At 65.4% G+C, this 115,343-nt stretch carries 91 protein-coding genes and 4 tRNA genes (2 of these 95 running past the window's edge); 69 read left to right on the forward strand and 26 right to left on the reverse strand.

What is annotated here, in order from left to right:
* From ABD791_RS15570 to ABD791_RS15600, 7 genes are all read left to right on the forward strand, one after another.
* Window positions 1-276 carry the 3' portion of an acyl-CoA dehydrogenase family protein gene (locus ABD791_RS15570; protein WP_345068380.1) on the forward strand. It extends 1,893 nt beyond the left edge of the window, so 276 of the gene's 2,169 nt are visible here — the last part of the coding sequence; the start codon falls outside the window, past its left edge; it ends in the stop codon at window positions 274-276.
* Window positions 277-677: 401 nt separating this feature from the next.
* Window positions 678-1,634: an ABC transporter ATP-binding protein gene (locus ABD791_RS15575; RefSeq protein WP_345068381.1), complete on the forward strand. Its 957-nt coding sequence runs from the start codon at window positions 678-680 to the stop codon at window positions 1,632-1,634.
* Window positions 1,631-2,482: an ABC transporter permease gene (locus ABD791_RS15580; protein ID WP_345068383.1), complete on the forward strand. Its 852-nt coding sequence runs from the start codon at window positions 1,631-1,633 to the stop codon at window positions 2,480-2,482. Before ABD791_RS15575 ends, ABD791_RS15580 begins: the two co-directional genes overlap by 4 nt.
* Before the next feature lie 135 nt (window positions 2,483-2,617).
* Window positions 2,618-4,072, forward strand: a complete 1,455-nt coding sequence (locus ABD791_RS15585; protein ID WP_345068385.1) for a sensor histidine kinase — start codon at window positions 2,618-2,620, stop codon at window positions 4,070-4,072.
* Complete coding sequence (locus ABD791_RS15590; protein WP_345068387.1) at window positions 4,069-4,731, forward strand: response regulator; 663 nt, start codon at window positions 4,069-4,071, stop codon at window positions 4,729-4,731. Before ABD791_RS15585 ends, ABD791_RS15590 begins: the two co-directional genes overlap by 4 nt.
* 47 nt (window positions 4,732-4,778) lie before the next feature.
* Entirely contained in the window at window positions 4,779-5,735 is a 957-nt protein-coding gene (gene pip, locus ABD791_RS15595) for a prolyl aminopeptidase (protein ID WP_345068389.1), read from the forward strand.
* Between the two features lie 192 nt (window positions 5,736-5,927).
* Window positions 5,928-8,072, forward strand: coding sequence for a glycoside hydrolase family 71 protein (locus tag ABD791_RS15600; protein WP_345068391.1), 2,145 nt, complete (start codon window positions 5,928-5,930; stop codon window positions 8,070-8,072).
* A 10-nt stretch (window positions 8,073-8,082) separates the two neighbouring features.
* On the opposite strand, the gene ABD791_RS15605 is transcribed toward ABD791_RS15600, so the two are convergent.
* Window positions 8,083-9,468, reverse strand: a complete 1,386-nt coding sequence (locus tag ABD791_RS15605) for a tyrosine-protein kinase domain-containing protein (protein WP_345068393.1) — start codon at window positions 9,466-9,468, stop codon at window positions 8,083-8,085.
* A 131-nt stretch (window positions 9,469-9,599) separates the two neighbouring features.
* On the opposite strand from ABD791_RS15605, the gene ABD791_RS15610 reads away from it, so the two are divergent.
* Together ABD791_RS15610 and ABD791_RS15615 are read left to right on the forward strand one after the other, a co-directional pair.
* Window positions 9,600-10,328, forward strand: coding sequence for a GDSL-type esterase/lipase family protein (locus tag ABD791_RS15610; RefSeq protein ID WP_345068394.1), 729 nt, complete (start codon window positions 9,600-9,602; stop codon window positions 10,326-10,328).
* Entirely contained in the window at window positions 10,328-11,845 is a 1,518-nt protein-coding gene (locus ABD791_RS15615; protein WP_345068396.1) for a hypothetical protein, read from the forward strand. The genes ABD791_RS15610 and ABD791_RS15615 overlap by 1 nt, the downstream gene beginning before the upstream one ends.
* Here ABD791_RS15615 and ABD791_RS15620 read toward each other — a convergent pair.
* Window positions 11,781-12,908 (reverse strand): glycosyltransferase, encoded by a 1,128-nt coding sequence (locus ABD791_RS15620; RefSeq protein WP_345068398.1) that lies wholly within the window; start codon window positions 12,906-12,908, stop codon window positions 11,781-11,783. The genes ABD791_RS15615 and ABD791_RS15620 overlap by 65 nt on opposite strands.
* A complete protein-coding gene (locus tag ABD791_RS15625) occupies window positions 12,909-13,529 on the reverse strand; it encodes a DapH/DapD/GlmU-related protein (protein WP_345068400.1) in 621 nt (206 codons plus the stop codon). It abuts the gene before it with no gap.
* 178 nt (window positions 13,530-13,707) lie between these two features.
* Between ABD791_RS15625 and ABD791_RS15630 the strand changes: the two genes are divergently transcribed.
* Both ABD791_RS15630 and ABD791_RS15635 read left to right on the forward strand, forming a co-directional pair.
* A complete protein-coding gene (locus tag ABD791_RS15630; RefSeq protein WP_345068402.1) occupies window positions 13,708-15,021 on the forward strand; it encodes a polysaccharide biosynthesis protein in 1,314 nt (437 codons plus the stop codon).
* Between the two features lie 14 nt (window positions 15,022-15,035).
* Window positions 15,036-15,722: an acyltransferase gene (locus tag ABD791_RS15635; RefSeq protein ID WP_345068404.1), complete on the forward strand. Its 687-nt coding sequence runs from the start codon at window positions 15,036-15,038 to the stop codon at window positions 15,720-15,722.
* Here ABD791_RS15635 and ABD791_RS15640 read toward each other — a convergent pair.
* On the reverse strand, window positions 15,719-16,429 hold the full coding sequence (locus tag ABD791_RS15640) for a CDP-alcohol phosphatidyltransferase family protein (RefSeq protein ID WP_345068406.1): 711 nt from the start codon (window positions 16,427-16,429) through the stop codon (window positions 15,719-15,721). The two genes, ABD791_RS15635 and ABD791_RS15640, sit on opposite strands and share 4 nt — an antisense overlap.
* 305 nt (window positions 16,430-16,734) lie before the next feature.
* Here ABD791_RS15640 and ABD791_RS15645 point away from each other — a divergent pair, with 305 nt between their 5' ends.
* The 3 genes from ABD791_RS15645 to ABD791_RS15655 all read left to right on the forward strand — a co-directional run bounded on the left by ABD791_RS15645 (window position 16,735) and on the right by ABD791_RS15655 (window position 27,878).
* Window positions 16,735-20,799, forward strand: a complete 4,065-nt coding sequence (locus ABD791_RS15645; protein WP_345068408.1) for a LamG-like jellyroll fold domain-containing protein — start codon at window positions 16,735-16,737, stop codon at window positions 20,797-20,799.
* 177 nt (window positions 20,800-20,976) lie between these two features.
* The gene (locus tag ABD791_RS15650; RefSeq protein WP_345068410.1) at window positions 20,977-26,361 is read left to right on the forward strand and encodes a LamG-like jellyroll fold domain-containing protein; all 5,385 of its coding nucleotides are present in this window, start codon (window positions 20,977-20,979) and stop codon (window positions 26,359-26,361) included.
* Window positions 26,362-26,363: 2 nt separating this feature from the next.
* Entirely contained in the window at window positions 26,364-27,878 is a 1,515-nt protein-coding gene (locus ABD791_RS15655; protein ID WP_345068412.1) for a glycerophosphodiester phosphodiesterase, read from the forward strand.
* Here the strand turns inward: ABD791_RS15655 and ABD791_RS15660 are convergent.
* The 6 genes from ABD791_RS15660 to ABD791_RS15685 all read right to left on the reverse strand — a co-directional run bounded on the left by ABD791_RS15660 (window position 27,774) and on the right by ABD791_RS15685 (window position 32,065).
* Window positions 27,774-29,093 carry a glycosyltransferase family 4 protein gene (locus ABD791_RS15660; protein WP_345068414.1) on the reverse strand — a complete coding sequence of 440 codons (1,320 nt, stop codon included), beginning with the start codon at window positions 29,091-29,093 and terminating at the stop codon, window positions 27,774-27,776. The genes ABD791_RS15655 and ABD791_RS15660 overlap by 105 nt on opposite strands.
* A gap of 24 nt (window positions 29,094-29,117) precedes the next feature.
* Window positions 29,118-29,618, reverse strand: a complete 501-nt coding sequence (locus tag ABD791_RS15665; protein ID WP_345068416.1) for an FAD synthase family protein — start codon at window positions 29,616-29,618, stop codon at window positions 29,118-29,120.
* Complete coding sequence (locus ABD791_RS15670) at window positions 29,618-31,171, reverse strand: sugar transferase (RefSeq protein WP_345068418.1); 1,554 nt, start codon at window positions 31,169-31,171, stop codon at window positions 29,618-29,620. Before ABD791_RS15670 ends, ABD791_RS15665 begins: the two co-directional genes overlap by 1 nt.
* Before the next feature lie 480 nt (window positions 31,172-31,651).
* A tRNA-Phe gene (locus ABD791_RS15675) sits at window positions 31,652-31,724 on the reverse strand.
* A gap of 70 nt (window positions 31,725-31,794) precedes the next feature.
* Window positions 31,795-31,868: transfer RNA gene (locus tag ABD791_RS15680), tRNA-Asp, on the reverse strand.
* 124 nt (window positions 31,869-31,992) lie between these two features.
* Window positions 31,993-32,065: transfer RNA gene (locus ABD791_RS15685), tRNA-Glu, on the reverse strand.
* A 280-nt stretch (window positions 32,066-32,345) separates the two neighbouring features.
* Between ABD791_RS15685 and ABD791_RS15690 the strand changes: the two genes are divergently transcribed.
* Both ABD791_RS15690 and ABD791_RS15695 read left to right on the forward strand, forming a co-directional pair.
* Window positions 32,346-33,680, forward strand: coding sequence for a peptidoglycan DD-metalloendopeptidase family protein (locus ABD791_RS15690; protein WP_345068420.1), 1,335 nt, complete (start codon window positions 32,346-32,348; stop codon window positions 33,678-33,680).
* The gene (locus ABD791_RS15695; protein WP_345068422.1) at window positions 33,673-35,064 is read left to right on the forward strand and encodes a C40 family peptidase; all 1,392 of its coding nucleotides are present in this window, start codon (window positions 33,673-33,675) and stop codon (window positions 35,062-35,064) included. Before ABD791_RS15690 ends, ABD791_RS15695 begins: the two co-directional genes overlap by 8 nt.
* Before the next feature lie 116 nt (window positions 35,065-35,180).
* On the opposite strand, the gene ppa is transcribed toward ABD791_RS15695, so the two are convergent.
* Window positions 35,181-35,672: an inorganic diphosphatase gene (gene ppa / locus ABD791_RS15700; RefSeq protein WP_345068424.1), complete on the reverse strand. Its 492-nt coding sequence runs from the start codon at window positions 35,670-35,672 to the stop codon at window positions 35,181-35,183.
* 147 nt (window positions 35,673-35,819) lie between these two features.
* On the opposite strand from ppa, the gene tilS reads away from it, so the two are divergent.
* The 17 genes from tilS to cls all read left to right on the forward strand — a co-directional run bounded on the left by tilS (window position 35,820) and on the right by cls (window position 52,058).
* Window positions 35,820-36,968, forward strand: a complete 1,149-nt coding sequence (gene tilS / locus ABD791_RS15705) for a tRNA lysidine(34) synthetase TilS (protein WP_425562262.1) — start codon at window positions 35,820-35,822, stop codon at window positions 36,966-36,968.
* Window positions 36,949-37,500: a hypoxanthine phosphoribosyltransferase gene (gene hpt, locus ABD791_RS15710; protein WP_345068426.1), complete on the forward strand. Its 552-nt coding sequence runs from the start codon at window positions 36,949-36,951 to the stop codon at window positions 37,498-37,500. The genes tilS and hpt overlap by 20 nt, the downstream gene beginning before the upstream one ends.
* A 196-nt stretch (window positions 37,501-37,696) precedes the next feature.
* Complete coding sequence (ftsH, locus tag ABD791_RS15715) at window positions 37,697-39,709, forward strand: ATP-dependent zinc metalloprotease FtsH (RefSeq protein ID WP_345068428.1); 2,013 nt, start codon at window positions 37,697-37,699, stop codon at window positions 39,707-39,709.
* Window positions 39,710-39,715: 6 nt separating this feature from the next.
* Window positions 39,716-40,285 carry a GTP cyclohydrolase I FolE gene (folE, locus tag ABD791_RS15720; RefSeq protein WP_345068430.1) on the forward strand — a complete coding sequence of 190 codons (570 nt, stop codon included), beginning with the start codon at window positions 39,716-39,718 and terminating at the stop codon, window positions 40,283-40,285.
* A 110-nt stretch (window positions 40,286-40,395) separates the two neighbouring features.
* A complete protein-coding gene (folP, locus tag ABD791_RS15725; RefSeq protein ID WP_345068432.1) occupies window positions 40,396-41,202 on the forward strand; it encodes a dihydropteroate synthase in 807 nt (268 codons plus the stop codon).
* Window positions 41,199-41,663: a dihydroneopterin aldolase gene (folB, locus tag ABD791_RS15730; protein WP_345068433.1), complete on the forward strand. Its 465-nt coding sequence runs from the start codon at window positions 41,199-41,201 to the stop codon at window positions 41,661-41,663. The genes folP and folB overlap by 4 nt, the downstream gene beginning before the upstream one ends.
* Window positions 41,660-42,304: a 2-amino-4-hydroxy-6-hydroxymethyldihydropteridine diphosphokinase gene (gene folK / locus ABD791_RS15735; protein ID WP_345068435.1), complete on the forward strand. Its 645-nt coding sequence runs from the start codon at window positions 41,660-41,662 to the stop codon at window positions 42,302-42,304. The genes folB and folK overlap by 4 nt, the downstream gene beginning before the upstream one ends.
* Complete coding sequence (locus ABD791_RS15740) at window positions 42,301-42,786, forward strand: DUF3180 domain-containing protein (protein WP_345068437.1); 486 nt, start codon at window positions 42,301-42,303, stop codon at window positions 42,784-42,786. The genes folK and ABD791_RS15740 overlap by 4 nt, the downstream gene beginning before the upstream one ends.
* Complete coding sequence (locus ABD791_RS15745) at window positions 42,779-43,375, forward strand: PH domain-containing protein (protein ID WP_345068439.1); 597 nt, start codon at window positions 42,779-42,781, stop codon at window positions 43,373-43,375. The genes ABD791_RS15740 and ABD791_RS15745 overlap by 8 nt, the downstream gene beginning before the upstream one ends.
* Window positions 43,372-45,144, forward strand: a complete 1,773-nt coding sequence (locus tag ABD791_RS15750; RefSeq protein ID WP_345068440.1) for a PH domain-containing protein — start codon at window positions 43,372-43,374, stop codon at window positions 45,142-45,144. The genes ABD791_RS15745 and ABD791_RS15750 overlap by 4 nt, the downstream gene beginning before the upstream one ends.
* The gene (locus tag ABD791_RS15755; RefSeq protein ID WP_345068442.1) at window positions 45,141-45,911 is read left to right on the forward strand and encodes a Rossmann-like and DUF2520 domain-containing protein; all 771 of its coding nucleotides are present in this window, start codon (window positions 45,141-45,143) and stop codon (window positions 45,909-45,911) included. The genes ABD791_RS15750 and ABD791_RS15755 overlap by 4 nt, the downstream gene beginning before the upstream one ends.
* On the forward strand, window positions 45,908-46,951 hold the full coding sequence (panC, locus tag ABD791_RS15760; RefSeq protein ID WP_345068444.1) for a pantoate--beta-alanine ligase: 1,044 nt from the start codon (window positions 45,908-45,910) through the stop codon (window positions 46,949-46,951). The genes ABD791_RS15755 and panC overlap by 4 nt, the downstream gene beginning before the upstream one ends.
* Window positions 46,952-47,189: 238 nt before the next feature.
* A complete protein-coding gene (gene lysS / locus ABD791_RS15765; RefSeq protein ID WP_345068557.1) occupies window positions 47,190-48,659 on the forward strand; it encodes a lysine--tRNA ligase in 1,470 nt (489 codons plus the stop codon).
* Window positions 48,659-48,838 (forward strand): hypothetical protein, encoded by a 180-nt coding sequence (locus ABD791_RS15770; RefSeq protein ID WP_345068446.1) that lies wholly within the window; start codon window positions 48,659-48,661, stop codon window positions 48,836-48,838. The genes lysS and ABD791_RS15770 overlap by 1 nt, the downstream gene beginning before the upstream one ends.
* 446 nt (window positions 48,839-49,284) lie before the next feature.
* On the forward strand, window positions 49,285-50,142 hold the full coding sequence (locus ABD791_RS15775; protein WP_345068448.1) for an endonuclease domain-containing protein: 858 nt from the start codon (window positions 49,285-49,287) through the stop codon (window positions 50,140-50,142).
* A gap of 257 nt (window positions 50,143-50,399) precedes the next feature.
* A complete protein-coding gene (locus ABD791_RS15780; protein ID WP_345068450.1) occupies window positions 50,400-50,576 on the forward strand; it encodes a hypothetical protein in 177 nt (58 codons plus the stop codon).
* 18 nt (window positions 50,577-50,594) lie between these two features.
* The gene (gene cls, locus ABD791_RS15785; protein WP_345068452.1) at window positions 50,595-52,058 is read left to right on the forward strand and encodes a cardiolipin synthase; all 1,464 of its coding nucleotides are present in this window, start codon (window positions 50,595-50,597) and stop codon (window positions 52,056-52,058) included.
* A gap of 229 nt (window positions 52,059-52,287) precedes the next feature.
* Here the strand turns inward: cls and ABD791_RS15790 are convergent, their stop codons facing one another.
* Entirely contained in the window at window positions 52,288-53,262 is a 975-nt protein-coding gene (locus ABD791_RS15790; RefSeq protein WP_345068454.1) for a pirin family protein, read from the reverse strand.
* A 311-nt stretch (window positions 53,263-53,573) separates the two neighbouring features.
* Here ABD791_RS15790 and ABD791_RS15795 point away from each other — a divergent pair, with 311 nt between their 5' ends.
* Window positions 53,574-53,951: an SHOCT domain-containing protein gene (locus ABD791_RS15795; RefSeq protein ID WP_345068456.1), complete on the forward strand. Its 378-nt coding sequence runs from the start codon at window positions 53,574-53,576 to the stop codon at window positions 53,949-53,951.
* A gap of 155 nt (window positions 53,952-54,106) precedes the next feature.
* Here ABD791_RS15795 and ABD791_RS15800 read toward each other — a convergent pair whose 3' ends face one another.
* Together ABD791_RS15800 and ABD791_RS15805 are read right to left on the reverse strand one after the other, a co-directional pair.
* A complete protein-coding gene (locus ABD791_RS15800) occupies window positions 54,107-54,343 on the reverse strand; it encodes a helix-turn-helix domain-containing protein (RefSeq protein WP_345068458.1) in 237 nt (78 codons plus the stop codon).
* On the reverse strand, window positions 54,343-54,978 hold the full coding sequence (locus ABD791_RS15805; RefSeq protein ID WP_345068460.1) for a hypothetical protein: 636 nt from the start codon (window positions 54,976-54,978) through the stop codon (window positions 54,343-54,345). Before ABD791_RS15805 ends, ABD791_RS15800 begins: the two co-directional genes overlap by 1 nt.
* Window positions 54,979-55,319: 341 nt before the next feature.
* On the opposite strand from ABD791_RS15805, the gene ABD791_RS15810 reads away from it, so the two are divergent.
* The 5 genes from ABD791_RS15810 to ABD791_RS15830 all read left to right on the forward strand — a co-directional run bounded on the left by ABD791_RS15810 (window position 55,320) and on the right by ABD791_RS15830 (window position 65,786).
* The gene (locus ABD791_RS15810; protein WP_345068462.1) at window positions 55,320-57,845 is read left to right on the forward strand and encodes an ATP-dependent Clp protease ATP-binding subunit; all 2,526 of its coding nucleotides are present in this window, start codon (window positions 55,320-55,322) and stop codon (window positions 57,843-57,845) included.
* Between the two features lie 411 nt (window positions 57,846-58,256).
* Complete coding sequence (locus ABD791_RS15815) at window positions 58,257-58,769, forward strand: amino-acid N-acetyltransferase (RefSeq protein ID WP_345068464.1); 513 nt, start codon at window positions 58,257-58,259, stop codon at window positions 58,767-58,769.
* Between the two features lie 249 nt (window positions 58,770-59,018).
* Window positions 59,019-64,256 (forward strand): ExeM/NucH family extracellular endonuclease, encoded by a 5,238-nt coding sequence (locus ABD791_RS15820; RefSeq protein ID WP_345068465.1) that lies wholly within the window; start codon window positions 59,019-59,021, stop codon window positions 64,254-64,256.
* A gap of 196 nt (window positions 64,257-64,452) precedes the next feature.
* On the forward strand, window positions 64,453-65,085 hold the full coding sequence (locus ABD791_RS15825) for a hypothetical protein (protein ID WP_345068467.1): 633 nt from the start codon (window positions 64,453-64,455) through the stop codon (window positions 65,083-65,085).
* 236 nt (window positions 65,086-65,321) lie between these two features.
* Complete coding sequence (locus tag ABD791_RS15830) at window positions 65,322-65,786, forward strand: dehydrogenase (protein ID WP_345068469.1); 465 nt, start codon at window positions 65,322-65,324, stop codon at window positions 65,784-65,786.
* Between the two features lie 294 nt (window positions 65,787-66,080).
* Here ABD791_RS15830 and radA read toward each other — a convergent pair whose 3' ends face one another.
* Together radA and ABD791_RS15840 are read right to left on the reverse strand one after the other, a co-directional pair.
* Complete coding sequence (gene radA / locus ABD791_RS15835; RefSeq protein WP_345068471.1) at window positions 66,081-67,448, reverse strand: DNA repair protein RadA; 1,368 nt, start codon at window positions 67,446-67,448, stop codon at window positions 66,081-66,083.
* A gap of 9 nt (window positions 67,449-67,457) precedes the next feature.
* Window positions 67,458-68,321 (reverse strand): SGNH/GDSL hydrolase family protein, encoded by an 864-nt coding sequence (locus ABD791_RS15840; RefSeq protein ID WP_345068473.1) that lies wholly within the window; start codon window positions 68,319-68,321, stop codon window positions 67,458-67,460.
* 178 nt (window positions 68,322-68,499) lie between these two features.
* Between ABD791_RS15840 and ABD791_RS15845 the strand changes: the two genes are divergently transcribed.
* Together ABD791_RS15845 and ABD791_RS15850 are read left to right on the forward strand one after the other, a co-directional pair.
* A tRNA-Ser gene (locus tag ABD791_RS15845) sits at window positions 68,500-68,589 on the forward strand.
* 675 nt (window positions 68,590-69,264) lie between these two features.
* Entirely contained in the window at window positions 69,265-70,896 is a 1,632-nt protein-coding gene (locus ABD791_RS15850; protein ID WP_345068474.1) for an InlB B-repeat-containing protein, read from the forward strand.
* 96 nt (window positions 70,897-70,992) lie between these two features.
* Here ABD791_RS15850 and ABD791_RS15855 read toward each other — a convergent pair whose 3' ends face one another.
* Entirely contained in the window at window positions 70,993-72,447 is a 1,455-nt protein-coding gene (locus tag ABD791_RS15855; RefSeq protein ID WP_345068476.1) for a class I adenylate-forming enzyme family protein, read from the reverse strand.
* Between the two features lie 47 nt (window positions 72,448-72,494).
* Entirely contained in the window at window positions 72,495-73,196 is a 702-nt protein-coding gene (locus ABD791_RS15860; RefSeq protein ID WP_345068477.1) for a type 1 periplasmic-binding domain-containing protein, read from the reverse strand.
* 268 nt (window positions 73,197-73,464) lie between these two features.
* Between ABD791_RS15860 and ABD791_RS15865 the strand changes: the two genes are divergently transcribed.
* The 4 genes from ABD791_RS15865 to ABD791_RS15880 all read left to right on the forward strand — a co-directional run bounded on the left by ABD791_RS15865 (window position 73,465) and on the right by ABD791_RS15880 (window position 78,693).
* Entirely contained in the window at window positions 73,465-74,733 is a 1,269-nt protein-coding gene (locus tag ABD791_RS15865; RefSeq protein ID WP_345068479.1) for a HupE/UreJ family protein, read from the forward strand.
* 132 nt (window positions 74,734-74,865) lie between these two features.
* Window positions 74,866-76,698 (forward strand): purple acid phosphatase family protein, encoded by a 1,833-nt coding sequence (locus ABD791_RS15870; protein WP_345068481.1) that lies wholly within the window; start codon window positions 74,866-74,868, stop codon window positions 76,696-76,698.
* 85 nt (window positions 76,699-76,783) lie between these two features.
* Window positions 76,784-77,872: a WxL protein peptidoglycan domain-containing protein gene (locus tag ABD791_RS15875; RefSeq protein ID WP_345068482.1), complete on the forward strand. Its 1,089-nt coding sequence runs from the start codon at window positions 76,784-76,786 to the stop codon at window positions 77,870-77,872.
* A 116-nt stretch (window positions 77,873-77,988) separates the two neighbouring features.
* On the forward strand, window positions 77,989-78,693 hold the full coding sequence (locus tag ABD791_RS15880; protein ID WP_345068483.1) for a GNAT family N-acetyltransferase: 705 nt from the start codon (window positions 77,989-77,991) through the stop codon (window positions 78,691-78,693).
* 100 nt (window positions 78,694-78,793) lie between these two features.
* Here the strand turns inward: ABD791_RS15880 and ABD791_RS15885 are convergent, their stop codons facing one another.
* Window positions 78,794-79,363 carry a histidine phosphatase family protein gene (locus ABD791_RS15885; RefSeq protein WP_345068485.1) on the reverse strand — a complete coding sequence of 190 codons (570 nt, stop codon included), beginning with the start codon at window positions 79,361-79,363 and terminating at the stop codon, window positions 78,794-78,796.
* Window positions 79,364-79,707: 344 nt separating this feature from the next.
* Here ABD791_RS15885 and ABD791_RS15890 point away from each other — a divergent pair, with 344 nt between their 5' ends.
* The 3 genes from ABD791_RS15890 to ABD791_RS15900 are packed head-to-tail and all read left to right on the forward strand — an operon-like array spanning window position 79,708 to window position 82,341.
* Window positions 79,708-80,706, forward strand: a complete 999-nt coding sequence (locus tag ABD791_RS15890) for an ABC transporter substrate-binding protein (protein ID WP_345068486.1) — start codon at window positions 79,708-79,710, stop codon at window positions 80,704-80,706.
* Between the two features lie 8 nt (window positions 80,707-80,714).
* Window positions 80,715-81,515: an ABC transporter permease gene (locus ABD791_RS15895; protein WP_345068488.1), complete on the forward strand. Its 801-nt coding sequence runs from the start codon at window positions 80,715-80,717 to the stop codon at window positions 81,513-81,515.
* A gap of 13 nt (window positions 81,516-81,528) precedes the next feature.
* Window positions 81,529-82,341 (forward strand): ABC transporter ATP-binding protein, encoded by an 813-nt coding sequence (locus tag ABD791_RS15900; RefSeq protein WP_345068490.1) that lies wholly within the window; start codon window positions 81,529-81,531, stop codon window positions 82,339-82,341.
* Window positions 82,342-82,501: 160 nt separating this feature from the next.
* Here ABD791_RS15900 and ABD791_RS15905 read toward each other — a convergent pair whose 3' ends face one another.
* Window positions 82,502-82,987, reverse strand: a complete 486-nt coding sequence (locus tag ABD791_RS15905) for an Lrp/AsnC family transcriptional regulator (protein WP_345068492.1) — start codon at window positions 82,985-82,987, stop codon at window positions 82,502-82,504.
* Between the two features lie 149 nt (window positions 82,988-83,136).
* Here ABD791_RS15905 and ald point away from each other — a divergent pair, with 149 nt between their 5' ends.
* Entirely contained in the window at window positions 83,137-84,252 is a 1,116-nt protein-coding gene (ald, locus tag ABD791_RS15910) for an alanine dehydrogenase (protein ID WP_345068494.1), read from the forward strand.
* 516 nt (window positions 84,253-84,768) lie between these two features.
* Here the strand turns inward: ald and ABD791_RS15915 are convergent.
* On the reverse strand, window positions 84,769-85,629 hold the full coding sequence (locus ABD791_RS15915; protein ID WP_345068496.1) for a MurR/RpiR family transcriptional regulator: 861 nt from the start codon (window positions 85,627-85,629) through the stop codon (window positions 84,769-84,771).
* Between the two features lie 4 nt (window positions 85,630-85,633).
* Window positions 85,634-86,428 (reverse strand): class II glutamine amidotransferase, encoded by a 795-nt coding sequence (locus ABD791_RS15920; RefSeq protein WP_345068498.1) that lies wholly within the window; start codon window positions 86,426-86,428, stop codon window positions 85,634-85,636.
* A gap of 89 nt (window positions 86,429-86,517) precedes the next feature.
* Between ABD791_RS15920 and ABD791_RS15925 the strand changes: the two genes are divergently transcribed.
* The 4 genes from ABD791_RS15925 (at window position 86,518) to ABD791_RS15940 (ending at window position 92,115) form a co-directional block, all read left to right on the forward strand.
* Window positions 86,518-87,954, forward strand: a complete 1,437-nt coding sequence (locus ABD791_RS15925) for a type I glutamate--ammonia ligase (RefSeq protein WP_345068500.1) — start codon at window positions 86,518-86,520, stop codon at window positions 87,952-87,954.
* Between the two features lie 105 nt (window positions 87,955-88,059).
* Window positions 88,060-89,565 (forward strand): APC family permease, encoded by a 1,506-nt coding sequence (locus ABD791_RS15930; RefSeq protein ID WP_345068501.1) that lies wholly within the window; start codon window positions 88,060-88,062, stop codon window positions 89,563-89,565.
* Window positions 89,562-90,890, forward strand: a complete 1,329-nt coding sequence (locus ABD791_RS15935; protein WP_345068503.1) for an aspartate aminotransferase family protein — start codon at window positions 89,562-89,564, stop codon at window positions 90,888-90,890. The genes ABD791_RS15930 and ABD791_RS15935 overlap by 4 nt, the downstream gene beginning before the upstream one ends.
* A complete protein-coding gene (locus tag ABD791_RS15940) occupies window positions 90,877-92,115 on the forward strand; it encodes an amidohydrolase family protein (protein WP_345068505.1) in 1,239 nt (412 codons plus the stop codon). Before ABD791_RS15935 ends, ABD791_RS15940 begins: the two co-directional genes overlap by 14 nt.
* Window positions 92,116-92,268: 153 nt before the next feature.
* On the opposite strand, the gene ABD791_RS15945 is transcribed toward ABD791_RS15940, so the two are convergent.
* A complete protein-coding gene (locus ABD791_RS15945; protein WP_345068507.1) occupies window positions 92,269-93,264 on the reverse strand; it encodes a LacI family DNA-binding transcriptional regulator in 996 nt (331 codons plus the stop codon).
* Between the two features lie 159 nt (window positions 93,265-93,423).
* Here ABD791_RS15945 and ABD791_RS15950 point away from each other — a divergent pair, with 159 nt between their 5' ends.
* The 8 genes from ABD791_RS15950 (at window position 93,424) to ABD791_RS15985 (ending at window position 101,646) form a co-directional block, all read left to right on the forward strand.
* Entirely contained in the window at window positions 93,424-94,701 is a 1,278-nt protein-coding gene (locus ABD791_RS15950) for an adenosylhomocysteinase (RefSeq protein ID WP_345068509.1), read from the forward strand.
* Window positions 94,698-95,933: an adenosylhomocysteinase gene (locus ABD791_RS15955; RefSeq protein ID WP_345068511.1), complete on the forward strand. Its 1,236-nt coding sequence runs from the start codon at window positions 94,698-94,700 to the stop codon at window positions 95,931-95,933. Before ABD791_RS15950 ends, ABD791_RS15955 begins: the two co-directional genes overlap by 4 nt.
* 18 nt (window positions 95,934-95,951) lie before the next feature.
* Complete coding sequence (locus ABD791_RS15960) at window positions 95,952-97,262, forward strand: ABC transporter substrate-binding protein (protein WP_345068513.1); 1,311 nt, start codon at window positions 95,952-95,954, stop codon at window positions 97,260-97,262.
* A 42-nt stretch (window positions 97,263-97,304) separates the two neighbouring features.
* The gene (locus ABD791_RS15965) at window positions 97,305-98,327 is read left to right on the forward strand and encodes a carbohydrate ABC transporter permease (protein ID WP_345068515.1); all 1,023 of its coding nucleotides are present in this window, start codon (window positions 97,305-97,307) and stop codon (window positions 98,325-98,327) included.
* The gene (locus ABD791_RS15970; protein ID WP_345068517.1) at window positions 98,324-99,154 is read left to right on the forward strand and encodes a carbohydrate ABC transporter permease; all 831 of its coding nucleotides are present in this window, start codon (window positions 98,324-98,326) and stop codon (window positions 99,152-99,154) included. Before ABD791_RS15965 ends, ABD791_RS15970 begins: the two co-directional genes overlap by 4 nt.
* On the forward strand, window positions 99,144-100,427 hold the full coding sequence (locus tag ABD791_RS15975) for an amidohydrolase family protein (RefSeq protein ID WP_345068519.1): 1,284 nt from the start codon (window positions 99,144-99,146) through the stop codon (window positions 100,425-100,427). The genes ABD791_RS15970 and ABD791_RS15975 overlap by 11 nt, the downstream gene beginning before the upstream one ends.
* A 61-nt stretch (window positions 100,428-100,488) precedes the next feature.
* The gene (locus ABD791_RS15980) at window positions 100,489-100,890 is read left to right on the forward strand and encodes a hypothetical protein (protein ID WP_345068521.1); all 402 of its coding nucleotides are present in this window, start codon (window positions 100,489-100,491) and stop codon (window positions 100,888-100,890) included.
* Between the two features lie 303 nt (window positions 100,891-101,193).
* Window positions 101,194-101,646: a signal peptidase I gene (locus ABD791_RS15985; RefSeq protein ID WP_345068523.1), complete on the forward strand. Its 453-nt coding sequence runs from the start codon at window positions 101,194-101,196 to the stop codon at window positions 101,644-101,646.
* Between the two features lie 55 nt (window positions 101,647-101,701).
* Here ABD791_RS15985 and ABD791_RS15990 read toward each other — a convergent pair whose 3' ends face one another.
* On the reverse strand, window positions 101,702-102,109 hold the full coding sequence (locus ABD791_RS15990) for a hypothetical protein (RefSeq protein WP_345068524.1): 408 nt from the start codon (window positions 102,107-102,109) through the stop codon (window positions 101,702-101,704).
* Between the two features lie 447 nt (window positions 102,110-102,556).
* Here ABD791_RS15990 and ABD791_RS15995 point away from each other — a divergent pair, with 447 nt between their 5' ends.
* The 8 genes from ABD791_RS15995 (at window position 102,557) to ABD791_RS16030 (ending at window position 112,528) form a co-directional block, all read left to right on the forward strand.
* The gene (locus tag ABD791_RS15995; RefSeq protein WP_345068525.1) at window positions 102,557-103,612 is read left to right on the forward strand and encodes an ATP-binding cassette domain-containing protein; all 1,056 of its coding nucleotides are present in this window, start codon (window positions 102,557-102,559) and stop codon (window positions 103,610-103,612) included.
* Window positions 103,609-104,463 carry an ABC transporter permease gene (locus ABD791_RS16000; protein WP_345068526.1) on the forward strand — a complete coding sequence of 285 codons (855 nt, stop codon included), beginning with the start codon at window positions 103,609-103,611 and terminating at the stop codon, window positions 104,461-104,463. The genes ABD791_RS15995 and ABD791_RS16000 overlap by 4 nt, the downstream gene beginning before the upstream one ends.
* Before the next feature lie 351 nt (window positions 104,464-104,814).
* Window positions 104,815-105,861, forward strand: coding sequence for a BMP family ABC transporter substrate-binding protein (locus ABD791_RS16005; protein WP_345068527.1), 1,047 nt, complete (start codon window positions 104,815-104,817; stop codon window positions 105,859-105,861).
* A gap of 51 nt (window positions 105,862-105,912) precedes the next feature.
* Complete coding sequence (locus ABD791_RS16010; RefSeq protein ID WP_345068528.1) at window positions 105,913-107,499, forward strand: ABC transporter ATP-binding protein; 1,587 nt, start codon at window positions 105,913-105,915, stop codon at window positions 107,497-107,499.
* A complete protein-coding gene (locus tag ABD791_RS16015; RefSeq protein WP_345068529.1) occupies window positions 107,496-108,821 on the forward strand; it encodes an ABC transporter permease in 1,326 nt (441 codons plus the stop codon). Before ABD791_RS16010 ends, ABD791_RS16015 begins: the two co-directional genes overlap by 4 nt.
* Entirely contained in the window at window positions 108,808-109,725 is a 918-nt protein-coding gene (locus ABD791_RS16020) for an ABC transporter permease (protein ID WP_345068531.1), read from the forward strand. Before ABD791_RS16015 ends, ABD791_RS16020 begins: the two co-directional genes overlap by 14 nt.
* 134 nt (window positions 109,726-109,859) lie before the next feature.
* Entirely contained in the window at window positions 109,860-111,149 is a 1,290-nt protein-coding gene (locus tag ABD791_RS16025; RefSeq protein WP_345068532.1) for an acyl-CoA dehydrogenase family protein, read from the forward strand.
* A gap of 2 nt (window positions 111,150-111,151) precedes the next feature.
* Window positions 111,152-112,528, forward strand: coding sequence for an LLM class flavin-dependent oxidoreductase (locus ABD791_RS16030; RefSeq protein ID WP_345068534.1), 1,377 nt, complete (start codon window positions 111,152-111,154; stop codon window positions 112,526-112,528).
* A 448-nt stretch (window positions 112,529-112,976) separates the two neighbouring features.
* Here ABD791_RS16030 and ABD791_RS16035 read toward each other — a convergent pair whose 3' ends face one another.
* Window positions 112,977-113,723, reverse strand: coding sequence for a GntR family transcriptional regulator (locus tag ABD791_RS16035; protein ID WP_345068536.1), 747 nt, complete (start codon window positions 113,721-113,723; stop codon window positions 112,977-112,979).
* Window positions 113,724-114,377: 654 nt separating this feature from the next.
* Window positions 114,378-115,343 carry the 3' portion of an adenosine deaminase gene (gene add, locus ABD791_RS16040; RefSeq protein ID WP_345068538.1) on the reverse strand. Its footprint extends 246 nt past the window's final position, so the window shows 966 of its 1,212 coding nt (coding positions 247-1,212); its start codon lies off the right edge, out of view; it ends in the stop codon at window positions 114,378-114,380.

Raw genomic sequence — 115,343 nt, forward strand, 5'->3', positions numbered from 1 at the left:
ATCGAGAAGCACCTCTCCTGGTACCTGATCAACGGGCGCCTCTCGGCGCAGCGGGCGGCGGCAATCACCGCGTACATCGACCGCCTGATCGCCCGCATCCGCCCGCACGCTCAGGATCTTGTCGACGCGTTCGGCTACACGCAGGACCACCTGCGCGCCCCGATCTCAAGCGGTGCAGAGGCCGAGCGTCAAGCGGAGGCTCGCGCCTACTACCGCGACCAGCGCGCATCCGGCACTGCGCCGATCGACGAGAAGGCAACGAAAAAGCACAAGTAGTGCGTGTGGTGGTCGAGGAGCGCGCGAGCACGCGTCTATGAGGTGTATGACGTTTCGTTGATCGAGGAGCAGCCGACGAAGGAGGCCGCGTCTCGAGATCTCGCGAGCCAATCCTTGGACTTGGGTTGCGTTTGAACGTCGGCTCGCCTGGTCTCGAGACGCATGCTCCTGCGTCGCGTGCTCCTCGACCAACGAAATGGAGCCGCTCAGGGCATCCGTCTCATACCTAGGTATGACACGAGCACGCGCACAAACCTCCTTGCGGGCGATGTGCAGCACCATCCTTCATCCGTAACGTCAGTAGTGGGGTCGGCCTCAGGCTTCGACTTGGGTTGAGGAGGCCCGCCAGGGCCGTCTCGAAACCGGGCCCCACCACAACTTACAAACGCGAAGGACGACGGATGATTCAGGCACAGTCCCTGACCAAACGCTACGGAACCAAGACGGCAGTCGACAGCGTCGACTTCACCGTGCAGCCGGGCAAGGTGACAGGATTTCTCGGCCCGAACGGCGCCGGAAAATCAACGACCATGCGCATGATCGTCGGTCTCGACCGGCCGAGCGCCGGCCAGGTCACCGTCAACGGCAAGCTCTACCGCGAACACAGCGCCCCGCTGCGCGAAGTGGGAGTTCTGCTCGACGCCAAGGCCGTGCACACCGGGCGTACCGCCTACAACCACCTGCTGGCCATGGGTGCCACCCACGGCATCGGTGCCGGCCGGGTGAAAGAGGTCATCGAACTGACCGGCCTCGAATCCGTCGCCCGCAAACGCGTCGGCGGCTTCTCACTCGGCATGGGCCAGCGTCTCGGCATCGCCGCTGCACTGCTCGGCGACCCGGCCACCCTCATCCTCGACGAGCCCGTCAACGGCCTCGATCCAGAGGGCGTGCAGTGGGTGCGCCACCTGGTGCGCCGCCTTGCCGCCGAGGGACGCACCGTGTTGCTCTCCTCACACTTGATGAGCGAGATGGCTCTCACCGCCGATCACCTGATCGTGCTCGGGCGCGGCCGTGTGATCGCCGATGCCCCTGTCGACTCGATCATCGCCGCCGCGACGCGCAGCACGGTGCGGGTGCGCAGCCCGCACTCCGCCCACTTGGCGACGCTTCTCGCGCAGCCTGACGTCACTGTGACGAACATCGAACAGGATGTCCTCGAGATCGTCGGTGTCTCAGCGCCCGAGATCGGCGAGGCCGCGACGCGTGCCGGCATCGTGCTGCACGAACTCACGCCGCTGTCCGCCTCTCTCGAAGAGGCCTACATGACCCTCACCCAGAACGAGGTGGAGTACCGCACCGGCGGGCCCGCCGACACGATCACCGCCAACTCGGCCGACACCGCGGAGGCGGCACGATGACCACCACATTCTCTTCCCCCGGTTCGGTTCCGTACGTCTCTCGCACCACCTTTGTGCCGACGGGCTCCGGGCTCAGCGCAGCCGGCATCATCCGCTCAGAGTGGATCAAACTGCGGAGCCTGCGCTCGACGGCCTGGTCGTTTGCACTGATGGTGCTGGTCTCGCTCGGCATGGCGACGATCATGTCGTTGTCGCTTGATCTGCAGGGCGGCGGCGGCGCGCTGTCCTCCTCTGAGCAGGCAAGCTACCTGGCGCAGGCATCGACGTTCGGCGTCTTCTTCGGTCAGCTGATCGCCGCCGTGCTCGGTGTGCTCGTGATCAGTGGCGAGTACTCGACCGGGATGATCAAGTCCACCTTGACCGCCGCGCCGCGCCGTCTCTCGGCGCTCTGGGCCAAGGCTGCGGTGCTGTTCGTGTCGACCTTTGTCGTCGGAGCCGTCGCGACCATCGGATCGTTCCTGATCGCGTCGCCGATCCTGGCCGGCCAGGACCTGCACGCGAGCCTGTTCGACCCCGACGTGATCTCCGCGCTGCTCGGCGGGGCGCTCTACCTCGCCTTCGTCTCGGTCTTCGCCCTGGCCATCGGAGCGATCCTGCGCAGCAGCGCGGGCGGCATCGCCGCAGCTCTCGGCATCATCCTGCTGCTGCCGATCGTGCTGCAGATGATTCCGGCCGAGTGGGCGGGCGACCTACTGCCGTACCTGATCTCGAACGCGGGAATGGGAATGTTCGGCCTGACGATGGGCGCGGTTTCCCTGGAGTGGTGGCAGAACCTGCTGATCGTTCTCGGTTGGCTGGCCGCCAGCCTCGCCGCGGCCGCGGTGCTGCTGAAGCGCCGCGACGCGTAGCGTCCGCGCGTCGATCACACGACGCGCCGCACAGGGCGTGGCACACCCGCTCCGGCGGATGCGCCACGCCTGTCCGCCGTGCGGATGGGCATCTGCCCGAACGTCGCTCCCGCCTCCAACCCGTAGAGTCCAACCATGACCGAACAGCGCTCCACCCCCGTGCGACCGTCGTCGCACGGGGGTGACCTGCGCCTGCCGACGCCGCCGGGCGTGATCCGCCAGTTCTGGGCGCGGCATCCGTGGTGGGCCGACTCGATCGTCGCCGGGGTCTATCTGGTGCCAATGCTGATTGCGCTGCTTTTTGAAGCGACGGGGGCGGCGGGCGCCATGCCGACTCCCCGAGCGGCTCCGCAGATTCTCATCACACTGGTTGTCGTCGTGGCGACGGGCGGTGCGTTGCTCTTTCGTCGGCATGCACCATTCATTGTGCTCGGAGTGACCTGGTTGGGGCTTCTTCTCGCCCTTCCCGATTTCGGTCAGGGCGACAGCACCCTTCCCGTTTCGATCGCTCTCTATGCGGTCGCGGTCTATCGCAGCGTGCGTGCGGCCTGGATCGGGTTGGCGATTTCCGCCGTCGTCGGCACGGTCGGGGCATTGCTGCACAGCAGCACGCTCGGCGAATTCTGGCTAAATATCGGCGTGCAGTACGCGCTCGTCATGCTCGCGGTCACCCTCGTCGGCATCAATATCGGCAACCGCAGACGCTATGTCGCGGCCATCATCGACCGGGCGGCACAGCTCGCTCGCGAACGCGACCAGCAGTCGCAGCTTGCCCGCATCTCCGAACGGTCGCGCATCGCCCGCGAAATGCATGACATCGTCGCGCATAGCCTGTCGGTGATCGTGGCACTCGCCGACGGGGCCGATGCCATCGCCGACAAAGACCCGGCGCGGTCGCGTGAGGCGATGCGCCAGGTTGCGGCGACGGGCCGCGGCTCCCTGGTCGAGATGCGGCGCCTGCTCGGAGTGTTGGCCGATAACCCAGAAACGGATGCCGCCCCCGGTTCGGTTGCACCGCTCGGCGACGCGGGGCGGGCGAGCGCAGACCTGTCAGCCGCCGCATCATCGGGGGCGCGGGTCTCAGCCGCCGACCAGCCATCGGCCGTGCAGTCCCTGCCGCCGCTTGAGCCGCAACCGGGTATCGGCCAGTTGGCCGACCTCATCGAGTCGTTCAGATCGGCCGGGCTGCCGACCCGGTTAGAGATGTCGGGGCAGATGCCGGCGAATCCCGGCATCCAACTGACCATCTATCGAATCGTGCAGGAGTCGCTGACCAATGCGTTGCGGTACTCGTTGCATCCGACGCTGGTGACAGTGCGGGTCAGCTCGCTGCCCGGGCGACTCGAGGTCGTCGTGTCAGACGACGGTCGGCCCAGGCCGGCAACCCCCTCGCAGGGCTCTGGCCGGGGCATCGTCGGAATGCGGGAACGGGTGGCGCTTTATGGCGGCACGCTCGACGCCGGACGGTCGCCGGGTGGTGGCTGGCGGGTGCGCGCAGCCATGAGCATCGACGACGTGAGCATTGACGACGTGAGCATTGACGACGTGAGCATTGACGACGTGAGCATCGACGAAGAGAGTAAGAAATGACGCAAACCCGAATCATGCTGGTCGACGATCAAGCGCTTCTGCGCGTGGGATTTGGCATGGTGCTCGAGGCCGAAGACGACTTCGTCGTCGTGGCCGAGGCCGGCGATGGCGCCGAGGCGATCACGAAAGCCGCTCAGACACGTCCAGACGTGATTTTGATGGATGTGCGGATGCCCGGCGTCGACGGCATCGAGGCGACTCGTCGCATCACCGCCGCACAGCCGGAGAGCCGCGTGATCGTGCTCACGACCTTCGACCTCGACGAGTACGCGTTCGGAGCCCTGCGTGCAGGGGCGAGCGGATTTCTGTTGAAAGATGCGAAGCCGAGCGAGCTGGTGGCTGCGATCCGTGCCGTCGCGTCCGGCGATGCCGCAGTCTCGCCGCGCGTGACCAGACGCATGCTTGAACTCTTCGGTTCGAAGCTTCCCTCCGCGCTTCCGACGCCTGACGCCGATCGGCTCGCGATGCTCACCGACCGCGAGCGCGAGGTGTTCACCGCCATCGCAGAAGGGTTGTCGAATCAGGAGCTGGCCACTCGCTTCTTTCTGTCAGAGTCGACGGTGAAAACCCATGTCGGCCGCATCCTGGCCAAGCTCGAGCTGCGCGACCGGGTGCAGGCCGTGATTCTCGCCTACGAGCTCGGACTCCGGAGCCACTGAGCGGCACGCCCCATCGCCCACGAGGCATTGCCCAATAGGCTCGAAGCATGCGCGACTTCTACCCTGAAATCGAACCCTACGAAACCGGCTTCCTAGAGGTCGGCGACGGCCACTCCATCTACTGGGAGGCGTCGGGAAATCCGGAGGGCAAGCCGGCCGTCTACTTGCACGGCGGCCCGGGTGGCGGGTCGAGCGCCAACCAGCGCCGCGTGTTCGATCCCGAGAAGTACCGCATCATTCTCTTCGACCAGCGCGGCTGCGGGCAGAGCACTCCGCATGCCAGTGCAGCGGATGCCGACCTGACCACCAACACCACCTGGCATCTCGTCGCCGACATCGAGAAACTGCGCGAGCACCTCGGCATCGACACCTGGCTGGTCTGTGGCGGCTCGTGGGGCAGCACGCTGGCGCTCGCCTACGCGCAGACCTTTCCCGACCACGTCAGCGAGATTCTGCTGCGCGGCATCTTCACGCTGCGTCAGGTCGAGCTCGACTGGTTCTACGAGGGTGGTGCCGCCGCCGTCTTCCCTGATCTCTGGGAGGGTTTCGTCGACCCGGTTCCTCTCGCGGAGCGCGGCCACCTCATCGATGCGTACAGCCGACTGCTCCATGACGCCGACGCCGATGTGCGCGAGCGTGCCGGGATCGCCTGGTCGACCTGGGAGTCCTCGACGATCACCCTCTTGCAGCAGCCCGCCACGATTGCCAAGTTCACAGAGCCGGCGTTCGCCGTCGCGTTCGCGCGCATCGAAAACCACTTTTTTCAGAACAACGGGTGGTTCGAGCCGAACCAGTTGATTCGGGATGCCCCGCTCCTGAAGAACATCCCTGCGGTCATCGTGCAGGGGCGCTATGACATGTGCACCCCCGCATTCACCGCCTGGGATCTGCATCGGGCGTGGCCGGAAGCCGAGTTTCTGATGATTCCGGATGCCGGTCACGCGTTCGATGAGCCCGGCATCCTCGATGCGCTGGTCACTGCCACCGACCGTTTCGCCCCGTAATTCGGCCGCTGCGACGACACCAGAAGTGGGGGTGTGTCGTTATCCCGTGAAATCGCCCTATACATCGTAAACTTGTAAATTTAAAAGCCGATGCACTCAGTCGGTTCTGTTAGCGTGCCTGAGACCTATTCGTACTTAGTCGCTGGATACCCGAATCCGGCCACAACGAAAACAGAATTGGATAATCGCTTTATGGCCCGCAAGGTGCGCCTACACACTCATCCGAAAGCACATCCGCCCAAGCGTCGAGCCGCAGCACTGTCGATCGGTGGTCTCGCCCTTGCGGTTCTCGCGACGTCGATCGGTCTTCCGGCTCTCGCGGCGACGGCCGCCCCGAACACGACGTCCACTCTCAGCGCTTCAGCGGCCACGTTCACAACGACGCGAGCTCCGCAGACTCCGCAGGCCGACAAGCCCTATCTGAGCGCGACCAGTGGTGCAGACAAGACGTTCATTAAGTTCGACACCTCCAAGATCGGCGCGGGAAAGACAGTCGTCTCGGCCTCGATCGAGTTGAAGGTGGCGACGACTGCGGCGACCAGCGGAGGGGTTCAGGTCTATCCGACGACCTCAACGTGGACCGCTGCAACGCTGACCGACAAGAATCGTCCGAAGCACGTCGACACTCAGCTGGCCAAGAGCCTTGTGCGTCCTGTCGCCGGCAAGACGATCTCGGTGCCGCTCTCGAGCATGAAGTCGATTTCAACTACTGCCGCGACGTCATTTGAACTGACCTACTCGCAGGCCTATGTCGGAACGACGTTTGTCGGAAAGGGTGCCTCAGCACCGAAGTTGACGCTGGTGCTGGCCGACTCCGGCTCGACGCCGGTTGCCCCTGTGCCCACCCCGACGCCGACTGCGTCGACGAAGCCCCCGGTGACGCCGACGCCCACGCCGACTCCGTCACCGACGAAACCGGCCGTGACTCCGGCTCCGTCGCCCACCCCGACGGCGACTCCGGCCCCGACTCCGCCGACGAACTCGACGGATCTGTCGTTCGCAGTTGCCGGATCGAACACCTCCGCCAAGAAGGTGTTTGCCCACTACTTCCCGCCGTACCCCGTCTCGATCGACAACAAGACTCCTGACACGGACTACTACGCCAAGAACTACCTGACTGCTCAGGGCGAGGGCGGAATCCACGCTGCCTACGGTGGTCTGCTTCGCGATCGTCCGGCTGGCCGTGCACCGGTCGCCGGCGACTGGAAGCTTGCCGACATGAAGTCTGAAGTGACTGAGGCGTCGGATGCGGGTATCGACGGGTTCACCGTCGACATCATGAGCTTTTCAGGGCTCAACTGGGAACGCACCGTTGCCCTCATGCAGGGTGCAGCCCAGTCCGGACGCAACTTCACCGTTGTGCCGAACCTCGACATGACGGCCAGTGCCGGCAAGGCCGACATCCCGACGATCGCCGCCAAGCTCGCCGAGCTGTACAAGTCCCCGGCCGCGTACAAGCTGTCGACCGGCGAGTATGTTCTCTCGTCGTTTGCTGCTGAGCGACAGACCGCCGCTTGGTGGAGCGAGTTGAAGAACGAGCTGGCCACGAAGTACGGCGTCAAGACGGCGTTCATCGCGGTGTTCCTGAACGCGAGCGACGCAAACATGAGCTCATTCGCCCCGATCAGCTACGCGCTGAGCAACTGGGGAACGCGCACGGCGACGACCATCAAGAACGGTCCGGACTACGCGGCGAAGGCTCACGCGCTTGGCTCCAAGTGGATGGCCCCCGTCGCGGTACAGGACGTCCGGCCGCGCAGCTACCTCTACGACGAGTCGAACAACACCGAGACCCTGCGCGCATCCTGGGATCGCGCGATCTCCGGCGGCGCTGAGTTCGTGCAGCTCGTCACCTGGAACGACTACTCAGAGGGCACCTCGTTCGCACCGTCCCAGGCGCACGGCGAGTCGTTCCTCGACATCAACGCGTACTACCTCAGCCAGTTCAAGACGGGTAAGGCGCCGGCAATCGGCGGCGACTCGATCTATCTGACGCACCGGATTCAGCCGTTCGCGGCGAAGCCGAGCACCGCGCAGACGTTGATGGCGCCCACCTTGAGCGGCACATCGACTCAGCCGCGGGACACCGTCGAGGTTCTCACCTTCCTGAAGTCGGCAGCGACGGTCACCGTCACCATTGGCGGCAAGCCGACCTCGTTCGACGCTCCGGCCGGTGTCGGGACGAAGACCTTCCCGCTCGCACTGGGATCAATCTCCGCCAGTGCGGCACGCAGCGGAACGACGATCGCCTCGGTGAAGTCACCGTTCGCCGTCGTGGCAAATCCCGTTGTGCAGGATCTGCAGTACTACGCGGCAAGCAGCAGAGCCAACAAGTAGCTCACGCTGATCAGAAACCCCGCCTCGTTCGTCCACGACGAAGGAGGCGGGGTTTCTTCGTGGGTTGCTTCGAAAAGCCGGTCATCCACGGGCGAGGAGCCAGATTCAGGATGGTGCCGAGCACCGTCGTTCCCGCCGAGTTAAGAATCTCAATCGACTTGCGCAGTTCCCTCACCTTGACGCGGCCAGACCCGACGACCAGAATCGCGCCGCCGAACTCGCCGACCAAGATCGCCGCATCCGTGACCGGGAGCAGCGGCGGGCAGTCGATGATGACCACTTCGAACCGCTGTCTGAGCTCGTCGAGAATCTGGCGCGTGCGCGGAGAGGCCAGGAGTTCGCTGGGGTTCGGCGGGATGTCGCCCGAGAGCAGCACGCGAAGACCGTTCGGTCCCCACGCCTGGATCGCGTCGTCAAGGGCTGACTCCCGCGCCAGCACTTCGGTCAGACCGACTGTCTCGTCGAGGTCGAAGTAGTCGCCCAACGCCGGGTGTCGCAGGTCGGCCTCGACCACGCAGACGGATGTCCCAGAGGCGGCGAGTGATGCCGCGAGGTTGGCCGAAACCACGCTCTTGCCCTCGCCGGGAATCGACGATGTCACGACAAAGACCTTGTGCGGTTCACCGGCCTGAAGAAACCGCAGCTTCGTGCGAATCTGCCTGAACTCCTCGGCCTGAAGCGAATGTGGTCGCGATTCTGTGACCAGCGGGCTCTTCGCCGACCCGCGATCGTAGTCAATCGACCCGAGCATGCTCAGATCGGCGATCTGCTTGATCTGGTCGACAGAGCGGATTCTGGCGCTCACCAGCTCAGGAATCACGACGCACGCGATTCCCAGCACCAAGCCGCCGAGCAAGCCGAGGAGGATGGCAATCCGGGAGTTCGGGGCGGAGGGGATGGAGGGGACCGTTGCATTCTGAATCGCCTCCAGGCGCACCGGGCTCGTGCCATCCGTTCGTTTCGGAACCAGCCTCACGACCGTGTTCACCAGGCTTGTCGCCACGGCATTCGCGGTTGCGGCGGCACGGGACGGCGACGTGTCCGTCACGGCAATTGAGATGAGTGAGGTGTTCAGAGGAACGGATGCGGTGACTCTCTGGCTTAATTCCGCGGATGTCGTGTCGAGGCCGAGCGCGGTGATGACCGGATCGAGAACGATCTGCCGGGTCGCCACCACACTGTAATTTCGGGCCTGCTGCTGTGAGTAGTTGCTGCCCTGTGCCAGCTCGCTTGTGTTGTCGCTTCCGACGGTCGCCACGAACAGCTCAGTTTGTGCGGTGAATTCCGGCTTGGTCGTGAGCACGTAAGCCGACGCTGCGATGACTCCGAGCAGCGCGAAAGTGACAATGACAATCCAGCGCGAACGAACGAGGTTCCAAAAACCGCGTTGATCCACGAGATCGCCACCCTCCCACAACTCTCGTGAGGCCCGGACACTCCGGGGTCAATGCGAAGAGACTACCAACAGCCGATTCGATTGCTGCACTATACCTGACATAAATTCGACTCGTGTGTAATCATTGGCAGATGATGGCTCGGCGCCGAAATACTCGCACAGGGCGGTGGTCGCTGCTGGGGGTCATCCTGCTCGCGGTGGTGGCCGTTGGAATGGCGACTCTCGCGTTGCGACCGATGACCTCCCCGGATGCGTCGGCCCAGGCAGGCGGGTGGCCGACGATCGCCCCGGACAAGGTTGATCCGACCGCCGTTTTTCTCGGTGGTTCCAGCGCCGCCGGATCGGGCGCTGGCACCGCCAAGACCCGCTGGACGACACTGCTTGCAACAGCGAAAGGCTGGACCGAAGCGAACTTTGCCGGACAGGGGAATGACAGCTTGTTCGGCACGTCCGACACCAGCTGTGGGGGCAAGGGCTGTCTGAAGTACCAAGATCTTGTTGCGAAGACCGTGGCGCTGGATCCGTCGTTTGTGGTGGTCGCGGTCGGCCAATCAGAGAATGCAACAGACCCCGCAGTCATCGCCGCCACAATCTCGGCGTCGTTCACCGCGTTGCGGGTCGGACTTCCCAACGCCACCCTGATCGCGGTTGGACCCGCTGCCACCGCCTCACACGTCACGGAACGCATTCAGGCCGTCGACGCTGCGACGCGAACCGCGGCGACCAGCGCCGGCGCGACCTACATCAGTCTGCTCGAACCGAATGTGTTCGACGATTCGATGGTCGGTGCCGACGGGATCACGCCAAACGACGCCGGGCACGCCGCCATCGCGACCCGGATTGAGGCGGCGTTCTCCTAGTGGAGAGTGCCGGATCTGGCACCCTCGCCCCGACGGGTGAGACCACCGGCATGCTGCCCTTCCTCGGGTTCGCCGTGCTTGGGGGTCTGCTGTCCGGCGTCGTGCCCCTCCTGCTCATTCTGCAGGTTCCGGATGTCGGGCGCAGTGATGCGTGGATATTGACCGTGCTCCTCACCGTGTGGGCCGGACTGCGTTTGACGATGACGATCGTCGTCGGACGCCCGATGCTGTTCGACTTCTTCTTCTGGATGTTCACCTACGTTTTCATGGGGATTGCGCCGACCGTGCAGATCAGATCGGGGCTCATCTCCCGCACGACGCAGGGAATCGACGAGGGCCTCGATCTGCCGACGGCGGTGCTCGTCTGTGTCGGGGTCGTCTGTTACGAAATCGGCCGCTACCTGGCTCGCATTCGTGGCAATCGTCGAGCGGCCGATGCAACATCGCGCGGGCTCTCTGCCCGTGCGCCCGAAGAGTTGACCGTTGTCGATCCGCTGCGGACCGCACTTCTGCTGACCGCAGGGGTCGCCCTCAGCACGTACTTCATTGCGAAGATCGGGCTGGGATCGCTCTTCGGCAGCCGCGACCAGGCGTTTGCCGCCAGATCAGCCCAGTGGAGCGATCCGGCGATCCGCTCGATCATGTACTCGTTGGCGATCTACCCTCTTCTCGTCGGGATCGGGGCTCTCGCCCAGGTGCGCCGTTCCGCCGTGAAGGGCCGTGGCTGGTTCGCCATCCCGCTGATCGGTGCGACGCTGCTGCTCCTGACCGTTGTGAATCCGGTGAGCAGCGCTCGGTACAGTCTCGGCACCGTCATTTTCGCTCTCGCACTCTATGCGGGGGCTGCCCTCAACCCGACGCGGGTGCGCACGACCCTCGTCACGGCACTCGCCGGGCTGATCTTTCTGTTCCCCCTCGCCGATGCCTTTCGCAGGCCGGAGGTCAACCTCGCGCGCGACGGGTTCTTCGGCGAGTACAAGGGAAACCCCGACTACGACGCGTTCTGGCAGATCGCGAACGCATTCTCCTATTGGCTCGACGGCCTCGTCGAACCGGGGCGGCAGGCGCTCGGAAGTCTCCTGTTCTGGGTGCCGCGCAGCATCTGGCCAGACAAGCCGGTCGACACCGGCATCTTGCTGGCTCAATACCGGGGCTACAGTTTCGAGAATCTCTCGGCGCCGCTGTGGGCAGAGCTCCTGGTGAACGGGGGCGTCATCGCCCTGATCATCGGTTTCCTCGCCACGGGGTACTTCCTGCGGGTGATGGACGATCGGCTGCTCCCGGCATTTGCTGCCGCGGGCTATTGGGCGATTGTCGGTGCGATTTTTCCCGTGTACATGACGATCCTGCTGCGAGGATCACTGCTGCAGGCGACCGGCGCCGTCGCCGTGGCACTCCTCTGCCTCCTCGTCGTGCGAAAACACAACCGGCTGCCGGCCGCCGACGGTTTGGCTAGCTCCGATAGGCGTCTGTCAGAGCCGCCGCAATCGCCGGCATTCCGAACCGGTCGCGGCTGAGCGCCTCCCCGGCCTCGCCCATGCTGTGGGCACGACTCGGATCGCGCAGCAACGACGACACCGCGTCGGTCAGGGCATCGACGGTGTCGTCGACAACGAGCCCTGAGCCGGTCTCCTGCACGGCCGGCGCGAGCCCGCAGGTGTCGGTGATCACGACGGGGAGGCCGAGCGACATGGCTTCGAGCACAGACATCGGAAACGGTTCGTTGACCGAAGGCAGCACGTAGATGCTCGCGCGGGACATCCGTTCGCGCGTCAATTCCGGCGCGATCGGGCCCTCCCAGGCGATCTGCGGCCGCGTCGTTCCCGAGCCGGTGCCGGTGCCGATGCGATGAGTCACCGCCGCGCCTTCCCCCTCATTCGGGCCGACCAAGGTGAACGTCACGTCGGGAAAGGAAGCGGAGAGGCGTTGCGCCATCTCGACGAAGGCGAGCGGGCGTTTGCGGGGTGCCAGCCTGGCCAGAAAAAGTACCTCCGTCGCGTCGCCTCTGTCGGTCGACGCGAGACGGTCACTGGCGGGCACCCCATTCACCAGCTCACGCAGCCGCAGCTGCGCGCCGCCGACATCGATGAGATCCTGCCGTTCGCGGGCGGTGAGGTAGAAGACGGTGCGAGCGCCCGCGAGCACCCGGCGGGTGAGCATCGCGTCGAGCGGCCGCGCGAGCGGATGCGAGGAGCGATCGATCATCCCGTGGGTTTGGAGCACGTAGGGGATGCCGGCCTGTTGCAGCCAGCCGGCGAGGGGGAGCGTGATCAGATCTCTGGCGGCGTGCACGTGCACCACGTCGAAGCCGGAGGCAGCCTGCTTGATCCACCGTTGCAGGCCGGGAGTGGCCAACCCGGCAAAGCCGGTTCCCGGCACGATCGTTTTCGCCGCGAAGAGTTTGAGCGGCACACCGTCGGCCTCCCGCGGAAGCTGCCTTCCGAATCCGCGTGCCCCGCCGGCCACGACCACATCGTGTCCGTCGGAACGCAGCGCGGCCGCTTGGTTGAGCGCGACGCGCACCGGGCCGCCGTACTCGCCGTTCGGGCTGATGAGGGTGACGACCGAGAGCACGCGCATTTAGACAGGGTCTCGGTCGTGTGAACCAGACAGGCGCTCCGCGCGGGGCGCCCGAACATCCGAACGGGGTGCACGAACAAATGACCCGTCTGGCACGTCAGAGGTCACCAGTGACGTCGCGCCGATGACGCTGTTCTTGCCGATCCGGGTTCCGCGCAGAATCGTTGCTCTGGCGGCGATCCAAGCACCGTCGTCGATCACGATCGGGCCATTGTCGAACTCGAAAGTCGGCGAGTGCCGGTCGTGGCTTCCGGTGCAGAGCAAGACGCTCTGCGACACGCACACGTCGCTGCCGATCGTGACTGGCTCAAGGTTCAGCACCCAGACGTCCTCGCCGATCCAGGAGCGATCGCCGACGCTCAGCTTCCACGGCCAATGAATGCGCACCCGATGACGCAACACGACGTTGTCACCGATCGTTGCGCCGAACCAGCGAAGGATGGCGATGCGGAGCCTGACCGGGCACCACCAGCGCACCACGACGATGCCGGACACCAGCATCCACGCGACCTGCCAGAGCGGGCCCCGTCCCCGGTCGTACCCGCTGCCGACGAAGTTGCCCAGATTCCATCGCGGCGCACCCTCCTCCGGGAGGGGAATCTCCGGTTCGCTCGCTGGCATGCGGCTAGTGTACGCATCGGGCGAGGCGCCGACTAGAGTGCGCCTGGTTTTCGGGCGCCCGGCCGGCCGGTGCCGCCCGAAGCGGGAGGTCCCCTCCGCCAACCCGACGGCGGTGCTGCTAGTTTGTTCGCATGATTCGTCGTGGTACTGACAATTCGGCGCTCGGCAAGCGGTCGCGATGAACGCGAGTGCCACCTCCCCGCCTCCGCGGCGCCGGTTTCGCCGGGTCACCACCGGCCTGTCAAAAATCACCGGCTACGCGCTCTCGATGATTCTTCTCGCCGTCGTGTCGCTGATGGCGATCCCGTCGATGGTGACCGCCAGCGGGGCGGCAGCCTGGGGAATGATCGCTGCCGGGCAATCGATCGGCGGTGTCGCGGCGGTCATCATCGCCTACGGCTGGGGCATGTCGGGGCCGGCTGCAATCGCCAGGGCGGATGCGCCGGGTCGGCTGAGAGAGTACGCCGAGTCGGTCGTCTGCAAACTCCTGATCTGTCTACCGTTCGGTGCGGCAGCATTCGCCATCGCTTGGGCGGTCGGTCGTGACTACGCGCTGTTCGCCGCCTGCGGGGCGCTCTCCACCGCAAGCGTCGGGCTCACCGCCAACTGGTGGTTCGTCGGGCTTTCCCAGCCCTACCGTCTGCTCGTCTTCGAAACGGTTCCCCGCGTGGCCGGCACGTTCGTCGGCATCCTGCTGATGGAGGCGGGCGCCAGCGCGTTGGTGGGCGTGCTCTGGCAGTTGATCGGGATGCTCGCCGCGTTCGTCGTCTGCACCCTGTGGATTCTGCGACCCTGGCGGCTTCGGGCCCTGCGAAGAATCGAGCGCCGGCCCGTCGGCACAGTGCTCGCCGCCCAACGCAACGGATTGACCTCGACGGTGGTGTCGTCACTGTATGCGGCAACCCCGATCGTTCTGGTCTCCTTGATCGCGCCAGGCGTGCAGCCCGTCTACGCCGTCGTTGAGAAAGTGCAACGCCAGGTCATCGTCGGGCTCGGGCCGTTCGTCACGGTACTGCAGGGATGGATCCCGCGCGCCAGAGGCGCTGAGCTGCTGGTTCGCGTGAAGCGCGGAATGATTGCCGCCACGATCGGCGCGTCGATCCTGGGTATTCTGATGTTCGTCGCCGCCCAGGAGCTGGTGGCGTGGCTCGGGGGAGGCCTCATTCATCCCACCATCGTCACGCTGTTGCTGATGTCGGTGATCACCGCGGTCAGCCTGGTCGAATCCGTGGCGTCCAAGGCCGCCCTGTCCGCTCTCAACCGTCTGGACGTCGCCGCGAAGGCAACCAGCATCAGTGCGATCGTCGGGCTTCCACTGGTGGCACTGGGCGCACTCCTGGCCGGTGCGTCTGGCGCGCTCTCTGGTATCCTTGCCGGACTTTCGCTGCGGCTGCTCCTGGAGCTGCTCGGCATGCAGAAGGCGATGGCGCACTCCGAAGCACAATCACGCAGCGTTTCGATCGATCCGGAAGTCGAGGTGGGTGGCGCATGACTCGATTCACACACGTGTTACGGACTCTCGTCTGGACGTTGCCGGCGCATCCCGCGAAGAATGCCCTGCTCCGCTCCCTCGGCCATGACATCCACCCGACCGCACGTGCTCGGTCCGGGCTGGTGCTGCGGGTCACCGCGTTTCAGATGGGGCCGGGCAGCAGGATCGGGCGATTCAACCTGATCAAGAACCTGCGCCTCGTCTCGATCGGCGACCATTCCTCGGTGGGGCGACTCAACGTGATCTCCGCTCACCCGGTGTACCAGAAGCTCTACCCGGATGGCGCCGCGTTGATCGTCGGCGCACATTCGTTCATCACCAGCCGGCATCAGCTCGACTGCTCCGGTTCGGTCGTGCTCGGCAGCTTCTCGTGCATCGCCGGGCACGAGACGAAGATTCTCTCGCACAGCATCGATGTGCGGCGGGATGTGCAGGTGGCCCACCCGGTACGAATCGGCGATCGAAGCTTTGTGGGGGCCCGCTGTCTGCTGCTCGGCGGGGCGGTGCTGCCCGACCGGTCCGTTCTCGGGGCCGGGTCGGTGCTGACTCGAACGCGGCAGGAGCAGGAGCCGGGACTCTGGGCCGGCGTTCCCGCCACGCTGCGCGGTCCCATCGACGGTGACTGGTTCTCGCGCGCGGCCACCGGCACCAGTCGGGTCTACGTGCCGGCGACCGGAGAGACGATTGAGGATGCGATTTAGCGAACGCTCGAGAGGGTTCGGAACCATTTCACGAGCAGCATCAGCATGATGAGCGCATTCGCCGCGAACAGCAGGCTGTAGGTGACCAGAAACACGTCAGGCCAGCCCAGCACCACGAAGCTCACCGCCAGGATCCCGTAGTCGGCCGGGAGGAGCACCATCGACCGAATGGGCGACGGCTTGTCGTCGACGGGGCGCTCGGAACGCGCAGACCGGGTGAGCAACTCGGTGAGGAGGCCGCCGACGAAGGTGACGATGGCGACGAGCTGAAAGCCGATCGGAACCAGGTACCAGAGCGGGTCGACCGCCAGAAACCGAAACGCGACAACCAGCACCGCGGCATGAATCGCAACGATCTTGGCCGAGTCGACCACGTGGTCCGCCCACTCGCCGGCTGCTGATCCTCGCCCGGTCAACCGAGCCAGTTGGCCATCGGCGGAGTCGAGGGCGAAGCCGAGCATGAGAAGAAACGTGACGGTCACGGCGCGCGCGGGAGTCGGTGTGCCGCTCACGAGAATCGCGATCCCGACGCCGGTCACGAGCGCGGAGACCGCCGTCACCCCGTTCGGAGTCATCCGGAGTGTGTTGGCCGCCGCTGCAAGCATCCGCCCGGCCGGCCGATTGACGAAGCGGGAGTAGAGCGACACTCCTCGGCGTGACTTCTGCGCGCTCGAGAGTTCTGCGAGTGCCTGCGTGAACGAATTCATCGTGAACCAACCCTCAACCGGTGGAGCGCGCACTGCTCTGACGACAATGTTTCCGCTGATCGTAGTCGTGTTGCGCCGCTGACTGACAGGGGCCCCGGATGGGTGACACGCTCGTGTACCCCATCTGGGGGGATTGCACGCGGCGGGTTGAAAGGCGTAGCTTTCGGCGAGGCCTCCATTTCGCCGAAACTGAGCATTGCTTACCTATCAATAGGCTCGGCTCGACGGATGACGGTTGTCACTGTTTACCCGCAGCTGCTCGGATCCTTTGGTGACGACGCTGCTTACCCGAGGGATAAATAGCTATGCGCAAGCCTGCCGCAATTTTCGCGACCCTGATAGTTGTAATCGGACTCATGATGGCGGGGCCGCTCGCCCCCGCTTCGGCGTTGTCGGCCGGCGTCGCTTTCAGCGCCGACGACCTGAGCACCTGGCAAGCCAACGGAACCGTCTACGGAGTAGCCTCCGTGCACGGCAAAGTCGTCGTTGGCGGCACGTTCTCGCAGATCCGGCCCCCCACGGGCGGCGCGGGAGCGGTGCGCAACCAGGGAACGGTGGCGATCTTCAACGCCGACACCGGTGCGCCGGACAGCTGCCAATTCGCGATTGCGCTGAACGGGGCGACCCCGACGGTTCGCACGGTGATCGCATCCCCCGACGGCAACACCATCTACATCGGTGGCAACTTCAGCTCGGTCGGCGGCGTCAACGTCGCGCGGGTCGCCGCGATCGATCCGGTGGCCTGCGTCGTGAAGCCCTTCAGGGCGGTCGGAGTCTCGTCCTTCGTCAACGGCATGGTCGCGACCTCAACCACCCTGTACCTGGCCGGTGAGTTCCAAAGCGTGGGCGGCCAGCCGCGGCTGCGCTTCGCCGCCCTCAACGCGACGACCGGGGCCCTGCTGCCCTGGGCGCCGGCGTCCGACAAGGCCGGCCGCGCAGTTGCGGTTTCGCCCGACATGACCAAGGTCGCGATCGGCGGCGACTTCGACACGATCAACGGTCAAGGTTCGCATTCGATCGCCGTCGTCGATGCCACAACCGGTGCGAATGTGCGGAACTATCCGCTCGGCTTCATCTCTCAAACCTCGGTCACCAAGACGCTCTGGTCTGACGGAACCTCCTTCTACGGCGGAAACGAGGGAACAGGCGGCGGTGTTTTCGACGGCCGTTTCGCCATCAACTGGACGACACTCGACCAGACCTGGCGTGACACCTGCTTGGGAGCAACGCAAGCAGTGCTCGTCTACCAGGGCACCCTATACTCGGCGAACCACGCGCACGATTGCTCATCGAACAACGCGTACCCCGATGGCAAGCGCTACTACTTCCTCGCGCAGAAAACCGACGATCCGACCCTGCTCGGCTGGTTCCCCACCGCGAATGACGGAATCGGCGAGGGCATCGGTCCGCGCGCTCTGACCGTGGCCACCGGCACGAGCGGCCAGAAGTACCTGTGGGCCGTGGGCGAGTTCACGCTGATCAACGGAAAAGCGCAGCAGAGCCTGACCCGCTTCGGCACCACGGATGTCGGTGCACCGCCGGCCCCGGTGGTTGCCGCTGAGGCGCTGACGTCCGGTGCCAATCAAGTTCGATTCCGCACGGTCGTCGATCCAGACGACAGCCTGTTGACCTACCGCGTTTACCGCGATAGCAGCGCCTCACCGATCTGGACCGGAACCGCCAGTTCGATGTGGTGGACTCGCCCGCAGGTGACGGTTGTCGACACGGCGGTCGTCTCAGGAACGAACTACTCGTATCGGGTGACGGCGAGCGACGGCACAAACACCAGTGCACTGTCGGCAGCGGTGTCCGCCCGCGCCGTGACGAAGAGCATCGACTACCCCGGCCAGGTCATCCAAGACGGGGCGCAGCTGTACTGGCGCCTCGATGAGACCGCGGCTCCCTGGGCGCAAGACAAATCAGGGGCAACGGTGTCTGGTCTCGGAGGGCTGTACAAGAACGGTGTGACACTGAACCAGCCGGGCGCGATTGCCGGCAGCTCCGACACGTCTGCGGCGTTCAACGGCACCGACGGATACATCTGGAGCGACCAGCAGAAACAAGGACCAACGACCTACTCGGTTGAGACGTGGATCAAGACGAACACGACAACCGGAGGAAAGATCGTGGGCTTCGGAAACGGTCGCCCGAACACCGGAAGCGGAGCCACCAACCTCAGCAACAGCTACGACCGCCACATCTACATGGACAATGCGGGTCGGCTCACGTTCGGGGTCTACACCGGGAGCACGCAAACCGTGCGAACGGCAAACGCCTACAACGACAACACCTGGCACCACATCGTGGCGACCCAGGGTGCCAACGGGATGAAGCTCTACGTCGACGGGCTGAAAGTCGGTCAGAACGGCACAACGACCAGCCAGTCCTACACCGGAAACTGGCACGTCGGTGGAGACACCCTCAACGGCTGGCCCAACCAGCCCAGCAGCAGCTTCTTCGCGGGTCAGATCGATGACACAGCCATCTACGGATCGGTTCTGACTCCGCAGCAGATCGCTCGGCACTACACGCTGGCCGGGGGTTCCCTCGCCGTGCCGACGGCTCCCGCCGACGCCTATGGTGCGCGAGTCTTCCAGGATGACGCTGATCTGTACTGGCGGTTCGACGAGTCGGCGGGTTCCGCGACCGCGAAGGACTCATCGTTCAGCGGCCAGTCGGCCGGTTCGTACGGACCCTCCGTCGTACTGCAACAGCCGGCAGCGATCCCGGTCGGCTCGAGCGTGGGGACGAACGGCACGGAAGCGGGTGTCGTCGCGACAACATCGCAGGCGTCGTCTTCGCCCCAGTTCAGTACCGAGGCCTGGTTCAAGACGACCACGGCAACCGGCGGCAAGATCATCGGATTCGAGAACACGGCGACCGGCTCTGGGTCGAACTATGACAAGCAGATTTACATGGCCGACAACGGTTCGATTTTGTTCGGCGTCTACGTCAACGGGTTCCAGCAGGTACAGTCCGCGCCGGGCTTCAACGACAACGCCTGGCATCACGCCGTAGGCACACAGGGCGGCGACGGCCTGAAGCTCTACATTGACGGGTCGCTCGTCGGCACCAACCCGACGACAACGAATCAGGCATACGACGGCTACTGGCGCGTCGGCGGCGGAAACCTCAACGGGTGGCCGGCCCAGCCGACCAACGCGTTCTTCGCCGGATCCATCGACGAGGCCGCCGTCTACTCCACCGCTCTGACGGCCGCTGCCGTCACCGCCCACTTCCAATTGGGCACCAACACGGCACCCGACAGCGAAGCGCCCAGTGTTGCGGGCGGGCTCGTCACGACGGTGACCGGTGACACGGTCTCGCTGACCTGGACGCCATCGACCGACAACGTCGGTGTGACGGGGTACAGCGTCTATCGCGGTGCGGCCGCTGACTTCACCGCCGATGCCACCACCAAGATCGCCGATACCGCAGCGGCGTCTTATTCGGATCCCGGACTGGCCGCCGGCAACTACTACTACAAGGTGGTCGCCGTCGATGCGGCGGCGAACCGTAGTGCGCCCTCGGCGGCAGTCGTCGGATCGATCACAGACACGACGGCGCCGAGCGCACCGACCGGGCTGCTGACGGCGGTGGCCGGAAGCTCGGTCACGCTGTCCTGGACGGCATCGACGGACAACGTCGGGGTGACGGGATACACGGTGCACCGCGGCGCGTCGGCGGGCTTCACCGCCGACGACTCAACGAAGATCGGGGCTGCTGCCGGAACGTCCTACACGGATTCCGGTCTTGCGGCCGGCGACTACTTCTACAAGGTGATCGCGCTGGACACGGCAGGGAACGCCTCGGCAGCCTCCGCCAGTGCGACGGCGACCGTGCAGTCCGCCCCACCCGCGACAGTCGTGCTGACCGTCAATCCGACTGAGGATGCGATGGTCTACCGCGTGCAGCCGACGACGAATTTCGGTTCAGACTCCCAACTCTCCGCGCGGGGCGACGGCGGCAACTCACCGATCGAGTCCTATCTGAAATTCGCTCTGCCTCCGGCCCCAGCCGGAACCACCCTGACCGGGGCGACCCTGCGGGTGCGAACCTCGACCGATCCCACTGCCGGATCGATCGACGTCACCAGCGTCAAGCTGGTGACCGGCGCCTGGGCAGAGGGAACCGTCATCTGGAACAACCGGCCGACCGGGCTCGGTGCCGACCTGGGAACCCTGAGCGGCACGACAGCGACGAACACCAACTACCTGTCGACGCTCAACGCAGCAAATCTGGCGGGTGCGACGGGCACGACGGTGTCGTTCGCGCTGATCGACTCGGGTGTCGACAACCTCCGGTTGTGGTCGAACAACTCGCCACAGACCGCGTACCGACCCCTGCTCACTCTCACCTACTCCCCGTGAGATCGGTAAACCCGATCGATTCGAACCTCGGGCCACGCCTGCGCGACGTGGCCCGGTTTCGACCCACTCACTCTTATCGATGACCGCTGAACCGAGGGACAGATTGACATGCGAAAGACGACCGCAACTCTGACAGCTTTAGCTCTGGTGGCCGCGCTTGCGCTTGTCACACCACCCGTGCAGTCCGCCTCAGCACTCTCGGCAGGAGTGTCATTCAGCGCCGACGACCTGCCGACCTGGCAGACCGACGGAGTGGTGTACAGCTCAGCATCGGTGCACGGCAAAGTCATTGTCGGAGGAACCTTCGCGCAGATCCGCCAACCGGAAGGGAGCGCCGGAGCGGTGCAGAACCAGGGAACCCTGGCCATCTTCAACGCAGAGACCGGCGAACCAGACAGCTGCCAACTCACAGTGTCGCTCGGCGGCGATACCCCCACCATCCGGTCGGTCATCGCGTCCCCTGACGGAAACACCATCTACTTGGGCGGCAACTTCGCTTCGATCGGCGGTGTCAACGTTCCCCGCCTCGCGGCGATCGACCCTGTCGCCTGTGTCGTCAAGCCTCTCCGCACCGCCGGAATCACCTCGTTCGTCTACGGGCTCGCCGCAACCGCGACCACGCTGTACCTCGCCGGAGAGTTTCTCACCGTTGACGGGCAAACCCGCAATCACTTCGCCGCCGTCGACGCCACGACAGGGGCGCTGCTGCCCTGGGCTCCCTCGGCAGACACGATCGGCCGCGCCATCGCGGTGTCACCGGATCAGACGAAGGTCGCAATCGGCGGTGACTTCCTCACCGTCAACGGTCAGAACTCGCATGCCATCGCCGTCGTCGACGCCACGACCGGTGCGAACCTGCGAAACTACCCCCTCGGATTCATCGTCAGAACCTCGGTGACAAAAACCTTGTTGACCGACGGAAACACTCTGTACGGGGGCAACGAGGGGAGCGGCGGTGGCGTCTTCGACGGCCGCTTCGCCATCGACTGGACCACCCTCGATCAGAAATGGCGAGACACCTGCCTCGGTGCGACCCAGGCGGTTCTCGCCTATCAAGGCACCCTCTATTCGGCGAGCCACGCCCACGACTGCAACACCAACAACGCGTTCGGCGACGGCAAGCGCAACTACTTCAATGCCCAGAGCACGCAGGATGGTTCGCTGCTCGGCTGGCATCCCACCGCCAACGACGGCATCGGGGAAGGCATCGGGCCGCGCAGCCTGACCATCGCCACCGGGGCGACAACGGGCAAGACCTATCTGTGGTCGGGTGGCGAGTTCACCATCATCAACGGCAAGGCCCAACAGGGACTCACCCGTTTCGGTCCCGACGACGTCGGAAAGCCTCCGCTCCCTGCCCCCATCGCAGAGGCGATGCCGAACGGAACCAATCAGGTGCGATTCCGTAGCGTCGTCGATCCAGACGACAATGTGCTGACCTACCGCGTCTACCGGAACGGTGCATCAGGCCCGATCTGGACCGGGACCGCCACGTCGCTCTGGTGGAGTCGACCACAGGTGACGTTCGTCGATGAGAATGTCACCGTCGGCTCGACCTACAGCTATCGTGTGACAGCCAGCGACGGGGTGAACACGACGTCGCTCTCACCCGCGGTGTCCGTGACGGCGGTCAACGCGACGACGGGCTATCAGAGCCAGGTCATCGCTGACGGCGCACAACTCTACTGGCGCCTCGATGACACGGCGGCAAACTGGGCGCAAGACAGGTCACGCCAGACCACGTCGGGCAAGAGCGGGCAGTACCTGAACGGGGTGACGCTCGGCCAGCCGGGTGCCATCACCGGCGACCCAGACACATCCGCTCTGTTCAACGGCAGCGACGGCTACGTCTGGAACGACCAGCAGAAGTCCGGGCCGACCTCGTACACGATTGAGACCTGGATCAAGACCAACACGAACCGGGGCGGAAAGATCGTTGGCTACGGTGACGGCCGGCCGCGGACCGACACGCTGGCGACTCAGCTCAGCTCTAACGTCGACAAGCAGATCTACATGGACAACACGGGTCGGCTGACGTTCGGAGTCAACTCCGGCGGGACGCAAACCATTCGCAGCGGGTCCGCGTACAACAACAACGCCTGGCACCACATTGTGGCGACGCAAGGCGCCAATGGAATGGCGTTGTACGTTGACGGTGTCAATGTTGGTCAGAACACGGTTGCGACCAATAGCTCCGCTGTCGGCAACTGGCATGTCGGCGGCGACAACCTCTCGGGTTGGCCGAATCGTCCGACGAGCAATTTCTTCGCCGGACAGATTGACGAGACAGCGATCTACTCTGCGCCGCTGAGCGCTCAGCAGGTTGCCCGGCATTACACGCTGGCGGGCGGGCAAGTGACGACGCCGACGGCACCGACCGACGCCTATGGTGCTCGGGTCTTCACCGATGACGCCGCGCTCTTCTGGCGGCTCGACGAGACGTCAGGAACCACGGCAAAGGATTCATCGTTCGCCGCGTCGTCGACCGGCACCTACGGAAGCTCGGTCGTCAAGCAACAGCCTCGCGCGATCCAGGTGGGGGCAGCCGTGCAAACGAACGGAAGCACAACCGGGCTGATCGCCACGAAGACGGCGGTGGCCTCTCCGCGAGAGTTCAGCGTGGAGACCTGGTTCAAGACCGCGACGACGTCGGGTGGAAAGATCGCCGGCTTTGAAAGCAGCGCAACCGGAACCGGGTCAAGTGCCGACAAGCAGATCTACATGACCAACTCGGGAGCGTTGGTCTTCGGGGTCAATTCGGGTGGCTACCAGACGATCCAGACCGCAGCGTCGTTCAACAACAACGCGTGGCACCATGTCGTCGGAACCCAGGGGGCGGACGGTCTGAAGCTGTACGTCGACGGAGTCGCAGTCGGAACCAATCCGACGACGACGAATCAGTCGATCACCGGGTACTGGCGCGCCGGCGGAGGCAACCTCACGAACTGGCCGTCGAAGCCGTCGAGCAACTTCTTCACAGGCACGCTCGACGAGTTCGCCGCGTACACGCGAGCTCTTCCCGCAGCCACCGTGCTGCTTCACTACCAACTCGGAACGAACACGGCCCCTGACGCGATCGCGCCGAGCATCCCTGCCGGGCTGTCGGGCACAGTCGCCGCCGGCACGGTGTCGCTGTCCTGGGCGGCATCGAGTGACAACGTCGCGGTGACCGGCTATGAGGTGCATCGAGGAAGCGATCCGGACTTCGTGACCGACGCATCCAACCGCATCGCGACACCGACCGCTGCGACCTACTCGGACGTGGGAGCGCCGGCCGGCGCGATCTTCTACCGGGTGAACTCCGTGGATGCCGCCGGCAACGTCAGCCGCGCCTCCGTCGCCACCTCGGTGACTGTGGCGGACTCCACCGCGCCGAGCGTGCCAGGAGGACTGACGGCGTCGGTCTCCGGATCGACGGTATCGCTGTCGTGGACGGCCGCAACCGACGACATCGGGGTGACGGGGTACTCGGTGTACCGCGGGCTGACGCCCACCTTCACCGCCGATGCCACCACCAAGATCACCGCGGCGGCCGGCACATCGGCCACCGACTCGGTCTTCACCGCCGGCGACTACTACTACAAGGTCGCAGCGTTCGACGCTGTCGGCAACACGAGTGCGGCCACGGCGGCTGTTCTGACCACGGTGGCCCCGACGTCGCTCGTCAAGACGGTCAATCCGACCGGCGATGCCATGGTGTTCAAGGCCCTGCCGACGACAAACTACGGCAGTGACACGCAGCTGTCGTCTCGGGGGCCGGATTCGAACTCCCCGATCGAGTCCTACCTCAGCTTCGCCCTGCCGACGGCGGAGCCGGGCACTGTGCTCGCCGGTGCGACACTGCGACTGCGCACGTCGACCGATGCGGCAGCTGCCTCGGCCGATGCACACACCCTCAAGCTCCTGGCGGGAGCATGGACGGAAGAAGCGGTCACCTGGAACAACAGGCCGACCGGGTTGGGCGCTGCGCTGGGCACGCTGTCGGGCGCGAGTGCGCTCAACACCAACTACCAGGTCGTGCTCGACGCCTCCCAGTTGGCCGGTCTCTCCGGCACCACGGTGTCATTCGCGCTCCAGAGTAGTGCGGGGTCTGACAACGTGCGGCTGTGGTCGAATAACTCAACGACGGCCAGCTACCGCCCGTTGCTCACGCTCAGCTATGAACCGGCCGACATCGTCGCCCCGAGCGTCCCCGGCACCGGCACGGCGGTGGTATCCGCAAGTTCAGTGTCGCTGAGCTGGCCGGCATCGACCGACAATGTCGCCGTCACCGGGTACTCGGTGCACCGTGGTTCGACCGCCGGCTTCGTGGCCGACGCGTCGAACAAGGTCGGGGATTCGGCAGGCACGACGTTCGTCGACACGGCTGTGGCACCTGGCACCTACTTCTACAGGGTGAGTGCGAGGGACGCGGCATCGAACGTGAGTGCAGCGTCTGACGCGATCTCGGCCTCCGTGCAGGAAACCACGCCCCCGTCTCAGCCCATCGGGCTGACCGCTGCCGTGACCGGGGACACGGTGTCTCTGAGCTGGACCGCATCGACAGACAACGTGGGAGTGACCGGGTACAGCGTGCATCGCGGGAGCACTGCCGGGTTCGAGGCCGACGCGTCGAACAAGATCGCCGATTCGACGGGAACCACAAGCGTTGACGTCCAAGTGGCGGCCGGTACCTCGTACTACCGAGTCATCGCGCGTGACGCGGCCTCGAACGTGAGCCCAGCGTCAGAGGCGGTGTCGGCAACGATCATCGATACGGTTGCTCCGAGCGCCCCCAACGCTCTGACCGCCACGGTATCGGCCGGAACGGTGTCGCTCGGCTGGGCGGCATCGACCGACAACCTCGCCGTCACCGGCTACTCAGTGCACCGCAGCGCGACCGCCGGCTTTGTCGCAGACGGGTCGAACAAGATCGCCGACTCCGCGGCGACGAGTTACCTTGATTCCACTCTGGCGGCGGGTACCTATTACTACCGAGTGGTCGCGCTCGACGCCGCAGGAAACTCCAGTGCTGCGTCGGCTGAGGTGGTGGCGACGATTGCCTCCTCGTCGGCGGTGCTCACGGTGAATCCGAGTGAGGATGCCATGGTCTACCGCGCGCAAGCGACCACCAACTACGGGGCCGACACCCAGTTGTCCTCCCGCGGCGACGGCGGCGGTTCGCCGATCGAGTCGTATCTGAAGTTCGCGCTTCCCGCAGCTCCCGCCGGCACGGTACTCACCGGTGCAAGCCTGCAGATGCGCACGTCGACGGACCCGACGGCGACCTCGGTGGACATCCAGACCATCAAACTGGTGACCGGTGCGTGGACGGAGGCCGGCGTCATCTGGAACAACCGGCCGACCGGGCCGGGCGCCGACCTCGGCACGCTGAGCGGTCTGGCGGCGACGAACACGAATTATCTGTCAGCACTGAACGCGACACAGCTCGCCGGTCTGACCGGTACCACCGTCTCGTTCGCCATCGTCAGCACCGGTGTCGACAACGCTCGATTCTGGTCGATCAACTCCCCGACGACGAGTTACCGCCCGCTGCTCACCCTGACCTATACGCCCCAATAACAATGACACGAGCAACTGCGGGGGAGGCCGCTGGCGCCAGGTTCGGGTCAGCGGCTTCCGCGCGCCTCGATCGGCGCACCTTTCTACTCCTGGGTGGGTCGGCCTTGCTCCTGACCGCCTGCCAGAGCGTGTCGCCGCAACCGCCTCCGCCCGTACCGGTGAAGACCACGGCCGCGCCGGCCCCGGCGCTGCACGACTGGACGATCGACGACCTCCTGGCCACACAACCGTTCTATGTCGCCCATCGTGGCTCGGGGGACAACTGGATGGAACACACCATTGACGCCTACTCCCGCGCGATCGCCCTGGGGGCCGGCGCGATCGAGGTATCAGTGAATTGCACAGCGGACGGGGTGCTGGTCTGCCACCACGACGCCACGACGAAGCGGATGACCGTCAGCGACCTGACAATCGCTGACGTCACCTATGCCGAGCTGTCCCAGCTTCGCAATGACTCCAGGGCTTGGTTGGGGCCTGCTGCGGCACTGCAGCCCATCCCGAGGCTGACCGACGTGCTCGATGCGTTCGCTGCCACTCACGTCATCTTCATCGAAGACAAGCAGGGAACGAATACGCAGGCGCTGCTCGACGTGATGAACGGCTACCCCGACCCGACCGCTCATTTCGTCTGGAAGCAGTGGGCGGGGGCCAAACAGCACGCCCTAGCCGCCCAAAACGGCTACCGAACGTGGGGCTACTTCACCGAGGATCTGTATGCACGCGTCGATGAATTGGCGCCCGAATTCGACTTTCTCGGCGTGTTCCACACCGAGAGTGACGCGCACATCGCGCAGGTGGTCGCCTCAGGAAAGCCGGTGATTGCCTGGGAGATTCATTTTCGCTCAATGCGGGAACGCATGAAGGGCCTCGGCGTCGCAGGGATGATGTGTTCGAACCTGCCGTACCTGACGGCGGTCTCGGCCGCGGCCCGCACCGACAGCTTTGCCTCCGGCCTGCGTGCGCCGGGGGACCTGCCGTGGACGACGGAACAGGGATGGTCGGTGCAACCGGTGCTCGATCCGGCCCCGGCGACGGTCGAACTCAACCATCGCGACATTCAGAGCTACCTGATGGGATCGATGTCGCCGATTGCGGTTGACGCGTACCGCATCACGGCGGAACTCTGTTGGCCGGATGCCGTTCCCGACCCGACCCAGCATGCGGGTCTCGCATTCGGGCTGGCGGATGACCGGGCCTACCGAGTGCGCGTGGCGGGCGAGTCAGCCGGCTATCACGTGGTCATCCGTGCGAACGGATCTGTCGAGTTGTTCCGTCGCTCGGCTCAGGCCGTCGATGGGACACTGCTCGGCCAGGTTCAGACGGCGCCAGTGGCGCCAGGCACGTGGGTGCGGCTTGACGTCGAAGTGAACGGCAACGTCATCCGGATCCTGCGTCTCGACGGAGACGGTTGGTCATTTGAGGTCAAAGACTCCACGTACCGGGGCGGATACTTCTGGCTCTGCAAGAACTACGTCGGTGGCCCCGGAGTCCAGTTTCGTTCCATCGTCGTCTCCTGAAGCCGTGCCGCGCGCCAGGCGGAGCAGAATTACCCGGAACTGTTCGATCGCGGGGGCGGCCGCCAGGGTTCGTTCGGTGAAAAGCCGTCCGGCGACCCCGTAGCTCGCCGCCAGTTCGGGGTCGGCACCGAGGTCTTCTGCTGCATCGACGAGGGCACCGGGCGCACCGGCATTCACCCGCAGACCGCCACCGGCCCTCTCGAGTTCTTCGGCGGTGATGCTCTCCGCATCGGTCGCCGCAATCACGGGGAGCCCTGTACTGAAATACGACGTCAACTTGCTCGGGACCGACATCTCGGTCAGGCCAGGTCGCTCGTTCACCAGCAAGATATCGGCGGCGGAAAGCACCGCGGCGAACTCGGCGTCGGGGAGCGGATCGACGAACTCGAGCCTCGGATTCGGGCCGAGGGCATGCAGCGCCGCGCGTTGGTTGCCGTCACCGAGAAGAACGAAGCGAACCTTGGAGCCCTGGGCTGAGGCGATTTCGGAGGCGTTGACGACGTTCTCGAGACCCTGCTTCGCTCCCATGTTGCCGGCGTGCAAAACGACGATGTCGTCGGGGGCCCAGCCGCGCGCGCGCCGCACGTCGTCGCGCCGGCCCGGATCTCCTGCTTCGACATGCGACCAATTGCGCACGACGTCGATCCGGTCGGCGCTGACCTGGAGTTCTTCGGTCAGATAGCGCTTGAATCGGTCATGGATGACCACAACGCTCGTCGCTGAGTTGAGAATTCGGCGTTCGAACCGGCGCAGCATTCGGGCGGGGAGCTGCCCGCCCGTGCCGCTTTCTTGCACGCCCAGGCTGTAGATGTCCTGCACCCAGATGCAGGTCGGGGTGTGACTGAGGCGTGCCTTCAGCACCGCGAGTCCGGTCGAGAACAAGGCCGGGGTGACGAGGAGAACCACATCCGGCTTCTTCCAGTTCGTCAGGATCGCGCGCAGTCCGAAGGTGAGCTCCATGACGAGACGGTTGGCCAGCCGGGGGCGGCGGGGAACCGGATGCCTCAGGCGAGTGAGCGTGACGGCCGCGTCATGCTCGACACGGCTCAGCCCGGTGTACCCGTCGTGAATGCGCCACTCGGGGTAGTGCGGGTAGCCGGTGATGACGTGAACCGGGAGATCTGCGTCGGCGAGACCTTCGGCGAGGCCGGACGTGTAGACGGCAATGCCCGTGAGCTCCGGCGCGTAGTTCAGGCAGAGTGTCGTGAGTCTCACGGGATCTGATGACATGACTCCCCGCTAGCCCTCTGCGCTCTGGCGATCGGTGTTCGCAAACCGGGGTTGTCTCGCCGTCAAGGCCGCCAGGGCCTGGCGGAGCGCTGTGCTCGAGGTGGTCACCGTGTAGGGAAAATAGACGACCTCGACACCGACTGCGGCGAACTCACGCTCCAGGCGATGGCCTCGAGACGTTCCTTTCCAATCGTCGCCTTTGAAATACACGTTGAAGCGCAGGCGCTCCCAGGTGTCGAGTTTGTCTTCTGCGGTCTCGGCGACCGCCTCGTCGACATAGGCGATGTGCCGCACGATCTCGAGGCGCTCGGCCAGTGGCACGATCGGCCGGGAGCCCTTCGTCTGCAGAAGCATCTCATCGGACACCACCCCGGCGATGAGGTAGTCGCACCCGCTCTTGGCGTGTTTGAGGATATTCAGATGACCGACGTGAAAGAGATCGAATGCACCGCCGGCATAACCGATGACACCGCTTCCCGCTCGGCTTTCCCCCTGCACATGCGCGCCCATCAGTACGCCCCTTCCGGCCGGAGCACCGTTTTGACGGTGCGCCAGATGATGATCATGTCCCCGGCCAGCGACCAGTTCTCGACGTAGTAGAGGTCGAGGCGCACGCTGTCTTCCCAGCTCAGGTTCGACCGCCCGTTCACTTGCCACATGCCTGTCAGTCCCGGCTTGATGTACAACCGGCGATGAACATGGGTCTCGTAGCTTTCGACCTCCTGGGGGAGTGGCGGACGCGGACCGACGACGCTCATTTCTCCGACGAGGATGTTCCACAACTGCGGTAGCTCGTCGAGGGAGAATTTGCGCAGCACCCGACCCACGCGCGTGATGCGCGGGTCGTTGCGCAGTTTGAACAGCACTCCCGACGCTTCGTTCTTGTCGAGCAGACCCGCAAGGTCATCTTCGGCGCTCGCGATCATGGAACGGAACTTGATGATGCGGAAGGTGCGTCCACCTCGCCCGCACCGTTCCTGCCTGAAGAGCACGGGGCCAGGGCTGTCGATCTTGACCAGGATGCCGATCACCAGCATGAGGGGAGCGAACAGGAGCAGAGCCATGCCGGAGGAGACGACATCAACGAGTCGTTTGAGCGCATGCTTCGCGCCATCGAAATGCGGGATCTCGACGTGGATGAGCGGAAGGCCTTCCACCGGACGAAAATGGATCCTGGGACCCGCGACATCCGTCAGCCGGCTCGACAGGACCAGCTCGGCCGTTGTGGATTCAAGCTCCCAACCGAGGTTGCGGATGAACTGGCTCCCCCCATTCGGCTGACCGGCCACCACGACGGTGTCGACGCCGAGCGCGGCGGCTGCCGCAGCAACGTGTGCGAAGTCGGCCACGACCGGCACGCAATGGCCACCGACGGTGACGCTGCTCGGCTTCTTCTCGTCGAGCGCCGCACCGACAACGAAGTAGGCGGCCCCTGACTTCTCGTCGATCTGACCGACGACGTATTCGACATCTTCGCGATTTCCGACGACGATGGCTCGAGCCAGGTAATGCCCGAAACGCCGCTGACGAAGCAGCCAACGCCGCCAAAGCCACCGGTCGACGAGCAGCCCGACGACACCGAGCGGGAGCGCGAGCATGAAGTAGCCCCGCGCGATGTCGATCTGGAGGATGAGAAAGCCGATGGCAAGCAACCCGAATGTGAGCGCACTCGCATTCATCACCTGGCGGTATTCGGCCGCGCCCACTCCGACGACTCGGGAATCGCGCGTGTGGAAGATGCCCAGGGCGAGAATCCACGCGCCGGCGATGAGCGCCGAGATCGTCAGATAGTCGGCTCTGATCGTTCCGAAGGGCGCGCGCGGGTCTGAGATGCCGAAGCGGAGGATCAATGCGGCGCCGACCGCGCCGAGAATGATGCTCATGTCGGTCAGCTGCAGTCTGGCCCGATATCGTCGAGCCCACGGAAGGCCAGAAGACAGGGCATCGACCGGCGGCAGAAAGACAGCCTCCGGCGGGGTGGGTGTTGCCGGAATGAGATGAAGAGCTGGTCGAGTGGGGGCGGGAGCGCTCGCCACGGGAAGGCGTGGCTTGGGGTCGGTCATCCGGCAGTCACCCCCGCGGGGACACCGCGCGGGTGTTGCGTTCGAGGGTGAGACGTGGGTGCGTCTTCCCTGTTGAAATCGGACTTATTGAGTCGACAAAGTCGTCGACACATCGAGGATGTGTTCACGGGCCATTCCCTGCAATTCGGGTGTACAGGTGATGTATCGGACAGTGCCAGTCGGCGGACTAGGGGGCCACCGGCTGACTCCTATGAATAACCTGATGAAGTCTCAGTTACCCATGGCTGTGACACTACTCCGAATCAAGTCGGCCGCGCTGTACCCACATTGGGGGGTGAGTGCCGGCGGTCACGGGCTGCTAGGGCTGGGCCGGAGAAAGGCCTTGCGCTGCGGCGGGCCGGCTGTGCGAGCGGGGCGGTGTTGCTGGCCGGGGATGTCGGCGCGATCGGCGGGAATCACGATCACGCGAAAATGGCACAAAAAAAGGCCACCCCCAGTAGAAGCCTGGAGATGGCCAAGTGGCTCCGACCGGCATCGATCCGGTGACCTTTCGATTTTCAGTCGAACGCTCTACCAACTGAGCTACAGAGCCTCAAAAACTGCTTCGAGAAGCCGCTTTCTAAGGCAAAAGCCCTTCCTCTCAGAAGGGCTTTCATCCTTTGCGACCCTGACGGGACTTGAACCCGCGACCTCCGCCGTGACAGGGCGGCACGCTAACCAACTGCGCTACAGGGCCTCGATGTAGACGAGTCTACATTTAGATTTGGTACTGCATTTACTGCCTGAGTTTCACAAGCCGAGTTCTTCAACTCGAGTGCTTCGCTCAGTGTTCATATTACTCTACTGCGTATTCAATTGTGTGACCCCAACGGGATTCGAACCCGTGTTAACGCCGTGAAAGGGCGCCGTCCTAGGCCGCTAAACGATGGGGCCGAGAGGTCACAATGTGCATGACTTCCGACGCATAAGCATACGCAGAGTTGAACCAAATGCCCAAATCGAGAACCGCCTGGCGTGTCGCATCGGTCGGAATCGGGTTGCGCGCTCATAAAGGCTGATTTGACGACCCTCGGCAAATGGTCGAAGGTTTTCTGCGCTGCCGGGATAGATTCGGGATTCTTGCTGGGCGAGTGTTGCCTGGAGTTGTTACTGTGAAAAATAACGACGCGAGTGACAGAAGTCGAGATCGCCCGAACGGGGAGTTATGAACCGGATGCCGACCGCACTGGGCACGAAGGCGCGGAAAAGTCGCGCACGCTTCCTTTCAGTGTTCGGGCTAGCGACATCGCTTGTTCTCGCATTCAGCTTGATTGTGCCGTCGGGCAGTGCGCAGGCCGCCGAGTACCCGACCTGGCAGGATCTCGAAAACGCCAAGTCGAACACCGCGGCAGGCGAAGCGCAGGTGCAATCGATCAAGGCGCTTCTGGTGAGTCTGCAGACTGAAGTTGAGCGCACCGCAGCCGAGGCGCTCGCGCGAAGCTCCGAGTTGCAGGCCGCGCAAGACAAGTTCGACGAGGCCGCGCGCCGGGCCACTTCTCTGCAGGAGCAGGCCGACGCAAGCAAAGCGACAGCGACGACCGCAACGCGTCAGGCCGGCCAGTTGGCCGCTCAGCTCTATCGCAGCGGCGGCACCGATCTCAGCGTCAATTTGATTCTCGATGGAACTGGCTCAGGCGAAGGGGCGACCGAGCTACTGTCGAAGCTCGGCAGCATGAGCAAGCTCGTGCAGCGCAGCTCTGAGGTCTACGCCCAGGCACAAACGGCCACGAACGCGGCGCAGTCACTCGGCGACCAAGCCGTCGTCGCTCAGGCCGAGCGCGAGAAGCTGCGTATTGCCGCTGAATCGGCAATGGCTGCTGCCCAGGTGGCATCGGATGCGGCCAACGCCGCACTGGCTGAGTCGGTGACGAAAAAGGCCGAGCTCGAAGAACAGCTCAAGTTCTTGCAGGACGCTCAGGCGACGACGGCCGCCGGCTATGAAGCCGGTGTGGCGGAACGCGCGCGGATTGCCGCGGAAGCCGCTGCCGCGGCGGCCGCGGCTGCCGCTGCGGCGGCAGCAGCCGGAGGCGGCGGAGGCGGAGGCGGCGGCAGCCCTGGCGCCGGTCTCGGCGGCGGATACATCAGCTCACAGGGCTGGGCGGTTCCGGGCAGCGGACGCATCACCGACGTGTTCGGTCCGCGGCCGGTCATCTGTGGTGGCGGTAGCTGCAGCGGCGGATATCACTCAGGTACCGACATCGGAACCGGCTGCTATTCGCCGATTTATGCGGCACACGATGGAACTGTCACGTACTCTGGCCGAAACGGAACCTACGGCAACTTCATTCTGATCGAGCACGGCAACGGCGTGGCAACCGGCTACGCGCACATCCGTGACGGAGGGCTGTTCGTGGGCGTCGGCGATCAGGTCGCTGTCGGGCAGAACATTGCAAGCTCCGGTACGACCGGTGCGTCGACGGGCTGCCACCTGCACTTTGAAGTTCGAATCGACGGGCAACGCGTTGACGCCCAACCATTCATGGCATCGATGGGAGCACCCCTTGGCTAACAACAAGACTCGACCGCTATCGCGGGTAAAGCCGGCCACCCTGTTCGCGGCGGTCGCCGTGGGCGCGGTGACGGCATCCATCGGCATCACCGCTCCGGCCGCGATTGCGGATCCCGGTTACCCGAGCTGGGACGAGGTGGCAAAGGCCAAGGAGAGCGAGGCCTCGAAACTCGCCCAGATCGAAGCGATCTCCGGCCTGCTCGACGGACTGCGCGCAACCGCTGAAGCCGCGACCAAGACGTCGTTGATGGCCGCTGAGGCCTATCGGGTGACCCAGGACAAGCTCGACGCTGCGACGAAGCGGGAAGACAGCCTCACGGGTCAGGCCAAGGCAGCGCAGGCCGCCGCTGAGACCTCGAAGATGCGCGCGGGCCTGATCGCCGCGCACCTCGCCAAGTCGGGCGCGCAGGATCTGTCGGTCAAGCTGTTTCTCAATGGCGGCTCCGCGGACGAGCTGCTACAGCAGCTCGGAACCGCCAGCAAGCTCAGCGAGCAGTCGGCGACGATTTACCGCACAGCGGTGCAAGACAAGAACGAGGCGACGTCGCTCGGCGATCAGGCGAAGGCGGCCACCGCGGAGCGTACTCGGCTCGCGGCCGAGTCGAAGTCGACGTTCGACACGGCGAACAAGGCGGCCCAGGCCTCCAACGCCGCGTTCGAGGCCGAGCAGAAGAATTCGAACGAACTCTACGAACAGCTCGCGCTCTTGAAGGACACCACGGCGGCTGCGGAACGCGACTACCGCTCGGCTCTCGAAGCCAAAGCGGCAGCCGACGCGCTGGCAGAGGCCGAAAAGGACAAGCCGGGTCCTCCGCCCACAAGCCCCAATCCGTCGAACCCGACTCCTTCGAACCCGACTCCTTCGAATCCAACTCCCTCCAACCCGACCCCGTCGAATCCGAGTCCGGCGGATCCGACCCCGCCGGTCGTCAACCCGCCGGTCGTGACGCCACCGGTTGTCACTCCGCCGGTCGTGACACCGCCGGTCGGGGAGCCCAACGCCGGCGCCGTTCAGACCGCGGTCGCGTTCGCCAGTGCGCAGCAAGGCGATCGCTACGAATTAGGCGGCTCAGGGCCCGATGCGTGGGACTGCTCTGGATTGACCAAAGCGGCCTACGCTGCGGCGGGAATCTACATCGGCACCCACTCGGCAACGAACCAGTATTACGAGATGGCCGCCCAGGGAAAGCTGCTTCCGTTCTCGCAGGCGCAGGTCGGGGACCTCGTCTTCTGGGAAGGCAGCCCTGGCGATTTCTACCACGTGGCGCTCTACATGGGCAGCGGCATGATTCTCGAGGCGCCCGACTACGGAAAACCGGTGCGCATCCACTCGATCTGGAGCTGGGGCGACGTCGCCGGCTACGTCGGGCGTCCGACCGCTTAGCCAGAACCATCCGGGTGTATCCCGCGAGTTGTCAGAGAAGGCCCCATGGATTCGATCCATGGGGCCTTCTCTGACAACTCGCGGGCGGGGATGCGCCGCGAGGGCAAGCGGGGAGGCTAGTGACCCTCGGCTGCCAGCTTCGCGATGCCGTCGCGAATGATCTGGTCGGCCTCAGCGGCGTCGCCCCAGCCCTCGGTCTTGACCCACTTGTTGGGCTCGAGGTCCTTGTAGTGCTCGAAGAAGTGCTCGATCTCCTTGCGGGTGTACTCGGGGATGTCGTTGACGTCCTGGATGTGATCCCAGCGCGGGTCGCCGGCCGGAACGGCGATGACCTTGGCGTCTGAGCCGCCGTCATCGGTCATGTTGAAGACGCCGACCGGGCGGGCCTTGACTCCGACGCCGGGGAACAGCGGGTAGTCGAGCAGCACGAGCACGTCGACGGGGTCGCCGTCGAGGCCGAGCGTGTTCTCGAAGTAGCCGTAGTCGGTCGGGTAGACGAAGGTCGTGTAGAGCACGCGGTCGAGGTAGACGCGACCCGTCTCGTGATCGACCTCGTACTTGTTGCGGCTGCCGCGGGGGATCTCAATGACTGCGGTGTATTCGGCCATGGCCTGTTCTCCTCTGATTCAACGTGTGTGATTCAACGCTTCTGGTTCAACGTGTGACATCTGCGTGATCGACGGCCGACTCCCTCGCGCGGGTGAGCGCATCCGGATGCCGTCATGGCCGTCGAAGTCTGGGGATAACGTTACTGGATGGACTCTGAACGCCGCCCGCGACTGACCCCCGCCATCGCCGACGTGCGCCGTGCCGTGCGTGAGGCGCTCAGCGCGGCCCTTCCCGGCACGCTCGGCTCGCCGGGGGGCTCCCCATTCGACGGAGATTCTGGGCGACACGCCGCAGAGTCGGGGGTGCAACCGAGGTTTTCTAGCGAAATCTCCGTCGAACGGATGGTGCTGGTCGCGCTGTCGGGCGGCGCCGATTCGCTTGCGCTGGCGGCGGCGACGGCATTCGAGGCGCCGCGCGCCGGTCTGCGCGCCGGAGCGGTGATCGTGGATCACGGGCTGCAGGCCGGTTCGGCCGAGGTGGCCGCCGCGGCCGCCCGGCACGCCGAGGCACTCGGCCTCAATCCGGTTCTGGTGCGCCGGGTGCAGATTGACGGTGCAGGAGGAGACGGGCCGGAAGCCTCGGCCAGGGCCGCCCGGTATGCCGCGCTCGACGCGGCACGCGCCGAAACCGGGGCCAGCCATGTACTGCTCGGCCACACCCTCGATGACCAGGCCGAAACCGTGTTGCTCGGACTGGCGCGCGGGTCAGGCGCCACGAGTTTGCAGGGGATGGCTGCGGTCGCCGGGCCGTATCTGCGACCGATGCTCGGCATCCGTCGTGACTCCACCCGACAGTTCTGTGTCGATGCGGGGCTTGCGCCGTGGGATGACCCGCACAATCTCGATCAACGCTATGCCCGGGTGCGGGTGCGCAGCAGCGTGCTGCCGACCCTGGAAGCCGAGATCGGCCCCGGGATCGCCGAGGCGCTCGCGCGCACGGCAGATCAGTTGCGCGAGGACTCTGCCGCGCTCGACGCAATGGTGGTCGAGATCATCGAGGAGATCTGCGAACCGGCGGAGGCCGGCATCGCGGTGTCGGTCGGAGTGCTGGCCGCGAATCCGCCGGCCTTGCGCCAGCGCATTGTCAGGTACATCGTCGAGAGTGAGTTCGGCGTGTCGCTCGAACGCGTGCACACGCTCGCCGCCCTCAGCCTGGTGACCGATTGGCACGGACAGAAACCGCTCGACCTACCAGGCGTTAGAGTTAATCGTCAGGACGGAATGCTGGTCTTTTCCGCACCGGGCACACCACCGAGCAAAGGACTCTTTCGTTCCCATGGAACCTCGCGACATTGACGGCGACCTCACTGAAATCCTGATCGACCAGGAGCAGATTCGCGCTCGCCTGGCCGAGATGTGTCGCAGCATCGAAATTGACTATGCCGACAAAGACGTGCTGCTCGTCGGTGTGTTGAAAGGCGCGGTCATGGTCATGGCCGACCTGGCCCGCGAACTGACGTTGCCGATCACCATGGACTGGATGGCCGTCAGCTCCTACGGCTCCGGCACCTCGTCCAGCGGAGTCGTGCGCATCCTGAAGGACCTCGACACCGACCTCACCGGTCGCCACGTTCTGATCGTCGAAGACATCATCGACTCGGGCCTGACCCTCTCGTGGCTGCTCGCCAACCTCAAGTCGCGCGGCCCGGCATCCGTTGAGGTGTGCGCGTTGCTGCGCAAGCCAGAGGCGGCAACCGTCGACATCGACGTCAAGTACGTGGGCTTCGACATCCCGAACAAGTTCGTCGTCGGCTATGGCCTCGACTACGCGGAGAAGTACCGCAACCTGCGTTCGGTGGGAATTCTCGCGCCGCACGTTTACTCCTAAGGCCCACGGCCGCATCGGCTCGAGTCGGTAGGTTTCCTGGCTCGGGGCTCCCGCCTTTCGCGAGGCTGCGCCTCGCGCACGTTTACTCCTCAACCTCGCCTTCGCACCGCCTCATTACCGGTTCGCCGAGAAACTGTTCCCCTCACGGCGAACATGCGGCATTCGTTCAGTGCGGGGGCGGTAGCCTGTGAGCACCATGAACGTCAAGAAGCTTCTTCGCGGCCCGCTCCTCTACATCGTGCTTGCTGTTATAGCGGTGTGGGTGGGCTCGAGCCTGCTGACAATGTCGGGATTCAAAGAAGTCACGACCCAGCAGGGTCTTGAGTTTCTGAAAGACGGCAAGGTGAGCGAGGCGACGATCATCGACGGCGATCAGCGCGTCGACCTCACCCTCGCCAAAGCCGACGACAAGTTCGGCAAGCAGGTGCAGTTCTACTACGTGGCGCCGCGTGGCACAGAGGTCGTTGAGGCCGTGACCGCCGCGAACCCGAAGGACGGATTCACCGACGAGGTGCCGCAGGCCAACTGGTTCCTGTCGCTGCTCGGCATTCTGCTTCCCGTTCTGCTGATCGGTGTGTTCTTCTGGCTGATGCTCTCGGGTATGCAGGGCGGCGGCAACAAGGTCATGCAGTTCGGCAAGTCGAAGGCGAAACTTGTCACGAAGGAGTCACCGCAGGTGACCTTCGCGGATGTCGCCGGTGCCGACGAGGCCATCGAAGAACTTCACGAGATCAAAGACTTTTTGAAAGACCCCGCCCGTTTTCAGGCGGTGGGTGCCCGTATCCCGAAGGGCGTGCTGCTGTACGGTCCTCCCGGAACCGGCAAGACGCTGTTGGCCCGCGCTGTCGCCGGCGAGGCCGGCGTGCCGTTCTACTCGATCTCAGGTTCTGACTTCGTCGAGATGTTCGTCGGTGTCGGTGCCAGTCGCGTGCGTGACCTGTTCCAGCAGGCGAAAGAGAACGCTCCGGCGATCATCTTCATCGATGAGATCGACGCTGTCGGTCGTCACCGTGGCGCCGGAATGGGCGGCGGGCACGATGAGCGTGAGCAGACGTTGAACCAGTTGCTCGTGGAGATGGACGGCTTCGACGTCAAGGCGAACGTCATCCTGATCGCTGCGACCAACCGTCCGGACATCCTCGACCCCGCCCTGCTGCGCCCGGGCCGCTTCGACCGTCAGATCGGTGTTGACGCACCGGACATGCTCGGCCGCAAGCACATTCTCGAGGTGCACGCCAAGGGCAAGCCGATGGCTCAGGGTGTCGACCTCGAAGTGCTCGCCCGCAAGACGCCCGGTTTCACCGGTGCCGACCTGGCCAACGTGCTCAACGAGGCAGCGCTGCTGACCGCCCGCTCCAACGCTCAGCTGATCGACAACCGTGCCCTTGACGAGGCAGTCGACCGTGTGATGGCCGGCCCGCAGCGTCGCACGCGCATCATGCGCGACAAAGAGAAGCTGATCACCGCCTATCACGAGGGCGGTCACGCCCTGGTGGCCACGGCGATGAACAACACCGATCCGGTGACAAAGATCACGATCCTTCCGCGTGGACGTGCCCTCGGTTACACGATGGTGATGCCGCTCGAAGACCGCTACTCGGTCTCTCGCAACGAGTTGCTCGACCAGCTCGCCTACTCGATGGGCGGCCGTGTCGCCGAAGAGATCATCTTCCACGACCCGACCACCGGCGCATCCAACGACATCGAAAAGGCCACATCCACGGCTCGCAAGATGGTCACCGAGTTCGGCATGAGCGCGTCAGTCGGCCCGCTCAAGCTGGGCCAGGCATCCGGAGAAATGTTCCTCGGACGCGACATGGGACACCAGCGCGACTATTCGGAGCGTCTCGCTGAGCGCGTCGACACCGAGGTGCGCGAGCTGCTTGAGAGCGCACACGACGAGGCCTACCTGGTGTTGAACCAGAACCGCGAGATTCTCGACCGCCTGGCCCAGGCGCTGCTCGAGCATGAAACGCTCGACCAGGTCGCGCTCGCCCCGATCTTCGAGGGTGTCGTCAAGCTGCCCCCGCGCCCGCAATGGCTCTCCAGCGACAAGCGCCCGGTCTCTGACCGTCCGCCCATCGCCATGCCGGCGCAGAAGGCTCCGATCGATCCGGGAGCCGTCGACGGCGGGATCTCAAGTGGTGAGGCGGCCGACGCCAAGCCCAAGCGCGAGCCCAACCGGGCACCGCGTCCCGCTACCGCCTAGGCCGCCGTGGCAGTCGACAAGGCACGCGTCGAGGCCGCCGTCGCAGAGATTCTTGCCGCGATCGGGGAAGACCCCGGTCGCGCCGGTTTGGAGTCAACACCGCGGCGTGTGGCCGAGGCGTACTGTGAGTTTTTCGCCGGAATCGGCACAGATCCGCTCGATCACCTGACCGACACCGTGGCGGTGGGCGAGCACACCGGCGAGCTGGTGCTGTTGCGCAATCTGGTTTTCCGGTCGATCTGTGAACATCACCTGCTTCCGTTCCACGGCATCGCTCACCTGGCCTATCTGCCCGGTGAGCGCGTCGTCGGGCTCGGCCGGCTGCCCGCCGTGCTCGAAACCCTGGCCGCCCGACCGCAGATGCAGGAACGACTGACCGAAGAAATCGCCGATGCCCTGCAAACAGGTCTCGACCCGCAGGGGGTGCTCGTCGTTCTCGACGCGGTGCACGGCTGCGTGTCGGCTCGTGGCCCGCGCCAAACCGGCAGCTCGACCGTCACCCTCGCCTCGCGTGGCGTGCTGACCGACCCCATCGCCCGCGCCGAGATCATGGCACTGATCGGAGCCGGCGCATGACGCTGATCGCTGTGGTCATGCTGGGGGCTGTCGTATGACGCTCATCGCTGTGGTCATGCTGGGGGCTGTCGTATGACGCTCATCGCTGTGGTCGTCCTGGGGGCTGTCGCATGACGCTCATCATGGGTGTGCTCAACGTCACGCCCGACTCGTTCAGTGACGGTGGCCTGTATTCGCACACGGATGCCGCCCTTCGGCACGCCCACGCGCTCATCGCTGACGGGGCTGACCTGATCGACGTCGGAGGTGAGTCGACCCGGCCAGGCGCGGGGCGGGTCTCGCCCGGCGACGAACAGCGTCGCATCCTGCCGGTGATCACCGAGCTGGCCAGGCAGGGGATCTCCGTGAGCGTCGACACCCTCAACTCGGCGACCGCCCGCGCAGCCGCTGCCGCCGGAGCCAGCATCATCAACGACGTTTCCGGCGGTCTCGCCGACCCGCGGATGGCATCCGTTGCCGCCGAGACAGGTCTCACCTACGTGGCGATGCACTGGCGCGGCCATGCCGACGAGATGGATTCGCTCGCAGACTACGGAGATGTCGTGGCCGAGGTCACCGCTGAGCTGGCGGCGCGAGTCAATGCGCTCACCGCAGCCGGTGTGGCGAGAGACAAGATTGTTCTCGACCCCGGATTCGGATTCGCCAAGCGCCCCGAACACAACTGGCGACTACTCGCACACCTGTCGGCACTCGACGAGTTGGGGCTGCCGGTCTTGGTCGGCGTCTCGCGCAAACGCTTTCTGGCCGAGGTTCTGCCGAACGATGCGTCGTTCGCTGACCGGGACCTGCCGACCGCGGTGCTCAGCGTGCACGCCGCGCAGGCCGGGGCGTGGGCGGTGCGCGTGCATGATGTGCGCGCGACGCGAACGGCGCTGAACGTGCTTGATCACCTCGCGTCAGCCAGAATGGATCCATGACCACCGACTCGATCACTCTCACCGGTCTGCGCGTGAATGCGCACCATGGCGTTTTCGACTTCGAGCGGGAGAACGGGCAGGATTTCATCATCGACGTCACCGTCTGGCTCGATCTGCGGCGGGCCGCGTCGGGGGATGACCTGGCCCAAACCGTGCACTACGGCGAACTCGCCGTCGCGGTGACCGATGCCGTCGCCGACAATCCGGTCGACCTCATTGAAACCGTCGCAGAGCGGGTGGCCGGGGTCGCCTTCAGTTTTGCGGCGGTCGAACGTGCGCGCGTGACCCTGCACAAGCCGCAGGCGCCGATTCCGGTGTTCTTCGAGGATGTCGCGGTGCAGATCGAGCGCACGCGTGCTGACTATCCGCGGGGCGGCGCTTCTCGGGGTGGTGCTTCTGGTGCTTCTGCTGCTGCTGATGCTGCCGCTGCTCCTGCAACGGATGCCGAGGCATCCGCATGACACAGCTCGCTGGCCGTGAGGGGTCGCAAATCGACCTTCCCGAGCCCAACGAAGGTCGATTTGCGACCCCTCATGACGTTCGGGATGACGCGGCTCGAGACACTGAGGGCGGCGTGAGCGTCGTGCTCGCCCTCGGAAGCAATCTGGGCGACCGGGCGGCGACCCTCCGAGCCGCCGTGCGCGAGATTGGCGAGCTTGATGGCGTCGAGCTCGTTGCAGCCTCACCGCTCTACGAATCGGCAGCGGTGAAACCCGATGGCGTCGACACCGATGCGCCCGAATATCTGAACGCGGTTGTCGGCATCCGCTACCGCGGCACGCCGAATGATCTGCTTGACGCGGTCAACCGCATCGAGGCCGAGCACGGGCGCGTGCGCGCTGAGCGCTGGGGCGACCGCACTCTTGACATCGATCTGATCGTTGTCGGAACGCTGCAGCAGGGCGACGCTCGCCTGACCCTGCCGCACCCGCGTGCGGCAAGCCGTGACTTCGTGCTCGCGCCGTGGCTCGACATCGACCCTGACGCTGAGATTCCCGGGGTGGGTCGCGTTGCCGATCTGCTTCGCGCGATGCCGAACACCGTGCGTCGTCACGACGGCGACGATTCAGCTGCCGGCGGCGACGGAGAGGTGACCCGATGAAGCGCACCCAAGCGACATCGCTGATCGCGATTGCCCTGATCGGCCTCGTACTCGGCTTTCTTCTCGAAATCGCTGCCGCGGCATCCGGTTTGCCGCACATCGTTCCGCCGATCTCGTTGCCGATCACCCTGATTGCCGTCGGCGTCATCGTCGTCGTGCTCGCCTGGCCGATTCGGCAGGCCACCCGGGCGAATGGCACCGGTCGGGCCGTCAAACCGGTCAACCCCTTCGTGGCCATGCGAGTCGCTGTGCTGGCGAAAGCGTCGAGTCTGAGCGGTGCACTGCTTCTCGGTGGGGGCGGCGGGATTGTGCTCTACATCCTCACGCGGTCGGTGGTGCCGGCGGTAACATCGTTGTGGCTGGCCATCGCGGTGGTGATCGGTGCGGCGCTCCTGCTCGTCGGCGGTCTCGTCGCCGAACATTTCTGCGCGATTCCGCCCTCGGATGACGACCACAATGAGCATGGAGCAACACATGTCTGAGCAGGTCGAGATGGATCAGGGGACACCGGAGCCGGCAGCATCGGTGCCGGCAGCATCGGAGCCGGCCGCATCGGAGTCGACAGCACCGGAACCGACAGGGAGCGACCGAAACGTGAGCATCGGCGCAGCTGACGAGTGGAAGCGCGTCGCCCCGCGCTACGTCGTTGTTGAACTTGTGAGCACTCTGATGTTCGGCGTTGTCGCCTGCGCCGTGGCCGCGTTTCTCTGGCTCGTCGTCGGCATGCAGTGGGCGGCTTTCGTCGGGGGTGCGATCTTACTGATCACCCTCGTCTCCTTGATCGTGCTGCCGCGACGAGTGCGTTCGATCGGCTATCAGCTGCGCGAGGATGATCTGCTCTTTCGGCGTGGCATCATGTTCCAACGGTTCGTGTCGGTGCCATACGGGCGGATGCAGCTGGTCGACATCACCCGTGGCCCGGTCGCGCGCTGGCTCGGCCTGGCCGACCTCAAGTTCGTGACCGCAGCGGCATCCAGCGGGGTCGCCATTCCGGGGTTGGCTGAAGCCGACGCCGAGGCGCTGCGCGACCGGCTGGTCGAACTGGCGGAGAGCCGCCGGGCCGGACTGTGAGTTCGCCCGCTCGCACCGACTCAGCGCCTGGCTCACTGGCCGACGGCGAATGGCACCGGCTCTACCCGGCCAGCCCGCTGCTGCGTGGCGGAATCTTCGTGTTCGCCATTCTCGGATTCATCATCGCGAACCTGCGCGAACGGCTCATCGATTTCTTCTTCGGGGTGCCGAGCTACAGCGGTGACCCGCTCGATGAGATCGTGCGCCGCGGGGCCGTCGGTTGGGCGCTTCTCGTCGTCGCCGTCGTCTTGATCGTGATTCTCGTTGGTTTCTATCTGTCGTGGCGGATGCACACCTTCCGGGTCAGCGACGAGTCGGTGGAGGTGCGCAGCGGCATCCTGTTCCGCAGCCACCGTAAGGCCAGACTCGACCGCATCCAGGGCGTCAACATTGTGCGACCGCTGATTCCGCGCCTGTTCGGTGCGGCCAAGCTTGAGGTCAGCGTCGCGGGCCAGGATGCGAATGTGCAACTGGCCTACCTCGGATCGGCACTGGCCGACGGGCTGCGCCGCGACATCCTGCGGCTCGCCTCCGGGGTGCGTCAGGGCGAGGCTGCAGCTGGTGCAGCAGCCGGACCCCTCGCCGCCGCGGGTTCTACTTCAGGAGCCGCGGGTTCTACTTCAGGAGTGGAGCGGCGCGTCGCCGCCGAAACCGCTGCTGACGGGCCGCGACACACTTCCACTCCTGAACCCGGTCCCGGTGTCACTGACGGAATCGGTGCTGCTGGGGCCGAAGTGGGTGCCAGTGCCAGTGCCGCGGCTGCCGCATCAGGCATCGGCACGACCGTCGGCAGTTTCGCCTCGGACCGCGTCGCGGAATTTCTGGCACCCGAGCTCGACCCGGATGCGGCGCCGCCGGCATCCGTCGTCTCGATTCCGGTCGGTCGGTTGCTCGGCTCGATCATTTTCAGCGGCTTCACGCTCTTTCTCATCGCGGGAATCATCGCGCTGATCGTGATCGTGAACACCGGGGCGTCGACTTGGATTCTGTTCGCGATTCTCCCTGGGTTGATCGGTAGCGCCGGCTACTACTTCTCCCGGTTCACGAAGTCGCTGCGCTACAGCATCGCCGGAACACCCGACGGTGTGCGCATCGGGTATGGGCTGTTCTCGACAAGCAATGAGACGCTTCCGCCCGGTCGCATCCATGCGATCAGCGTGAGCCAGCCGCTGATGTGGCGCGGCTTCGGCTGGTGGGAGATTCGCGTCAACAAGGCCAGCCACTCGTCGAATGCGGGGGCCGCCGGTCAGGCCAACACCACGATTCTTCCGGTCGGAAGCCTCGCCGATGCCGCCCGCGTGCTTGAACTGATCCTGCCGACCTTCACCGCTGACGAGCAGCACGCCCTCGTGACCGCTGGCCTGCTCGGTACCGGGCGCGCCGGGCGCACCGGGAGCTCCGGCGATGACGGTTACCGGAATGCGCCGCGCCGGGCCGCGTGGCTCCGCCCGTTCTCCTGGCGTCGCACCGGCTACTTCGTCGCCGAAAACGTGGTGCTGATCCGTCGCGGGCGGCTCTCCCGCGAACTCGTGCTCGTTCCGCTCGCCCGCCTGCAGAGTGTCGCCATTGAGCAGGGGCCGGTGCGACGGATGCTGCGCCTCGCCTCGGCCCGTCTGCACACGGTCGCCGGCCCGGTCTTCGGCACCCTCAGCGTCGTGGATGTCGACGAGGCGCCCCGTCTGTTCGAACGTGTCGCCAGGGGAGCCGTTGAATCGGCCACCTCCGACACCAGCCATCGATGGAATCAACAGAGCGGACCTCACGCATGACTCCCCGTCCCGGACGTCTCGGCATCGGCATCATCGGCGCCGGACGCGTCGGCCCGATTCTCGGTGCGGCCCTCGCCGGAGCAGGGCATGCCGTCATCGGCATCGCCGCGATCTCCCAGGCCAGCCGCGACCGAGCCGATGCCATCCTCCCGAACGTGCCGATTCTGACCGTGCCCGAGATCGTCGAACGCAGCGAGCTCGTCATCATCGCGGTGCCCGACTCGGAGCTGGCCAGTCTGATCGCCGGGCTCGCGGCCACCAATACCTGGCAGCCCGGCCAGCTCGTGCTGCACACCTCGGCGCGGTTCGGAACCGGGATCCTTGCTCCGGCTCAGGCGGCCGGCGCGATTCCGCTTGCGATCCACCCGGCGCTCACTTTCACGGGCACGAGCATCGATCTTGCCCGGCTCGCCGACAGCTACTTCGCGGTAACTGCCCCCAGCCCGGTTCTGCCGATCGGGCAGGCTCTCGTCGTGGAGATGGGTGGAGAACCGGTGATCGTCGCCGAGGCCGATCGGCCCGGCTACGCGGAGGCGATCGAGACGGCGACGGCATTCTCGAGTTCAATCATTGAGCAGGCGACGAACCTGTTGGCGGGAATCGGAATCGAGCATCCGGGCGCCGTGATTGCGCCCCTCGTGCGGTCGGCCGTGGAGAACGCGCTCGCGAGCACCGGGCCGGATCGACGCACGCTCCGTCAGCGAAGTCGTGACGAGCTCGACGACGGGCAGTTTCCGTTCGACCAGTTCAACTCGGAGGACCGATGACCACCTCGAACCGAGCCCAACCGAGAGCACCGCAGGTGATCGGCTCCATCGTTGAACTGCGCCGGCTGCTAGCCGAAGCGCGGCAGCAGGCATCCGCTCGCACCGCGCTCGGCGGTCCCGCTGGTCCCGCTGGTCTCGCTGGTTCTGCTGGTCGCGCTGGTTCTGCCGACGGCGATGGCAGCGATGTTGGCCGCACCGATGGTGCCAGCGATGCCCCGCGCGTTGTTCTGGTGCCGACCATGGGGGCGCTGCATGCCGGCCACCTCTCGTTGGTCGCGCGGGCTCAGGAGCTGGGCGCGATCGTTGTTGTGTCGATCTTCGTGAACCCGCTGCAGTTCGGCGCCGGCGAAGATCTCGACAGCTACCCGCGCACACTCGACGCGGATGTCGCGGCGCTGGCGACGCTCGGTGTTGCGTTCGTGTTCGCCCCGACCGTGCAGGAAATGTACCCGCACGGCCCGAGCGCGACCCGGATCACGGCCGGGGATGCCGGGGCGCTCTATGAGGGCGCGGCCCGGCCAGGCCATTTCGACGGCATGCTCACGGTCGTCGCGAAACTGTTCAACATCGTCGGCTGTGATGTCGCGGTGTTCGGCCAGAAAGACGCCCAACAGGTTTTTCTGATCGGGCGCATGGTCGCTGACCTCAATTTGCCGGTCGCGATCGAGATTGCCCCGACCGTGCGGGAGACGACCGGGCTTGCCCTGTCGAGCCGCAACCAGTACCTCACCGAGGCCGAGAAGCTCGGTGCCGGCGCGCTCTCGGCCGGGCTGCGGGCGGCGGCGGCTTCGGCGGCGGGCGCGTCGGAGGGACCGTCGGCGGGAGCGCAAGCGGCGGTAGCCGCGGCGCACGGAATCATCGATGCCCAGCCACTGGTTAAACTGGAGTACCTCGTTGTCGTGCATCCGCAGACTTTTCTACCGGTCGACGACGACTTTCGCGGCACGGCCAGGATGCTCGTCGCCGCGTATGTCGGAACGACCAGACTCATCGACAACGCCCCACTTGACCTCAACTCACGACCAGCACGGGTTTCGTAAGCCGGCCTCGCCTGCTTCAGACAGCCATCCGACGGAGAACAGCATGACCGAGAACATCGCAGCAGAAGCCACCCCCGCACAGTCGGAGCTGGCCGCAAAGCGTGCAGCAAAGGCGGAAGCAAAAGCCGCAGTCAAGGCCGCTGCCAAGGCCAAGGCTGCTGCGGCGGCAGCCCCCGATGTTGACGCCGACGCCACCGCTGAAGCCGAACTCGTCGACGGTGGGTTCACCGCCGCCGAGATGAATGAGCAGAAGCTGGTGCGCCTCGGCAAGCGGGAGCGCTTGAACGCCATGTCTACGACTCCCGGCGGCGGCGCTTACCCGGTCTCCGTGCCGATCACCGACACGATCCCCGCCGTGCGCGCGCGCTTCGGCGACCTCGAAGCGGATGCCACCACCGGCGTCATCGTCGGGCTCGCCGGCCGTGTCGTGCACCAGCGCAACACCGGCAAGCTCTGCTTCGCGAGCTTGCAGGCCGGAGACGGCAGCCGCATCCAGGCGATGGTCTCGCTAGCCGTTGTCGGCGAAGAGTCACTCGCGAACTGGAAAGACCTCGTCGACCTCGGCGATCACCTCTTCGTCTCGGGTGAAGTCATTTCCTCCCGGAGCGGAGAACTGTCGATCATGGTCGCCGAGTGGCAGATCGCCACCAAGGCGCTGCTGCCGCTGCCGAACCTGCACACCGAGCTCAGCGAAGAAACTCGCGTGCGTAGCCGCTACCTCGACCTGATCGCTCGCGAGCAGGCGCGCCGCAATGTGGTCAACCGCTCGAAGACCGTCGCCAGCCTGCGCAAGACCTTCACCGAGCTCGACTTTCTCGAGATCGAAACGCCGATGCTGCAGACCATGCACGGCGGCGCATCCGCTCGCCCGTTCACCACCCACAGCAACGCGTTTGACACCGAACTGTTCCTGCGCATCGCACCGGAACTGTTTCTCAAGCGCGCCGTCGTCGGCGGCATCGACCGGGTCTACGAGATCAACCGCAACTTTCGCAACGAAGGCGCAGACTCCACGCACTCGCCCGAGTTCGCGATGCTCGAGGCCTACCAGGCCTACGGCGACTACAACTCGATCGCCAACCTCACCCAGCTGTTGATTCAGAACGCGGCAGAGGCCATCTCGGGTGGCCACGTCGTCACCTGGGCCGACGGCACCGAGTATGACCTGGGCGGTGAATGGGATCGGATCAGCATGTACGACAGTCTGAACGCTGCCGCTGACACGGCCTTCACCCCGCAGACTCCCCTTGCCGAACTCAAGGCGCTGGCCGAGCAAGAGGGCATCGAAATCGATCACCCGATCCACGGCAAGTACATCGAAGAGCTCTGGGAGCACTTCGTGAAGGGCGACCTGGTTCGCCCCACCTTCGTGATGGACTTTCCGGTCGACACCAGCCCGCTCGTGCGCGGCCACCGGTCGGTCGACGGCGTCGTCGAGAAATGGGACCTCTACATTCGCGGCTTCGAGCTGGCCACCGGCTACTCAGAGCTCGTCGACCCTGTGGTTCAGCGGGACCGCTTCATCGAGCAGGCCAGCCTGGCTGCAGGGGGAGACCCGGAGGCGATGCGCCTCGACGAGGAGTTTCTGCGTGCGCTCGAGTACGGCATGCCGCCGTCGGGTGGCATGGGCATGGGCATCGACCGCCTGCTGATGGCGCTGTCGGGCCTGGGCATCCGCGAAACCATCCTGTTTCCGTTGGTGAAGTGATGAGCTTCCTGCCGAAAGACGAGCTCGAGCCGCCGCGCAAGCCACAGGGCGACAGCGGAAAAGGTGACAAGGGCGACAAGAAGGGTCCGTCGACGAACCGGATCATCGTTTGGATCGTCGTGGGCGGCGTCGGCGTCTACATGGTCGCCTCGGGGCTCATCGGGGTTCTGACGAAGTAGCGGGTGCGCGGGTGCGCGGTGCGCGGCGCGCTCCGCGCGGCAGAAGCCTTTCAGATTGGGCAAGTGTCGGCGGATCCGGTGTTGCGTGCGGTTTCTGCGACGGATGTTGGTGCGCGAGGCGCGGGCGGCGGCCCGGGACGGTTGGGCCGGTAGTGCCCTGGTCGGGCCCGGTTGTCGCGCGCGGGAGGCGGCAGAAGCCTTTCAGATTGGGCATGTGTCGGCGGAGACCGCACCGATCGTGCGGCATCCGTCGTCGCTTGCGGTTTCTGCGACGGATGTCGGTGCAACGGATGTCGGTGCATCGAACGACGCACGCATCTCGCGGCTGCCGCGCGTCGGTGGTTCGGTGAACGACACACCGCCCTCCCCCGAACCGGTATGGGCAGGCTGTCCACGGAATGGCAGATTCGTTTGTCCGCGCCTCCGGCGGCGACCAGAGTTGGCGCATGAATCGTTCTCTCAGCATCGACATGCAGAGGTTCGGCAACCTCGCCACTCGCTCGCAGCTGCGCGGCCTCGGCCACTCAGACCGGGACATCCACCGGGCGATCGACGGGAATATGCTGCGCCCGCTTCGGCAAAGTTGGGTTGCTCATCCGGGGGCTGACCCGCTGGCGATGCGCGCTGTCGCACTCCGCGGTCGACTTGCCGCGTCATCGGCTCTCCTCAGCCTGGGTGTCTGGGTGACCAAGCCCGCCGGGCTATGGTTGGGCACGGCTGTCGGGGCGAGCCGAGTGCCGCCCACAGAACAGGGCGAACACCGGATCTGGGTGCGCGAGCACTTTCCGAGTAGCGATGAGCGCCGCTGGCGGATGTCGGTGAGTGATTCGCTTGAGCAGTACGCGCGTCTCGGTTCCGCTCCCGATATCGTCGCGTCAATCGACAGCGCACTCAACGCGGGGCTCGTCACGGCTGACCGGCTTGACGAGATCTTCGCGCGGCTTCCGCGCCGGGTGCAGAGGCTGCGCCATCGCGTCAACGGGAAGTCCCAGTCGGGATTGGAATCCCTTTTTCGAATTGCCGCGGAGGATGCCGGCTGGAAGGTGGACATCCAGGTCAAGGTTTCGCGGGTGGGGCATGTCGACATCCTCATCGACGGCTGGCTGGTGGTCGAGCTCGACGGCAGCGAGTGGCACGACACCCCTGAGGCCCAAGAGGAAGACCGGCGGCGGGACGCCGAGCTCATCCTGCTTGGGTACCGCTATCATCGGTTTCGGCACAGCCAAGTTCTCCACCGAATGCCGCTGTGCCTCGACGTTGTGCGCACAATCCTGGCGAGTGGCCGCCCCCTCTCGGTGCGCTGAAAGGTCCGGGCAGAAGCCGTTCGGATTGCGCATCCGTCGGCGGAGACAGCACGGATCGTGCGGCGGGTGGTGAAGCTTGCGGTTTCTGCGACGGATGCTGCGGCACCGCGGCGCGGCGCGCATCCGTCAGTTGCATCATTCGCGTTAGCGCGTCGCCCCGCGTCGGCCGCGTCGCCCGTGCCGCCCGCCCGCCCGCGCGCCGCCCTGCCGCCGCCTCACAGCCGCACCCGAGTATTTTCGCGTATCCTGAAGGGGCTATGGATAATTTTTGGGCAAACGCCGCTTGGTCGCTCGCGCCGACAGTTCTCGTCGGTCTGATCTTCTGGCTGATCATGCGCTCGATCATCCATGCCGACCGCACGGAACGCCGGGTCTATTCGGAGATTGAAACCGAAGAACGCGCGCGACTCGGGCTCGACAAGCCAGCGAGCTAGGCCGCGAGCTCAGCGCGCATGGGGGGCCTGGATATCGCGACGATCAGTGTGCTGGTCGCCCTGCTTATTGACTTTGTGATTCGTGTCGTTGCCGTCATCGTGGTGCCGCGCAATCGCCGGCCCACCTCAGGAATGGCCTGGCTGCTCGCGATTTTCTTCATCCCCTACCTCGGGGTGCTGCTCTTCTTGCTGATCGGCTACCGGACGCTGCCGAAGAAACGTCTGGCTATGCAGGCCCAGATCAACCAGTACATTCTCGCCAACACCGAGGGCGTTGAGCGCGAGCGCCGAGACGAACCGTGGCCGCCGTGGCTCGCCTCCGTCGTCGAACTCAACCGCAACCTCGGTGCGATGCCGCTGCTCGGGGACAACAGCGCCACCCTGCTCGGCGACTACAACGGCACCTTCGCGGCGATGATCGCCGACATCGACAAGGCCGAGCGGTTTGTGCATGTCGAGTTCTACATTCTCTCGCTGGACACCACGACCGCCCCGTTCTTCGACGCCCTGGAGCGGGCGGTCAAACGCGGCGTTTCGGTGCGAGTGCTGATGGACCACATTCAGTCGATGCGCAAGCCCGGCTACCGCAAGACCAAGCGCCGACTGACCGAGGCGGGGGTGCGCTGGGAGCTGATGCTGCCGTTGCAGCCGTTCAAGGGCAAGTGGCAGCGGCCCGATCTGCGCAACCACCGCAAGCTGCTCATCGTCGACAGTACGGTCGGCTATATGGGTTCGCAGAATGTCATCGATCGCACCTACAACGAGCGCAGCAATATCCGGCGCGGACTGAAATGGAAAGACCTGATGACGCGGGTCGAAGGCCCGATCGTGGCCGGCCTGGACGCCATCTTCCTGACCGACTGGTACAGCGAGACGCAGGATCTGATCACCCGCGACCTGCAACCCGACTACCCGGCCATCGAGTCGGACTCGCTGGACTGCCAGGTGGTGCCGAGCGGGCCGGGATTCAAGGGTGAGAACAACCTGCGACTGTTTCTGGCGCTGCTCTACTACGCGCAAGAGCGCATCATCATCACCAGCCCGTACTTTGTGCCAGACGAGTCGATTCTCTACGCGATCACCACGGCGACTCAGCGCGGCATCCACGTGGAGCTTTTCGTCTCTGAAATCGGCGACCAGGCGCTGGTCTATCACGCGCAACGCTCGTACTACGAGGAACTGCTGCGAGCCGGCGTGAAGATCTACATGTACAAGGCCCCCTACATTCTGCACGCCAAGCACTTCACCATCGATGACGATGTGGCGGTGATCGGCTCAAGCAACATGGACATGCGCTCCTTCAGCCTCAACATGGAGGTGTCGATGATGGTGCGCGGAGCATCGTTCGTCACCCAGCTGCGCGCGGTCGAAGACTCCTACCGCAACGACAGCAGGGAGCTCACCCTCGACGAGTGGATGAAGCAGCCGTTGCGCTCGACAATCCTCGACAACTTGGCGCGTCTGACCTCAGCAGTGCAGTAACCGCAACGTCCGCGCGCTAGGGCTGCGGATGCCGCTGCACCCGCTGCATCCGCTGCATCCGCTGGACCCGCTGGACCCGCTGCATCCACTGGATCCGCTTCACCCGCAGGTGTCAGCAGAAACCGCAGAGATCGGCGGATGCCGCACGATCGGTGCGGTTTCTGCTGACGGTTGGGCAATCCCAACGGTTTCTGAGGTCCGGTTCTGACGCGGCTTCGGCGGCGCCGGGCTACTCGCGCGGTTTCAACCGCACATTCGGCATCGGCGGTGCGGGCAGGGGTGCCCCGTTGAAGTCAGCTACCGTGCCGAACCGGCCGCCGGTATCCGTGCCGTCGATCACGTCTGACTGCCAGGCCGCCCGAAATGCTTCGACCTCGTCGTGGCTGCGGCCGATGAAGTTCCACCACATCACGATCTGCTCGTGCAGCGGCGCCCCGCCGAGCAGCAGCACGCGGGCCGGTTCGTCGCCGGTGGCGAGAACGAGGAGCTCGGCGCCCGGCGCGCGGTAGCCGATCGAGTGCAGCGGGATCGACTCATCGTCGAGCGCGACGGCTCCGGTGTCGAGCAACACCCCGTGCTCGAAGGAGGCGTCGACGGGCAGCGCAATCTCGGTGTGCGGGGGCAGGTCGATTTGTGCGCCGAGCAGGGGGCTGAAGGTGGTCGCGGTCGAAACCTGCCCGAGCAGGCTGCCGAGAAAGACTCGCACCGTCGCGCCGTGATGGACGAGCGGTTGCGGCACGAAGCGTTCGAAGAACGGCGGGGTGTGCCGGTGGGCATCGGGCAGCGCCGTCCACAGCTGGGCGCCGTGCAGGCTCGTCGTGGTCGGCGTCGACACCTCGGAATGCGAAATGCCGGCTCCGGCCGTCATCAGGTTGAGTTCGCCGGGGCGCACGAGGGCGTGGGATCCGGTCGAGTCCCGGTGCTCAATCTCACCGGCGAAGAGCCAGCTCACGGTTTGCAGACCCGTGTGCGGGTGCGGCGGAACGTTCATCGCCCGCTCGCCCACGGCATCCGGCCCGTAGTGATCGACGAAACACCAGGCGCCGATAAACGAGCGCTCGCGCTGCGGCAGTGTGCGGCGCACGGTCATGGCGCGCGGCCCGCCGAGCGGCACCGTGCGGGGTTCGAGAATCTGGATGTCGGTGGTCGCCCCCGGTAGGTCGTCGCACACGCGCTCTTCTGGCTCGGTCTCGAGATTGCTCATGGCGAAAGCCTATTCCGTGTGCGCGCTGGGGAACCGGCGGATGCGCCCGGTCAGCGGTCGGTGCTCCGATGAAGTCGGGGGACGACAATGCGGGCTCTCTTGAGGAAAGCGACAACCGACATCCCGTGGATCTGTGCAGATCCCACCCTGGTCGCGACTCGTGACGCAGCATGACGGCGCTGCGGCATCCGCTACGACATAATTGGGCGTCGTCGTTGGGGGAACACACGTCATCCCGGCTCGCGTCTGCGATGCATTCTTGCGCCGCACGATTTCTGCACCGCGCAGAATCATTGAAAGGAATCACTGATATGAGCAACATCTGGGATGTCATCTGGACGTTCTTCTGGATCTTCGCCTTCGTGGCCTACCTGATGATCTTGTTCTCGGTCATCAGCGACATCTTCCGTGACCACAAGCTCAACGGTTGGTTGAAGGCTTTGTGGATCATCTTCCTGGTCTGGGTTCCGTTCCTCACCGCGCTCGTCTACCTGATCGCCCGCGGCCGCAGCATGGCTGAGCGCGCGGCCGCGGCGCAGCAGCGCGCCCAGCACGCCGCCGAGTCCTACATCAAGGACGTCGCCGGCACCAGCACAGCCGATGAAATCGCCAAGGCGAAGGCTCTGCTCGACTCCGGTGCGATCAGCGCCGACGAGTTCGCTGCACTGAAGGCCAAGGCACTCGCCTAAAGCTTCTGCACAACGAGCTTCTGCACGGTGAAGGGCCGGTCGCGCTAGTCGCGGCCGGCCCTTTGCGCGTCGGCCCCCTGCGCCGAGCTTGACACTTGCGGTCGAGCATCCCTGTTCCGCCGGGGAAACTCGACCGCAAATGTCAAAGTCGAGGGTTAAGCGGGCCGATCGCTCACCAGCAGGTCGCCGACCTCACAGTCGAGCGCTGCGCAGATCGCCGCGAGAGTCGAGAAACGGATGGCCCGAGCCCGGTCGTTCTTGAGCACCGACAGATTGACCACGCTCACGCCGACCAGCTCGCTGAGCCGGGTCAGGGTCATCCCGCGTTCGGCGAGCAGCTCATCGAGCCGACAATGGATGCCGCTGGCCTCGTCGATCTCGGCGGGCGCCACTAGACGAGGCCTTCGGTGTCGCGCTGCAGGCGACGCCCTGCCTCGAACGCGGTCGCGACCATGAGCAGCGCAATGCCCACAAAGGCGGGTGCGAGGTCGAGCGGTGTGGTCAGCGGCCAGAATCCATCCAGGCCGTCGGGATTGAGCTCGCTGGCAGCCATCATGCGACCGAGACCGCCGAAGCCCTGGCCGAGGATGGTGCCGATCAGGAGGACTGACCCGACGGCGTAGGCCATCCATGAGACCGACCGGTCGAACGGGCGTCGCTTCAGGAGCTTCCAGCACAGAAGGGCAATCGCCGTCGAGACGATCAGAGTGGTGACAATGCCGACAACAGTGCCCAGCGCAATCAGAAACGTTGTCAGCGGGGTGAGGTGTGAGAGCGTGACGAACGCTGTCTCGAACGCGCCGTCCACGATCTGAGCGGTGCCGCCTGAGGCCTCCGGGGGCAGGGCGGCGTCTGTGAGAAGCGTCAGCGGAGTCGTGTCAGACGACACGTTGGAAATGAGCCCGCGGGCTCCGGTGACCGTGGCAATGACGCCTGTCGCAAGTGCACCGAACAGCACCACCCAGGTGAGGTACCGCTCAAAGGCTCTCTCAAGGCGGGTGATACGGGACTTTGTCCGAGTCTTCACTGGTCAACCTAACGTTTATCGATAACAACGATAGTCGTTACGTTAGCGGTTGACGGGCACTGACTGCAACCGCACGGTCGCAGTCCTGGGAATGCGAACGAGGGGCTGCCGGTAGCCCTGGCGAGACGGTCACACAGTCGCGGGAGCGCGTGGTTGCCGGTCGATGTCACGGTTTTGAGGCTGCCTGAGCGACGGCTACCGCCGTGCGTGATGGGAGAAAAGGCGCGCAGCGCGTTTTCTCCCATCACGCTGGCGGCGAACAGAGGCATGCATCCCAGCTTGGGCTGGTTACTCTCTTTGTATCGGTGTCATAACTGCCCTGACGCCAAGGGAGCAATCACATGTTTGAGAGATTTACCGACCGAGCTCGTCGTGTCGTCGTTTTGGCCCAGGAAGAGGCCAAGATGCTCAACCACAACTACATCGGAACTGAGCACATTCTGCTCGGTCTGATTCATGAGGGTGAGGGTGTCGCCGCGAAGGCGCTTGAGTCCCTCGGCATCTCGCTCGACGCTGTGCGCGAGCAGGTCCAAGACATCATCGGCCAGGGTCAGCAGCAGCCGACCGGCCACATTCCGTTCACCCCGCGCGCCAAAAAGGTGCTCGAGCTGAGCCTGCGCGAAGCGCTGCAGCTCGGCCACAACTACATCGGCACCGAGCACATTCTGCTCGGCCTGATCCGCGAGGGCGAAGGCGTTGCCGCTCAGGTGCTCGTCAAGCTCGGCGCCGACCTCAACCGGGTGCGCCAGCAGGTCATCCAGCTGCTCTCTGGCTACCAGGGCAAGGAGCAGGTGCAGGTCGGTGCCAACGAGCAGACGGGTACTCAGGCGGGCAGCCAGATTCTCGACCAGTTCGGCCGCAACCTCACGCAGGCAGCGCGCGACAACAAGCTCGACCCGGTCATCGGGCGCGAGAAAGAAATCGAGCGGGTCATGCAGATCCTCTCGCGTCGCTCGAAGAACAACCCCGTTCTGATCGGTGAGCCGGGTGTCGGCAAGACCGCCGTCGTCGAGGGCCTCGCCCAGGCGATCGTCAAGGGCGATGTTCCGGAGACGCTGAAAGACAAGCAGCTCTACTCGCTCGACCTCGGCTCGCTCATCGCCGGGAGCCGCTACCGCGGTGACTTCGAAGAGCGTCTGAAGAAGGTCACCAAGGAGATCCGCGCTCGCGGCGACATCATCATCTTTATCGACGAGATCCACACCCTCGTCGGAGCCGGTGCTGCCGAAGGTGCGATCGATGCTGCCAGCATCCTGAAGCCCCTGCTCGCCCGCGGTGAACTGCAGACGATCGGTGCAACCACGCTCGACGAGTACCGTAAACACTTCGAGAAGGATGCCGCGCTCGAGCGTCGCTTCCAGTCGATTCAGGTCGCTGAGCCGTCGCTGCCGCACACCATCAACATCCTCAAGGGGCTGCGCGACCGCTACGAAGCGCACCACAAGGTGTCCATCACCGATGGCGCTCTCGTGGCCGCGGCGAACCTCGCCGATCGCTACGTTTCTGACCGCTTTCTGCCGGACAAGGCCATCGACCTGATCGACGAGGCCGGCGCTCGCCTGCGCCTGTCGATTCTGTCCAGCCCGCCCGAGCTGCGCGAGTTCGACGAGAAGATCGCCGTCGTGCGCACCGCCAAGGAGACCGCCATCGAGGACCAGGACTTCGAGAAGGCCGCCAGCCTGCGCGACGAGGAGAAGAACCTCCTCGGCGAGCGTCTGCGCCTTGAGAAGAAGTGGAAGTCGGGCGACGTCAAGACGACAGCCGTCGTCGACGAAGGTCTGATCGCCGAGGTACTCGCACAGGCCACCGGCATCCCGGTCTTCAAGCTCACCGAAGAAGAGTCCTCGCGTCTCGTCTTCATGGAGAAGGCCCTGCACCAGCGCGTCATCGGTCAGGAAGAGGCCATCTCGGCGCTCGCCCGCACCATCCGTCGCACCCGTGCCGGTCTGAAGGACCCGAAGCGCCCGAGCGGTTCGTTCGTCTTCGCCGGCCCGACCGGTGTCGGAAAGACCGAGCTGGCCAAGGCACTCGCCGAGTTCTTGTTCGATGACGAGGCAGCCATGATCTCACTCGACATGAGTGAGTACGGCGAGAAGCACACCGTTTCGCGTCTGTTCGGTGCTCCTCCCGGATTCGTCGGCTTTGAAGAGGGCGGCCAGCTCACCGAGAAGGTGCGCCGCAAGCCGTTCAGCGTGGTGCTGTTCGACGAGATCGAGAAGGCTCACCCCGACATCTTCAACTCGCTGCTTCAGATTCTTGAAGAGGGCCGGTTGACGGATGGTCAGGGTCGCGTCGTCGACTTCAAGAACACCGTGATCATCATGACCACGAACCTCGGCACCAAGGACATCAGCGGCGGCCCCGTCGGTTTCCAGATCGAGGGCGACACGTCCACCAGCTACGACCGGATGAGCGGCAAGGTGAAGGAGGAGCTGAAGAAGCACTTCAAGCCCGAGTTCCTCAACCGTGTCGACGAGATCATCGTCTTCCCGCAGCTGTCGAAGCCGGAACTGCTGCAGATCGTCGACCTGTTCATCAAGCGTCTCTCCGACCGGATGCTTGACCGCGACATGACCGTCGAGCTCACCACCGCTGCGAAGGAGCGTCTGATCGAGGTCGGCTTCGACCCCGCTCTCGGCGCCCGCCCGTTGCGTCGTGCGATCCAGCACGAGGTGGAGGACCGCCTGAGCGAGAAGATCCTGCAGGGCGAGCTGAACGCGGGCGACCACGTGCACGTGGACTTCTCCGGCACCGAGTTCATCTTCACGACGACCGCGCGGGCCACTCCGGCCGCGATCGGAATCAACGCCGCTGCCTCACTCGGAACCGGTTCGGTCACGCCCGACTTGGCCATCTCGGGCGAGTAGTAGCATCCGCGCCTAGCGCGACCGAAGGGCCCGGCGGATTTTCTGCCGGGCCCTTCGGCGTACCCGGGTGGGCTGCACGCAGCGTGGGCTGTACGCAGCGCGGGCTGCACGCAAAGGAGGAGATTCTGCGACATGCCGCGCAAAACCGGCGTCTGGCTGCGGTGAGTCGCCGATTCTCCTCCTTTGCGCATCCGTCGCGCTCTCGCCGGTGTGGCCGAGTCGACGCTAGCCGTCTCGCTGTGTCGCCGTCCCTCGCTCGTGCGGGGCGCAAGGTTCCCGCCCGTTCGACGGAGATTTCGCGCGATTTGGGCAGTTTCGGCCCGAAAAGCCCCGGTTTCACGAAAATCTCCGTCGAATGAGATCTCTAGACTGAGTAGTTCACTTGAACTAAGACACGAGAGAGGTGCCGGCGTGAGCGAACAGAGGTTTACAGTGCGCCGCGCGCGCACCAGTGACGTGCCAGGAATCAGGGCGCTCGTCGAGCCGCTCGTGCAGGAACGCATTCTGCTCGGCAAAGACATGGTCGTGTTCTACGAGGCCGTGCAAGAGTTTCGGGTGGCTGAGGATGCCGACGGCCGGCTGATCGGCTGCGGCGCCCTGCACGTGATGTGGGAAGACCTGGCCGAGGTGCGCACTCTCGCCGTCGACAGAGAATGGCTCGGTCACGGCGTCGGTCACGCCCTGCTCGACCGGCTCGAGGCCGACGCCCGCGAACTCGGCCTGAGCCGTCTGTTCTGCCTGACCTTCGAGGTGCCGTTCTTCACCCGGCACGGCTTCGAGGATATGGGCACCGAGACGGTTGATCCGTCGGTCTACGCCGAGCTCGTGCGCTCACCCGATGAGGGCGTCGCCGAGTTTCTCGACCTCGCCCGCGTGAAGCCGAACACCCTCGGCAACACGCGCATGGTCAAGCGGCTGGTCTAAGCCTCTCGCGGTCTCCCGGGAGCCGGCACCGCGCGGTGCCGGCTCCAGCGCGCGCAAGAAACGAGACGCCCTCAGAAGAAGCTGAACCCTACCTGAATGGGTGGCGCTCATGTGGGGGTATTTTTCGGGATTTCTGCTCATTGGTAGAAACCGGGATTCTTCTTCTTCCGTTCACCCCGCTGACGTTCTCCGGCTGGCTAGGCTCCCTACCGTTGCCTTCACCGTCGAATGTCAATCATGAGGAGAACTATGTCCCCCATCCCACGAATTCCCCTGAAAGTGGCCTGCGCGTCACTCCTCGGATTAGGCCTGATTGTCGCTCCGATCGTGGCCTTGCCCGCTCAGGCCAGTGTCGATGGCACCGCCGTCGTCATCAACGAGGCCTACCTCAACGGCGGAAGCTCCGGCGCGAGCTTTCTGAACAAGTTCGTCGAGCTGTACAACCCGACGGATGCCCCGATCAACTTGAGCGGCATGTCGCTGCAGTACCGGCCGGCCGCCAACAAAGACAAGAACCCCTCGGGCGTGTATCCGCTGAGCGGCTCGATCCCGGCCAACGGCTCCTACCTGATTCAGGGTGCGTCCAACGGCGCGAACGGTGCTGCATTGCCCACTCCCGATCTCATCACTGCGTTCGGTCCCGCGGCCGGCGGCGGAACCGTGTTCCTGGCCAACCAGGCCGGCGTACTCACCACCCCCGCCGGGGGATCGTTGGTCAACGTTCCGGCCATCGGCGACCTTCTCGGCTACGGCACGTCTGACACCTTCGAGGGGTCTGCCGCCTCGAGCGCCTCGGTCGTCACCTCCCTCAACCGCACGACCGGTCTCGACCGCGACACGAACGCGGCCGATTTCACCGCCGCACTACCGACTCCGACGAACGCGGCAGGCGTCAGCGGCGTCATTACGCCCCCGCCGGTGGTCGACCCCGTCATTCCGCCCGCAGACACGACAGCCATCGCTGCGATCCAGGGCACCGGTGACGCCAGCCCGCTCGTGTCGACCGTCGTCAAGACCGTCGGCGTGGTCACCGCGGCCTACCCGACCGGTGGTTTCAACGGCTTCTACATTCAGACGCCCGGCACCGGCGGCGCTGTCGATCTCGCGACCCACACGGCATCTGACGGCCTGTTCGTCTACACCGGAACGCTCGGGACATCCGTCGCCGTCGGCGACTACGTGGAGGTCGCCGGAACCGTCGCCGAGTTCTTCGGAATGACCCAGGTCACGGTCAGCGCACTGTCGAACATTCAGAAGCTTGACGGTGCCGGAGTCGTCGCCCCGCTCCCTGCCGCCGTCGCCATCCAGACCGTTGCGGCAGAGCGCGAGACGCTCGAAGGCATGCTCCTGGCTCCGCAGGGCGACTTCACCGTCACCAACAACTACACGACCAACCAGTACGGCGACATCGGTCTCGCCCTCGGAACCACGCCCCTGGTGAACCCGACGGTGCTGAACCGTCCGGGATCGGCCGGCCAGATTGCAGCCATCGCCGACAATGCGGCCCGGTTGATCACCCTGGACGACGGCGCGACGACCAACTATTTGGCCGCCGCCAACCAGAGCAAGCCGGTTCCGTACGTCTCCACCACGGCCCCGGTGCGCGTCGGCGCAGCCGTGACCTTCACCCAGCCGGTCATCCTGGACTACCGCAACGACGGCTGGAAGCTTCAGCCGACCACGGAACTGGTTCCCGGCAACGCGGCAGCGGTGCAGCCGGCCACGTTCGAGAACACCCGCACGGATGCCCCGCGCGACGTGGGTGGGGACATCCGTCTCGCCACCTTCAACGTGTTGAACTACTTCTCGACCACGGGCGACTCGATTGCGAAGTGCACCTACTACAAGGACCGTGCCGGCACTCCCATCACGGTCAACACCGGATGCGACGCGCGCGGCGCGGCCACCGAGGTGAGTTTCAAACGTCAGCAGGCCAAGAGCGTCGCCGCCATCAACGCCCTCGGGGCAGACATCGTGTCGCTCGAGGAGATCGAGAACTCGGCCCGTTTCGGCAAGGACCGCGACACGGCTCTGGGCACCCTCGTCGATGCCTTGAACGTGGCAGCCGGCAGCGCGGTGTGGGACTACGTGCGCTCGCCGTCAGCTCTTCCCGCCTCTGAAGACGTCATCCGCACCGCCTTCATCTATAAGACGAAGGCTGTGGAGACCGTCGGCGGCTCGGAGATCCTGATCGACGCGCCGGCATTCGACAACGCACGCCGTCCGCTCGCCCAGTCATTCCAGCTGGTCGGCGACACGGCAAGCAAGTTTCTCGTGATCGTCAACCATTTCAAGTCGAAGGGCTCGGGAACGGGCATCGACGCTGACACGGGCGACGGCCAGGGCGCATCGAACAACTCGCGCGTCAACCAGGCAACGGCTCTCGTCGCCTTCGCCGCAGGCATGCAGACGAAGGCGAAGACCGACAAGGTCTTCTTGACCGGCGACTTCAACGCCTACGACCAGGAAGACCCGATCGAGGTCATCAAGGCGGCCGGCTACCTCAGCCAGGAGCACAAGAGCGGCGAGTACACCTATGCCTACGACGGGTCGGTCGGCTCGCTCGATCACGTGTTCGCGTCTCCGGCAGCGGATGCCACGGTCGCGGCTGACGCCGTCGACGTCTGGAACATCAACTCGGTCGAGAACGTGGCGCTGGAGTACAGCCGGTACAACAACAACGTCACCGACTTCTACGAGGCGAACCCGTTCCGTGCGTCGGACCACGACCCGGTCGTGCTCGGGCTGAACCTGGCCAGTACGCCGAACGCCGGTGTCGACATCAACGTGCTCAACCTGAACGACTTCCACGGTCGGATCGATGAGAACACAGTGAAGTTCGGTGGAACCGTTGAGACGCTCCGCGCTGAATATGGCGACGACGCAACCCTGTTTCTGTCTGCCGGTGACAACGTCGGAGCGTCGGTCTTCGCATCCGCCTCGCAGCAGGACAAGCCGGCGATTGACGTGCTCAACACGCTGGGCATGAAGGCGTCGGCCGTGGGCAACCACGAATTCGACAAAGGCTTCACCGATCTGAACACCCGGATCAAAGAAGCAGCGAACTTCGACTACCTCGGGGCGAACGTCTATGAGACCGGCACGACGACGCCGGCAATGCAGGAGTACGAGGTCTTCACGATCGATGGAGTGGACGTCGGCGTCATCGGCGCCGTCACGAGCGACACCCCGTCGCTCGTGACGCCCACCGGTGTGGCCACCCTCAGCTTCGGAGACCCGGTCGTGGCCATCAACCGCGTCGCCACACAGCTGACCGACGGAGACCCGGCCAACGGCGAGGCCGACGTTCTGATCGCCGAGTACCACGAGGGTGACGCGGTGGGCGAGCCCGCCGCAACGCTGGAAGAGGAAGTCGCCAACGGCAGCAGCATCTTCGCCCGCATCGTGACGGAGACCGACCCGGCCGTCAACGCGATCTTCACCGGCCACACGCACAAGAAGTATGCCTGGCAGGCGCAGGTTCCGGGAGCAGCAGCAGGCGTGACCCGCCCGGTTCTGCAGACCGGCAACTATGGCGAGAACATCGGGCAGGTGGTGCTTCACTACGACAAGGTCACCCAGGCCACCAGCACGATCAAGGTGAAGAATGTCGCCCGTCTGGCCTCCAAGGTGACAACCGCGCCGAGCGGCTCGACAGCGGACGAGGTCAAAGCGGCCGCCACCGCCACCGCAGCCGCGAGCAAGGCTCTCGACGACTCGCTCGTCGCGACCTACCCGCGTGTGGCCGAGGTCAAGCGCATCACGGATGCCGCACTCGCTGCTGCCGCAGTGATCGGAAATGTGAAGATCGGTTCGATCACGGCCGACATCTCTCGGGCCTGCAACGGTGGAACTGCGCCGTGTGCCGAGAACCGCGCCGCACCGTCGGCGATGGGCACACTCGTGGCGAACTCGCTGCGCGCGTCGCTGTCTGACCCGAGCAAGGGCGGTGCCGAGATCGGCATGGTCAACCCCGGTGGAATGCGCACCGAGCTGCTTTACAAGACCGACGGCTCGGTGACCTACGCCTCGGCCAACGCGGTGTTGCCGTTCGTGAACAACCTCTGGACCACGACCCTCACCGGCGCGCAGTTCAAGAAGGTTCTGGAGCAGCAGTGGCAGCGTGACGCGGCTGGCAACATCCCGAGCCGTGCGTACCTGCAGCTGGGCCTGTCGGACAACGTGAACTACACGTTCGACGCCAGCCGCGCTGAGGGCGACCGCATCACGGGCATCTGGATCAGTGGCGCGCCGATCGACCCGGCGCGGGGCTACCGCATCGGATCGTTCAACTTCTTGCTCACCGGAGGCGACAACTTCTGGGAGTTCACCAAGGGGAAGGACACGCGCGACTCCGGTCTCGTCGACAGCGATGCCTGGATCTCGTACATCACCACGCACAGCCCGCTGACGCCGTCATTCGCCGCCCACCAGGCGACGGTGACGGGTGCGCCGACCACGGCCGTCGACCCCGGCGACTCGGTCACGCTCAGCGTGTCGAACATCGACCTCAGCTCGCTCGGCGCCCCCAAGAACACAGAGCTCACGCTCCTGTGGCCGGGGAGTGCGACGAGCCTGGGAACGGCAGCCGTGAACGCGGGCGTGTCCACCGTGACGTTCACGGTGCCGAGTGACGCGAAGGCGAGCAGCGTTCTCGAGCTGACGGCGAAGGAGTCTGGCACGATTGTGCGCGTCGCCTTCACGGTCAACGAGACGGCGATCACGGACCCGACGGACCCGACGGACCCGACGGACCCGACGGACCCGACGGACCCGACGGACCCGACGGACCCGACGGATCCGGTCGACCCGGTTGATCCGACTGATCCGACGGACCCGACCACGCCGGTTGATCCGACTGATCCGACGGACCCGACGGACCCGACCACGCCGGTTGATCCGACAGACCCGACCGATCCAACGGACCCGACCGACCCGACGACGCCGGTCGACCCGACGGACCCGACCGTTCCGACGGCGCCGGCCACCGCCCCGGTGAGCGCAACGGAAGAAGCACTCACGCCGGCGTTGGAAGGCGTCATCACGACCGACGCCTCCTCCTATAGCGCGGGGAGCAATGTCACGGTCACCGTCGGCACGCAGCATGCCGGCGAGTTCGTGTCGGTCTGGGTGCGTTCGACTCCGACCAACCTGGGCGGCTGGCTGCAGGTCAACGCGCAGGGCGTCGTCACCGCCGCCTTGCCGGCCGACCTGCCTGCAGGAGCACACCGCGTCATCGTGCAGGATGCGGCCGGAAACGTGATCGGCTGGACGAGCATCACGGTGACCGCTGCCGACCCGACCACGGATGAGCCGACCACGGGCGGCTCGCCGGGCGGCTCGACAACATCGGGCAGCGGAACGTCAGCCGGCCTGGCGCAGACCGGTGCCGAGATCGCGCCCTGGCTTGCCGGAGGCATGCTGATGCTCGTGCTCGGTGGGGCCTTCCTGATCCGTCGCCGCCGCGCCGGAATCGAGGAGAGCTAACACCGGCACGGTGAGTATCCATCGGTAGCCACAGAGGCTGCTGAGACGACGACGATCCGGCAGGTTCCCGCAAAGGAGCCTGCCGGATCGTGACGTTAACCCGCCGGGCGGCATCCGTCGTCGTTCGCACCGGACACTCAGGTAAACCACCGTGCAAATGCCACGGTGCGGCTCAAACCGTCGCTAGCCTGGGGGCATGTCGACGATCAAGCATCCGGTCGGACCCCGGTCTGACAAGGTTTACCGCCGCCGGCGCCTCGTTGTAGGTCTGGGCCTTCTTGCCGTGATTATCATCATCGTCTTGATCATCGTGAAACCCGGCTCCAGCGTCGGGGAGCCCGGCAACTCGCCCACCTCGACGAAGGGCATGTCGACGGATGCGCCATCGTCGTCATCGAAGCCGGTGGCAGCAGCTGACGGGGGCGCGTGCGATCCCGCCAACATCACCGTCGAGGCTCTGACCAGTGCGCCAGACTACGACGCTGACCAGCTTCCGGAACTGTCGCTCAGTCTGACCAACACCGGGTCGGCATCCTGTGTGATCGACGCCGGAACGGCGAAGCAGGTGTTCACCATCACGAGTGGTGACGACGTCTGGTGGACGTCGACCGATTGCCAGACCGGAGCGGCCGACGCGTCAGTCACGCTCGCGGCCGGAGCAACGGAGAAGTCGTCGGCTCCACTCACCTGGGACCGCACGCGGTCGGCGAAAGACACCTGCGAGTCTGATTCTCGGGAGCTCGCACCCGCCGACGGTGCGTCGTATCACCTGAGCGTCACCGTCGACGGGATCGCAGCGGCGACTCCGACGCAGTTTTTGCTCAACTAGCCGCCCCGATTTCATGTGGACGCGGGGTATCCCGGCTGGCGCGCGATAGAGCCCGCGCCAGCGGGTATACCCCGCGCCCAGACACGACGGCGGGCCGAGGGTTGCGTTTGAACGTTGGCTCACTGGGTCTCGAGACACGGGCTCGCTGCGCTCGCTCGCCCTCGACCAACGAGACGGTCAGCGTCGTTCACCCCTGTGCCGCGCAGCGACTCTGACGCTCGGGATAGGCTTGAGCCATGGCAAAAGCAGCGCGAAAGAAGTCCAAGAACGGGTCGAAAGCACCCGTCGAGTTTCGCTCTGAAGCGCTCGCCCAGGCCCTCGAACGGCAGGACATGGCCGCAATCGCCCTGGCGCTTAAGCACGGCAACACCGTGGTGCCGATGACGGCTCACGCAAACCGGGACAGCCCGCTGAAGTCCGGCGAAGTCTGGACCTACCGTGACCCCAACACACAAGAAGTCGCCCTGCTGCTGTTCAGTTCAGCGGACAACAAGCCCGACAATCTGCCGCCGACCGTTGGCCTGCAGAGTCCCGACTGGTTGCGCGCGTTCTTGACTCGCTACGTTGACGAGATCACGACGGTGTTCTTCGACATTGCCGGTCCGCATCCGTTGCAGGCGTCGCCCGCCGACCTGCTCGCGGCGATCGGGGCGGTGCCCGGCGCCGACCTGCCGGCAGTCGATCCGCCGGCCTCAGAGTAGTTCAGCCGCGCAGAAACCGTTCGGATTGCGCGGTTGTCACCAGAAACCGTTCAGATCGTGCGGTCAGAGGGCATCCTTGCGGTTTCTGCGCGCGCTGCGCGCGCTGCGCGTGTCCGCTGCGCGTGTCCGCTGCGCGTGTCCGCTGCGCGTGTCCGCGTGTGCGTCGTGCCGGGGTTCTTCGGTGCGGATGCTGTCGGTCGTGAGCGCAGAAACCGTTCAAATTGCGCGGTTGTCGCCAGAAACCGTTCAGATCGTGCGGTCAGAGGGCACTCTTGCGGTTTCTGGAGACAGCTCTCACGCGCCCCACGACCGGTTGAGCTCCGCCTCCCGCGGAGAAACCGCTGTTTCCAGGGCGCGACCGATCGCGACGCGGATCGCTTCACTGCTGGCGTCGATTCGCTCGGTGAAGCCCAAACGGGCAGCCTCGGTGGCGCGTTGTTTTGCGGCCGATACCGGCCGGATCTCACCGGCGAGGCTGATCTCGCCGAAAGCGACAATGTTGTGCGCGATGGGAATATCGCGAACAGCGGATGCGATCGCGAGTGCGATGGCGAGATCGGCGGCGGGCTCAATGAGGCGCACCCCGCCCACCGTTGACACATAAACCTCGTGACTAGACAGCAACAACTTGGCACGTTTCTCAAGCACCGCAAGCAGCATGGCCACGCGCGACGAGTCGACCCCGTTCGTGACTCGGCGCGGATTCGGCGCTTTCGTCTCAACGACGAGCGCCTGAATTTCGACCGGCATTGCGCGGCGTCCTTCTAAGGAAACGGTCACACAGGTGCCGGAGACTGGCGCCGTTCCGCGGCTGAGGAACAGCCCGCTCGGGTCTGGCACCTCTGCGATGCCGTCGCCGGTCATCTCGAAGCAACCCACCTCATCCGTTGGGCCGAACCGGTTCTTCAGGGCGCGCACGAACCGCAGCGACGTCTGGCGGTCGCCCTCGAACTGGCAGACCACGTCGACGATGTGTTCGAGTAGGCGGGGGCCGGCGATCGAGCCGTCTTTGGTGACATGCCCGACGAGCAGAATCGGCAGATCGCGGTCTTTCGCCAGCCGGATGAGAGTGGATGCGACCTCCCGCACCTGGCTGGGTTGGCCGGCGAGGCCATCGGAGAGCGCGCTCGACACCGTCTGAACGGAGTCGATGATGACGAGGTCTGGCTTGACCGCGTCGATCTGCCCGAGGATGGTGCCGAGGTCAGTCTCGGCGGCGAGGTAGAGCTCGGGGTGCAGGGCGCCCGTGCGTTCGGCGCGCAATCGAACCTGGCTCACCGACTCCTCGGCGCTGACGTAGAGCACCCGCGACTTTGCGGCGGCCGCCTTCGAGGCGACCTCGAGCAGCAGCGTCGACTTGCCGACGCCGGGCTCGCCACTGAGCAGAATGACCGCGCCGGGCACGATGCCGCCGCCCAGCACCCGGTCGAACTCATCGATACCGCTCGGCCAGTGTTCGACCGCCGTCGTGTCGACATGGGTGATCGGGCGGGCCACGCTGGCACCGGTGAGTGCAGAGGCCTTGACCAGGCGAGACAGGCCCGGCTTTTCGGTGGCATCGATGACCGTGCCCCACTCCTGGCATTCGGCGCAGCGGCCGGCCCATTTCGCGGTGGTCCAACCACACTCGGTGCAGCGAAAGGAGGAGACGGGTTTTGCCATGCTGCGAGCCTAGCTGGGGCCGCTGACACCCTCCGGGTCGGCAGCGTGCGCTGGTGCAGATGCGTCGCTGGCCGGCCCCGGTGCAAACCGGCCGGGGAGGGCGGGCGTCGCGGCCGGCACGCGGCGGCGGAGGTCGGCGCTGAGCGCCGGCAGAAAGGCCTGAGCCCAGACCCGGTAGCCGCGATCGTTCGGATGGAACATGTCGTTGGCGAACTGGGTCGCAATGCTCCGCAGCCCCTGTCGCTCGGTTGTCGCGTGCAATGGAACGACGGTGAGGCCGTGTTCGGCGGCGACCTGGCGCAGGATCCGATTGGCCTCAGCCACCTTGCGCTCATTGTGCGGAAAATGGAAGCAGGGCAAGTCCGCGACCAGCGCATACTCAGGCAGCGCGGAAAAAATCTCGCGGATGCCCGCTTCAAAAACCGCCGCATCCCACATCGCAATATCGTTGGCGCCGATCGCGACGGTGACGACATCCGGTTTCAACTTGCGCACCCGGGGGAGTTGGTCACGCACCGCGAGGGCAACCGTCGCGCCCGACACGCTCAGATTGACCACACGCACGGTGCGGCCGGTGACCGAACGGATGTGGTCGGCCAAGATCCCGACGTAGCCCCGGCTGGGCGAGCTGGCCCCGATGCCCTGTGCGGCGCTGTCGCCGATGGCGACGTAGAGCAGTTCGCCGGTGTCTTTGGCGTGGTCGCGCCACCATTTGGAGTTGATGGGCAAGGTCTCATTGAGCAGCACAGCGTTCTCGGCGATGCGGTGGCGAAACCGCCGGTAGCCGGCGAAGGCTGCCCCGACGGCGGCCGTCGCGGCGACGGTGCTGCCGGCGATGGCGATGGTGCGGAGTCCTGGATTCACGGATGTCACCCGCTGAGGGTACAACGCGCGACCGGGTTTTCGCTGCCCCCGGTGCGGCGATGCACAGGGAGGAATCGGAGCGGAAACAGCGAGGAGGCAGCGAGCCGGGGTGGAAGATTGCCCGCCGCGGCACGCCCGGGCGCGCTCAGTTCGCGTCGGGGTTCAAGTCTCGACTACAATCGTCCTCGGTACCGTGTCCGAGCGGCCGAAGGTGCAACTCTCGAAAAGTTGTGTGGGGGAGACTCCACCGTGGGTTCAAATCCCACCGGTACCGCCACAGAAAACCCCCTGAAGTTCAGTGCGAACGCACTGGAGTTCAGGGGGTTTTTGCTTGCCCAGATTTCGAATCTGACGAAAACATCACGTTGCGGGTAGAACGACACGAAACTCGATGGTTTGGGGCAAAGCACGCAGCTCATGACGTTGTGGCGTCGCGCATATCTGCCATGGTTTCGACCATGCATTGTGATGCAGCAAGAAAAATGGAATGGTAGCTGTCGCACCCCGGCAAGTCTGCGGTTTGAGTTTCTACGACGTTTCCTTTCGAGCGTGCGCTCGAATCGTCGCCTCGCGATCTGTGCGGCGACAGTTTGAGCGCACGCGTGAACAGAAAGGACGAGTGGCCTCCTCGACCAGCGAGTCGCGGATTCCAACGAGGAGCTTGGCGCAAGCCGGCGTAATTGAAGACGGATGCGCGGAACGCGCGTTCCCAACAGGCGATCGATCGGTGGGGCACCAGCAAGAGGGCCCTTTGCATCAGGGGGGGTTTTGCGATTGTGAACGGTGAACCTGCCGACGTGAATTACCCCCAGATCAGGGGGTTTTTGCGGTCCTAGACGGCATCCAGTTTGCGATATCCTTCTGACGTAGATGGCAAGAATCCCCTTGAGTACTCCGTTTTACGACTGCGCCTGGGGGCTGCCCGGCCCACAGGAACCTCGAGGAAGAGTACATGCAGCGAGCAACAAAGAAGACGACAGCGCTTGTCGCGACGGCGGCGATTGGGTTCTCATCGCTATTAATGGCAACCTCGGCAAACGCGGATCCAGCCGATTGCACCAATGGTGCATCACTCATCGCCGGCAACATCTGTGAGCTGAAGGTCACCACGGTCGGCCAGAGCACGTTCACTCCCAGCGCGGAGATGAGCCAGCTGGAGGTTCTGCTCGTTGGCGGCGGCGGCGGCGGCCAAGACTCCGTGCAAGGCTATGGCGCTGGCGGTGGCGGCGAAGTAAAAGTCGTGGGCTTCGGCAGTGACACGACCACCCCGCTGACTCTCGTTGTGGGGAGTGGCAACGTATCCAGCTTTGCGGTCCAGGGCGCGACAACCTTCCAGGCTCAGTCTGGCGCGTGGGGCTCGAACGGCTCGACTGGCGGAGCGGGTGCCGGCGGAGGTGCCGTCGGGTACAACGGCGGCGCCGGTGTGACGGTCGGCGACATCGCCCCGGAGGGATCGCTGTTCAGCGGCGACATGAACTGTTACGGCGGTGGCGGAGCATTCGGCGTCCACTCCGGAACCATTGGCACAGCGACGTGCGGTGGTGGCTCAGTCGTGGACGGTGCGACAGAGGTCACTCCCGTCGCACCGCTGCCGAACAGCGGCGGCGGAGGAGGGTCTGGCGGTGGATGGACCGGTGACGTATCGCTCCGCGCTGGCGCGAGCGGGCTCGTTGTGCTTCGGTGGATCCCCCTCGTAGACGTGACGGTTTCGTTCGTCAACAACGGTCATGGTGCGAGTGTCGCTTCCCAGTCGTTCCGCGCGGGAGGCACCATTGCAGATCCGGGAGCTCTCACCGCTGACGGCTTCGTCTTCAACGGGTGGTTCTCGGACCCTGCGCTGACGACTCCGGCAGACTTCACGGCTCCGGTCACGGCGTCGACGGCGTTTTATGCCTCGTGGAGCGCGGTAGCGCCGGCGACGGTGACGGCTTCGTTCGATGGCAAAGGTCACGGCGCGAGTATCGCCCCCCAGACGTTCGTCTCGGGAGGGACGGCCACACAGCCGGCTGACCCGACAGCGACTGGTTTTGTCTTCAACGGCTGGTTCACGGATGCGGCATTGACGACTCGAGCGGACTTCTCGGCTCCGATCACGGCGTCGACGACGTTCTACGCCTCGTGGAGCGCAGTAGCGCCGGCGACGGTGACGATCACGTTCAGCAACGGACATGGCGAAACAGTCACCCAGACGTTGACCCCGGGTGAGACTGTCACCCCGCCGGCCGACCCGACCGCGGACGGATTCGTCTTCAACGGCTGGTACACGGATGCGGCGTTGACGACTCGGGCGGACTTCTCGACTCCGATCACAGCCGCGACAACGTTCTACGCGTCGTGGAGCGCAGTCACCCCGACGCCGACTCCAACCCCGACGCCGACTCCTGCGCCGGTGACGCCAACCCCGACCCCGACGCCCGCGGCTCCGACCCCGACGACAGTCACCCCTGCGCCGAAACCGGTCACCGCACTGGCGAGCACCGGTGCCGACCTCGACCCGGCTGCTGTTCCCGTCGGCCTCGCTGCACTCGGTCTGGGCCTCGGCCTGGTCGTGTTCGGAAGGCGACGCGCCCGCAAGGCGAACTAGCACCAATGCCGAAGAGAGCCACCCGAGATGTCTCGGGCGGCTCTCTTCGTGTGTCTCGATCTTCGGCTAGCTCTCTTCGTGTGTCTCGATCTTCGGCTAGCTCTCCTTGTGCTGCTCCGCAAGCGTGAGACGCATCGGCTTGCCCATGGCATTGCGCGGGATCTCTTCCATTCGAGCCAGGAGCTTCGGGGCGGCGGAGCCGAACTTGGCGTCGAAGTCGCGAATCAGCGCCTGCACATTGAGGCCGTCCTCCGTCACGAGGGCGATTCCGATCTGCTTGACACCGGAGCTCGTGACGTACTCAAAGCTGGCGGCGTCGATGACCAGGGGATGCGTGACCGCGAACAAGTCCAACTGGGTGGGGTCGATCTTCACGCCTCCGGCATTGAGTACCTCCGACGCGCGCCCCGCGAGCGTCAGTCCGCCGTCCGGGCGGATTAATCCGAGGTCGCCGGGGTAGAACCACTCATCCTTGAAGACTGCGCGAGTGGCTTCGGGATTGCCCAGGTATTCGTGAACCATGTGGGCGGTGTTGTGGCGAATGCGCCCGATTTGCCCAGCGGGCAACTCGACGTCGTCTTCGTCTACGATCTGCAGTCGGGATCCTTCGACCGGGTGACCGGCATCGAAGGGATCCTCCGATTCGTAGTATCGCGCGGTCGCGAGCGTCGTTTCTGTCGAGCCGTAGAGGTTGTAAACCGCGCATCCCCCGGTCGCCGTGCGCAATCGGGCCGCCAACGCCGGGGGCATCACCGTCCCTGCGATGTGCACCGTTCGCACGTCGGGGAGGGTTTGGCCTCGCGCTTCGAGCACGTCCACCAAGCCCGCCATTTGGGCAGGTGATCCCATCAATGACGTTGCCGAACTGCGCAATGCGAGCTGAACGATGGCCTCTGGCTTGCCCGACTCGACCGACCAGAACGGTCGGCCGTCTTTGGCGCTCACATAGAATCCGAAGAATCCCATGGTCGTGCCGGTCGGGAGGAATACCAGGAAGGGATCGCCATCCATGTAGGTGTCCAGGGCGTCGGTCGTCAGGAACTCGAGCAGCGCGAGGGAGAATTCGATCGCGTTCGGCTGACCCGTCGTGCCACTCGAGAACAGGAGTCGCCCCGTGCTCTGTGCTGACGCGTATTCTCGCGGGCTGATGTCGGTGGGGTTCTGTTCCACTCGCCGGATGAAAGTGTCATCGACGCTGATGACTTGGGCCCCCGCCTGGGAGGCGGGAGGCGTCGTCGCGCTGCTGAAGATCCACTCGATGGGAAATGCCCCGTCGGACTCGTACCCTCTGGGCAGTACCGTGCTCACGGCGGCCTCGTGAAAGACGGCTTCGGTGAAGATCAGGCTGAGGGTCTCTGGCAGGTCGAGTGCAACCAGGTCGCCCGGCTTCACGCCGAGCTGGCGCAACTCGTAGGCGATCTTCTGGGCCGAGACGAGTGCGTCGGCGTTGAGAACTGTCTGATTGACGGTCTCGAAGAAGGCACCGGACGGGTTGGCCGCGGCGTTTCGCTGCAGGTAGAGAAATGGATTCGTTACTGTCGCATCATTCACCCCGACAGAGTAGCGGTAACGGCCCTCCGTTTACTACTGAGCTGGGATCAGAACGAGAGGTGAAGCACGATTCCGGTTAGCCCGCTCAGCACACTCGCGACGCCGGCGGTGATGGCCTCATCCGCGCGCTTCGGGGTGACCGATTTCGCATCCTGATCGCCGGAGGCGCTGAGACCTGTTCCGCGGAAGGTCGCGCCCTTCCAGACCGCCGACGTCACGTTCTCGGTGGGTTCTGGCAGCTCGGCGCCGACGATCAGAAATTGCTGGGCCAAGTGCTGAGGCGTGACAAGGGCGAGAACATCGATCACGCCGGAGCCAACGCCGATCACGAGATCAGGACTGGTCGCCAGTGCCTCGATGGCACGGGCCTCAACCTCCTCATCGTTTGCGGCGGTGAGGGTGTGGAGCTCCACGCGCTCACGGGATGCCCAGTCCGTCACCGCGGTGGTGAGCGTCGCGGTCGCAGCGTCCTGGCCCGCAGAAATCAGCACGACTCGGTATCCGGCCGGAGGCACGACGCCCTCCCACGAACCTGGCTCCGGATTGACCGTTGCCTCCGGTGACGGCGTCGGGGTATCGCCGAGAAAGCCGGCACCGAGTTGCTGCAGTTCCGAGGGCGACGCACGTGCTGCGTGGCCATCAGGCAGATTCCCACCCGCCGTGCATCCCGTGGCGAACGCGACAATCGCGAGAGCGGATGCCGCTGACACCGAGAATGTACGGCGGCGGGTTTCTGAATTGCGAGGCACTGTCTTGATCCTTTGATGAGTCCTCAGGGGGCGGCCATTCGGCCTGTCCCGCTTCCACGTCGATTCGTCGGCACCCGGGGCGCCGAGATTCCAGCCTGACCGGAGCGCACGGCCCGCAGGTGTCGGCCTGACCGCAGCTGAGTGAACATGACGGGAACAATCGAGGGGACCCGCATCCGCTCGGTTGCGAACGATACGAAGCCCTGCGTTCTCCTCGGGTTTGCCGGCGATCTGTGTCGTGTTCACCAGCATCGGGCAGGTTTCGAGGGTGAATCAGATTGGCAAGGGGTACAGCCACCCGCATCGACTCCCGTTTGGCCGGTGTGCCCTGATCGCTGTGGCATTCGGAATGCTCTCGGCAACGGCAAGCGTCGTACTCGACGTCGGCCCGGCCGAGGCGCACGGCTTCAGCTCGAGCGTCTATGTCGATGTGACCTCCCCGGCCGGCGGACACGTGCAAACGGCTCTCGATCTCGAATACGATCTGCTCGTCGCATCCGCCGCGGAAAAGGGCGACGACCCAGCGTTCTTCGAACAGGGCATGGATCTCTTTCAGACGGGCGAGGAAGCAACGGCGCTGAATTCCCATGCCGAAACCGTCGTGAAGTACGTGACTGAACGATTCGCGGTCACCGCAGACGGCGTCGCATGTTCGCCCTCTCGCGTGGGCGACTTCACGATGAGCGAACGTGACTCTGTGCCATATGCGCGGGTGATTCTCGACTACGCCTGCACTGAACCGACCGGCCAACACGAGGCCACTCACGAGCTGACGAGCGGCCTGTTTCCGGATGGCGAAGACTACGTCACCGATACGAAGACCATCGTGACCTATGAGCTCGACGGCAAGTCGGGGAGTGCTGCCCTTGACGCAGCGCATCCGTCGTTCTCGACCGGGCAAACGGGGGCCGATCGATTCGGTGAGTTCTTTCTGCTGGGTGCCGAGCACCTCCTGAGCGGCCTCGACCACATCTTGTTCTTGCTGGCACTGATCGTCGGCTCACGACGGCTGCGGGATGTCGTGCTTGCGGCGACAACCTTCACGGTGGCCCACTCTGTGACCTTTCTGCTCGCCGCTCTCGGTGTGGTCGCCGTACCCGCCGCCATCGTTGAGCCGATCATCGCACTCTCGATCGCCGTCGTCGCGCTCTGGTATCTCTGGGGCGAATGGAACCGGCGCCGTCATCCGTATGCCGCACCGGTCGATGTGGCGCGCAGGGGACTCTGGGGTCTCGATCGAGCGGATGCTGTGCGCCTCGCCGTCGTCTTCTGCTTCGGGCTCGTGCATGGGTTGGGCTTTGCCGGCGCACTCGGCATCGATGCGGCCTGGTCGTGGTCGCTTTTGTGGTCGCTTCTGGTCTTCAACGTGGGAATCGAGGCTGTTCAGCTCGGGATCATCGCGATTGTTTTTCCGATTCTGGCGGTGCTTCGCCGACGCGCTCCTCGAGTGGGCCTCTGGTTCAGCATCGCGGCCACCGGGCTTGTGGCAATGATCGGGCTCTTCTGGTTTGTCGAGCGCATCGTCGGCGTCGGGTGAACAGCTAATTGTTGTCTACGAAACCGCCCTGGCTCCTTCTATTCACACAGGATTCACGCGAAGCGATCACAGTGGGCTCGCGCACCCGCGCATCCACGCTTCTCTCACATCCGAAAGGCACTGGAATCACATATGTCGATTAACGACACCACGCAGGCTGCCAAGCCTGTGCACCGCCGCACCACGACGCGACTCACCGCCGCGGCCGTGTGCCTCTCTGTTGCATTGGGCGGTGGCGCTCTTCTGGCCGCACCGGCCCACGCTGCCACAACCACCCAATCCGACATCGTGCTGGGCGTCGGCTCGAATGAAGCCCAGCGCAACCTGTCGTGGTACTCCTCGACCGACACCGTGCAGATCGCGCAGCTCGCCTTGGCCTCCGACGTCGTCAACGGCGTTTTCCCCTCATCGACGACCAGCTTCGCCGGAACCGGTGCGGCGACCACCAGCGGAGAATTCAACCGCTTCGCAACGGTCACTGGGCTGAAGGAAAACACCTCATACGTTTACCGGGTGGGGAGCGAGGGAGACTGGTCGTCGACCTACTCCTTCCGCACGCAAGACTTCGATGGTGCGTTCAACTTCTTGTTCTTCGGTGACCCGCAGCTCGGTTCGTCGGGAAACCTTGTCAACGACTCTGCCGGCTGGGTCGACACGCTGAACGTTGCCACCGCGGCATACCCGAACGCCGAGATGTTGTTCTCGGCCGGAGACCAGGTGGAGTCGGCCACCAGCGAAGCTCAGTATGAGGCGTTCCTGCAGTCCGACTCCCTGCGCCAGATTCCGTTTGTTGCGACAAACGGAAACCACGACGTCGGCTCGAAAGCCTACGAGCAGCACTTCAACACGCCGAACCTCGACCGCACCGCCGGTGCCAATACCGGAAGCGGCTCCGGAGGCGACTACTGGTTCATCTACAAGGATGTGCTGTTCCTCGACATCAACTCGAACAGCCGGGATGCCTCGCACATCGCTTGGATGAACAAGGTCGTCGCCGAACAGGGCGCCAACGCCAAGTGGAGGGTGCTCGCCTTCCACCACTCCATCTACTCGCCCGGCCCGCACGCCACCGACGCGGATGTGCTCGATCGCAGAAACGTGTTGCCGACGGCGATCTCGAACCTCGGCATCGACCTCGTTCTGCAGGGGCACGACCACAGCTATGCGCGCAGCTACCTGATTCACAACGGTGCAAAGGCCAACCCGGACGAAGTTGCCGGTGCTGACTCGGTCGTGGCGGGCCCCGGCGGGGTGCTCTATGTCACCGCGAACTCGGCATCTGGCTCGAAGTACTACGACCTGCAGAACAAAGACTTCTGGTGGCTGTCCGCACAGAACCAGGAGAAGGTGCGCAACTACTCGGCCGTCGACATCAGCGATGGAGCGATCACCATCAAGACGCTGCGCAGCCAGGCCAATGGCTCTGACAACCCGGTGAACAGCATCGTCGACCAGGTCACGCTGACCCGCGCCGCGGTACCCGACCTCGACAGCCAGCAGGTTCAGGTCACTGTTCCGAAGGCCGCGCCGGGCGAGTTCGTCTGGAACGTTGACGGCACCAACAACCTGGTCGACCTCGGCACGGCAATCGAGACCGGCGACCACTACGCCGCGATCGGTGCAATCAACCCGATTCGCGTCACCGACACCCGCGCCGCAGGACCGCAGTGGTCGATCTCCGCGCAGGTCGGCGACTTCACTTCGGCGAGCACGTCGTTCTCTGGCAAGTATCTCGGATGGACACCATCCGCGGTTCTGGCCGGTGGCGACACCGTGGCTGGAGCGACGGTTCAGTCCGGCTTCATCAGTGGGGATGGCCTATCGGTCTCGTCCACGCTGGGTCACGCCGCCAACGGCCACGCCCTGGGCTCGGCGAAACTCGCGGCGAGCCTGGATCTGAAGATTCCGGTTGAAGTCACCAAGGGCACCTACACAGCGACCCTCACGCTCACCGCGTTGAGCTAGCCGATTCACCCACGGATCGGGGTGGGCGCCATCGCCCCACAGGGAGCCCACCCCGATCTTCCACTCGAGCAGTGAGGACCACCAGATGAACGCCAGACCCGCACACCGTATGCGAGCCGCCGTCGCCCTGCTCCATGCGGGGCTCCTGGCACTGGTCGTCGCCGGCGGTCTCGCATCCGTCAGCCCGGCGCTCGCAGCCGAAGGGGCCGGTGACGTCACCTGGGGTGTCAGGACAGCGTCGAATGAAAACGGCGCCGACCGGCAGAACTTCAGCTACACAATCGACCCTGGCGCACAGCTGAGTGATGCACTCGTCATCAGCAATCACGACACCGAGCCGCTCGAACTCGATGTCTACGCGGCCGACGGGTTCACCACCACCAGCGGTCAGCTCGACCTGGTGACTCCCGACACCGCATCGATCGCCGTGGGCGCCTGGACCACCGTGAGCAGCGGACACCTTCAGATTGCCGCCGGCGAAACCGTCGAGGTGCCATTCGAAGTGACCGTGCCCGCCGATGCGACTCCCGGCGACTACGCCGGCGGCATCCTGACGTCGCTTCTGCAGCCCGGGCAAGAGCAAGGCATCAACGTGGATCGCCGGTTGGGCATCCGGATGCACGTTCGCGTTCTCGGCGATCTCGCCCCCAGCCTGGCGATCGAAAAGATGCACATCGACTACGCGGGTAGCGCCAACCCGTTCGGCACCGGCGACGCCACCGTCACCTACACCGTTCACAACACCGGAAACGTGCGTATCGCCGCAGCGCAGACACTCAAGCTGGCCGGCCCATTCGGACTTCTGTCGCGCAATCTCGAGGATGTCGCCGCTGTTCCCGAGATTCTGCCGGGTGAGTCCTGGACGGTGTCGGTGCCCGTCGCCGGGGTGTTCCCGGCGTTCTGGCTATCCGCAACAGCGACTCTGGCCCCCGAGTTCGCCGTCGTGGCGGGCGCCACACCGGGGATCGATCCGGTCAGTGTCACCATGGGCTCCTGGGTGATCCCGTGGGCCCCGCTCGCCCTTCTCGTTCTGGTCGCGGCCGTCGTTGTCGCGGTCGTGCTGCTCGGAAAGCGTCGACATCGAGTGCACAAGCAACGTGAGGACGCCCGCGTGCGGCAAGCCGTTGAGGAGGCGCTTCTCGAGAAGGAGACCAGCGCCGTAGCGGTTTTCTAAAAACGCCGCGGTTTTCTAAAAACGCTGCAGTTTTCTAAAAACGCCGCGGTTTTCTATAAACGTAGAAGCAGCGCGGCCCAGCCTTTCGGGATCACGACGTCGGATACGATCGACCGATGACCCTCCCGCCAGCTCAGAAGCGCAGCGCGGCGGATGTCGCACCGGTGCGGTTCACCCCGGTGACCGACGCACGCCCCGACGACGGCGAGTGGGCCCCGATGGCCTGGCCACCGGCATCCGAAGTGCTGCTCGTTGGCGAGCATGTACGACTCTGTGCGCTGAAGCCAGCGCGCGATGCCGACGAGCTCTTTCACGCGCTCGACGAGGATGCGACCTGGGAGCACGTCGCGGGGCGACCGACCGACGCGGCAGACTACGCGGCGAAACTGCGCACGGCTCCGGCGAGCGGTCGTTGGCCCTGGGCCGTGCAGCTGGCTCGGCCGCTCGGTGCCTTCGAGGAAGGGGCCCTTGTCGGCACGACCTCGTTTCTCGACATCTCACCGTCAGACGGCCGGCTCGAGATTGGATCGACCTCGTATGCGCGCTCCTGCTGGGGCACCTCGATCAACCCCGAGACGAAGCTGTTGCTGCTGGCGTATGCCTTCGACGAACTTGGCGCCGGCCGGGTGCAGCTGAAAACGGATGCGCGGAACGCGCGTTCCCAACAGGCGATCGACCGCTTGGGTGCCAGCTATGAAGGCACTCTGCGGCGTTACCAGCGTCGCGCCGACGGCAGCATCCGTGACACCGTGATGTTCTCGATCACGGTCGAAGAGTGGCCCGCCGTGCGTGACGGGCTTCGCCGTCGGCTTGCCGAGTAGCGCTGAGCGAATGGATGAGGCGCTGAGCGTTGCTCAGACGGCGGTGCGCGAGAGGGGGTGGGGGCGTCGACCGCGCATCTCGAACGTTGCGTTTGCCTCGCTACCGAATCGAGGATTCTTCGAGCACTTCGCCGTTGACGCTCAGCACGCGCCACTCGTTGTCATCCCTGACGATTGTCGAGATTGCTCCGTTTCGAATCTGCTCGAAGCTCTGGCCGGACAAGTGCTGCAGGGTGTAACGGATGAGAGTGCCATGGCAGACGATGATGGTGCGGGCGTCGCCGAAATCATTCGCAATCTGCAGAAGCGCACGCGTGGCGCGGTCGACCATCGTCTCAAGCGATTCGAGCCCGGGGTACTGATTGTCGGGCCAACGTTCGGCAATGACCTCCGCTGTCGCCCCCTCCGCGTCGCCGTATCCACGCTCGACGAGGAGGTCGTAGCTGGGGCCGAGTTCCAATCCCAGTCCGCCGGCAATGATCTGCGCCGTCTCCCGTGCTCGGGACAGCGGCGAGCTCACGATCACGTCCCACTCCTCTGCGGCAAGCAGGCCGACAGCGTCGCGGGCCTGACCGCGTCCGGTGTCATTGAGGGGAATGTCAGCCATTCCCTGCAGCCGGAGATCGCGGTTCCAATCAGTTTCTCCGTGGCGAATGAGGGCAAGGGTCATGAGAGTCACTTTCTGGGGGCTTTTCTCTAGTCTGGCTGAACTCCCTGCGCGAACACTCGACTCCGAGCAAGTCAGACTCTTCACGATGGCTGAAGCCGTCAGTCAGAGCCGGCGACGAACGTCGGTTTTGGCCCGGTCGCCGCGCGTCGGTATCCTGGGCGAGCGAGAGTGCGCAGTCTGGGCCCCGACCGGGTGACCTGGCTCTCCTCGCAGCCATTTCCCGGGCCGCATCCGCGCAGCCGCCTCCGTCACCTCGGATGCCGCGCTTCTGCAGGGGTATCCACCGCGCCGCTGCGACAGGGCGTCGCCCTGCGCCGAACACCCGTGATAGAGGAATTCGATCCATGAGAAACAAACTTGGCCTGGCCGTCGTCGCGATTGGCGCAGTTCTGGCCGCCACGCTCTCGGGATGCGCGAGCACCGGAACCGGCAGTGACACCGCGTCGGGAACTCCCGCCTTCAAGATCGCGACGAACGCCTGGATCGGCTACGGCCCCTGGTACATCGCCATGGATCAGGGCTTCGACACCGAAGAAGGCGTTGCGCTCGACCTCGTCAACATCGAAGATCCCAGCGCATTCCGCGCTGCGGCCCTCAGCGGCGACGTCGATGCCGCCAACTTCGCGACGAGCGACTGGCTGAAGAACTTCGACAAGCTCGACATGCCCGTCGTGCTTCTGCAGGACGTGAGCACGGGCGCCGACGCCCTGGTCGCCACCGCAGGCATCACCTCGCTGGCCGATCTGAAAGGCAAGCGCGTCGCTTACCAGACCGGCGAGTTCAACGAGATCATGGTCGACACCGCACTCAAGCAGAGCGGTTTGACCATGAAGGACGTCACCCAGGTCGAGATCCCCGTCGAGCAGTCCGCGGCCGCGCTGATCTCCGGTCAGGCGGATGCAGCGGTCATGTACGAACCGCACATCTCGGCGGCGCTCGCCGCGGACCCGAGCCTGACGAGCATCTACACCGCGGGGGAGAACCCCGGGATCATCGGCGACGTTCTCGCGGTGAACTCCGACTTTCTGAAGGCGAACCCGGCAACGGTAACTGCCGTGATCAAGGCCTGGGACCGCGGGGTCGCGTTCCTGGCCGCGAACCCGGAGAAGGGCCGACAGATCGTTGCGGATGCCCTGGGCACGCCGCTTGAAGATCTCACCGCCGCATTCGACGGCGTCAGCTATTACACCGCCGCCGACAACGTCGAACAGTTCGCGGACGCGTTCCCGAACGTCACGGCGCCGATGATCCTCGACGCACTGAAAGCGACCGGGCAGATCGATTCGGCACCGGATCTCACGAAGGCGATCGACACGAGCTTCGCCCAGTCCGCCATCAAGTAAGGCGCGACATGGCTGAGCAACGCACACCGAGCACCCTGTTCCGGCTCGACGGGTCGATCTCGGCGCGCACCTACACCGCAATTGCCATCGCGATGTTCGTGCTCGTGGGGGTTGTCTGGTGGGCGATTGCCGCCTCAGGCATCGTCAAACCGATTTTCCTGCCGAGCCCGGGGGCCGTCGCCGGTCGTCTCGCTGAGCAGGTGGCCAACGGCCAGCTGATGGATGACATCGGTGTCTCGGTACTGCGCATTCTGGGCGCATTCCTTGTCTCGGCCGCCTTGGCTCTGCCGCTCGGGCTGTTGATGGGGCGCATCCGCTTCTTTGAGGCGCTCTTCGTTCCGATCACCGAGTTCATCCGGTATATGCCGGTGGTGGCATTTACACCATTGACGATCGTCTGGGTGGGTGTCGGCGAGCTGCAGAAGCTTGTCTTGATCTTCATCGGCACCTTCTTCGCCTTGTTGCTGATGATCATGGACAACGTGCATCGCACCCCGCGGGAATACGTCGAGAGCGGGCGCACCTTCGGAATGTCGGAGACGCGCATCCTCTGGCGGATTGTGCTGCGCGCAGCATTTCCGACGATCTGGGATTCGTTTCGGCTCGCGCTCGGCTGGTGCTGGACCTGGCTGGTTCTCGGCGAGTTGCTGACGGCCGGCTCGGGGCTTGGCTTTCGGATCACGCTCGCGCAGCGCTTTCTCGACACCGAGCTCATCTTCGGCTACATCCTCGTGCTCGGCCTGCTCGGCCTGATCACCGACCAGGTCATGCGCCTGGCCGGCCGCCTCATGTTCACCTACGCGAAGTAAGCGAGACCGACGGATGTCCATCCAACTCGACAACATCGGCATGCGGTTCGGCACGGGCTCTTCAGCCGTGTGGGCGGTCAAAGATGCCTCGCTGACCATCGAGAAGAATCAGTTCGTCTCGATCGTCGGAACCTCGGGCTGCGGCAAGAGCACCCTGCTGTCGATCGTCGGTGGGCTTGTTCTGCCGACCGAGGGCACGGCATCCGTTGACGGAGTGCCGATTGCGAAGCCCGGCCTCGACCGGGGCATGGTCTTTCAGAACTACAGCCTGTTTCCGTGGCTCACGGCGCAGCAGAACATCGAGTTCGTGCTCAAGGAGACGGGCACCAGTCGGGCCGCTGAGCGCTCAGACCGTGCCCGCGAAATGCTCACCGCCGTGGGGCTCGCCGACTTCGCCGACAAGTATCCCTCCGAGCTCTCGGGCGGAATGCGGCAGCGCGTCGCGATCGCCCGGTCGCTGTCGTACCGGCCGTCGATCCTGCTGATGGACGAGCCGTTCGGCGCACTCGATGCGCTCACTCGCGGGCTCATGCAGGAGCTCCTGGTGAAGATCTGGGAGCAGTCGGACCTCACGGTTCTGTTCATCACCCACGACATCGCCGAGGCGGTCTTTCTCTCCGACCGGGTGCTCGTGATGACCAACCGGCCGGGCAAGATCAAGGCTGACATCGCGATCGACCTGCCGCGGCCACGCACGGAGGACCTCATCCGTTCGCCCGAATTCGGCGCGCTGGAGTTGCACGTGCTCGATCAGATCAAGGCCGAATCGCGGGCGGCTGAGCACCTGACGCTGCCGGTCGACAGCGCGCCGGCGGCGTTCGCCTGACGCGCGCGCCAACATCCGTCTGAGCCGCAACACGCACGGCCCTGAGGCGATTCGTCCTGAGCGCTAATTGGCGCGGCGCGGGGCGGGTGCCGCTGCGCGCGTTGGCGCCAACCCGCGCAGCGGCGCCGGACCCGCGCGACGTCACTGTGAGCCGAGCGGGTCAGCCGACGCCCGGCCCGTTGTAGTGGTGCTCGAAGACCATGCTCGTGCGGGTTGAGGCGACGGCCGGGTTCGCCGAGAGGTTTTCGACGACGAAATCGCGCACATCGTCGGAGTCCTCAGCCAGCAGATGGATGATGAAGTCTTCCGCGCCGCCTAAGAAAAAGACCTGCACCACGCGCGGCATCACCCGAATCTCCTCACGGAAGGCCGGAATCTGCGTGCGTGCGCCCGGGCGGATGTTGACGCTGATGAGCGCCTGCAACCCCAGACCCAGCGCCTTCGGGTTCACGTCGGCCGTGAACCGGGTGATGATTCCACGGCTGACCAGCGACCGCACCCGCACCACGCAGGTCGACTCGGCGATGCCGGCGGCCTGCGCCAGCCGGCTGTTGGTCATCCGGGCATCGGCCTGCAACTGGGCAAGGAGAATGCGGTCGATGTCGTCGAGTTCAGCAGGGGTCTGAATTCTCTTCAGCTCGGCCATGAAAAATCCCTCTCGTTCCGCAGTTTTCGCTGCGCTCGTGCCAATTCTTGTAGATTCCGCGGAATTTCGCCAGACCTATCGAGCAAAAAGCAAAATTAACGAACCAAAACCGGATGTTTCCGGGCACGACGACGAAGACGGAGCAGCACATGCGGGTTGGCATTCCCACCGAGATCAAGAACAACGAGAACCGCGTTGCGATCACCCCAGCCGGAGTACACGAACTGGCCCGTCGCGGCCACGAGGTGCTTATTCAGAAGGGCGCCGGACTCGGCTCCAGCTTCAGCGACGACGAGTTCCGTCTGGCCGGTGCGTCGATCCTCGACTCGGCCGAAGACGTCTGGGCCGCCGCCGACCTGCTGCTCAAGGTGAAGGAGCCGATCGCCTCCGAGTACGCATTGATGCGCAAGGATCAGGTTCTGTTCACCTACCTGCACCTCGCAGCGTCCCGACCCTGCACCGAGGCCCTCCTGGCCGCGGGAACCACCGCGATCGCCTACGAAACCGTGCAGCTCGCCGACCGCAGCCTCCCGCTGTTGTCGCCGATGAGCGAGGTTGCCGGGCGCCTGTCGGTGCAGGTCGGCGCCTACCAGCTGATGAAGGCGGCCGGAGGAAAGGGCATCCTCCTTGGCGGCGTTCCCGGAACCCCCAAGGCGAAGGTCGTCGTCATCGGCGGCGGCGTCGCCGGCGAACACGCCGCGGCCAACGCACTCGGCATGGGCGCCGATGTCACGATCATCGACCTCTCGATCCCGCGTCTGCGCCAGCTCGAGAATCGCTTCAACGGCGAGATCCAGACCCGTGCCTCGTCGCAGTACGAGATCGCCGAGCAGGTGCGCGACGCCGACCTCGTGATCGGCTCGGTGCTGATTCCGGGTGCGCAGGCGCCGAAGCTCGTCACCGACGAGATGGTGGCGTCGATGAAGCCGGGGAGCGTTCTCGTTGACATCGCGATCGACCAGGGCGGATGCTTCGAAGGGTCGCGCGCGACCACCCACGACGACCCGACCTTCGCCGTGCACGACAGCATCTACTACTGCGTCGCGAACATGCCGGGCGCGGTTCCGGCGACCTCGACGCGCGCGCTGACCAACGCGACGCTGCCGTACGTGATCGCCCTGGCCGACAAGGGTTGGCAAAAGGCGCTGGCCGACGACGCTGCGCTGGCGAAGGGACTGAACACCCACGCCGGTCGCGTCACCAACGAGCACGTGGCCGCTGCTCTCGACCTGCCGCTGCTTCCGTTGGCTGAGCTGGTCGCGTAGCGTCTTGCGCCGGCGCACGGGGTCTCGGCAGGCCCGGGCAGTGCGGTGGGCGGGTCCGGGTTCAGGAGTGGAGTGCGTGTCGCGGTAGCGGATGCCCTCGATTCCGGGGGAGTACCTCGGTCGACACGCCTCCACTCCTGAACTAGGTTCTGCGCGAAGGTTGGGCGCGCGAGGTGTCGACAGGCTCGACCACCGGAGTGGGCGGGTCCGGGTTCAGGAGTGGAGTGCGTGTCGCGGTGGCGCGCGCTCGGGATTCCGCACGATTCCGCGGGAGCACCTCGGTCGACACGGCTCCACTCCTGATTTCGGTACCCCCGGTGGGGTCCGGTGACGAGTTGGGCGCGCGAGGTGTCGACAGGCTCGACCACCGGGGTGGGCTGGGCCCAAAACTAGGAGTGGAGTGCGTGTCGCGGTGGCGCGCGCTCGGGATTCCGCACGATTCCGCGGGGGAGTTATGGACGACACGCCTCCACTCCTGCTTTCGGTACCCCCGGCGAGGCGCGCGACGAGTGCTCGCTACTCCTGGAATTCCTCGGCGCGGGAGCGGTCCCAGAGCGCCAGCCGGGTGTGCGCCGGCTCGCCGATCCGCTCCACGACCAGGTGTAAGAGCTGCTCGGTCAGCATGAACGCCGCCGTCATGCTCTGGAACGCGTGCTCGGTCACGCTCGTGACATCGAGCACGACGTCGGCGCGCGGAGCGACCGGGCAGGCGAGGCTGTCGGTGACCAAGATGAGGGTCGCCCCCCGACGCTTGGCGGCCTCGGCGAGTTCTTCGGCGCTGCGCTGGTAGCGGTGAAAGTCGAACAGGACCACGACATCGCGGTGGTTGAGGTCGACGATCGTGCCGAGATCCTTACCCTGCGGGTCAGAAATCATGCGCACGCCCGGTCGCAACTGTTCCAGGTGCAAGCCGAGATGGAAGGCCACAAGGTAGGAGAACCGACCACCGACCAAGACGATGCGCCGAGTCGGGTCGGCCAGCAGACCGACGGCCGATTCGTAGGAGGCTTCGGGAATGCGGGCGAGCGACTCCACCGACCGATCGGCCTGTGTGCGGCTGTGCCGCAGCGCCACCTCGCGCGCAGACCCGGTCTCCACCTCGGTGCGCAGGCGCACCAGCGGGCCAGTCGACTGCCGAGTCAGCTCCTCGCGCAACGCTTTCTGCAGCTCCGGAAAACCAGTGAAGCCGAGGCTCTGCGCAAACCGCAGCACGGTCGGCGGACTCACCCTGGCCTGCTGCGCGAGCCCCGCCGCTGTTGAGAGTCCGGCACTGGGATAGTCGGACAGGAGCACCCGGCCCACCTGCCGTTCGGCTCTGCTCAGCGAAGCGAGCACTGCCGACACCTGGTCAGAAACGGTCGGAGAGGATGCGTCCACGCGCTCAGTCTGCCAGTATCGGCGCGATCGATGCTCTGCCATCCGCCAGGCTGATGGTAATCACAGATTCCGCCGGCATGGGCCGCCAGCCGGCCTCGGCCACGCCGGTCGAACCGATCAGCACTGTGCCGTCTGGCTTCGTCAGCCACTGCAGCGAGTAGTAGTCGTCGGCGTGGGCATCGGGAAGGTCGAACTCGCGCAGCATCGTCACGTCTTCGTCGCTGAGGAAGCTGCGTGCGTTGGCATGCACGACCACCAGATTCGAAGCGTCGAGGATGATCGCGTTGAGGCTTGCGGCCGGGTAGGCGTGGCGCAGCTCACGCGCCGTAGCGAGCGACGCAGCCGGCAGTGCAAGACCGGCGCGCATCTTCTCCCTGATCAGCGAAAAATACATCTCGCTGTCGGTATCGCCCTGCATATCGGCCAGGCTCGCTGGTGCCAGCAGCCCTCTGATGCGGTCGATCGGTTTCAGTGTGCCGTTGTGCTCGAACGAGATTGCGTCGGCGAGAAACGGATGCGTGTTGTCGTCGCCGATCTCGAGCCCGAGTGTCGCCCAGCGCAGGTGAACCATGGCGGCGCGTGCCGGGGTGTCGAGCGTGCGGTGAAAGTCCGGGTCTGCCGCGGCGGACAGCGGCGACTTGTGCACGGCGGGCTGTGATCCGACCTCGGGCACTCCGGCCCACCCCCAGCCGTCGCCGTGAACCTGGGCGAGAGAGATCAGGCACTGCAAGCCGGAATCGCCCAGCTCCTGATCGACCGTGCTGGAGCGCGGAGCCACGAATGCAAAGAGTCGGCACATCTGGGGGTCCTCCACGGTTGGGGCGGGTGCAATCTGAAATAAATATTACATGTTTTGAAAATGTAATGCTTTTGAAACATTTTTGCCGCATGATTGTCGAACAACGACGTACCGACGAAAGCGATCCCATTGTGACCCTGCCGACCAACCGCTCCACACGCGACGAACTCGAAGCAGCAATGCTCGCCCTGGAAAGCGCCGGAGTGGCCCTCCTCGTCGGAACAGCATTGGACTATGCCGGAGTGACCCGCAGCAAGGGAGTCCCGGTTCGTCGGCTTGCCGCGTTCCACGAGACCGGCATGGGAGCCTCACCGACCTGGGTCGTCTTCTGCTCAGACAACGGAATCGCCTTCACCCCCTCGATCGGCGTCGTCGGCGACTTGCGGCTGCGCATCGACAGCAGTCAAGTGCGCCAGATCGACGAGGGCCTGGCCTGGGGGCCCACCGACTACTACAACCAAGACGGCACCCTCTCCGAGTCGTGCGCACGCGGTCGCCTCGCCGCTGTCGTCGAGAGTGCGGCGGCACTCGGCCTGGCCCCGCTCATGGGAACCGAGCTGGAGTTCACCCTCACGACCCGTGACGGTCAGGAGCTTCCGAAAACCGCCTGGTCCGCCTACGGCATGAGCGCGGTCATCCGAAACCGGGAGTTTCTCGTCGACCTCACCGCGAGCCTCGAGAAGGCGGGCGTCTGGCCGGAACAGATTCACGCCGAGTACGGCGTCGACCAGTTCGAAGTGTCGCTGGCCCCGGCGAGCCCGGTCGCCATGGCCGACGCCAGCATCCTGGCCCGCATTGTGATCGGCATCGTCGCCGAGCGTCACGACATGGCCGTGTCGTTCTCGCCGCTGCCATGGATCACCCGCTCGGGCAACGGCGCCCACCTGCACCTCTCGCTCAGCCGCGACGGTGCCGGACTCTTCGGGGGCGGCGATGGCCCCCACGGGATGACGGCAGAGGGCGGCTCAGCCATCGCCGGCATCCTGGCGGCACTGCCCGAATTGCTCGGCGTCTATGCGGGAAGCGCCATCTCTGCGCAACGGTTGAAGCCCGGAAGCTGGTCGGGCGCCTCGGCCTGCTGGGGCCTGGAGAACCGGGAAGCGGCATTGCGTTTTCTCGCGGGAACACTCGGCAACCCGCACGGCGCAAACATCGAGCTCAAGATCGTCGACCCCAGCGCCAACATCTACATTGCCGCTGCCGCCCTTCTCGGTTCAGCGCTCCACGGCGTGACGCACAGCCTGCCGCTCCCGGCAGAGGTATCGACCGATCCGGCGAGCGTCGGCGCGTCGAGCGTCGGCTCGGCGGGCGTCGACTCGGCGAGCGGGTCAGACCCGGCCGTGCTTGCGCTTCCCGCCGACCAGAAGAGCATCCTGGACGCGTTGGAGCAGTCGGCCCTCGCCGTCGAAATCCTCGGCGCCGGAATCGTCGAAGGCGTTGTCGCCGTTCGTCGCCACGAACAACAGGTTTTTGCCGACGCCAGCCCCGAAGAGATCGCTGCCGCGCTGCGCTTCGCCTGGTCCTGACCCAGCCCCCAGTCCACCATCGCACCGCGGCATCCGCTGCTGTGCCCCACCTCGTTTGCTGATTCGTCTCACCGATCGCCCACCTTGAGAGCACTGGAGTACATCATGGCAACAGACACCATTCCGCCCAAAGCAATCAAACGTCGACTTCCACTCTGGGTGGCGGTGGCACTGTCATTGGCGACAGTCGGCCCCACGCTCGCCATGGCCGGCAACGGTCAGGGCTTGATCGGAATCGTCGGAAAGTCGATCCCCCTCGTCTTCGTGATCGGGTTGGTCGGCGTCGCGCTCGTCGGCTACGGGTTCGTGCGGCTCACCCGGCACCTCAACCACGCCGGTTCGGCCTACGCCCTCGTCGGCGGCACCATCGGCCCGCGCGCCGGGTTCTTCTCCGGATTCGCGATGCTCGGAGCGTACGTCGGCTTCTCCATCGGCACGCTGGCCCTCACCGTGACCTTCATCAACGCCTTCTTGGCGGAGCTGCAGAGCGGATCGGCCGACCCCTACCAACTGCCGTGGCCGATCGTCGCGATCGTCGGCGCCGTGGTCTCGTTTCTGCTGGCCGGCCGTGATGTCTCCCTGATCGCCAAGGTGCTGCTGGTCATCGAGGGAGTGGGAATAATCGCGATGCTCGTTCTCGTCGCCGTGATCTTCGCCAACGGCGGGGCCCCGACCACCGGTGTCGATTTCAGCGTCTTCAGCTTCGAGGGCGTCGACGTGTCGCAGGTGATGGCGGGTGTCGTGGCGGCATTCCTCTCCTGGGCCGGCTTTGAAGCCTGCGCCTCGCTCGGCGAGGAGACCGACAACCCCAAGCGCAACATCCCGCGTGCCCTCGCCGGCACCCTGCTGCTCACCGGGGTGCTGTTCATCGTCGTCATGTTCGCCCAGACCATCGGCTTCGGCACCGACGAGGCCGGGCTCACCGCCTTCCAGACCTCCGGCAACACGCTGGGCGACCTCGGTCACGACTTCATCGGCAGCTGGTTCGGCCTGATCGTCATCTTCACCGCGATCTGCGCGGCCTTCGGCTGCCACGTCGCCACCGCGGCGACGTCGGGCCGGATGCTCTACGCGTTCGCCCGGGATGGCTTCGGCCCGAAATACCTCTCGGTGCTCGATGTGAAGACCGGCAGCCCGCGCCGCGCCACCCTTCTTGTCGTGGTGCTGGCACTGGTCGCGAACCTCGTCTGCGCTGCAACGGGTTGGCCCGTAATGGGAACCGGTAATCCGCCTCTCGACGCCTACTTCCTCTTCGCCGTCGCCGGCGCCGTCTGCCTGATGGTGGCCTACTTCATGGTGGAAATCGCGGCGGTCTGGTTCACCGGCAATCGCAAATTCGACGTCGTGCACGGCGGTCAGGGCCGGTTGCTCGGGATCGCATTGCCCGGGCTCGGCGCGGTCGTCATCGCCGTCGTGCTCTGGTTCAACGTCAAGGACTCCTCGGATCCCGCCGCTGCCCCGCTGCTCGGTCTCTACTGGTGCCTGCTCGGCCTGGTGCTGGCGCTCGCCGCTTCACGGATCGCCACCAAGGTCGGTGCGGCCCTCACCGCCGAACTCGACCTGCCGTCGCTCGGCAAAGAGCTCGACCCCTTTGAGAAAGTCGGCAAGTGACCTCTCTGCTTGAGCGCGATGCGCGGGTGATCGCCGGTGTGGAGAAGCTGAGGTTCTTCCCGCTCGAAGTTGTCGAGGGTCGCGGCTCGAGCCTGTTCGACCCTGCCGGGCGCGAACTGCTTGACCTGTCGGCCACCTGGACGGCCTCTGGCCTTGGCCATGGACATCCGGCGATCGTCGCGGCGATGACCGAGGCGGCTCGTACCGCACCGGGCTCCGGTGGGTTGTCGGCCATCCACCCGGACTCGGTCGGGCTGGCCGAAGACCTGCTCGCGCTCGTTCCCGGCAGCGGTGAGCGACGTGTTTACCTCGGTCACGCCGGCTCCGATGCCAATGATGTGGTGCTGCGCGCCTGCCGTCATTTCACCGGCCGACGCACCGTGCTCGCGTTCGAGCAGAGTTATCACGGCGGCGTCGGGCTGGCCATGGCGGTGTCGGGTCAGCAAGTGGATGCCGGCCATGCGGCCGACCCGGATGTCGCGTTTCTGCCGTACCCGAACCCGTTACGCCCCTTCACCGGTGACATCGACTCGACTGTTGCCGCGGTGCTCGAGCAAGCACGCACGCGATTGGCCGGCGGAACGATCGCCTGTCTGATTGTGGAACCGATTCTCTCGGACGGTGGACTGGTGGTGCCGCCGGCCGGGTTTCTCGCGGCGTTGCACGCGCTCTGCCGGGAGTTCGAGGTGCCGCTGATCTGCGACGAAGTCAAGGTGGGCCTCGGCCGCACCGGCGCCCTGCACGCGTTCTCGTTCGACGGAATCGAGCCAGACATCGTCACGTTCGGCAAGGCGCTCGGCGGCGGCCTGCCGTTGTCGGCGGCCGTCGGGCCGGCGGCGATTCTCGACCATCCGGCCGGCTCCGCCCTGCTGACCACCGCAGGCAACCCGATCTGCACGGCTGTCGGACGCGCGGTACTGCAGACGATCGTGGGCGAAGATCTGCCCGCGCGGGCCGGAGAAGCCGGTACCCGATTCCGTGCCGGTCTCGACCGGATCGCGGCCGGGCACGGCGTCGATGCCGGCCGGTCCGCCGAACGGATCGGCGATGTGCGCGGGCGGGGGCTCACGATTGGGCTGGAACTCGTCGGCGACCGTGCCGGCCTGACCGCCGATCCGCGGCTGGCACAGCGCGTCGTCTACCGGGCCTGGCAGCTCGGCGCCGTGGTCTACTACGTGGGCGGGAATGTGCTTGAGATCACGCCGCCGCTGATCATCACCGACGACGAAATCGACCGCTCCGTCGACATCCTCGATCGAGCGATCAGCGACGCGATGGCCGGAAAAGTAAGCGATGAGGAAGTGAAACCGTATGCCGGATGGTAGCCGCGACAGTCAAGGCCGCGACAGTCAAGACAGCGAGAGTCACGACCGCGAGATTCTGGGCCGCGACATTCTCGCTGGGCTCAACGGTCGGGTGCCCGCCGCGCTCGCCGAGGCGGTGACCAGCCTGCCACTGGTCGACCACCACGTGCACGGATGCTTCACCACGGCCCCGACGCGCAGCGAGTTCGAGCAGGCCATCAACGAAGGCTCGCCCGATCCGATCCCGTCATTCATGACCATGTTCGACTCGCCGCTCGGCTTCGCGATCCGGCGCTGGGGCGCCCCGGTGCTCGGGCTGCCGGCGCACGCGAGCGCCGAGGACTACTGGGCGGCACGGTCGGCCCTGCCGGTGGACGAGCTGGATCGCAGGTTTCTGAGTCCCGCCGGCGTCGACCGGTGGATCATCGACACCGGGTTCAGCACGGGAGCCATTTCGTCGCCGGCCGTCATGACCGAACGGTCGGGCGCGCCGAGTTCTGAAATTCTGCGTCTCGAGCAGCTGGCCGAACAGCTCATCGATCGGGGCGCATCCGCGTCGTCGTTCGCCGACGACTTTCGGGCCGCACTGCAGGCTGCAGCGCCGGGCATCGTCGGCTTCAAGACCATCGCGGCCTATCGCACCGGATTCGACATCGAGTGGTCTCAGCCGGCGGATGCGGCAGTGGCGCGAGCCGTCGCCGCCTGGCAGGCCGCCGCCACCAGCGGCCCGGCCAGGCTGACCGACCCCGTGATCATCGCGTTTCTCATTCATGCCGCGGCCGCACTGCGCCTGCCGATTCAGTTTCACGTGGGGTTCGGCGACCGGGACATGGATCTGCACCGTTCCAACCCCATGTTGCTGCTCGGTCTGTTGCGGCAGAGCGCGCTGGCCGAGACGCCTGTCATGCTGCTGCACTGCTACCCGTATCACCGGGAGGCCGGCTACCTCGCGCAAGCGTTCAACAATGTCTATTTCGACGTCGGGCTCAGCGTCAATTACGTGGGCGCGCAGAGCCGGCAGATCGTCGCGGAGTCCCTCGAGCTGGCGCCGTTTGCCAAGCAGCTCTACTCGTCCGACGCGTTCGGGCTGCCCGAGCTACACCTGCTCGGCTCCGTGCTCTGGCGACGCTCGATGGCGCAGGTGCTCGGCGACTGGGTGACCCAGGGCGACTGGGCGGAGGCCGACGCGATCCGGGTCGTCGAGATGATCGGTGCCGGGAACGCCAGGAGGATCTACGGGGTCTGATTATCGTTGGTCGAGGAGGCCGCCCGCGGCCGTCTCGAGACCTGGTGAGCCGACGTTCGAGCGCAACCCGAGTTCAAGGATTGGCTCACGAGATCTCGAGACGCGGCCTCCTGCGTCGGCTGCTCCTCGATCAACGGGGCGGGAATGCGTGACTCAGTGCGCGCCGCAGGTGTCGCCGACGACCAGCGTTCCGGGCAACATATGATGCTGCGCGTCACCGTGCTCGAGCCAGGCGTCGAGCGTCTCATAGGCGGCGACCGCCAGCTGTTGCAGGGGGAGCGCTACCGTCGTCATCCGGATGCTGCCACGCAGCGTCTCGCGGATGCCGTCGAAACCGACGACGGCGAGATCCTCCGGCACACGCAGCCCGAGCACCGCTGCCGCGCGCATCGTGGCCAGAGCCTGTTCGTCGGTCGTCGCGAAGATGACCCGAGGCGGATGCTCGGCGCCCAGAATCGAGAGCACGGCCGACTCGGCGTCGAAACGGTCGTAGGAGACCCGGTGCAGCCGGTCATCGGTGGGCAGCCCCGCCTCCTGCATGGCCTGAAGCCACCCGAGTTCGCGACGCCCGGACGGGCCGACGTCGTTGGGTCCGGTCAGACAATGGATGTCGGTGTAGCCGTGTTCCAGCAGGTGGCGCACGGCCTCGAACGCCCCACCGGCATCGTCGAAGAGCACACGCGGGCCCTCTGACTCGAGCGGGGCCGAGTGCAGGTAGATGCGCGGACAGTCATCGGCGTCTGCGCCTCCCTGCCCGACGCTCGTGACGAAGATTCCGCGTGCGCGCAGGTCGGAGAACGCGTTCTCGTAGTCGACCTCCGTCTCGCGCTTGTAGGCGGTGTTGCCGAGGAGCGTGAGCAATCCGCGGCGACGCCCCTCCGCTTCAAGATGGCGGGAGAGCTCACTGAAGAACGCATTCGACGAATCGGGAACAAGCAGCCCGACCAGGTTGGAACGCCCGGCGCTCAGCGCGCTGGCGAGCGGGTTGCGGCGGTACCCCAGAGTCGCGATCGCGCTCTCGACTTTCGCCTTCGTCGCAGGCGACACCGTGCGTGGCCCGTCGTTGATGACATAGCTCACGACTGCCGTCGAAATGCCGGCCAGGCTGGCCACATCGGCCAGCGTCGGTCGTCGTGTCGGTGTGCTCACGCTCCCCACTCTAGTCAGGGCGTCATGCGAAGTAGCGTTCTTGACAACAACGAATCTAAGCGCTTAGTATTTCGAACAGTTTCCCGAATCCTCCTGCTGTTGAGCGGCGCTGTGGTGCGCCGGGGAGTTTCTCTCACCGACGAGAAAGCCGAATGATCGATGGACGAAATAGCCGTGGCACTCCCTGAGTCGACGACGACCCCTGTCGGGGACGCATCCGTCGGCCAGGCCAAAATCGAATGGGTGCGGCGCCACTCGCCCGTGCTCAACGGATTCGTGCGCGAGACCCTCGCTGACGGAGCCCTGGCCGGCGTGCGCATCGCTGTCGTCGTTCACCTCGAAGCCAAGACGGCGTTTCTCGCCACGGTGCTGGCCGACGCCGGCGCCGAGGTCATCGTGGCCGGGAGCAACCCGCGCACGACGAACGGTGACGTCGTCGAGGCGCTGCGCGCCCAGGGCCTGACGGTCGTCGCGGAACCGGACGGCGACTACGACAGCTGGGAGCGCGAACTGCTCGCCGCCGCCGACTACGCGCCCGACTACATCATCGACGACGGTGCAGAGCTGACGATGCGGATGGCGCAGTTCCGGCCGGAGCTGTACCAGCGTTTACAAGGGGTGTCAGAGGAGACCACGACCGGTACCTCCCGTCTGCACGCCATGTCGGCCGCCGGCAAATTGCCGTTCAAGACGCTCACCGCCAACGACGCGCGCTGTAAGCACCTCTTCGACAACAAGTTCGGCACCGGACAGACCACCGTGCAGGCGCTGCTCAACCTGACCAACCGCCAGATCGCGGGCGCTCGCGTCGTCGTCGTCGGCTACGGTTTCGTCGGTCGCGGCATCGCGCAGTATGCGCAGGCCATGGGTGCACGCACCTTCGTGATCGAGATCGACCCGGTGCGTGCCCTCGAAGCACACATGGACGGCCACACGATCGGTGCGGCCAAAGATGTGCTGCCGACCGCCACCATGGTGGTCACCGCCACCGGCGGAATGCGGGCCATCGGCGAAGCAGACTTCCCGTACCTGCGCGACGACGTCGTGCTTGCGAACGCGGGTCACCATGACCTCGAGGTGGATGTCGACGCGCTCGCCGCAGCATCCACTCTGACCACGGAGCCGCGCACGAACATCGTCACCTACCGTCTCGGTGACCGGGACATCCACGTGTTGAGCGGTGGCGCCCTGGTCAACATCGCCGGCGGCAGCGGCCACCCGGTCGAGATCATGGACCTCACCTTCGCGGTGCAGGGCCTTGGCATCCATTACCTCGCCACCACCGACCTGGCCGACGGGGTGCACATCATTCCGAAGCACCTCGACGACGCGATCGCCGCCGCGAAGCTCGCCAGCCTCGGCGTGACGCTCGATGAGGTTCGCCCCGAGCAAGAAGACGATTCCGCTGACTGGCTCGAAGGGATTCCCAGCGCATGAACGCATCGATGAGCGAAACCGTCACACCCTCTGCCGGGCAGGGACGCATCGACTGGGCCTTGCGGGGCATGCCCGTTCTGAAAGCCATTGAGAAACGCCTCACCGAGTCGGGCACCCTGGTCGGGCTCCGCGTCGGCGTGGCACTCGTGCTTGAGCCCAAGACCGCCAATCTGGCTCTGGCGCTGAACCGTGCCGGGGCCGACGTCAGCGTCTACTGCGTCGGACGCAACACCGACGGTCGCGTGGCATCGGCGCTCGCCGAGGCCGGCCTGCAGGTCTTCGCCGAAGAAGGCGCCGGCGACGAGCGCGACCTGGAGCTCGCCCGTGACTTCTTGCGCACGAAGCCCGACATCCTGCTCGACGACGGCGCTTCACTCATCCGTCTCGCACACCGCGAGTTTCCTGAGCTCGTCGCCAGCATGCTCGGCGCCGCCGAAGAGACGACCAGCGGGGTGCGCCCGCTACGCGCGATGAACGACGAGGGTGCACTTCACATCCCCGTCATCGCCGTCAACGACGCCAAGACCAAGTACCTCTTCGACAACGTCTACGGCACCGGCCAGAGCTGTGTCATGGCCATGCTCGACATCACCAACCTGCAGCTGGCCGGCCGCAACGTCGTCGTCGTCGGCTACGGCTGGGTCGGTACGGGGGTGGCCAAGCACGCCGCCGCGATGGGGGCCCGCGTGATCGTGACCGAGCTCGACCCGATCAAGGCTTTGCAGGCGTTGCACGACGGATACCGCGTGCTCAGTCTCGCCGACGCCGCGCCGCAGGCGGAGGTCATCTTCGCGGCGACCGGCATCGCCGGTGTTGTCACCGCCGCGCATGTGGCCGACCTGCCGAGCGGCGCCATCCTCTGCACAGCGGGCGGCGGCGCGTTCGAACTGCCGATGGACTACCTCGATTCGACGGGCACCGGTCGAATCGTGCGCGAGGCCATCACCGAATACACGCTCCCATCTGGCAAGACGGTGCAGGTCATCAGCGAGGGCGACTGCCTCAACTGCGCCGATGCCGAGGGCAACCCCATTGAAGTGATGGACCTGTCACTGTCGCTTCAGGCGCTCGCCGCCGAACAGATCGCCACCGAAGCCACGAGCTGGGCACCCGGCGTCTACCCGATCTCTGTCGACGCCGAAAACGCCGTCGCCGTGATCAGACTGCGCCACGAGGGCGCCACCCTCGAACCCCTGACCGACGAGCTCACCGCTGCAATGCGCAGCTGGTAACGAGAGGACACCACGACCATGTTCGGTTCGAAACTTCATAAGCGCAGTGCCGCAGCAGTCGCTGCGGTCGCGCTGTCCGGCCTGCTCCTGACCGCATGTTCCGGCGGTTCCACAGCCCCCACAGAGCTCACCCCCGGCACCGTTCCCGACGCGAAGACCAGCCTCACGGTGTGGTCGTTCCTGCCCGGCAACTACGACAAGGGCGTTGAGGCCTACGACGCGATCGCCGCCGGCTTCACCAAGAAGTACCCCCAGGTCACGGTCAAGGTCGTCGACATGCCCTACCCGACCTACTTCGACCAGGTGCGCAACGCCACCGTCGCGCAGAAGGGCCCCGACGTCATCACGATGTACGGCGGCGCGCAGGCGATGAGCTACAAGAACGGCCTGTTCCCGCTGCAGAACGCCATGGAACCCGACGTCAAAGAGAACCTGAAGTTCGTGGCCGACAACTTCTCCCAAGACGGCAACCTCTACATCCTGCCGACCGGAACCTACGGCTACGCGATGATGGTCGACCAGGCGAAGTTCGCCGAAGCCGGCGTCGACCCCGTCGCAGGTATGAAGGACTGGCCGAGCCTGCTCGACACCTGCAAGACCCTGAGCGCGAAGGGCATCCAGCCGATCGCGTCCGGGTGGAAAGACGGCTTTCTGTTCGAGACGTTCATGTACATGATCTCCAGCCAGATGATGGACACCGAGACGCTGAACCAGTGGATCGCCGGTGAGATCCCGCTCGATGACCCCATGTTCGCCGACGCGACCAGCTACATCACCGGCATGAACGACGCCGGCTGCTTCGGCGACGACGCGGCGCTTGGCCGCAACATGTACGACGACGCGTTCAACCAGTACTACGCCGGCGAAGCCGCGATGATGGTGACCGGTTCGCTGAACACGGCGCAGCAGGCCTACGACACGATCCCCACCACCACGGTGATGGCGCTGCCGCAGGTTCCGTCGTCTCAGCACGACGCCCTGATCGACGCCGGTGCTGAAGCCGGCTGGTCGGTGACCAAGTGGACCAAGAGTCCAGAGGCATCCGTCGCGTTCGTCAACTACATGGCCGGGCCAGAAGCCCAGAAGATTCTCTGGGACATGGCCGGTGTGCCGCCGAACCTGAAGAACCTCGAGGTTGAGCCGACGACGCCGATGCAGCAGGCATTCTTCCCGCTGCTTGCGAACCCGGAGAACCACACGGGCTTCGCGGCCTTCCCGCTGCCGGTGCTCGCCACCTTCGAACGCAATGCGGCGCCGTTGATGGGTGGCACCCTGAGCGAGGCTGACTTCCTCAAGCAGGCACAGTCAGCGTTCGTCAAGGCCAAGTAGCTCACCCTCGTGAGCAACTGACAGCAAGCAACAGGAATAGCCATGACACCTGTCCCAATCTCTGGAGGCACGCTGCGGCAGCCGCGGCGGTCGAGCACCTCGCTCGACCGCTCGCGGTTCCTCGGCACCGGCCTGTTTCTGCTGCTGCCGGTCGTCATCCTCGAAGTCGCCCTCTTCTTCGTTCCGCTCGTCTACATCTTCTTTCGGTCGACCTATGACTGGCAGCCGGGGGGAGAGTCGACCTTCATCGGCGTCGACAACTACACGGCGTTGTTCGCCGACCCCGAGTTCTGGGAAGTCGTCGGCAACCAGCTGTTCTACCTGCTCGGCCTGCCCCTCTGGGTGATCGCGCCGTTGGTCGTCGCCTACCTGCTGCGCGAGAACGTGGCCAAGGCCGGCATTTTTCGGTCGATCTACTTTCTTCCCGCCGTCATGTCGCCGGCGATCGTCGGCCTCGTCTTTCGTTCGCTGCTCTCCGGTGATGGCCCGGTCAACTCGTTTCTGAACAACATCGGGCTGGGCGAATTCGCGCTGCCCTGGCTGACGGATGCCGCGCTGGTCAAGCCGGTCATCATCATTCTGGTTCTCTGGGCCGGGTTCGGCACCGGCGTGCTCATCTTCTCTTCCGCGTTCGCGGCGGTGCCGCAGAGCCAGTTCGAGGCCGCGCGACTCGACGGCGCCGGGTTCTGGCGGGAGTTCTGGTACATCGCGATTCCGAACATCCGCTCGACGGTTGTGCTCTGGACGATGTTTCAGGTCATTTCGATCTTTCTGTTCATGTTCGCCTGGATCTACGTGCTCACCGGTGGAGGCCCCGGCCTCGCCAGCACCACCATGGACTACGCGATCTACCAGAACTTCATGCGGTTCGGCTACTTCGGAACTGCCGCCGCACAATCGGTGGTGCTCGTCGTGATGATTCTGGTGATCGCCAGTTTGACCGTCGTCATTCCGGCGGTGGTGCGCCTGGTCACCGGTCGGGTGCGCCCTCGTGCAGCCGTTGCAACGGTCACGCTCGCTGCGCCGGCGCGCGCAACCGATCGTGCGGCGGGAGAAGCGTCATGACGACCATTGCCACCGAACGCAAAGTGAAGACCGGCATCGCGGTGCTCATCGCGATTCCGTTCATCATTCCGTTCCTCTTTCTCGTCTCGACGACGGTGCGGAGCCCCGCCGACTATGCGGCCAACCCGGGCGGGCTGCCCCGCTCGTTCACGCTCGACAACCTGGTGAACGCCTGGAACGACGCGAACCTGGGGATGGCGCTGCTCTCGACACTGTTCGTGTCGGTCATCGCCTGCCTGGTCTGTGCCTCGACCGCGTTGGCCGGCGCCTACTGGTTTCGGATTCACGACGGCCGCTTCATCGGAATGGTGCGGGCCGTTCTGGTGGCCGGCTACGCGATCCCGATGATCGCCTGGCTGATCCCGGTCTTCGTGATCCTGGCCAACGGCAACCTGACGGGCAACCTGTTCGTCGCCGGCATCGTCAACGGCGTCTCGAGCCTGCCATTCGCGCTCTACCTGGTGCACACCTTCTATAAGCAGGTGCTCACCGCTGAAATTCTTGAAGCCGTCACCCTCGACGGCGCCGGCACTCTCAAGGCGTTCTGGCACGTGGCGATTCCGATGTCGCTGCCTGCCCTCGCATCCGTTGTGGCTCTGGTTTTCGTCTGGTCGTTCGGCGACCTGCTCATCTCGGCAACACTGCTGCAGTCCGACCCCGCCGTCTACACGGTGACACTGGCCGCTACTTCGCTCTCCACGCGAGAAGAAGTCAATTTGCAGGGGCAGGCCGCGGCGGCCCTCGTCGCGCTCCTGCCGACAATCGTTGTGTTCCTTTTCGCCCAGAAGTCTCTGGCGAAGGGTTTCGGAGGCGGAAGTGAAAAGTAAGGTTTTTTCGGCGGACTGGGTGCTGCCCGTTGCGGCGCAGCCGATTCGAAACGGCGTTGTCGTCGTTGCCGATGAGCGGATCGTCTGGCTCGGCACGGCCGATGAGATGCCGGCTGAGTGGGCGGAGAGCCCGGTCGAACGGCGTTCCGGCGTGCTCATGCCCGGGCTCGTCAACGCGCACACCCACCTGCAGTACACGCACTTCGACGAGGTGGGCCGCGGCAGTTTCACGAGCTTTGAGGACTGGTCGGATGCGTTCGGTCTCGTCTACGACGAGGTCACCGATCCGTCGGCCTGGCGCGACGCCGCCCTCGATGGGGCCAGGCAGGGCATCGCCACCGGCACGACCGTGTTCGCCGAGATCGTCACCAACGATGAGGCGCGCGGCTCGCTCTCCGAGTGCCGGGTCACCGGAATCGAGTACCTCGAAGCCATCGGCGAGTTCGGCAACTCCTGGCGCGACGGCGGACGCGACACTTTTCTCGCGCGGCTCGCGGCTTCAGGCGCTGTTCCGTTCGGGGTGTCGCCGCACGCGCCGTACAGCCTCGACGGCGCGGTCATCTCCGATCTGATGCAGATCGCGGCCGAGCGCGACCTGCGCGTGCACTCGCACGTCGGGGAGTCGGCGGTCGAAGCAGACCTATACCGTTCCGGTGTCAACACCGTCTTGACCGCTTATGGCGACCTGCGCGACGAGTTCGAGCTGGTGCGCAAGGGCGGGGTCGGCCACACGACGGCCGAATATGCCGATTCCATCGGGCTGCTCGTGCCGACCGCGCACCTCGCTCACGCCATCTATCTCGATCGGGCCGAGCGCGATCTGTTGCGCTCTCGGGGCACTCAGGTTGCTCTCTGCCCACGCTCGAACAAGGTCATCGGCCTCGATGCGCCCCCGGTCGCGGCCTATCTCACCGAGGGCCACGAGATCGCCGTTGGCACCGACTCGCTCGCGTCGTCGCCGTCGATGGATTTGATGGCGGATGTCGCACTGCTCGCAGTTCTCGCCCGCGAGCAGGGCTACACCGACGACGACCTCTATCGGCGCCTCGTCAGGGCGGCCACTCTCGGGGGCGCGCTGGCGATGGGGGTGGCCGACAGCCTCGGCTACGGCTCGTTGACCGTGGGTGGGCCGGCGGATCTCGCGGTGTTCGACGTCGACGTGCACGGCGACGACGTCGAGCGCGCTGTCGTCGAGCAGGCGGCGGGGCGCTGCACGCTCACGGTGTCGGCCGGTCGGGTCGTTCACGACTCGTCGCTGGCGCCGGTCGGCTGACGTTCGCCGTTTCGACGAATTCGTCGTCACGATTTCGCTGCCCGTTCGTTAGCATGAGGGAGTGAACACCGCCCTCGACTTCTTCGGAAACCTCGCCGAGCTGTTCAGCTGGATCGGCTTGGGCCTGGGGCTGGTGTTCCTCGTTCTCTGGCTCATTGTGCGCTCGGTCAGCGGCCGGTGGATCGAGACCGATGCCGAGGTCGTCACCGAATCGGGCGGGGTCTGCCTGCGTTGGATGTCCATCGATGGGTTGCACGAGCGGTCGATCAGCGCCGCCGAATACGACCAACTTCACCGTGCCGACCGCGTGCGACTGTTCTACAGCCAGCACGCGCCAGAGCGCATCCGCTTTGACCGGATCGGACATGGCGAGAACACCCTGCGCCTGTTGACGGTGCTTCTTCTCGGCCTGGGTGCCGTGGCGCTTGTGGCGTCGATCGTGGTGCTGTTCATCGAGGCGTAACCGAGTTTTAGTGCGATACTTCACAGGGCGGGGCACAGCTTTGGGTCTTTTGCGCTCAGTGGGGCGAACGCGGGGCATGCGCGTGAGATGCTTGTCCAGCGAGATAAATATAAAACGTTGCGTTCACTTTTACGGGAATGTCGACGATGTTCAGCTCAGGGGCGATGTGCCGGGGCTCCATGCCATCGCGTCCTGCCGGCGTGCACCAGGCACGGGCCGCTGAACTGACACGAGATGAGAGGGTGGCGGATGACACCCCGCACACCCTCCGCTCACTCGACGAATCCGGCTCAGCCACAGCACATGGCTGCCCCGCACCCCGAACTCGGCCCGGCGCTGCTTCGCGGCGCGCTGATCGGTTTGAGCCTGTTTCTGCTCGTCGTCGTAGCCGCTGCAGTCGTCGTGCCACGCGCGATCGGCGCGGTGCCGATGCCGGTTCTCACCGGATCGATGGCGCCCACGTTCTCGGCCGGAGACCTGATTGTCGTGCAGACGGTTGCCCCAGAAGACCTGAGCGTCGGCGACATCGTCACCTTCCGGCCGCAGGGCGACGACCTGACGCCGCTCACTCACCGGGTGGTCAAAATCACTCGTGCCGATGGCAGAGTCCAGTCGCTCACGACGCAGGGCGACACAGACGCGTCTGCCGATGCGCCGATTGTTCCGGGCCAGGTGCTCGGCAGGTACCTCTACCGCATGCCCGGACTGGGTTTTGTTGCCCAGCTCACACCCACCGAGAGTGCCGACTCGAAATAGCTCGTGAGCGGCTCAGAGGTCTGGGCTCGATGGAGTCGCTGAGACCGGTAGTCGCTTAGATTGGGAGGCCGCTTGTCGGCGTTCGCTTCTTCTGCACCGTTTTCTTGAGCATGAACATCGGCAGGAAGAATGCCCCGAGGGCGGTTCCGAGCCAGACGACGAGGGTCGCCAGAATCCAGGTCTGCCAGCCGGTGATGTGCAGTCCGCCGGTGAACAGCGTGGAGAGCAGCAGCGCGACGAATGTGGAGAGCAGGCCGACGCCGCCGAGGAACGCCGGTGCGTTGCGCGCCGTCATCTTCATGATGAACGGTGACAGCACATTCTGAGCGACGGTGAAGACGACAATCGTCACGATGAATCCACCGACAGAAAGCTCAACCCCCGGCAGCAGCCAGGCCGCGGCGAGCAGGCCGAGTGTCGCGGAGAGAAGAAAGATCAGGGTTCGGATCAGAAGGCGCAGCATGTGCCGATGTTAACGTATGCCCGGTATCAGGGCGGGGATCGGCGCGTCTCTCGCATCACTTCGCGTCTCCTGGCATTGCTTCCCGCGCGCCGGTTCGGCCGCTCGTCGTGCGGTCGCTCGCTGACGCAGAAACCGTCCGCATTGCGCATCTGTCAGAAGAGACCGCACCGATCATGCGGCATCCGATGACTGGAGCGGTTTCTGACACGGGGATCTCTTGCCGCTGCCGCTTGCCGCACATCCTTCGCGGGCCCGACCATTGCCAGGGATCGTCAGCCCGGTTAAAATTGACCGTCGCTGTGTCGCCCGCGCAGGCTGGGGAGCACACAGCCGACCCGCACCCCGGCATCCGATCGCACCCCAAAGATCGCACCAGATAGATCCGCACCAGACACAAGCAGTGCCGGCGATCACTCATCGACAAGCACCTCTGGCAGGAGCTCATTCATGACAATCATCGAGGCGACCGGCCTCACCAAGACCTACCGTTCAAAAAGCGGTCCCGTTCACGCGCTCGCGGGCATGGACCTTTCGGTGCCGCGCGGCACGGTGAAGGCGCTGCTCGGCCCGAATGGGGCCGGAAAAACCACTGTCGTCAAAGTGTTGACGACCCTGATCAGGCCGGATACCGGCACCGCGTTCGTCGACGGAATCGACGTGGCCCAGAACCCGAAGGCCGTGCGCCGCATCATCGGGGTGTCCGGCCAGTATGCCGCGGTCGACGAAGACCTGACCGGTTTCGAGAACCTTGAGATGGTCGGTCGGCTCTATCATCTGGGCGCTGCCGTCGCCCGGCGTCGGGCCCACGAACTCATCGATCTCTTCGAGTTGACCGCGGCCGGCAACCGCCCGGTCAAGGGATTCTCCGGCGGGATGCGCCGCCGGATCGACCTGGCCGGTGCCCTCGTGATCAACCCGAAGGTGCTCTTTCTCGATGAGCCGACAACGGGGCTCGATCCGCGCAGTCGCCTGGCCATGTGGGACGTCATCACCACACTCGTCGCCGGCGGCACCAGCGTTCTCTTGACGACGCAATATCTCGAGGAGGCCGATCAGCTGGCCGACGATATCTCGGTCATCGATGATGGCGTCGTCATCGCCGAGGGAACCTCGGATCAGCTCAAGGCTCAGATCGGCGGGCACCGGGTGGTCGTGGCGCTCGTCGACGCGGCCGACGGTCCGGCCGCGCGTGACATCCTCGCGCGCTACGGCGCCGGCGAGGCGACACTGTCTGCCGACGGGCGCGGGGTCGAGGTGGCGGTGATCGATGGGCCGGGCGCCTTGCAACACGTGCTGGTCGACCTGGGTGAGGCGGGCATCCTGCTTCACGATGCCGGGATGCGCCGACCGACCCTCGACGACGTGTTTCTCAAGCTCACCGGGCACGCGGCGGAGAAAGCGGCTGCGACAGACGACGACCTCGCGGAGGCGGGCGGCGCCGCCAAGAAGAGCAGGAGGGGCCAGAAGAAGGCTCGTGATACGAAGTTGGAGTCAGTGCGATGACCTCGAGTGCAACTCGTATTCCCACCTCGCTTCCGACGGCGGAACCCACGTCCAATCCATTTGCACTCTGGTACGCCGACGGCTGGACGGTGACCAAGCGCAACCTGATCAAGATCAAACGCTCACCCGACATGATCGTGTTCGCGGTCATCCAGCCGATCATGTTCGTGCTGCTGTTCAGCCAGGTCTATGCCGGGGCGATCGCGGTGCAGGGGACCGATTACGTGCAGTTTCTGATGGCCGGAATCTTCGCACAGACCGTGGTCTTTGGTTCGACCTTCTCGGGAAGCGCGATGGCACAAGATCTGAAATCCGGCATCATCGATCGGTTCCGCAGCCTGCCGATGAGTTCGTCGGCCGTGTTGATCGGCCGCACCAATAGCGACCTTGCGCTCAACACGATTTCGATGGTGATTATGATGCTGACCGGTCTCGTGGTCGGCTGGCGGGTGAACTCCTCGTTTCTCGAGTTTCTTGCCGGGCTCGGACTGCTGCTGCTGTTCAGCTACGCGTTCAGCTGGGTGATGGCGCTGCTGGGCATGAGCGTGCGGAGTCCGGAGGTCATCAACAACGCGTCATTCCTCATCCTGTTTCCGTTGACCTTCATCTCGAACGCCTTCGTGCCACTCGAGACGCTGCCGGAGCCGCTACGCACGTTCGCCGAGCTCAACCCGGTGTCGTCGCTCGTGCAGGCGGCCAGAGAGCTCTTCGGCAACACCGGTTCGGCGCCGGTTCCGGATGTCTGGACTCTGCAACACGCGACCCTCACCGTGTTGATCGGGGTGGTCGTCATGCTCGTCGTGTTCGTGCCGCTCTGCATCAGAAAGTTCGCCTCGATCAGTTCGCGCTGACATCCGTCTGCCAGTTCGCGCTGACATCCGTCTGCTCGGGCCGCCGATTGGTCGAGCCTGTCGAACCCGGTGGGTCGACCCGCAGGGGTACCGAAATCAGGAGTGGAGGTGTGTCGGCGGATGTCTGCCCGCGAGAAGACGGGACACGCCTGTCGCGACACGCACTCCGCCCCTGATTTCGGTACCCCCCCTGGTGCGCGCACGCATAGCCGCCGGCCATTTGTGACGCAATAAAACGGGCTGATTGAGCCGCGGGATGCGGCGCGGATAGTGTGAACGGGACTTGTTGACATGTTGCTCCTGCGGCGGTCAGCCCCCCTCCCTCGCGCACCGCAATCGAAAGGCACTCCTGTGAAGATCAGACCCGCCATTGCCCTCGTCGTCGCTCCACTCCTCCTCGGTCTCGTCGCCTGCTCCGCGCCGGCAGCGAGTGGCGAGGCGGCGAATGGCACGTCAGCCGGTGATTCGTCGGCAGCCGACCACACCGTGAAGGTGGCCGTGGTGCTCGGCGGCCTCGCGAACGACGGCGGCTTCAACCAGTACGCCGCCGACGCGGCCAACGCCCTCGTCGACAGCGGTGACATCGAGGTGCAGATTCGTGAGTCGGTGGCGAACCCGAGTGACGCAGAGCCGATCTTCCGCCAGTTCGCCGCCGACGGCTTCGACCTCGTCGTCGGCTGGGGTCTCGGCTTCTCGGACTCGGTGTTCAAGGTCGCCGCCGAGGTTCCCGACACCGCATTCATCGCGACCGGGAGCGCAGACATCCTCGACAAGGCCACCGCGAATGTCGAGACCTGGACCTACGCCACCAACGAGGTCGGCTACCTGACCGGCTGGATCGCCGGCAAGTCGGGCCTGTCGCCCGTCGCCGTCGTCGACGGCGAGTTGGCGCCGTTCAACGAGCTCTCCTACGACTACCTGTCGATTGGGTTGGCGGCATCGAATCCGGCCGCCGTCGAACTGGCACCGATCTTCACCGGCAGCTGGGAAGACGCACAGCTGGCCAACCAGGCGACGAAGGCGCAGATCGACCTCGGCGCCCAGCTGATCGTGACCGCGGGCGAGGGATACACGCCCGGCGTCATCGCCGCAGCCGTCGAGAAGGGCGTCGCCACGATCGGCGCCTCGAACGCGGCCACAACGGATGCGAAGAAGGTCAACATCGGCCTCGTGAAGCTGGACTTCACCCCGACGCTCAGCGAGGTCGTCACCCGTGTCGCCGCAGGAAACTTCGGAAACGCCAGCTACACCTCGACGATCGCGAACGGCGGACTCGTGCTCGCCGACCTCAACCAGGTCGCCGCGGCCCCCGCTCTGCCCGCCGACATCGCCGATCAGGTCGCCGACCTCGCGGAGAAACTCGCCAGCGGCGAGGCGACAATCCCGCCGGTCAAGTAGCCCGTCACGTAGCCCCCGTCGCGTAGCCGAATCCGAACCCCACTCACACCCATGACAACCAGTCTGTCGCTCCGGGGCGTCTCCAAGTTCTTTGGAGACCTCCCGGCGCTCTCCGCGGTCGACCTGTCGATCAGACCGGGGCGTGTGCACGCCCTGGTCGGGGAGAACGGCGCCGGAAAATCGACGCTCGTCAAGATTCTCGCGGGTCTCGAGCAGCCGAGCTTGGGCGAGTTGCAGCAGGATGGCGTGCGGGTCTCGTTTGCGACCAGGGCCGCCGCCATTGCTCAGGGAATCGGCCTCGTGCCGCAACAGCTCAGCCTGATCGGCGAGATGACCCTGGTTGAGAACCTGATCGTGACCCAGCCGTTCCAGCTGGCGCGGCGTCGGCACGCGGAAGCACTGCTCCGCCGCTCCGCCGAGTCGGCCGGCCTGGCGATCACAACGGATGTCCCCGTGCACGAACTCGGGTTGGCCGAACGCCAGCTCGGTGAGCTGGCCATCGCCCTGGCGCAGGGTGCGCGCATCCTGCTGCTCGACGAGCCGACCTCCGCCCTCGGGCCGTTCGAGTCGGCCGGACTCTTCGAGCACGTGCGGGCGCTGGCCGATTCGGGAGTCGGCGTGGTGCTGATCACCCACCGGATCGACGAGGTGCGGCAGATCGCCGACGACGTGACGGTGCTCTCGCACGGCGCCGTCGCGTTGGCGCAGCCGGTGGCCGAGGTCACCGATGACGAGCTCGTTTTCGCCATGGTCGGCAGCCGTGAACCAACCGCGCCCCGCACCTCATTCCAGAGCGGCCGCGACCGCCTGGTGATCTCCGGCCTGACCGCGAACGGGGCAGGGGCGCAGGTACGCAACCTCAACGTTTCGGTGCGCGCCGGCGAGATCGTCGGGGTGCTCGGTGTCGCCGGCAACGGCCAAAACGTGCTCGCCGACGCCGCAGCCGGTCTGCTCAGACCGCACTCGGGCAGCGTCACCGTCGACGGCGTCACGGTGAGCGGTCGACCGGATGCGGCGGCGAACGCCGGTCTCGCCTATGTGCCGGAAGTGCGGGCATCCTGGCTGCTGCCCGACTCCGAGGTGACGTCGTCTGCGATCCTCCGCCGGCTGCGGGACAGCCGGTTCAGCTCGGCCGGAGTGTTGCGCTGGCCGGCGATCACCGAGTTCACCCGTGCGGTGATGGCGCGTCACGATGTGCGCCCGCTGAACCCGCGGGTCACGGCCGGTTCGCTCTCCGGCGGCAACCAACAGAAACTGCTCGTCGGACGTGAACTCGACGGCGGGGCGGCCGTCGCCGTGCTCCACGGGCCGACCCAGGGCCTCGATCTCGGGGCCGCCGCCGCGATCAGAGACGAAATTCGAGGCGCGGCGCAGGCCGGAACTGCTGTGTTGCTCGTCTCGGCCGACATCGACGAAGTGCACGAGCTGGCCGATCGCATCCTGGTTATGAACCACGGAGAAATCGTCGACGAGCTCCTCGCGTCTGAATTCGATCTGCAACGCATCGGCCGCGCGATGGCTGGGGTGTCGGTGTCAGCGCCGTCGTCTGCGGCGTCGTCGGCGTCTGCGTCGGCGTCGTCGTTGTCGTCGGCGTCTGTGTCTGCGTCAACGACGTCAGAGACAGGGAGCGCCGCATGAGTGACGACAAGTCCGGCGGAGTGCGCCGATTGAATGAGCTGACGGATGCCGCCGCCCGGTCGCTCAGCAGCTCGTTCCGTGCCGGCGGGCAGTCGGCCCGCGTGATCATCGTGCTCTACGTACTCGCCGCCCTCGCCATCGTTGGGCTGCTCGTCGTCGGCACCGGTGGCGACCTCGGCGTCGCGCTCGGCGGCTGGGTGCGGGGCGCGTTCGGCACCGGATACAACACCGTGCAAACCCTGTCGTACGCGACCCCGCTGGTGCTCGTGGCGATCGGGGTCGCCGCGGCCCTGAAAGCCGGAGTGATCACGGTGGGGGCAGAGGGACAGATGCTCATCGGCGCCACCACGGCCACGATCGTGGCCCTCTGGCTCGGACCATCCGTTCCGCTCTGGCTCGGTCTGCCGATCGGCGCCATCGCCGGAATGCTCGGCGGAGCGGCCTGGGCCTACCTGCCCGGTCTCGGCCGGGTGCGTTGGGGCGTCAACGAAGTGCTCTGCACCCTGCTCGCCAACTATCTGGCCATCTCCCTGCTCAACTATCTGCTGCGCACCGTGCTGCGCAACCCGGCCGGCTCGGCCACCCCGCAGAGCGCGCCGCTGCCCGACGGCTTCCTCATCCCGCAACTGCCGCTCCCCGCACGCCTGCACATCGGCGCCATCCTCGTGGTCGTGATCGTGCTCCTCGCGCTCTGGTGGAGCCGCGGGCGCGGCGCCTTCCTGGTCGGCGTCTTCGGGCAGCGGCCGCTGCTCGCGGCTCGGCTCGGGCTGACCCCGGCGCGCGCCGTCGTGTCGACCATGCTCGTCTCGGGCGCGGCATCCGGGCTGGCCGGGTGGATGCAGCTGGCCGGGGTCGACGGACGCCTGCAGCCCGGCGTGAGCGCCGGTGTCGGCTTCGCCGGAATCGCCGTTGCCGTGCTCGGCCGGGGCAACCCGCTCGGAATCGTCGTTGCGGCGATCGCGTACGCCTCACTCACCACCGGGGCGACCGGGGTGCAGGTGGCGACGGGAACGACGCCGGCCGCGATCGGCACCGTCACGCAGGGCGTGCTTCTGCTCGCTGCGGCACTCATCGTCGCGGCTCCCGCGGTGCGACGCGCGGCACGGCGGTCGGCTTCGCCTCCGGCGTTACCTGCTGTGTCGCGTCATGTGCCGCCCTCTTTGCCGCAGTCTGACGGCAATCGCCCGTCCGAGAACCAAACCGACAGCCAGATGGGCAGCACGTCCAGCACCGGCACCGATCATCTCGATCACGCCGGAACCGGCATCGACCGTGATGCCGACCGCCACGAGAATCTGGAGTCAGCCCATGGCCCCGCTTGATTTCTGGACGATCGTCGTCGCGGGCGCCTTCGCCCTCTGCGCGCCGATCATCTTCGCCGGTCTCGGGGAGATCTTCCTCGAACGCGCCGGCGGCTTCAACGTCGGCATCGAGGGGATGATGCTCGTCGGCGCCGTGGCCGGAGTCGGGGGATCGCTCGCCGGCGGATTCTGGGTCGGCCTCGCCGCGGGCATCCTGGCCGGGGGAGTGCTCGGCCTGCTTCTCGGGCTCGCGACGGCCTGGGGCAAGGCAGACATGATCATCGTCGGCATCGCCATCGGTCTGATCGGGGCCGGGCTGAGCATCGCGCTGTACCAGGTGCTCGCTCCGGCCAGCCAAGGAAACGTGACGGCGCCCGTGCAGCCCGCGTTCGAGCTGAGTCTGCTCGCCGGAATCCCGCTGATCGGGCGCGGTCTGGCCGGCGCCGGCCTGCTGTTCTACCTGGCCGTGCTACTCGTCGCCGTCTCCTGGTGGGTGCTGAACTTCACCCGGTTCGGCCTGCGGTTGCGGGCGGTCGGCGACGACGAGAACGTTGCGGTCACCCGCGGAATCTCGCCCCGCCGATTTCGCACGATCGCCGCCCTCATCGCCGGTGCCTTGGCTGGGCTCGGCGGTGCGGCCGTCTCGCTGTCGAGCATCGGCACCTTCACGCCAGGGATGACCGGCGGTGCCGGGTTCATCGCGCTCGCCGTGGTGATCATTGCACGTCGTCAGCCGTGGACGTTGCTCGTCGGAGCATTCGTCTTCGCACTCTTCAACAGCCTTGCGCTCCTCTCGCAAACCCAAAACCTGCCGCTGCCGATCGAGCTCTACCAGGCGCTGCCCTACCTGGCAACGGTTGCGGTGCTCTGCGTCTCCTCCCGGCGCAGTTGGGCTGCCCGGCGCACGCGAATCGTGCCGGCATGAGCGTGTCGTTGATCGAGGAGCCGCGGCCGTCTCGAGACCTCGTGACCCAATCTCCACACGCAACCGACCCGCATCCATAGCCCCTCGCCCCCATCACCCACCTCAACCTCAATTCCCGCCCCCAAGGAGAACCCATGGTGCCCGCAGAAATCCCCTACCCGCTGACCGACCGTGAACTGGCGCTGATCGATCGTGCCCGTGAACTGGCCGTCGGCATCGCCGAGCGCGCACACGGCTATGACGAGAGCGCCGAGATTCCGCTGCAGAACCTCACGGAGCTGCACGAGGCCGGGTTCGATCGGGCCGTGCTGCCGGCGGATGTCGGTGGCGACGGTCTCAGCTACGTCGCGTACGGCGAGATCGTGCGCACCATTGCCGAGGCAGACCCGTCGACGGCGACCATCTGGGTGATGCACTCGGGGGCCGGCGTCGGACTCGCCCAGCTCACCGCAGACACACGCGGCTCGTTCTATGCCGATGAATTCCTGGCCGGCAAACGCTTCGCCAACGCGCTGAGTGAGCCGACCAGCGGCAACCGGTTCTTGAACCCGCAGCAGGTGGCCGAGCCGGTCGACGGCGGCTACCAGCTCGACGGAGCGAAGCGGTTCGTGTCGGGGAGTGAGATTGCCGATCACCTGATGGTGAACGCGCTGGTCGACGGTGCGCCGGCCTTTTTCGGTGTCGAGCCCGACGAGACAGTGACGATCATTCCGATCTGGGACACTCTGGGCCTGCGCTCCACCCGCAGCCAGCTGCTGGCGTTCAGCAAGACGGTCTTGCGCCACGAGAACCGCGGGCGTGCACTCGGCCCCGGTGATTTCAATGCGGTCGGGGCCGGACTTCCGGCGCTGTCGCTCGGTGTCGCGGATGCCGCGCTCGGCGCGATCATCGCGCACGCCACCGGGCGCATCATCCTCGGCAAGCCCCTCTCGCACCAGCAGTGGGTGCAGTTCGAGGTCGCCGATGTGCAGTCCCGGCTGGAGGCGGTGCGCGCTTTCCTGCAGCTGACGCTCTGGCAGGCCGATCAGGGTTTGCCGGTTGCGTTCTCCAACCTCAGCCGCGCCAAGTACCTGGCGAACAAGCTGGCGGTCGAGATCGCGCAGCTCGGTGTGCGCATCGGTGGGGCATCCGGTTTTCTCAAGTCCTCGCCGATCCAGCGCCACCTGCGCAATGCAGAGGCCGGCCAATTGATGGCTTACTCGACCGAGGTGCTCGCCGGGTTGATCGGGCAGGAAGTGCTCGGGGTGATCGCTGAGGAGCCGACGGCCGAGGTGCCGGGCGGGGGCGCTGCAGCTGGCGCGCCGTCAGCGCCGTCAGCGGCGTCCTCGTCTGCCGCACCGGCGGCATCCGCTTCACCAATCGTGGCCGACCCGGGCGCTCAGAGCGAGAGCAGCGACCGGGCGCGCGTCGGGGCGGGGGTCTGACCATGAGCGAACGCAAACGGATGATCTTCAACGCCTTCAACATCTTCTCCGCGTCACACCACGACCAGGGCATGTGGGCCTGGCCGGGCAGCCGTCAGCTTGAGTACAACGACGTCGAATACTGGGCCGACATCGCGAAGCTCCTCGAGCGTGGACATTTCGACACGCTCTTCTTCGCCGACGTGCTCGCCCCCTACGAGACGTTCTCGAACTCGCGCGAGCTGGCCGTCAAGAGCGGGATGCAGTTTCCGATCAACGACCCAGGCGTACTCATTCCCGCATTGGCATATGCCACGCAGGACCTCGGTTTCGTGCTCACGCAGAACATCCTGCAGGAGCCGCCCTACGCATTCGCTCGCAAGATGTCGACCCTTGACCACCTCAGTCGCGGGCGTATCGCGTGGAACATCGTGACCACGTTTCTTCCCGGTGCCGGACGCAACCTCGGATTCGGCGGCCTGCCGGAGCATGAGGACCGCTATGCGCGTGCTGAGGACTACATCGAGGTTGTCTACAAGCTGTGGGAGGCGAGCTGGGAAGACGACGCCGCCGTGCGCAACACCGCTACGCAGCAGTTCAACGACCCGGCGAAGATCCACGAGATCAATCACGTCGGACCCTTCTACGACGTCGTCGGCCCGCACCTCTGCGAGCCGAGCCCGCAGCGCACCCCCGTGCTGGTGCAGGCCGGGGTGTCGCCGCGCGGCCGCGCCTATGCCGGGCGCAACGCGGAGGCCCTGTTCATCAACTCGTTGAACCCGGAGTCGGCGGCCCCGATCGTCGCCGATGTGCGCCGGGCAGCGGCGAACGCCAACCGCAACCCCGACAACGTCAAGCTGCTCGCCATTCTCGGGTTCGTGGTCGGCAGCACAGAAGAAGAGGCCAAACGGCTGAACGAGGAGATCACCGAGTTTCAGAGCATCGAGGCGAACCTGGCCAAGCAGAGCGTGTTTCTCGGGCACGATTTCAGCCAGTACGACCCGAAGGAACCGATCTCGGAGATTGCGAAGCGCCCCGAAGGGCAGACCGGAATCGTGAAGGACCTGATCGGGATGTCCCCGAGTGGCGACTACACGATCGGCCAGCTGGTGCGCTGGTACGGAAACCTGCGCGTGGTCGGCACCCCTGAGCAGATCGCCGACTCGATCCAGGACTGGCAGGATGCCGGCGTCGACGGGCTCAACGTGCAGTACGTGACGTCGCCCGGCACGTTCGAGGATTTCGTCGACCATGTTGCCCCGGTACTGAAGCAGCGCGGTCTGATGCAGGACAAGTATGCGCCCGGCACCCTGCGGGAGAAGCTCTTTCCGGGCAACGGCCCGTTTCTGCCAGACGAGCACCCGGCGCGTGCGCACCGGAGGGCGGCGTTCGGCAAGTAGTGGCAGCGCCGGTGGCCGGTGGCCGGTGGCGGCCAGCCGGTGGGGGCCGGCCACGGCTCGCTGGCTCGCGGGCTCGCGGGCTTGCTGGCTCGCGGGCTCGCGGGCTTGCGGGCTCGCGGCTCGCGGGGCAGCCCGCATCCGCGTGTATCTAGTTGCTTCGGTGGCTAACTCCGGTAATCCGCACATGCCGCGGGGCGGCACCCCGGATTCACGCGGCACTTTTCTATCCAGTCAGCGGATTACCGGAGTTACCCACGCAATCGGCGCCTCCAAATCGGCGCCACGCAATCGGCACTTCCCACACGTTGTGATCACCGGAGCCGTATTTCGCATGGCGACCGGGCTCCGGCGCCCGTGCGCCTGCGTCGCCAGCTCGGTCGCTGCATCCATCGGCCTGAGCGCTACCGCGCTGGCGGTGCGCTATCGCTAGAACGGTCGCGGTGGCCGATCAGCGCCAGGGTGCAGGAATGGTGCGCACCAGCGAGTAGCGCACGATCAGCGGGTGGTGCCGCTCGAATGAGTGGAAGACGCGCAAGCCCGACCGGGTCACCCCGATGATCTCGAGGGTCAGACACGGCGAGCCCGGCTCCAGTTGCAGCCGGTCGGCCGACTCCTCCGACAACGCTTCGACTCCCGGTGTCGCGACCTCCCAGAGCAGTGGCTCACCCCAGACCGCCTCGGCGACGTCGAAAATCGAGCCGGCGGCATCCACTGTTCCGCTGTGCTCGGCCGGCACCGACAGATAATTCTCGGCAAGCATCGCCGGACGGCCGTCGGCATTCCATCGTTTGACCGCGTGGATGCCGCTGGCCGGCACTCCAGCGCTGAGGTTGCGGTGGATTCGGCTCGGGATCTCGCCCGTTCCCGACTCGAGTAGATCGACGGTGGGTTCGTAGCCGAGGCGGCGTAGCAGGGCCGTGTGCTCGACCTGTTCCTCGAGCCGTACGCTCATGCGAAGTGCAACGGGGTCGACGGTCGTCGCCGCGCCTTGATGCCGGCGCACGATGCCCTGGTGCTCGAGCTCGGCCAGCTCGCGCCGCACCTGCGGGCGGTTCGCCCCGAGCACGCGGGCGAGTTCGTTCTCGCCGGGCAGGGCGTCGCCGCGGGCATCGGCCTCGCGGGCAATGCGGAGAAGGCCGCGGCGGAGACGTTCGGGCATATCGATCGACGGATCGATCGGGATGTTGTCTGGCACCCGTTCAAACTAGCGGAGTCGGGGGCTCATCTCGGGATCGCACTTCACTCGTCGCTGCGATCGCGGCTGCGTGTCGTTAATGTTCAGCCCTGAGCACCTGCAGGGCTCCCGGCAAGCTGCGCACTTCCACAGCTGAACATTATCGACATCCGTTGATCGACGAGCGCCCGGCTCTGTCGACCGCTCATCTCGGGATCGCACTTCACTCGTCGCTGCGATCGCGGCTGCGTGTCGTTAATGTTCAGCCCTGAGCACCTGTAGGGCTCCCGGGAGGCTGCGCACTTCCGCAGCTGAACATTATTGACATCCGTTGCTCGAAGAGCGCCCGGCTCAGTCCACCGCTCATCTCGGGATCGCACTTCACTCGTCGCTGCGATCGCGGCTGCGTGTCGTTAATGTTCAGCCCTGAGCACCTGTAGGGCTCCCGGAAAGCTGCACACTTCCACAGCTGAACATTGTCGGCATCCGTTGCTCGAAGAGCGCCCGGCTCTGTCGACCGCGTTCTATTCAGTAGAGACTCCTGATTTCATCGGGGCGCGGCTGCGGGCCGAAACGGCCATCGACGTGGCCCACCGGGCCGTGCAGCGGCCCCGACAGCTGGAGATCCCGCGCGCCGATCTCTGAAACTGGCGACGAAACTGACCGTCGCGTGGCTCAGGACCGCGTGCTGCCGAGCGCGGCAACGGTGGCAGCAAGCTCAGCGGTGAGTTCGGCCTTGAGCGTGTCGGGGGCGAAGCTCACGTCGATTGAGGTCTGGGCGAGCTCGGTCAGTTCTAGCAGTCCCCAGCCGAAGGCATCCGCTACCAGCGACCACTCGTTCTCCAACCGGGTGCCGATCGCCCCTGGATCGTCGGTGTTGATCGTGATGCGCACTCCGCGCGCCTGCAGGTCCCGCAGCGGGTGGTGCGCGAGATCAGGATAGACCCCGAGCGTGAGGTTGGAGCGGGGGCAGATGCCGAGTGAAATGCCGGTCGTGGCGAGGTGGTCGACGAGTGACGGATCGTCGATGGCATGCACACCGTGGTCGATGCGTTCGGCGTGGAGCAGATGCAGGGCGTCCCAGACACCATCGGCCCCGCTGGATTCGCCGGCATGCACAGTGCGGCGGATGCCTGCGGCTTGTGCCAGCGTGAACGCAGCGGCGAAACGCGGTCCGGTGCGTCCGCTGACCCGCTCATCGCCGTCGATGCTGAGAGCGACGACCCGGGGCGGGTGCGTCTCGGCGATCCAGGTCACGAGCTCGACGGCTTCGGACTCGGTCTGGGTACGCAGCAGCGAGAGGGCCATGTTGACGATGCAGAGCCCGTCGCGTTCGGCTGCATCGAACCCTGAGGTGAATGCGGCGACGAGTTCGTCGGTGCGGCCGCGCCAGGTCGACCAGTGCGTGGGATTGATGATGACGTCGGTGTAGCGGATGCCAGAGGCACTCTGGCGGGCGGCGAAGCGGTACGCGACGGTGGCGGCCTGGTCGGCGGTGCGCACGAGTCCACACTGCCAGTCGAGAAAGCGTAGAAAGGCGGAGAGGCCGCCGCTCCCGACGCCGGTGCCGGTCGGAGTATCGGCAAGGGCCTCTGGCCCGGGGGCGGGCGAGACACGTCGGTCGGTCCCGGCAACGCTGGT

Source organism: Glaciibacter kafniensis, from assembly GCF_039538945.1.
Classification (GTDB): Bacteria; Actinomycetota; Actinomycetes; order Actinomycetales; family Microbacteriaceae; genus Cryobacterium; species Cryobacterium kafniensis.

Coding starts and splice junctions, on each gene's coding strand:
- lysS (WP_345068557.1), top strand. CDS start 47,190: ATGAATGAGCAGAAGCTGGTGCGCCTCGGCAAGCGGGAGCGCTTGAAC.
- ABD791_RS15830 (WP_345068469.1), top strand. CDS start 65,322: ATGGCAAAAGCAGCGCGAAAGAAGTCCAAGAACGGGTCGAAAGCACCC.
- ald (WP_345068494.1), top strand. CDS start 83,137: ATGCGGGTTGGCATTCCCACCGAGATCAAGAACAACGAGAACCGCGTT.
- ABD791_RS15645 (WP_345068408.1), top strand. CDS start 16,735: ATGCGCAAGCCTGCCGCAATTTTCGCGACCCTGATAGTTGTAATCGGA.
- panC (WP_345068444.1), top strand. CDS start 45,908: ATGACCACCTCGAACCGAGCCCAACCGAGAGCACCGCAGGTGATCGGC.
- ABD791_RS15590 (WP_345068387.1), top strand. CDS start 4,069: ATGACGCAAACCCGAATCATGCTGGTCGACGATCAAGCGCTTCTGCGC.
- ABD791_RS16000 (WP_345068526.1), top strand. CDS start 103,609: ATGACCTCGAGTGCAACTCGTATTCCCACCTCGCTTCCGACGGCGGAA.
- ABD791_RS15995 (WP_345068525.1), top strand. CDS start 102,557: ATGACAATCATCGAGGCGACCGGCCTCACCAAGACCTACCGTTCAAAA.
- ABD791_RS15940 (WP_345068505.1), top strand. CDS start 90,877: ATGCCGGATGGTAGCCGCGACAGTCAAGGCCGCGACAGTCAAGACAGC.
- cls (WP_345068452.1), top strand. CDS start 50,595: ATGGGGGGCCTGGATATCGCGACGATCAGTGTGCTGGTCGCCCTGCTT.
- ABD791_RS15925 (WP_345068500.1), top strand. CDS start 86,518: ATGATTGTCGAACAACGACGTACCGACGAAAGCGATCCCATTGTGACC.
- ABD791_RS15640 (WP_345068406.1), bottom strand. CDS start 16,429: ATGAATTCGTTCACGCAGGCACTCGCAGAACTCTCGAGCGCGCAGAAG.
- ABD791_RS15850 (WP_345068474.1), top strand. CDS start 69,265: ATGCAGCGAGCAACAAAGAAGACGACAGCGCTTGTCGCGACGGCGGCG.
- ABD791_RS15655 (WP_345068412.1), top strand. CDS start 26,364: ATGACACGAGCAACTGCGGGGGAGGCCGCTGGCGCCAGGTTCGGGTCA.
- folK (WP_345068435.1), top strand. CDS start 41,660: ATGACACAGCTCGCTGGCCGTGAGGGGTCGCAAATCGACCTTCCCGAG.
- ABD791_RS16030 (WP_345068534.1), top strand. CDS start 111,152: ATGAGCGAACGCAAACGGATGATCTTCAACGCCTTCAACATCTTCTCC.
- ABD791_RS15600 (WP_345068391.1), top strand. CDS start 5,928: ATGGCCCGCAAGGTGCGCCTACACACTCATCCGAAAGCACATCCGCCC.
- ABD791_RS16010 (WP_345068528.1), top strand. CDS start 105,913: ATGACAACCAGTCTGTCGCTCCGGGGCGTCTCCAAGTTCTTTGGAGAC.
- ABD791_RS15745 (WP_345068439.1), top strand. CDS start 42,779: ATGTCTGAGCAGGTCGAGATGGATCAGGGGACACCGGAGCCGGCAGCA.
- ABD791_RS15960 (WP_345068513.1), top strand. CDS start 95,952: ATGTTCGGTTCGAAACTTCATAAGCGCAGTGCCGCAGCAGTCGCTGCG.
- ABD791_RS15870 (WP_345068481.1), top strand. CDS start 74,866: ATGTCGATTAACGACACCACGCAGGCTGCCAAGCCTGTGCACCGCCGC.
- ABD791_RS15895 (WP_345068488.1), top strand. CDS start 80,715: ATGGCTGAGCAACGCACACCGAGCACCCTGTTCCGGCTCGACGGGTCG.
- ABD791_RS15575 (WP_345068381.1), top strand. CDS start 678: ATGATTCAGGCACAGTCCCTGACCAAACGCTACGGAACCAAGACGGCA.
- ABD791_RS15810 (WP_345068462.1), top strand. CDS start 55,320: ATGTTTGAGAGATTTACCGACCGAGCTCGTCGTGTCGTCGTTTTGGCC.
- ABD791_RS15965 (WP_345068515.1), top strand. CDS start 97,305: ATGACACCTGTCCCAATCTCTGGAGGCACGCTGCGGCAGCCGCGGCGG.
- hpt (WP_345068426.1), top strand. CDS start 36,949: ATGGAACCTCGCGACATTGACGGCGACCTCACTGAAATCCTGATCGAC.
- ABD791_RS15825 (WP_345068467.1), top strand. CDS start 64,453: ATGTCGACGATCAAGCATCCGGTCGGACCCCGGTCTGACAAGGTTTAC.
- ABD791_RS15955 (WP_345068511.1), top strand. CDS start 94,698: ATGAACGCATCGATGAGCGAAACCGTCACACCCTCTGCCGGGCAGGGA.
- pip (WP_345068389.1), top strand. CDS start 4,779: ATGCGCGACTTCTACCCTGAAATCGAACCCTACGAAACCGGCTTCCTA.
- ppa (WP_345068424.1), bottom strand. CDS start 35,672: ATGGCCGAATACACCGCAGTCATTGAGATCCCCCGCGGCAGCCGCAAC.
- ABD791_RS15970 (WP_345068517.1), top strand. CDS start 98,324: ATGACGACCATTGCCACCGAACGCAAAGTGAAGACCGGCATCGCGGTG.
- ABD791_RS15950 (WP_345068509.1), top strand. CDS start 93,424: ATGGACGAAATAGCCGTGGCACTCCCTGAGTCGACGACGACCCCTGTC.
- ABD791_RS15930 (WP_345068501.1), top strand. CDS start 88,060: ATGGCAACAGACACCATTCCGCCCAAAGCAATCAAACGTCGACTTCCA.
- folP (WP_345068432.1), top strand. CDS start 40,396: ATGACGCTCATCATGGGTGTGCTCAACGTCACGCCCGACTCGTTCAGT.
- ABD791_RS15620 (WP_345068398.1), bottom strand. CDS start 12,908: ATGCGCGTGCTCTCGGTCGTCACCCTCATCAGCCCGAACGGCGAGTAC.
- radA (WP_345068471.1), bottom strand. CDS start 67,448: ATGGCAAAACCCGTCTCCTCCTTTCGCTGCACCGAGTGTGGTTGGACC.
- ABD791_RS15770 (WP_345068446.1), top strand. CDS start 48,659: ATGAGCTTCCTGCCGAAAGACGAGCTCGAGCCGCCGCGCAAGCCACAG.
- ABD791_RS15690 (WP_345068420.1), top strand. CDS start 32,346: ATGCCGACCGCACTGGGCACGAAGGCGCGGAAAAGTCGCGCACGCTTC.
- ABD791_RS15875 (WP_345068482.1), top strand. CDS start 76,784: ATGAACGCCAGACCCGCACACCGTATGCGAGCCGCCGTCGCCCTGCTC.
- ABD791_RS15775 (WP_345068448.1), top strand. CDS start 49,285: ATGAATCGTTCTCTCAGCATCGACATGCAGAGGTTCGGCAACCTCGCC.
- ABD791_RS16020 (WP_345068531.1), top strand. CDS start 108,808: ATGGCCCCGCTTGATTTCTGGACGATCGTCGTCGCGGGCGCCTTCGCC.
- ABD791_RS15985 (WP_345068523.1), top strand. CDS start 101,194: ATGGCTGCCCCGCACCCCGAACTCGGCCCGGCGCTGCTTCGCGGCGCG.
- ABD791_RS15625 (WP_345068400.1), bottom strand. CDS start 13,529: ATGCCAGCGAGCGAACCGGAGATTCCCCTCCCGGAGGAGGGTGCGCCG.
- ABD791_RS15630 (WP_345068402.1), top strand. CDS start 13,708: ATGAACGCGAGTGCCACCTCCCCGCCTCCGCGGCGCCGGTTTCGCCGG.
- ABD791_RS15585 (WP_345068385.1), top strand. CDS start 2,618: ATGACCGAACAGCGCTCCACCCCCGTGCGACCGTCGTCGCACGGGGGT.
- folB (WP_345068433.1), top strand. CDS start 41,199: ATGACCACCGACTCGATCACTCTCACCGGTCTGCGCGTGAATGCGCAC.
- ABD791_RS15740 (WP_345068437.1), top strand. CDS start 42,301: ATGAAGCGCACCCAAGCGACATCGCTGATCGCGATTGCCCTGATCGGC.
- ABD791_RS16015 (WP_345068529.1), top strand. CDS start 107,496: ATGAGTGACGACAAGTCCGGCGGAGTGCGCCGATTGAATGAGCTGACG.
- ABD791_RS15920 (WP_345068498.1), bottom strand. CDS start 86,428: ATGTGCCGACTCTTTGCATTCGTGGCTCCGCGCTCCAGCACGGTCGAT.
- ftsH (WP_345068428.1), top strand. CDS start 37,697: ATGAACGTCAAGAAGCTTCTTCGCGGCCCGCTCCTCTACATCGTGCTT.
- ABD791_RS16025 (WP_345068532.1), top strand. CDS start 109,860: ATGGTGCCCGCAGAAATCCCCTACCCGCTGACCGACCGTGAACTGGCG.
- tilS (WP_425562262.1), top strand. CDS start 35,820: ATGGACTCTGAACGCCGCCCGCGACTGACCCCCGCCATCGCCGACGTG.
- ABD791_RS15755 (WP_345068442.1), top strand. CDS start 45,141: ATGACTCCCCGTCCCGGACGTCTCGGCATCGGCATCATCGGCGCCGGA.
- ABD791_RS15890 (WP_345068486.1), top strand. CDS start 79,708: ATGAGAAACAAACTTGGCCTGGCCGTCGTCGCGATTGGCGCAGTTCTG.
- ABD791_RS15905 (WP_345068492.1), bottom strand. CDS start 82,987: ATGGCCGAGCTGAAGAGAATTCAGACCCCTGCTGAACTCGACGACATC.
- ABD791_RS15780 (WP_345068450.1), top strand. CDS start 50,400: ATGGATAATTTTTGGGCAAACGCCGCTTGGTCGCTCGCGCCGACAGTT.
- ABD791_RS15885 (WP_345068485.1), bottom strand. CDS start 79,363: ATGACCCTTGCCCTCATTCGCCACGGAGAAACTGATTGGAACCGCGAT.
- ABD791_RS15580 (WP_345068383.1), top strand. CDS start 1,631: ATGACCACCACATTCTCTTCCCCCGGTTCGGTTCCGTACGTCTCTCGC.
- ABD791_RS15900 (WP_345068490.1), top strand. CDS start 81,529: ATGTCCATCCAACTCGACAACATCGGCATGCGGTTCGGCACGGGCTCT.
- ABD791_RS15820 (WP_345068465.1), top strand. CDS start 59,019: ATGTCCCCCATCCCACGAATTCCCCTGAAAGTGGCCTGCGCGTCACTC.
- ABD791_RS15670 (WP_345068418.1), bottom strand. CDS start 31,171: ATGACCGACCCCAAGCCACGCCTTCCCGTGGCGAGCGCTCCCGCCCCC.
- ABD791_RS15665 (WP_345068416.1), bottom strand. CDS start 29,618: ATGGGCGCGCATGTGCAGGGGGAAAGCCGAGCGGGAAGCGGTGTCATC.
- ABD791_RS15610 (WP_345068394.1), top strand. CDS start 9,600: ATGATGGCTCGGCGCCGAAATACTCGCACAGGGCGGTGGTCGCTGCTG.
- ABD791_RS15790 (WP_345068454.1), bottom strand. CDS start 53,262: ATGAGCAATCTCGAGACCGAGCCAGAAGAGCGCGTGTGCGACGACCTA.
- ABD791_RS15795 (WP_345068456.1), top strand. CDS start 53,574: ATGAGCAACATCTGGGATGTCATCTGGACGTTCTTCTGGATCTTCGCC.
- ABD791_RS15880 (WP_345068483.1), top strand. CDS start 77,989: ATGACCCTCCCGCCAGCTCAGAAGCGCAGCGCGGCGGATGTCGCACCG.
- ABD791_RS15990 (WP_345068524.1), bottom strand. CDS start 102,109: ATGCTGCGCCTTCTGATCCGAACCCTGATCTTTCTTCTCTCCGCGACA.